Raw genomic sequence first — 112114 nt, 5'->3', positions numbered from 1 at the left:
ACCTCGGCCGGGATCTTGCGCTGGTGCCAATACTCTCCCTGGCTCAGCGACTGGGCTGCCTGCCGATTGTAGGCCGAGCCGTGGATTTCCTCCGACCTTGCCGTGTGGTTGAAATGGGGGATGCCACGCGGACGCGTCTTCATCTTTTTGAAGAAGCCCTGCACGGAGTCATGCAGCACGTCCCTCTCGTTCGGGCGGATCTGCAGGACGGAGGATTCATCGAAGTGGAGGCCTGCCTCCTGAGCCTCCTTGATCATCCAGAGCAAGGCGCCGTCCGACAGTCCGCAGCGGCCATAACCGCCGCCGACATCGGCATGCACGCCGGGGAACCAGACCTGCTTCATGTCGACCTTCGGGTTGGGCTTCCAAAGCGTCGGCACAAAGTTCTGCCGTTTTTCGTCGATCGCGACGGCATGGCGGGCGCGGCCGACGATGTCGCTGATTTCTGTGTTGTGGAAACCGTGGCGTTTGATGGAATCGAATTTGTCGAGCAGCGCGAAATCATCGGGGATCCCGAGCGACCCAACGGTGTCCCATACCCCAATGAAGTGTATCGGCGTCTTTAATGCCGGCAGTTCCCCTTCCTTGGTGTGGTGAAACGGGAGGTCGGCACTGGCCGCAAGGGTGCTGGCCTTCTCCTTGCGGTATTCCTCGTAGATCCGATCAACCGCATCCCAGGCCTGCTTGGGGTTGTTGGTCCAAGGCAGATCCGCAAGCCCACAACGAGAGATCATGCCACCCAGGCTGCGCACGGTATAGGCGCCTCGGCTGAAGCCGATGAGGAAGACCTTGTCCCCGGGGTTGTAGGTCGCGGCCAGCCAGCGATAAGCGCTCTTGATGTTCTTGCCCAGGCCAGTCCCCGTTCCGCCTTCGAACATGCGTTTGACGGTGGGGCCCTCGGTGCCCACGCCCTGATGATAGTAGCGCTCCTGCTTCTCATCGTTTGCGAGGACTCGTGAGACGCAGTTGTAGAATTTGAAGACATTGGTCGGCGCCGGGACGCCGTTTTCAATCATGTCCGGCGTATTCCAGGTGCCATCGGCGCAGATGACGAGATTCATTCTCAGGCCCCCTTGTCGTCTGTCAAAGCCTGATCATCGCATGTCACGCTGCGGTTGCAACCTTTTCGTGTTTTGTTCTAAAGTACACCAATCTGTGTGACGACACGCCCCTTGCCAAGCGGTGCGAGTGGGAGGATCTTCCTTTTCAACATCAGGGCAGGGGGCAGCATGACCGTACCATCGGATATCGATATCGCACGTGCCGCGTCCAAGCGCCCCATTCAGGAGATCGGCTGCAAGCTCGGCATTCCCTCGGAAAGCCTGATCCCTTACGGCCATGACAAGGCGAAGATCTCGGCCTCGTTTATCAAGGGGCTCGCAGACCGGCCGGATGGCAAGCTGATCCTGGTGACCGCGATCAATCCGACCCCGGCGGGCGAGGGCAAGACGACGACCACCGTCGGGCTCGGCGATGGATTGAACCGGATCGGGAAGAAAGCTGTCATCTGCATTCGCGAACCCTCGCTCGGCCCCTGTTTCGGGGTCAAGGGCGGGGCGGCCGGCGGCGGTTATGCGCAGGTCGTGCCGATGGAGGACATCAACCTCCATTTCACCGGCGATTTCCACGCGATCACCTCGGCCCATAACCTGCTCTCGGCGCTGATCGACAATCACATCTACTGGGGCAACGAACTCGGGATCGACACGCGCCGGATTACCTGGCGGCGGGTGATGGACATGAACGACCGGGCGCTGCGCCAGATCGTGACATCGCTCGGTGGCGCCTCGAATGGTTTCCCGCGCGAGGCGGGCTTCGACATCACCGTCGCCTCGGAGGTCATGGCAATCCTCTGCCTCGCGACCGATCTCGAAGACCTGGAACGCCGGCTCGGCGCCATCATCATCGGCTACCGGCGCGACAAGAGCCCGGTTTTCGCCCGCGATCTGAAGGCCGACGGCGCCATGGCCGTTTTGCTCAAGGAAGCACTGCAGCCGAACCTCGTGCAGACGCTCGAAAACAATCCGGCGCTGGTGCATGGCGGTCCCTTCGCCAACATCGCCCATGGCTGCAATTCGGTGGTGGCGACGAAGACGGCGCTGAAGCTCGGCGATTACGTGGTGACCGAAGCCGGCTTCGGCGCCGATCTCGGCGCGGAAAAGTTCTTCGACATCAAATGCCGCAAGGCGGGGCTCACCCCAGCGGCCGTCGTCATCGTGGCCACGGTCCGGGCGCTCAAGATGAATGGCGGCGTGGCCAAGGACGATCTCTCCCGCGAGGATGTTGCCGCCGTCGAGCGCGGCGCGGTCAATCTCGCCCGGCATCTGGAAAACCTCGCCAAGTTCGGCGTGCCGGCGGTCGTCGCGATCAACCATTTCACCACCGACACCGAAGCGGAAATCGCCGCCGTCAAAGCGGTGGCGAGGGGGCTCGGGGCCGAGGCCGTGCTTTGCCGTCACTGGGCAGAGGGTTCGGCGGGGATCACCGAGCTTGCAGGGGCCGTCGTCAAAATGGCGGACACTCCCTCAAAGTTCCGGCCGCTCTATCCCGATACGCTGCCGCTGTTCTCGAAGATCGAGCGGATTGCCACCGAAATCTACCGGGCCGGTGAGGTGACGGCGGACAAGGCGGTACGCGACCAGCTCGGCGAGTGGGAGCGCCAGGGCTACGGTCATCTGCCGGTCTGTATGGCCAAGACGCAGTATTCGTTCTCGACCGATCCGACGCTGCGCGGTGCGCCCGAAGGCCATACGGTGCATGTGCGCGAGGTGCGGCTTTCCGCCGGCGCCGGCTTTGTCGTCGCCATCACCGGCGAAATCATGACGATGCCGGGGCTGCCACGTGTGCCTTCGTCGGAAAAGATCCGGCTGAACGGTGACGGCGCCATCGAGGGGTTGTTCTAGCGGCAGCCCTCTCTGTCGACCCCACTCCAAAACCCATCGGGACTTTGTGGTATTTCAGCCACGGTGACGGCGATCACAATTCATGATTAAAAGAATCATGTTTTATATGTTGACTCAGATAATCATGTTTTATACGGCGTGATTAAGGCGAAGGTTTTCTGCCGCGCCCCGGATTTGACGCAAACACATTCGGCCAGCCTGCTCCCCTTTGGGGCGCGGGATCGCTCCCCTCTGGCCATCGAAAGGACATTCGCATGGGTTCCCGGTCCGCCAGACCCCTCCTGCTCGCCTGCACCGCCCTCGTCGCCGTTTCGGCCATCCTTCCCGCACACGCCCAGGACGCCACAACCACGACCCCGGCCGCCAATGGCGACGAGACACAGTTGCAGACAATCGTCGTCAAGGGCAAACGCGTGCCGGCGGGGTCGGTGGCGGATACGCCCTTGGCGACGCAGACCACGGCTGAGCAGTTGCGCCAGAAGGAAGTGAGCGATGTCGGCGATATCGGATCGTCGGTTGATCCCGCAGTCGAATTCGTTCGAACTCGCCCCGGCGCTTCCGGTGGCCTTTTCATCCGGGGTCTCGGTGGAGCTAGAATCGCGACGCTCATCGACGGTATTCCAGTCCCGTTCCTTGAGAATGCAGCAAGATCGAGCGCGCAATCTCCTACCACGACGACGGGCGACAGCACCGACAGCTTTGACTTTTCCTCTCTTTCTACAATGGACATCCTTAAGGGGGCCGATTCCAGCAGACTGGGATCAGGAGGCCTCGGTGGTGGGCTCAGCCTTCGCACGCTGGAACCGGAAGACCTAATTGCGGAAGGGCGTGACTGGGGTGGCCTTGCCAAGACTACCTACGACAGCAGCGATCGAAGCATTGGCGGTTCCTTCGCTGTTGCAAAGAAGATCGAAAACACATCCGTGCTCTTCCAGGGCGCCTACAAGAAGGGACATGAGGTCGACAACCAGGGTGTCGTCGATTCGACCGGCTTGACCAGAACCGAACCCAATCCTTCAGATTATAAGCAGCACAATCTGCTGCTTAAAGCGCGACAGGATCTTGAAGGTGGTCATCGTATCGGCATCACCGCCGAACGTTTTCGGCGCGACGTTGATACCGAACTGAAGACGATCCAGGGAACGGGTTCGGGTTCTATTGGCGTCTATCAGCCTGACTATGTCGGCGAGGAAGAGACTGCTCGCGATCGTCTCTCTGTCGAATACACATATGAAGCGCCGGAGGCTGGTGGATGGATCGATACGGCTTCGTTGATCGCTTACTGGCAGAGGGTCGAGAAGGCCGCGGGTTCTGCCGGAACACGCCTCCGGACGTCGGGACCTCAAACCGGGACCTCCTACCTCTATGTGCGCGACAACTCGCTTGAAGAGAGTTCCTATGGTCTGACCGGCGATGCCGTTTCTCACTTCGACATGGCGGGCTCCGGCCATGAGCTACGCTTTGGCGGTAATGTGGCATTGTTTGGTGCGGAGAGCTTCCTCAGTGCTGTGCCAACTACCACGGCCTCTCAGGCCGATATGCCGGACGTTGACGGCGTTCGTCTCGGCCTCTTCATCGAAGACAAGATCGTCATCAATGAAGGGCCGCTTTCTATAACGCCGGGCATCCGCTTCGATCTCTATGACTACAACACCAAATTGACCGACGCGTTCTCGAACAATACCGGTTATCCGACGTTCGGCCTGCCGGATGATAGCAACGGCAATGCTTTCTCACCGAAGCTTTTGGCTGAATACCAGTTGAACGAGCAGCTCACTCTGTTTGCACAATGGTCCATGGCGTATCGCGCGCCGACAATCAGTGAATTGTACATCAACTTCACAAATGGATCGCAGTACACGGTGATCGGCAACCCGGATCTGGAAGCAGAAACGGCGAACGGCTTCGAGGCTGGAGCCGCGTACAGTGGCGCCGGATTTGATGCTAAGGTGACCGCATTCCACAATAAATACAAGAACTTCATCGAAGTCTACAATCCGAACATCCTTGGTCCGTTTGACCAGTCTTGGCGTAATGTGGGCAACGTTGATATCAGCGGTGTGGAACTGAGTGCACGCAAAGATCTCGCGAATGGATTTTCAGTCTACGGCTCGCTTGCGTATGCGTATGGCAAGAACAAGGATACGGACGAATTCGTCCGAACGGTTTCCCCGTTCCGGGGCATCGCAGGCGTAGCTTACGCTACCGACACTTGGGGTGCTGATTTCAGCAGCGTTTTTTCCGCTGGGGTCAGAGACGATGCAGATGCTGACACGTTCGATGCCCCCGGCTTCGGCACCTTCAACCTGACAGGTTGGTGGGAGCCGGAACAGTTTAAGGGCATGCGGGTTCAGGCAGGCGTCTACAATCTGTTCGACAAGAAATACTGGAATGGCACGGCAGTTCGCGATGTCGATCCAGCTGGATCTTCCTACCAGCCGGTCGACTACTATTCCGAACCCGGCAGAACTTTCAAAGTCTCGCTGACCCAGAAGTTCTGACGCCCCACACCCTTCCACCGCCTGCGGCGGCGTCCCATCCGGGGCGCCGCCGTTTTGCATTTACCGGCAATACCGAAACCCGCTTTTCCGCGTAATCACATCGAGATGCATGTGATCCTGATGTGTCGCATCGCTGCCCGGCGAGAGCACGGTGGTGAAGTAGAGGCAGGCGATGGCGTTGATGGCGCGCTGGAAGGCGGCCTGCGGGGAGCCGTCGTCCTGCTTGGCGATCATCACCGGTTCCTCCGCATCCCCGAAACGAAAGCCCGCGATATCGATTGCGTTGCCATGGGCATGTTCGGAAATCTTGCCGTTTTCGGCGCTGTTGCGGTTGCGGCAGATGTAGCCGGATGCCTGGCGGATGGCGGTGAGCTTCGGCTTGTCGGGGAAGGCGGCGTCTGCTGCCGGTTTCAGCATGTCGCGGCTCATGCGGGCAAGCTGCAGCGCGGTTTCACAGCGGATGGTTGCCGCAGGCTCCAGCGCAACATCCGGCAAGACCCTGCTGACGGTGATCGGCGCGGCAATGCCGCAACCGGTCTCGTCATCGATCGCGGATTCTTGGTCGAAGGCGGCGCCGATCGCCTTCAGGTCGGAAAGGCAAGCCGCCAGCGCTTTCGGGTCCTCCGGCTGCGGCGGCGGGTCGGAGGGCGGTTGATTGTCTGCCGCGTCCTTCGCGGGATTATCGGCCTTCGGGCTCCCGGGCGCCTTCGAGCCGTCCTGATCGCCGGCGGGTTCGTCGCGTTTGGATGGGCCATCCTCCTCCGGCGCCTCCTCCGGCGCCTCCTCGGGCTTTGGCTCCTCCTGATCGGGTTTCGCCTCGTCTTCCGTTGGCGGCGCCGGCTTTTGCTGCGGGGTCGGGACAGCCTGCGGCTTTTCGGCTTGGTCCTCCGCCTGGCTTTCGATCACGGGGGGCGCGCTCTCCGGCCGCTGGTCGGGCAGGGGGCCGCGGGTGGGCAGCTGCAGGCCGGTCAGGGTCGGCCAGGCCAGCAGGAGGAGGGCCGTGACCTTCGATATCGTCTTCGTCATCTCGTCTTCCTGTTCCCCAGTCCCCGGGTCGAAAAGGCGCGAGCCGCCGAAAAGTTCACCATTCCAGCATGGCAAAACGCCCTTGCTAAGGCGCGGGCCTCACGCTATGCATTTCGCCATGAAGATCGTTTCGAAGAACATTGCTTGGTGGTGGGCACGCTGACGCGGCCTTGACCAGTCATGTCTTCAGACGATTGACCCCAAAGCCGCCCGGAAACACTCCTGAGGCGGCTTTTTCGTATTCAAGGCCTGCAGGAGACGGGCCCTGAAGAGTGGAGAAGGACAGATATGTCGACGATTTTGCAGGAAGACGGCTCGGAAGCCTATCAGACGCGCGGCGGTGTGACCGTCACGCGCAAGCGCCGGCCGACGCCTTATGGCGATGCCATCTCCACCTATGTCGACAAGCTCGACGAGCGCCGCGGAGCCGTTTTCTCGTCCAACTATGAATATCCGGGCCGTTATACCCGCTGGGATACGGCCATCGTCGATCCGCCACTCGGCATCTCCTCCTTCGGCCGCAAGGTCTGGATCGAGGCCTATAACGGCCGCGGCGAAGCGCTGCTGTCGATGATCGCGAACAAGCTTGCGACCGTCGAGGATCTGGCGCTCGGCGCCGGCACGGCCACCCGGCTCGATCTCGACGTCAAGCCGCCGTCGCGCGTCTTCACCGAGGAAGAACGCTCCAAGATGCCGACGGTGTTCACCGTGCTGCGCGCCGTCACCGAGCTCTTCTACTCCGAGGAAGACAGCGCCATCGGCCTCTTCGGCGCCTTCGGCTATGATCTTGCCTTCCAGTTCGACGCGATCGATCTGAAGCTTGTCCGTCCCGACGACCAGCGCGACATGGTCCTCTTCCTGCCGGACGAGATCCTCGTCGTCGACCACTATTCTGCCAAGGCCTGGATCGATCGCTACGACTTCACCAAGGGTGACCTCACCACGATCGGCCAGGCGGAAGAGATTGCGCCCGAACCCTTCCAGCATACGGACACCATCCCGCCGCGCGGCGATCATCGTCCGGGCGAATATGCCGAACTCGTCACCAAGGCGAAGGAGAGCTTCCGCAAGGGTGATCTCTTCGAGGTCGTGCCGGGGCAGAAGTTCATGGAACGCTGCGATAGCAAGCCGTCGCAGATCTCCAAGCGGCTGAAGGAAATCAATCCCTCGCCCTATTCCTTCTTCATCAATCTCGGAAACCAGGAATATCTCGTCGGCGCCTCGCCGGAAATGTTCGTGCGGGTCAACGGCCGCCGTATCGAGACCTGCCCGATCTCGGGCACCATTCGCCGCGGTGCCGATCCGATCGAGGATTCGGCGCAGATCCTGAAGCTGCTCAATTCCAAGAAGGACGAGAGCGAGCTCACCATGTGCTCGGACGTCGACCGCAACGACAAGTCCCGCGTCTGCGAGCCGGGCTCGGTCAAGGTCATCGGCCGCCGCCAGATCGAGATGTATTCGCGCCTCATCCACACGGTGGATCATATCGAAGGCCGTCTGCGCGACGGCATGGACGCCTTCGACGGCTTCCTCAGCCACGCCTGGGCGGTTACCGTGACAGGCGCACCGAAACTCTGGGCCATGCGTTTCATCGAGAAGCACGAGAAAAGCCCGCGCGCCTGGTATGGCGGGGCCATCGGCATGGTCGGCTTCAATGGCGACATGAACACCGGTCTGACGCTGCGCACCGTGCGCATCAAGGACGGCATAGCCGAAGTGCGCGCCGGCGCGACGCTCTTGAACGACAGCGACCCGCAGGAAGAAGAAGCCGAAACCGAACTGAAGGCCTCCGCCATGATTGCAGCGATCCGTGACGCCAAGAGTGGCAATGATGCCTCCTCCAAACGCGGCGTGGCCCGGGTGGGCGAGGGGGTCAACATCCTGCTCGTCGACCATGAGGACAGTTTCGTCCACACGCTCGCCAATTACTTCCGCCAGACGGGCGCCACCGTGAACACGGTGCGCACGCCGGTGCCGGAAGAGATTTTTGACAGCCTCAATCCGGATCTCGTGGTGCTCTCGCCGGGCCCCGGTTCGCCCACCGATTTCGACTGCAAGGCAACGATCAAGAAGGCGCGCGCCCGCGAACTGCCGATCTTCGGCGTTTGCCTCGGCCTGCAGGCGCTGGCCGAAGCCTATGGCGGGGAACTGCGCCAGCTCGCCGTTCCCATGCATGGCAAGCCGTCGCGCATCCGCGTGCTCGAACCGGGCCTCGTCTTCTCCGGGCTCGGCAAGGAAGTGACCGTCGGTCGCTACCACTCGATCTTTGCCGATCCCTCGTCGCTGCCGCGCGAATTCATGATCACGGCCGAAAGCGAAGACGGCACGATCATGGGCATCGAACACGCCAAGGAACCGGTCGCCGCCGTCCAGTTCCACCCGGAATCGATCATGACACTCGGCGGCGACGCCGGCATGCGGATGATCGAGAATGTCGTGGCGCATCTGGCGAAGCGCGCGAAGGTGAAGGCGGCGTGAGGAAATGGATTGGGGCGCTTCGGCGCCCCGTGGCGTCTCATGGCGAGAGGCTGAGCCAGCCTTTGGGGGCGTCAATGCTCCGGTGTTTCCGGCCTGACCGCTGGCAGGCTCCGGGCGAAGGCCAGAAAGGCCCGCATGCCGACGCTCATGTGGCGGTGTTTTGGATAGTAGAGACATAGACCGGGATAGGCCGGCGTCCAGTCCTTCAGCACCGCCTTCAGCGTGCCGGCGGCTAACGCCGGGCCCGCCATCCAGCGGGTGATGTAGCCCAGCCCGAAGCCCGCGATGGCGGCCGCCATGATCAGGCGTGAATTGTCCAAAACCAACGCGCCATTGGTCTCGACGGTCACACTTTCACCCTTCGCCTGGAACTCCCAGCGATAGGGAAGGCCGCTTGGCATGCGCAATTGTATGCAGCGGTGTCGAGCCAGATCGGCCGGCGATTTCAATGGGGCGCTGCCTGCGAGATAGGCGGAAGAGGCGACAACGATGTGCTGCTGCATGGGGCCGATCGGAACGGCCACCATGTCGCTCGGCACCAGAGCTTCGGTGCGGATGCCGCAATCGAAACCGTCCTCGGTGATGTCGACCAGGCGCCTTTCCGAGACGACCTCCACCCGCATGTCCGGATAGGCCTTCATGAAGTTTAGAATGAGCGGCTCAAGCACCTGTTCTGCCGCCGTCGCATCTGCATTGATGCGCAATAGCCCGGTCGGTCGAAGTGCATAGTCGCCGAGGTCGGCGACCGCTTTGGCGATCTCCCCAACAGCAGGTGCAACGCGTTCAAAAAAAACCTGTCCGGCCTCCGTCAGCGAAACGCTACGCGTCGTCCGGCGGAACAACTGGACGGTGAGGCGCGTCTCCAGGCTCGCCACCGCATGGCTCAAGGCCGAGGGGCTCAGGCCGGTCTTTCGGCCGGCAATCCGGAAGCCGCCATATTGCGCGACAGCGAGAAATGCTGCCAGCTCGGCCGGTGGCAGCGCTGACACTGTCCTGAATGACTCATCGTTCTGTAAATCCGTGTCCATATTATCAGAACAGTGGCCGCATTCTATTTAGGGGGCAAGCGAAATCCAAAGAGAGAAGCCCCAATGCCCATTGAAACAGAATTCGGTTTTTCGACCACCGCCGCCGAGGTGCTGGACGGTGTCGAGCTTCACGGCAAGACATTCGTCGTCACAGGCGGAGCGGGCGGGATTGGCACGGAAACGACACGCGCGCTGGCGGCAGCCGGTGCTCAGGTCACCATCGCCGCCAGGCGTCCCGATGCGGCCGAGGAGGTAGCCCGCGCTCTGCGTCAAGAGACCGGCAATCCGGCTATCACCGTTCGCTCGCTCGATCTGGGTGATCTTCAATCCGTGCGCCGCTTCGTCGAGGGCTGGAGCGGTCCCGTTCATGCGCTGATCAACAATGCGGGCATCATGGCCTTGCCGACACTCGAGCGGACGTCCGCAGGTTTTGAGATGCAGTTCGCGACGAATTATCTCGGGCATTTCGCGCTGACGCTCGGCCTTCGGCGGCATCTGGCGCAGGCGAAGGGTGCCAGGGTCGTCAGCGTCGCGTCATCAGGGACCCTCTTCGGGCCGATCTTCTGGGACGATCCGCATTTCCGGTTCATTCCCTACAATCCGCTGCTCGCCTATGCGCAGTCCAAGACGGCCTGCATCCTGCTTTCGGTCGGGATCGCCGATCGCTGGGCGGACGATGGCATCCTGTCCAATGCACTGAATCCCGGCGCCATCGCGACTAACCTGCAGCGCCACACCGGCGGCCTCGTGACCCCGGAACATCTTCGCAAGACACCCGCGCAAGGGGCCGCTAACTCCGTCCTGCTGGCCGCGTCTCCCCTGATGGAGGGCGTGAGCGGGCGATATTTCGACAATTGCAACGAAGCGCCAGTCCGGCAGGCGCGGTCCGAGACTTTTCCCGATGGGGTTCCTGCCTATGCGATAGATCACGCGAATGCAACCCGGCTCTGGGATCTGGCGTCGGGTCTGATCGAGGGTGGAGCATAAGGGGAGGCGCGGGGTTGCGCATAGAGGGATGACGTCTAGACGGGCGCGGCATCGATGCCTGCTCGCATGTCCACCCCTCCCTGTGCACACACCCATTTCCCGCCTTGACCTCGCCTTAACCCTTCGCCATTACACTGCCGACATCCAACCGAACCGCCCGCCATGCCGGGCGGTTTTGTCGTTTTTGGAATTGCGTCTGCAATTCACTCGCATCTGCAGGGAAGAAGGCCATGGTGGCGAACGAAGACAATCTGGTGCGCAGGCTCGCCTTCTGGGGCATACCGCTTGCCTTCGGTGTTATGGGCCTGAAGCTCCTGGCCTGGTGGGTCACCGGCTCCGTCGCGCTGCTTTCCGACGGCCTGGAATCGACCGTCAACGTGATCGCCGCCTTCCTTGCCTATTTCGTCATTCGCTATGCGCAGAAGCCGGCCGATGACGATCATCCTTACGGCCACCATAAGGCGGAGTATCTTTCTGCTGTCCTCGAAGGCGTGCTGATCGTGGTGGCGGCGCTCCTGATCATCCGTGAGGCGATCCCGGCGCTGCAGACCCCGACGCTGCCGGACGCGCCTTATCTCGGGCTCGCGATCAACGGTCTTGCTGCCGTCATCAATGCCGCCTGGGCGACACTCCTGATCCGGGTCGGGCGCAGCCATCGCTCGCCGGCGCTTTCGGCCGATGGCCAGCACATCATGTCCGACGTGGTGACCTCCGCCGGCGTGATCATCGGCCTCGTCCTGGTGCTCGCCACCGGCTACGCGATTCTCGATCCGATCCTCGCCATCCTCGTGGCGCTCAACATCATCTGGCAGGGCTGGAAGGTGATCGTCCAGTCGGTTGCCGGCTTGATGGATGTCGCGGTCTCGCCGGACGAAGCGGAGGCCATCCGCGAAGCAATCAAGGCGAATTCGGAAGGCTCGCTCGGCGTGCATTATCTGCGCTCGCGGCGCGCCGGGGCCGCCACCTTCGTCGCTTTCGATCTGGTGGTCCCTTCCAAGATGACCGTCAGGGACGCCCACGTCATCTGCGACCGGCTGGAAATGGCCGTGCACAAGGCGGTGCCTGGCACCCGCGTCACCATCCATGTCGAGCCTGAAGATGAGATGGCGCATGGCGCCGGCGTCGAGCTTGGCCGTTGAACTCAAAGGAAAAGATCATGAGCAAGACCGATACCTCCGGGCTCACCCAGCTCGGCCAGAGCGTGGACGCCCCAACCAGCCCGGAAACCGCCGTGATGGAGCGCGTGCCGAATGGCAACGCCGGCACGGACTATGTCGTGCGGTTCACCGCGCCCGAATTCACCTCGCTCTGCCCGATGACCGGCCAGCCGGATTTCGCCCATATCGTCATCGATTACATCCCCGGCGACTGGCTGGTGGAATCGAAGTCCCTGAAGCTCTTCCTGTTTTCCTTTCGCAATCACGGCGCCTTTCACGAAGACTGCTCGGTCTATATCGCCAAGCGCATCATTGATCTGCTCGATCCCAAATGGCTCCGGATCGGTGCCTATTGGTATCCGCGTGGCGGCATACCGATCGATGTCTTCTGGCAGACCGGCGAGCCGCCAAAGGGCGTCTGGCTGCCGGAGCAGGGGGTGGCGACCTATCGCGGCCGCGGCTGATGCAGACAGAAGCCGCTGGTCTTTGGCCGAAGCTGCGCTAGTTTCCGACTGACAGTCTGCAACAAGAGGCATGCCATGCCGCGATTTCTTGCCGTCTATACGATGAAGCCCGAGGACTTCGCCCGCTTTCGCCGCCTCTCGAAAGCGGAACAGGATGCCATCGACGCCGAGGGCATCCCCAAATGGATCGAATGGGAAGAGCGCAATGCCGCGGCTATCGTCAGTCGCGGCGGCATGGTGGGGAAGACGACCCGCGTGACGCGCGATGGCATCGCCTCTGCGTCGAACCCGATCTGCGGATATCTGATCGTCGAAGCCGAGACCGCGGAAGCGGCGGCCGCGATGTTCGTCGATCATCCTCACATCACCGTTTTTCCCGGTGATGGCGTCGACATCATGCCCTTCGTCACGGATCCGCCCGTGTGATCTGACTGTGTCGGAGTGACACAACGACCTCGCCCGCCGAGGCGGGGCAGCGCGCCGTCTAACCATTTGTTGACAATATGCCGATATTCGTTTGTTCGACAAATGGTCGCGGATGACAACGTCTTCCGGACAGTCCTTGTTCTCCGCGGTCCACCTGCGAGGAGCATCGTCGTCGTAGCCCGATCCTTTCCTGCGGACCGGCGCGCGCGGTGAGCCAACCAGCGCCGCAAGTCTCGTTTTTCAGCCCAATGAATGGGCTTCCCAACTTATTTCGATTTGTGAGTCAGGCGCGTGAAAACGTGGCCTTACCTGCGAACGGCATCGACCTCGGCCGCTGAACCACGCGGCTGCGGAGCGATGGTCTGCGCCCTGACTTGCGTATTCTTCGCGCCCGAAAGGAACACTTCATGTTGGAAAAGCTCACGATCAGAAGCAAGGTGCTTTGCGCTCTGCTGGTCCTGGCGGTCATGTCGACGGCGACATCCGCCTGGCTGGCTGTTGCCCTCAACTCCACCAACCAGAGCTACCAGAGCCTGCTCACCCGGGAAGCGGATCTGACGATCCTTGGTGCCCGTGCGTCTGCTGCCATCTGGACTTCGGTCTCCATGTCGCTGCGCATGGCAGACATGGATCCCAAGTCCGATGCCTACAAGTCTCTCGCCGAGCGCTACGAAAAGAACTTCAAAACCGCTTATGAGCGCTATGCCCGCGTCAGCGGCGAGCTCCCCGCCCGTGCCGATGCGATGACGGAACTCACAGGCTTCATCGGCCAGTTGAAGGGCAATCTCGACGCAATGCTGGCTGCCGCGGCCGCTGGCGACAAAGAGAAGGTCTCCGAGCTCCAGTCCCAGCATGAAGCCCTGTTCGCGCAACTCTCGACGCTCAGCGGCAACCATAACCAAGCCATGCAGGCCCTGCTCAACGATGGCACGGCCGCCCTTGGCGCCTCCGTCCAGTCGACCACCTTGTCCAGCGTTGCCGGCGTCGCGATCGGCCTCGTCATCGCCTTTGGCGTTGCACTCTACATCTCCCAGGTCGGGATCACGCGCCCCATGCTTCTTCTGCGTGCCCGCCTGGCCGCACTGGCTGCCGGCAATGTCGAAGAAGCGATCCCAGGCCTCAAGCGTTCGGACGAAATCGGTCAGATCGCCCAGGCTGCGGAAATCTTCCGCGCCAATGCCAAGGATCGCGTTCGCCTGGAGCAGGAGGCCGAGGCCAATCGTAGCATGAGCGAACAGGAGCGTCAGGCGCGTCAGGAACAGGCGCTGAAAGAAGCCCAGGATGTGAAGTTCGCGGTCGACAATCTCGCGCTTGCCCTGTCGAAGCTGGCCGAAGGCGATCTGTCCTTCCGTATCCAGCAGCCCTTCGTTCCCTCGCTCGATGGTGTCCGGTCGGATTTCAACAACTCTGCCGCCAAGCTCGAGGACACGCTGTCACAGGTCGCCGCCAATGCGCGCGGGATCGATGCCGGTTCGAACGAGATCAAGTCCGCGGCCGACGATCTGTCGAAGCGCACCGAACAGCAGGCTGCTGCCGTTGAACAGACCGCGGCTGCCCTCGAAGAGATCACCACGACTGTCAAGGATTCGACGCGACGCGCCCAGGAGGCCGGCCAGCTGGTCTCGAAGGCCAAGTCAGGCGCTGAGGAATCCGGCGATATCGTGCGTCGTGCGGTGATCGCGATGGAAAAGATCGAACAGTCTTCGCAGTCGATCTCCAACATCATCGGCGTGATCGACGAGATCGCCTTTCAGACCAACCTGCTGGCGCTCAACGCCGGCGTCGAGGCCGCGCGCGCCGGTGAAGCCGGTAAGGGCTTTGCCGTCGTCGCGCAGGAAGTGCGTGAACTCGCCCAGCGGTCAGCGACTGCCGCGAAGGAGATCAAGTCGCTCATCACGACCTCCAACGAACAGGTGCAGGAAGGCGTCCAGCTGGTCGGCCATACCGGGAAGGCGCTGGAAACGATCGTTGCCGAGGTCCAGGAGATCAACCGGCATGTGCTCGCCATCGTCGAATCCGCACAGGAACAGTCCTCCGGCCTTCAGCAGATCAATACGGCCGTGAACCAGATGGATCAGGACACCCAGAAGAATGCAGCCATGGTCGAAGAGACGACCGCTGCAAGCTACGGTCTGGCACAGGAAGTCATGGCGCTGAACGGACTGCTCGCGCAGTTCCGTCTTGCCCAGCAGACCATGGCGGCTGTCTCCCGCCCGCGCAGTGCGGCAGCCAGCGAGGCGCCAAAGCCGTCTCCGGCGAAGGCGCTTGGCCGCAAGCTCGCAACCGCCTTCCAGGGCAATGCCGCCGTCAACAGCGACTGGGAAGAGTTTTGAGCCGCTGACAGGCAGCCAACCTTAAACAATCGGGGCGGCGCGGTCATCGCGCCGCCTTTTTCGTGTCGAGTCCCATCGCAGACCGCCGGTCTCTCAGAGCGTCTGTGCTGCGCTGATCGATGAGACGAAACGCTTGGTGCGTTCGCGCTGCGGATTGCCGAAGATTGCGTCCGCCGTCCCCGTCTCCACAACCTGTCCGGCTTCGAGGAACACGACCTGATTGGCAATCTTCGAGGCAAGCCGCAGATCGTGGGTGGCCATGACCATCGTCGTGCCTTCGGCTGCGAGCTTTCCGAGCACGTCGACCACTTCCCCTGCCAGTTCCGGGTCGAGCGCAGAGGTCGGCTCGTCGCAGAGCAGCACCCTGGGTGAAGGGGCAAGCGCTCGGGCGATTGCCACGCGCTGTTGCTGACCTCCCGAGAGCTCCGCCGGCCAGGCATCCGTCTTGTGGCCCATGCCGACCTTCTCCAGAAGCTCAACGGCGCGGGCTCGCGCCTTCTCCCGCGACCACTTCTGCACGGTGATCAGGCCTTCCATCACGTTCTCGATCGCGGTGCGATGCGGGAAAAGCTGGAAGTTCTGGAAGACCATGCCGGTCTGGCCGCGGATACTCTGGATCTCGGCGAAAGAGACTTTGCGTCCGGGGACAAAATCCACCCGGTCGGCGCCGATCTGGACGGCGCCCGATGTCGGCTGTTCGAGCAGGTTGATTGAGCGCAGAAGCGTGCTTTTGCCGCCGCCCGAGGGGCCGACCAGCGCCGTCACGCTGCCTTCCGGGAAGGAAAGCGATATGCCATTCAGGATTGTCGCTTCGCCGAAGCGCTTGACGATATCGGTGAGCGTGATCATCGATTTGCCTCCAGCATGCCGCCATAGCGTCCGAACCGGACTTCCAGCCGCGATTGCAGATGCGACAGGACGGAGCTCAGAGCGAGATAGATCAGGGCGGCCTCGATATACAGAATCAGCGGCTCGTAGGTGGTGGCCACGATGCGCTGGGCCGACTGGAAGAGTTCCGGCACGGTGATGGCCGCAGCCAGCGACGTGTCCTTGACCAGCGAGATGAAGGTATTCGACAGCGGCGGCACGGCGACGCGGGCCGCTTGCGGCAGGATGGTGCGGCGCATGGCCTGGCTCCAGGTCATGCCGGTCGAATAGGCCGCTTCCCACTGGCCTTTCGGCACCGACGAGATCGCCGCACGGATGATCTCGGAGCTATAGGCCCCGATGTTCAGGGTGAAGCCGATGAGTGCTGCCGGAAAGGCGTCCAGCAGAATACCGATGCTCGGTAGGCCGTAGAAGATGACGAAGAGCTGCACCAGAAGGGGCGTGCCGCGGATGACCCAGACATAGAAGCGGGCGATCAGCACCAAAGGTTTCGGACCGAAGAGCCGGGTCACGGCCGTGACGAGCCCGAGCGTCAGGCCGAAGGCGAAGGAGAGAAGCGTCAGGGGAATGGTGAATTTCACGCCCGCCCAGAGCAGGGTCGGCAGCGAATCGAGCATCAGTTGGAGCCAGTGCGGCATTTGGGCGTCCTTGAAACTGCGGACTGAAACGGAATGCAGCAGAGGCGGGAAGCGCCTCTGCTGCTCTGATGATTCTGCATGTATTGCGGGCCAACCGCACGGCAAGGCCGAAACTGTCGGCGATGGGGACGTTCCTGCACCCATTTTTGAAGAGAGAACCGCAAGGCGGTGGGGTGTGGGACCCCACCGCAGCGCGGCGCTCGCTTCAAAGCGGAGGGTTGAACCTTACTTCGAAACGTCCTGACCAAAATACTTGTCGGCGATCGCCTGATAGGTGCCGTCGGCCTTGATGTCGGTCAGCGCCTTGTTGATTTCGGCAACCAGTTCGGCATCGCCCTTGCGCACGATGATGCCGGAGGCATCGGCTTCAGCCTTTTCAGCGGCGATCTTCACCGGTGCATCGGGCTTCTGCTTCTTGAAGTCGAGGAAGGAGAGGCTGTCGTTGATCGTGGCGTCTGCACGGCCGGTCAGGACAAGCTGGATCGACTGGTCGAAGCCGTCAGTGCCGACGAGTTCTGCGCCTGCCGCTTCGGCGATCTTGCCGAAGTTGCTCGACAGGGATTGGGCGGACTTCTTGCCCTTCAGATCCTCGAAGCCCGTGATCTCGTCATTGCCGTCCTTGACGATCAGGACAGCCTTCGAAACGATGTAGGGGTCCGAAAAATCATACTTCTGCTTGCGGGCCTCGGTGATGCCGACCTGGTTGATGACGGCATCGTAGCGGTTGGCATCGAGGCCGGCGATCAGGCCGTCCCACTTGCCTTCGACGAATTCGGCCTTGACGCCGAGCTTCGCGGCAACAGCTTCCCCGATCTCGACGTCAAAACCGACAAGCTTGTTGGCGGCATCGTGGAAGGTGAAGGGTGCGTAGGTGCCCTCGGTGCCAATCTTGATGACGCCTGCCTTTTTGATCTGGTCGAGATTTTCGCCAGCCAGGGCAGGGGCGAAAAGGAGCGTCTGGAGGGCAGCAGCGGCGGCGAATGTCTTGAGCCAGCTCATGGGTATTCCTTTCATGCGGTCGGACCCGGTGTCGGGCCCGCGTCTTGGGAGGATGTCTACATCGCAGATCCCGGCATCGTTGGGATGAGAGAAAAGAGCGAAAAATTTGGGCAATTGAGAAAAAATTACTCAAGTGGCCGCTGCGTTTCCCACGCGACGCCTGTCGTCGCCCCTGAAACGACGAAGCCGCCGCGAGGGTTCCGGTTGAAGACCGGGCCTCGCGGCGGCTCATAGGAAGGGACGGCAAAGCCGTCCCGTGCTGTCGCGGTCGGGAGCGATCAGCCGAAGGCGATCGCAGCACCGCCAACGACGGTGGCGAGGCCCAGAATGCGGGCAACGACCGGGCCGAAGCGGGTCACGCCGAGGCCGAGAGCGACGCCTGCGGCATGCAGGGCCGCCGTTGCGACCAGGAAGCCGAGGCCGAACTGCAGGGCACCTGCGGCACCCAGTTCGCCGCCATGGGCATGGCCGTGGAAGAGAGCAAAGAGGCCGACGACAGCGGCCGAGGCGGCGACGGGCAGACGGACTGCAGCGGCGACCAGAAGGCCGAGGCCGATCACCGAGGCGAGGATGGCCGGCTCGACGAAGGGCAGCGAAACGCCGGCAACCGCGAGGCCGAAGCCGACGGCCATCATCGAGACGAAAGCGGCAGGTACGGCCCAGAGCGCGCGGCCACCGATCTGGCTTGCCCAGACACCCACGGCGACCATGGCCAGGATGTGGTCGGCGCCGAAGAGCGGGTGGGAGATGCCGGCCATCAGCGAGCCATGTGCTGCCGGGTCGAGATGGGCAAAGGCAGGCGCGGCAGCTGCTGCAAACATTGCGGCGGTGAGTGAAATGCGTTTGAACATGATTTGGTCCCTCTTCTTGGTCGACTCATGGCGGCCGGATTTCGGTCCCGCCGATCGTCTCCTTATGTCAAAGCGGAGACTAGCGTAACCCTTTCGGACCTGTCCACGACAAAGACAGGGGCTAAACTACGTCGAATGACGGTGTAGGGCGGTAACTGCAGCGGCGGTCCGTGGCGCACTTGGAACAGGGCATGCTCTAAGTCGTGCCATCCGCCACCGCTCCATCAAGTGCGCTCGTCCAAAGGGTCGGAAGAAGGTCTTCTTCCTATCGGTGGCGTCGACTATCAACCCTGTTGTTCTGCCTGTTTGCTTGACGTATCCATCGTGTTTCTGCAATGGATCTCCTTTGATTTTCTGGGAATGACGATCGTTTCATAAGAAAATATGCAAACTTAGGAATTTATTATGTGGGGGAAATATTGAATCGTATAGACGTAATACAATTTCTTCGGGCCTTTGCTGCGTTGGTTGTGCTTTTCTATCACTCGGTAGAGGCTGTTTCTAGAACGTATTCGATGCCTCCTTTTTCCGTTCTATTCTATGATTTTGCATGGCTCGGGAACTTCGGTGTCGATCTGTTCTTCGTGATCAGCGGCTTCATCATGATCCACACCCATTATGGGGATTTCGACCGTGCGGGGGCTAGCCAGCGGTTCCTGGCTAATCGCCTGCGGCGCATCGCTCCGAGCTACTGGCTGCTCACTTCCGTCGGTGTGCTCGTCTTGTGGTTCATGCCAAGCGCTTCGCATAACGGTCGCACCCTGGATGTGGCATGGGTCGTTTCGTCCTATCTCTTCCTGCCCTGGACCTCCGAAAGCGGAATCCCGGTTCCGGTGTTGGGCCTCGGCTGGACGCTGAATTTCGAGATGTATTTCTACCTGATCTTCTCGCTTGCGCTGCTGTTTCCACGTCGCATCGGCCTTGCTTTGCTGTCTGCCGTTTTTGCCCTGTCCATTGCGGTGGGGTCGGCGTTCGAGTTTCCCGGTCCCCTGTTCCGGCAGTTGACAAGCTGGTTGCTGGCAGAGTTTCTCGGTGGCGTGTTCATCGGTCTTGCGTTTCGGCACGGTTTGCAGCTTTCGAGAAACACCGGAATCCTGCTGCTCACCGTGTCTGCTCTTTCGGTTGCTGCCTCGTTCGGCTTCCGACAGGACCAGAGCTTGCAGGTCTATCTGCGTTTCGTCTTTTTCGGTCTGCCATCAGTGATGATCGTTAGCACGCTGACACTGGTCCCTTCCTTCCGGTCAGTCCGCATTCCAGGGCTTGTCCTCCTCCTCGGGAATGCGTCCTTCGCGCTCTATCTGACACATGTGTTTTGCGTTCCGGTCTTGCCCATGCTTGTGTCGCGGTTTTCCATTCCGGTGCCGGCGGGGCTGACCGTTCTGCTCTCCATGCTGCTGTCGCTGGTCGTCGCCATCCTGTTCTATCGCTTCTTCGAAAAGCCCTCTCAGGCATGGCTGCGCCCCTCCCGCAAGGTGGTCATGGCGGATCGGCTGGGCTAGTCCCCAGTCGGCACCGATCCGAGCGCGCCTCGGCGGCCCGCATCGCCAGAATGCATCGCCAGAATGTGGTTGTATCACTCCTCTGAGGTGCCGCCATCGCACTTCGGACGGGGCTTGGTTTGCCCCATCACGCCCATTATCCCGCCGGTCTTCGCCTAAAGTCGCATGTCCTGGGGCGGGTTCTGCCGGGGACTGATACCAAAGTCGTCTGACCCGAAAATATGCATTGTGTTAAGAATTGGACGATGCCCGACGTGCCTGCCGGAGAGGGGACAGCCTTTCACTGGCTCAGGTCGCGGGCTCGGCAACGGGGCGAAGCGCGTGAGCGTGCGCCAGGCGCCGACCGGTAGAGGACCGGAATCAGAGGAGGCAGGTGACGCGGAGGCGGGGCCTGCTGGTCAATCAGACCAGAAAAGTGTCGGGGGAAAGACCGGCAAACTTGGAGGAGTTATAATGGCAACTACGGAAATGAACGTCGGGGATCGTTCGCGCCCCATGACGGCGGAGGAGAAGAAGGTCATTCTCGCCTCGTCCGCCGGTACCGTCTTCGAATGGTACGATTTCTATCTCTACGGCTCGCTGGCGGCGATCATCGGCGCCCAGTTCTTTACCGCCTTCCCGGAAGCCACGCGTAACGTCTTCGCGCTTCTCGCCTTTGCCGCCGGCTTCATCGTGCGTCCCTTCGGCGCGCTGGTCTTCGGCGCCCTCGGCGACCTCATCGGCCGCAAATATACCTTCCTCATGACCATCCTGATCATGGGTTTCTCGACCTTCCTCGTCGGCATGTTGCCCGGTTACTCCTCCTGGGGTGCGGCTGCGCCGATCATCCTGATCATTCTGCGCATGGCCCAGGGTCTGGCGCTCGGCGGTGAATATGGTGGCGCGGCCGTCTATGTTGCCGAACACGCACCGTCCAACCAGCGCGGCTATTTCACCGCCTTCATCCAGACCACGGCGACGCTCGGGCTCCTGCTCTCGCTGGTCGTGATTCTCTCGGTGCAGAGCTATGTCAACGGCAACTGGGACCCGACGCCGGTTCTCGACGCGGCCGGTGCCGCCGTCATGAACCCCGACGGCACGCCGAAGATGATCAAGGCCTTCGATCTCTGGGGCTGGCGCATCCCGTTCCTCGGCTCGGTCGTCCTGCTCGCGATCTCGCTCTACATCCGTCTGCAGATGAACGAATCCCCTGCCTTCAAGAAGATGAAGGAAGAGGGTGCAGCCTCCAAGGCACCGCTGCGTGAAGCCTTCGGCACCTGGAAGAACGGCAAGATCGCGCTCATCGCGCTGTTCGGTCTCGTCGCCGGCCAGGCTGTCGTCTGGTACTCCGGCCAGTTCTATGCCCTGTTCTTCCTGCAGAACGTCATCAAGGTCGACAGCTTCACTGCCAACGTGCTTGTCGCGTGGTCGCTGATCCTCGGCACGGGTGGCTTCCTGTTCTTCGGCGCCCTGTCCGACCGCATCGGCCGCAAGCCGATCATTCTGGCCGGTTGCCTGATTGCGGCTCTCACCTACAACTTCGTCTTCCCGCTTCTGACCAAGACGGCCAACCCGGCTCTTTATGCCGCGCATCAGACTCCGGTCACGGTGACGGCTGCCCCGAACGACTGCTCGTTCCAGTTCAATCCGACGGGCACGGCGAAGTTCACCTCGTCCTGCGACATTGCCAAGGCAACGCTCGCCAAGACTTCGGTGAACTACGAAACGGTCGAAGATCCGGCTGCGACAGCTGCCCAGATCAAGATCGGCGACACGGTCATCGCATCCTATGACGCTTCCGCCCTGACCGGCGACGACGTCAAGGCTGTTCCGGCTGCCTTCACCAAGTCGGTCAACGATGCGCTCACCGCTGCCGGTTATCCGCTGGTCGCCGACAACAACCCGACTGTTGCCAAGGCGTCGAACTTCTTCGACATCTTCACGGCGCAGAAGATCGGCGTGGTGCTGATCCTGACCTATCTGATCCTTCTGGTCACGATGGTCTACGGTCCGATTGCCGCGATGCTGGTCGAACTCTATCCCACCCGTATCCGTTATTCCGGCCTGTCCTTGCCATACCACATCGGCAACGGCTGGTTCGGCGGCCTGCTGCCGGCGACCGCATTCGCGATCTCCGCTCAGACCGGCAACGTTTATGGTGGTCTGTGGTACGCGATCATCATCGCCGGTGCGACGGTCATCATCGGCGCCCTGCTGGTGCCGGGCAACACCCACAAGAAGGACATCTTCAAGGACTGATCTCGATCGGATCCGCGAATGTCACAACAGCAGGCCGGCATCTCGCCGGCCTGTTTTCGTTTCGGCTGTGGAAGTAAAACACGATGGGCGGGCGGGTCTGTATTTCCCGAACCGCTTCTGTGACACCTTAGCGGCGGGTCTTTTCCCAGATCGTCCAGCCAGCGAGGAAGACGGCGAGGATGACGGCATTGGAGATGACGCCGATGCCAATTGCCGTCAGGCGCGGGACGGTCGAGGCTGCGGCGGTGGTCAGCGGGATCAGGATGGCGATGAAAACCACGCCCATGGCAAGTGGCATCCACAGGCCCATGTTCGCCCGCGTGCGGATGGCTGTCAGCAGCAGGAAGAAGATCAGGCCGATCCGGAACGGATCCGTGAGTTGTGTGGTGACGATTTCGACCATTATATGCCCCTCCGACGGCCTGTTCCGTTTGTCTGTCCGGGGCTACTCCACCCGCCCCGATGCCGCGGGCAGGTTATGCGGCAGCACTTCAGGCGTAAAGCCTAAAGCGATGAAATTTCAGCAATTAGATACTTGTGTGGTGACGTCTACTCGGGGCGCGGCAGGGTTGTCTGCCTCCCCCCGCATCTCGCGCTGGCCGCCACCTGGCGCGCCCTACGGCTGTGCCGACCCGGGGGATGGGCTGGTGCGATTTGCACCGCCCGCCATTTCCTATTTCGTGACCCCCAGCACTTCCGCGCAACGCGACAGGCTGAAGCCGTCGCCATCGGTGTCGTTGCTTGCCCGGATGGCGGTGATCACGCCGGCCTTATCGGTGTTGATCTGCAATTCGCAGAACAACTGCTGATATTGCGGCGGGCTGATCATCTGCGGCTGCCAGAACGGATCGCGGGTGATCACGCGGGTCTGCGTCACCGTCTGGCCGGAGCCATCGGTGCGGGTCTGGGTGCGCACCACGGTGCTCGCCGGTTCCGGGTTCGAATAGGTGGGCGGGATGTAGCGGGTCTTGTCTCCACCGCGCCAGGTGTAAATCTTGCCCGAGGACAGCGGATATTCGTCGATGGGCGGGCCATAGGCGGCAAAGAAGCTGTCGACCGGTTGGCCGAGCCAGCGCGAGCGGGCCGCATTGTTGGCGTCTTCCGTGGTCGTGCAGGACGAGAGCACAAGGCTGGAGACGAACACCAGGCCAACCGCAAGAGCGCTTTGAATTCGCATGATTTCCCCCGATTTGATCGGGGCCATCCTAGCGTGCGGCAACACCGTGCCGCAAGCGTGGAACCCGCTGGATTCCCGCTTCTGCGCGTCCTAATCTGGTCGCAGGTGGTGGGTGCTCTGGCACTCGACATCCTGTCTTTGCCGCATCAGACTGCCTGTGGACGCGTGATCGCTCCGGAGGGGTGCCATGAAGCTTCACTACAGCCGCAATCCCAATCCCCGGCTCGCCGTTGCGGTCGCGCGCCATCTCGGCTCGCCCGTCACCTTCCACTATGCCTCGCCGTTTGCGCCGGGGCAGGCGGAGACCTATCGGCCGCTCAATCCCAGTCTTTCGATCCCGATCCTGGAGGAGGCGCGGGGCACGCTGTGGGAGGCGGATGCGATTGCCTGCCGGCTGTCGCGCCTCTCGGGTTCGACGTTCTGGCGCACGGATGACGAGGACGAACCCGACATGATCCGCTGGCTGAGCTGGGGCAAGGCGAATTTCGTCATGGCCTGCGACAGGGTGCATTTCGAATACGGCACGAAGCAGCGATACGGGCTGGGGCCGGTCGATCCGGTCAAGGTGGAGGAGGGGACCGAGCTCTTCCATCGCTCCGCCGGGATCCTCGACGCCCATCTGCAGGGCCGGCGCCATCTCCTCGACAGCGGCCTTTCCTATGCCGACTTCCGTATGGCGAGCTTCCTGCCGTTCAACGATGTCGCCGGACTGCCGCTTGGCGATTACCCCGCGCTGGAAGCGTGGTACCGGCGTCTGGACGACCTGCCGGCCTGGCGCGATCCTTTCGCCGGCCTCGACGCGCCGCCTTTGCCGAAAGCGCCGCTTGCGGCCGAGCGTCGAAACCCGGTGGAATAGCCGCAAGGCCGGCAAAACGCGCGCTTAGCCACCGCGCTCTGGACTGCAATCATCGCCGTCGGCGTCGGAATTGCGTTTCGTCACCCTTGCATCTCCGTCACTAGGGGCGGATAAGCAGCCATCCGACACAGCCGATAGACGACATGCAAAACTTCTACCGCAGGTCCAAGCTCGTCCGCCGATCCCGGGTGCTCTGGGGCTCCCTCGGCCTCTGGAAGCCGCGCCTCGTGTTCTGGACTGGTGCGCTCGCCATCGGCGTCGTTTCGGTCGCCTTCGCCCGCATGGCCGACAGGGCACAGGTCGCCTTCCTGTCGATGACCGAGATCGGCGGCTTCGGTTTTCTCCTGCCGATCGTCGTCACACCCCTCGGTTTTGCGTTCTGCGCCTTCCTGTCGATCACGCTCTTTCCCAATTCGCAGGGCAGCGGCATCCCGCAGGCCATCGCCGCGCGCCATCTCAACCACGACGAGGACCGCCATCGCCTGCTGTCCCTGCGGCTCGCCTTCGGAAAGATCGTGCTCACCGTGGTCGGCTTGTTGTCGGGCGCCTCGATCGGCCGCGAGGGTCCAACCGTGCAGGTCGGTGCCTCCTTCATGCTCGCGGTCGCCCGCTTCGGCGGCATGGCGCAAGCGCGCGGGTTGATCCTCGCCGGATCGGCGGCAGGCATTGCGGCCGCCTTCAACACACCGCTCGCCGGCATCGTCTTTGCCATCGAGGAGATGGGGCGGGCCTATGAGTCGCGCGCCAACGGCATCGTCCTCACCGCCGTCATCCTGTCCGGCCTCGCCTCGCTGGCGCTCGCCGGCAGCTACCAGTATTTCGGCTCGACCTCGGCCGCACCCGTTCTCTGGCGGGAGTGGGCGCTGGTGCCGGTCTGCGGCATCGGCGGCGGTGCGCTCGGTGCCGCCTTCAGCGCTCTGGCGCTCCATCTCGGTCTGCGCATCCGCCGCTGGGCGCAGCCTCAGCCGTTGAAGCGCATGGTGCTGCTCGCCGCCCTTTGTGGCCTCGGGGTCGCCGCGATCGGCGTCGTTTCGGGCGGCACCACTTTCGGCACCAGCTACGAGCAGGCGCGTGGCGCACTCGACGGCGAGGCGACCCCGCTGCTGTTCTTCGTGGAAAAGCTCGTCGCCAGTTTCCTGTCGATGATCTCCGGCATTCCCGGCGGCATCTTCGCGCCCTCGCTGTCGATCGGCGCCGGTCTCGGCAGCACGATCGGCGCGCTGATGGGCACAAGCATTGCGCTCGCTGCCGTCCTCGGCATGGCCGGCTATTTCGCGGGTGTGGTCCAGGCGCCGATGACCGCCTTCGTCATCATTCTGGAGATGACCGGAAACCACGATGCGATCATCCCGATCATGGCGGTGTCGATGATCGGCTATCTCACCTCGCGCATCCTGTCGCGCGAGCCGCTCTATCACGGGCTGTCGCGCAATTTCATCGCGGCTGCCATTCGCGCCCGCCGGGCCAAGCCGGCGGAGCCCGATTCTGCGATGTGAGCCGACGAGGGCGGAGAAGAACGACATTCGGGCCTTCGGCTTTCGCTTTTTCTTGTCTCAGCCGCGTTAGACACCATATCGAGACCACGACAGATTACGCTGCGTCCGATACGCATCCGGTCGCCAGGGAGCACGTTCTTGTTTGCCTTCGACAATACCTATGCCGGCCTGCCCGACCACTTTCACCGGCCCGCGAAGCCGGCGGCCGCGCGGGCGCCGAAACTCATCCGGTTCAATCATGCGCTTGCCGAAGAACTGGGTCTCGACATCGCCGGTGCAGATGACGAACGGCTGGCGCAGGTGTTTTCCGGCCAGGTGATCCCGGTCGGCGCCGCGCCGCTGGCGCAGGCCTATGCCGGCCATCAGTTCGGTCATTTCAATCCGCAGCTCGGCGACGGGCGGGCGCTGTTGCTCGGCGAAGTGGTATCGCCAACGGGCGCGCGTTTCGACATCCAGCTCAAGGGGTCCGGTCCCACGGCCTTTTCGCGTCGTGGCGACGGCATGGCAGCACTCGGGCCGGTGCTGCGCGAATACATCGTGTCCGAAGCCTTTGCAGCACTCGGCGTGCCGGCCACACGGGCGCTCGCCGCTGTCTCGACCGGCGAGCAGGTGGCGCGCGAGACGATGCTGCCGGGCGCCGTCTTTACCCGCGTCGCCGCAAGCCATATCCGCGTCGGCACGTTCCAGTTCTTCGCCGCGCAAGGCGACGAGGACGCGGTGCGGACGCTCGCCGATTACGTCATCGACCGGCATTATCCGGAAGCGCGGGCGGCCGAAAATCCCTACCTCGCCATGCTCACGCTGGTGGCAGAGCGCCAGGCGCGGCTCATTGCCCGCTGGCTGTCGATCGGCTTCATCCACGGCGTGATGAACACCGACAACATGGCGATCTCGGGCGAAACCATTGATTTCGGCCCCTGCGCCTTCCTCGACGAATACGATCCGCGCAAGGTGTTCTCCTCGATCGACGAGCGCGGCCGTTATGCCTATGCCAACCAGCCGGGCATCGGCCAGTGGAATATCGCACGGCTCGCCGAATGCCTCTTGCCGCTCCTCGACGCGGAGGAGGACAAGGCAATCGAGGCGGCAAACGGCGTGCTCAAGGATTTCGGCGATGTCTTCCAGGCCGCGTGGCTCGACGCCTTCCGCGCCAAGCTCGGTGTGACGGGTGAGGCGGAGGACGACCGGGCGCTGGTCAGCGATTTCCTCGAACTGCTGCATCAGGGGGGCGCGGATTTCACGCTCACTTTCCGCACGCTTTCCAAGGTCGCCGGTGGTGCTGCCGTCGAGACACTCACCACTCTTTTCAATTCGCCACTCGGGCTTTCCGACTGGCTGACGCGCTGGCGCGCCCGCATCGATGACGGTCGCACGGCGGCTGAACGGCAGGCGGCGATGGAGGCGGTCAATCCCGCGCTCATTTCTCGCAACCACCGCATCGAGGAGGCGATTGCCGCCGCCGTTTATGGCGACTTCTCCTTCTTCCATCGGCTGGTCGAGGCGCTGGCCACACCTTACGTCGAGGACACGGCGACAGCAGACCTGCGGCTGCCTCCGACCCCCGAGGAACGGGTCACGCGGACCTTCTGCGGGACCTGAGTTTCCCTATTCGGCGAACATCGCTGCCAGATCTTCGAGCAGGCCGGGTCCCGTCGGCTCCCAGCCGAGCGCTTCGCGGGTCCGGGCAGAGGAGGCCGGCATGTCGAGGTGGGCGAAGCCGCTCATTGCGCCGAGGAACTCTCCGGCCCGTTCCCGTGACACGGATTTCGCCGGAAGTCCGAGGCCGCGCGAAATCGCCTTGGCAATCTCGGAGAGGCTGATTTCTTCCTCGGCCACGGCGTGATAACGCGCCCCTCGATCGGCCTTCTCAATGGCGAGGCGGAACAGCCGCGCCGTGTCGGTCAGGTGGCATGCCGACCAGCGGGTCGATCCGTCTCCGACATAGACCGCGCACCCTTTCTGACGGGCAATGTCGATCAGATAGCTCACCAGTCCCTGCCGCTTCGTGTCGTGGATCTGCGACAGGCGCATCGTCGACAGGTTCACGCCCTTATCCAGCAGCTTTCGGCCCGCCAGTTCGGAGGCGATGCGCGGGTTGCCATGCTCGACGTCCAGGACGTCTTCCCTTGCCAACTGGCCGGAGGCGGCGATGCCCATGCCGATCCCCGAGGTGATCAGGATCGGACGGTCGGAGCCGGCGAATGCTTCGCCGAGGGCGGCAATGGCTGCGGCGTCCTTCTCGCAATTGGCGGCAAATCTGGAAAAGTCGTGGTCGAAGGCGAGGTGGATCACGGCATCAGCCTGTTCCGCGCCGTGCGTCAGGCTCTCGGGCTCTTCCAGCGTGCCGAGATGGGCCTCTGCACCTGCCGCCCGCAATTTTGCAGCCCCCTCTTCCGAGCGTGTCAGGCCGAGGACCTGGTGTCCGGCCGCGAGCAGCTCGGGAAGGACGGCGGAGCCGATGAAGCCGGTGGCGCCGGTAACGAAAATGCGCATGTCAATCTTCCTGCGTTGTTGATGCAGACAAGCAATGGCAGATTGTGTATCCTGTTAAAGTAGTGACTTTATCATGGTATAATACCTCTCAGGATCGGTGTCCGGCATGGCGGCAGCAACATTGGCGAGTTTCCTGCGCGACCGCAGAATCCGACTGGACCCGGCAACTTTCGGCCTTTCCGGACGTCGCCGCACACCGGGGCTGCGCCGCGAGGAGGTGGCTCAGCGGGCCAATATCAGCCCGACCTGGTACACCTGGCTGGAGCAGGGGCGCGGCGGGGCACCGTCGGCCGATGTGCTGAACCGGATTGCCCGTGCCATGCTGATGACCGAGGCGGAGCGCGAGCATATGTTCATGCTCGGTCTCGGGAGACCGCCCGAGGCGCGCTATACCTCGGTCGACGGCGTTAGTCGCCGCCTGCAGCGCTTCCTCGACCGTCTGGAAACCTGCCCCGCCGTGGTCAAGACGGCCACCTGGGATGTGGTGGCCTGGAATAGGGCCGCGACCGTCGTCCTGTCCGATTACGGCAAGCTGCCGCCGGGGCAGCGCAACATGCTGCGCTTCATATTCACCAATCCGGAGGTGCGGGCCAAACAGCACGACTGGGAAACGATCGCCCGCTTCTGTGTCGCCGCCTTTCGCGCCGATGCGGCACGGGCGGGTGCCATGTCGCAGACGACACAGCTGGTCGAGGAACTGTCGCAGGCAAGCCCCGAGTTCCGCCGCCTGTGGGGTGAAAACCAGATCAGCGTGCCGGGCGAGGGGGCGAAGCGCCTGAACCACCCGGTGCTTGGCACGATCGACCTCGAATTCTCCGCGTTCGCCGTCGACGGGCGCGTCGATCTCAACCTGATGGTCTACACGCCTGTTGATCCTGATGTGGCCGAGCATATCCGCCGTCTTGCGCAGGAGGCCTAGCCTTCGCGCCCCTGCGGGAGACACCGTCAGTTTTCGCCACGCGCTGTCGCGAAATTGTCCGAATGCAGGCGCCGAATGGCAAACCTTCACTGCCCCCGATTCTCCTTGCCTCCTCCGCTTGCGAGGGCGCCCCTTTCACAGAGCCCTTTTTATGCTGCGCTTTTTCGAGACGATCATCGTTCCCACGGCCCGCGAAACACCCGGCAATCCCCCGGAGGGTCTCCTGCGCTTCTACTGGTTCTTCGTGCGCCAGGCGAAGGGCCTGTTCATCGCGCTGATCTTCGCCAGCCTCCTGGTGGCGCTCGCCGATGCGGCGATCCCCGTTTTCATGGGCAAACTCGTCAAGGTACTGACCGCCACCACGCCCGACCGCGTCTTTGCCGACGGCGCCTCGCTGATCTTCGGGCTCATCCTGCTCGTGCTCGTCATCCGGCCGCTGGTCACCGCCCTGCAGGGTCTCGTGCTCAACCAGGCGATCGCGCCCGGTGTCACCAACATGGTGCGCTGGCAGAGCCATTGGCACGTCATCCGCCAGAACCTCTCCTTCTTCCAGAACGATTTCGCCGGGCGCATCGGCTCGCGGGTGCTGGAAATCGGCCATACGCTTCGAAGCTCCGTCGTTTCGGTCATCTCGGTCGTCTGGTATCTGGTGGCGCTCGGCGTCATCACCTCCGGCATCCTGGCGGCCGCCAGCTGGTGGCTGGTGCTGCCGGTGGCGCTCTGGACCCTCGCCTATGTCGGCTTTCTGATCGCCATCGTGCCGCAGATCCGCCGCGGCTCGAAGGCGATTGCCTATGCGCGGTCCGATTTCGTCGGCCGCATCGTCGACAGCTATACGAATATCATGACGGTCAAGCTCTTCGCTCGGCCGGAAGAGGAAGACCAGTTTGTTCGCGAGTCCGTCGACCAGCACACCGCCCGCATGATCACCCAGCATCGCTGGCTGTCGCTGTTTTCGCTCGGGCTGACGTTGCTCTCCGGCCTGCTGATCGCCGGTACCACCTGGATGGCGGTCAGCCTCTGGGCGCAAGGCGCGATCGGCATCGACATCGTCGCCATGGTGCTGCCGATGACGCTGCAGATCTCCGGCACCTCTGCCCGTGTCGCCCAGGAAATCACCCAGATTTCGGATCAGGTCGGCACCGTGCACGAGGCGATGGACACGATCGCCAAGCCGATCGGGCTCACCGACCCGTCGTCCGCCAAGCCGCTCAAGGTGACGAAGGGCGCCATCCGCTTCGACAACGTCTCCTTCCACTACGGCCGCAAGGGCGGGATCATCGAAAACCTCTCGCTCGACATCAAACCCGGTGAGCGCATCGGCCTCGTCGGACGTTCCGGCGCCGGCAAATCGACGCTGGTCAACCTGCTCCTGCGTTTCTACGACGTCGAGAGCGGCCGCATCACCATCGACGGCCAGGATGTGTCCCAGGCGACCCAGGCGAGCATCCGCCAGCATATTTCCGTCGTCACCCAGGACACCTCGCTTTTGCACCGCTCGATCCACGAGAACATCGCCTATGGCCGTCGCTCGGCCACCCGCGCCGAAGTGATCGAGGCGGCGCGGCAGGCGCATGCGGTGGAATTCATTGAGCAGCTCTCCGACTGGCACGGCCGCACCGGCTTCGACGCCCATGTCGGCGAACGCGGCGTCAAACTCTCCGGCGGCCAGCGCCAGCGTATCGCGATCGCCCGCGTCATCCTGAAGAACGCGCCGATCCTGATCCTCGACGAGGCGACGTCCGCGCTCGATTCGGAAGTCGAGCAGGCGATCCAGGCAAGCCTCGAAGACCTGATGCAGGACCGTACCGTCATCGCCATCGCCCACCGCCTCTCGACCATCGCCGCCATGGACCGCCTCCTCATTCTCGACCGGGGGCGCATCGTTGAGCAGGGGACACACGGCGAGCTGTTGGCGCTGGGCGGCCATTATGCCGGGCTCTGGGCGCGGCAGTCGGGTGGGTTTCTGGAGGCGGAGGGGTAAATTTATCCTGGTCGGAGGACTCAAAGTCCCCCTCTGTCCTGCCGGACATCTCCCCCACAAGGGGGGGAGAGCGTGGGGCAAGCGCTCGGCTTCACGCGCGAACGGTGACGCTGGGTTAAGCCCTCCCCCTTGTGGGGAGGGTTTGGGAGGGGACTTTGTCACAACTCACCACATAAAAAAAGGCGCCCCTCGCGAGGCGCCTTTCTCGTGTCTGACGACGTAAACCAATCAGATCGACGGCTGCAGCGTCATCGAGGTGCCGGTGGCGGCGATGTTGAGGCCGAGCTGGCCCGTCACGCTGACCGGCTGCAGGTGGATCGAGCCGGAGGTGCCGCCGAAGAGAACGTTGGCGCCAACGCCGGCGCCGACGGTGGCTTCAGCGGTCGCGCCGCCATAAAGGCCGCCGAGCGAACCCTTGTGATAGCCGGCGGTCGGGGCGAAGACGGCCCAGATGATGCGGCCCTTGGCGGTGTAGCCGAGGTCGACGCCGAACTTCTTGATGGAGCCGGAATAGGTGTCGAGCGGTTCACCGTCGATCACCGAGGTAAAGGCGCAGTCGGCCGTCTTGGCCGAACCGAGAACGTAGCCGAAGCCGGAACCGATCTGGCAGTCGAGATAACCGATGCGCACGCCGCCGACGCGGTCGCTTTCCTGGGCAACCGGGGCCGGTTCCGAATAGGTCATGTCGGCCGCATGGGTGGCGCCGGCAACAGCCAGCATAGGCAGGGCGGCAAGGCTGGCCGCGATCAGGGTCTTCATGGCAATTCTCCTTCCATGTTCTGCTGCCCGTCGGGGAGGTGGCCGTTATCGGCTTCTCGGGCAGCGTGGAACAACGTCTAAGCGCGAAGATTGATCCAACTGAGGCGCGAGATGGGCAGTAAAGTGGCGATCCACCCCAAATTAGCGATTTCTTGCCCTGCCTGCACGGGCGGCATGCCTCTTTGTCCGCACCGTGGCCGCATTCCGTCAAAAGCAGATGTCCCCCTTCGGGAACCTTAAGCCGTTGCCGCGCTTCTCCCCGACAGCCAAACCGGAGGATTGCCATGACGCTCACTTTGCCCGAACTCGCCCACAAGATGAAGAAGATCGATTTCTGCATGATGCTGACCCGATCCGCCGACGAGACGATTTCGGCGCGGCCGATGAGCAACAATGGCGAGGTCGATTACGACGGCGACAGCTACTTCTTTTCCTACACCGACACCGCCAAAGTCCGCGAACTGACCGCAGATCCGGCCGTGTCGCTGACCTTTACGGCCCCACCGAGCCTGCTCGGCAAACCCGGCATCTTCGTCGCCGTGAAGGGCCGCGGCAGCCTGATCGCCGACAAGGCGGTGTTTGAGGCGCATTGGAGCAAGGATCTCGACCGCTGGTTCCCTGATGGCATCGACACGCCCGGCATCATCCTGATCAAGGTGCATGCCGACAGCATCACCTACTGGGACGGCGAGGACAACGGCACGGTCCCAGTCTGACGGGCGGTCGGGCGGGCCTTTGCTGCAAAAGCGGCATACGGTGCATGCATCCAACAGAGAGGGGCGTCGGTCATCGCCGGCGCCCTTTTTCGTTCCGGGCGCGACATGGGCGACCGCGCTTCTGCCGCGAACCGGCTTATGACGGCAGGTGACCGGAGCGTGGACAGGGGTCGTGGGGATCTTGCAGAATGTCGCAGACAGGCTGCAAATGTCTCGGGCCTGCTCTTAAGATCGCGGGCAGAACATCCACTCCCAGATATCAGGGCATCGTAAAGACCATGGCAGAGTTTCCGTCCAAGGCAAAAGTCGTCATCATCGGGTTGGGGGGCATTGTCGGCGCCTCCATCGCCCATCACCTGATCGAGCGCGGCTGGGACGACATCGTCGGCATCGACAAGTCGGGCATCCCGACCGATATCGGCTCGACGGCGCATGCGTCGGACTTCTGTTACACCACGTCCCACGACTATCTCTCGGTCTGGACCACTCAGTATTCCATCGATTTCTACGAGAAGATGGGCCACTACGCCCGCATCGGCGGGTTGGAAGTCGCTCGCACCGGCGACGACACCTGGATGGAAGAGATCAAGCGCAAGCTGTCGTCTGCCCGCGCCTTCGGCACCCGCGCCCATTACGTCTCCCCCGCCGAAATCAAGAAGCTCTTCCCGCTGATCGAGGAAGATCAGGTCATGGGCGGGATGTTCGATCCGGATGCTGGCCTCGTCGTGCCCCGCTCCCAGACCGTTGCCGGCAAGCTCGTCGATGCGGCTGAAAAGTCCGGCAAGCTTCAGATGTTTGGCAATACGCCGGCCAAGTCCCTCATCGTCGAGGGTGGCCGCATCAAGGGCGTCGTCACCCATCGCGGCACGATCATGGCCGATCACGTTATCGTCTGCGCCGGTCTCTGGGGCCGCCTGATCGCCGAAATGGTCGGCGAAGACCTGCCCGTCATGCCGGTCGACCATCCGTTGACCTTCTTCGGTCCGTATAACGAGTTCGAAGGCACCGGCAAGGAAATCGGCTATCCGCTGCTGCGCGACCAGGGCAATTCCGCCTATATGCGCGACACCGGAGACCCGAAGACCACCGAAGGCGGCCAGATCGAATGGGGTTACTACGAGCAGCACAATCCGCGCATGTGCCATCCGCGCGAGCTGCTCGAAAAGCACGAGGCACGCCTGTCGCCCTCGCAGCGCGACCTCGACATGGAGCAGATCCTCGAGCCGCTCGAGCGCGCCATGGAGCTCACCCCGATCCTCGGCGAACTCGGCTATAACGAGAGCCATAGCTTCAACGGCCTGCTGCAGGTCTCCGCTGCCGGCGGCCCGTCCTGCGGCGAAAGCCAGAAGGTGCGCGGCCTGTGGTATTGCGTCGCCATCTGGGTCAAGGACGGCCCCGGCTACGGCAAGCTGATCGCCGACTGGATGACCGACGGCCGCACGGAAATCGATCATTCCTCGATCGATTATTCCCGCTTCTACCCGCACCAGCTGGAAGAGAAGTTCATCGAAGGCCGCTGCTACGAGGCCGCCCAGAAGATCTATTTCCCCGCCGTGCACACCCGCGAACCCTATGCTTCCGGTCGTGGCGTCAAGCGTTCGCCGATGTATGAGCGCGAAGTCGAACTCGGCGGCTATTTCATGGAGCTTGGCGGCTGGGAGCGTGCGCATGGCTACGCCGCCAACGAGCACCTGCTGGAGAAATATGGCGACCGCGTGCCGGTTCGTGAAAACGAATGGGATAACAGGCACTTCTGGCGTGTTTCGAATGCCGAACATCTGGCGATGAGCGAGGATTGCGGCATCGTCAACCTCAGCCACTTCCACATGGTCGACATCGAAGGTCCTGACCATGTCGAGCTGCTCGAATGGCTTTGCGCCGCGAAGATCGGCGGTGACGCGAATATCGGCAAGGGCATCTACACCCACTTCCTCGACGACGAGGGCATGGTGCGCGCCGACTTCACCGTCTTCCGCATGGCCGACCGCTGCCGCCTGGTGAACGGCGCCGATGCCGGCCCGCGCGACCTCTATTACATGAAGCGCGTCGCCCAGGATCGCGGCCTTGATGTCACGATCACCGATACGTCGGAAAAATACATCACCATCGGCATCTGGGGCCCGAACGCCCGCGTGACGCTGAAAAAGGCGGTCGCTGACCCAGCCGGCCTCGACCCCGAAAACTTCCCCTTCGCCGCGATCAAGCAGATCGAAATCGCCGGCAAGTCCGTCACCGCCTTCCGCATTTCCTATGTCGGCGAGCAGGGCTGGGAACTGCACATGAAATACGAAGACGGCCTTGCCGTCTGGGATGCCCTTCGTGCGACAGGCGTGATGGCCTTCGGCGTCGAGACCTATGCCAACTCCCGCCGCATGGAAAAGAGCCTGCGCCTGCAGAACGCCGACCTCCTGACCCAGTACAATCTGATCGAGGCGGATCTTGCCCGCCCGAAGGTCAAGGAAGCCGATTTTCGCGGCAAGGCCAAGCATCTCGAATACAAGGCCCGCGACAAGCAGCCCGCCATGCTCTGCACGCTTGTGATGACCGATAATGTCGACAAGTCGGGTGTCGCCCGCTACCCCGTCGGCTCCATGCCGGTCGTCGACCCGGCCACCGGTGAAGTCCTGATCGACAGCCTCGGCCGTCGCTCCTACACCACATCGGTCGCCTTCGGCCCGACCATCGGCAAGAACATCGCGCTCGCCTATCTGCCGGCGGACTATTGCGAGGTGGGGCGGAAGCTGACCGTGGAATATTTTGCCGAATCGTTCCCGGTCGAGGTCGCAGCGGTGGGGTATAAGCCGCTGTATGATCCGGAGAATTTGAAGCCGCGCAGCTGAGGGCAGGGCCTCCCCATCGTCTTGCTCGGGCTTGTCCCGAGCATCTACAACGGTTCGATTTCATTCACGTCGTAGATCCTCGGCAGAGGGCCGAGGATGACGCGAAGCAAGAGTGAAGCGGTTTGTCATCAAGCTGAACCCGTCGGTCGTGAGGCCGGCGGGTTTTTTGGGTTCAAGCGTATCAACGCGCCCGTCTTGATATCGTGATTAGATGTAGCTACATTTAATCATGAAGATCATCTGGGATGAGCCCAAACGGCGCGCCAACCTGGAAAAGCACGGCTTCGACTTCGCCGACGTCAGCGAACTCGATTGGGAGAATGCCGTTGTCGAAGACGGCAGGCCGGATTCGGATGGCCGGCAACGGCTAAAAGCGATCGGATATTTCCGCGACGGAACGGCTGCGGTGGTCTTCGCCCTTCTCGGATCGGAAGCCATATCGATCATCAGCTTTCGTCCGGCAAGCGACAAGGAAACAAGGAGGCTTCCATGGCCACCAAAGGCAAGACACTGAACACGTTCGAGGCCGGACGCGGTTATGATCGCGAGGACTGGGATGCTGTCGAGTTCCCGGAACTCAGCGACGAAGAACTGGCGAGAATGCGCCCCGCCCAGGAGGTCTTGCCGCCAGCCTTCTTCAAGGCCATGGAGGACCACCGCCGCTCCCGCGGGCGTCCAGCCGTGGCGCATCCGAAAAAGCAGATTACGCTGAGGCTCGATGAAGACGTCATCGCCAAATTCCGCGAAACCGGCAAGGGCTGGCAGGGGCGCCTGAATGCGGCGCTGCGCAAGGCGGTCGGGATTTGAGGGGGAAGTGGCCGCGATGTTTAACCTCCCCCATGCGAGGGAGGACGGAAAATCGAAGGCTTAGGCGAGCGCAAGCGGCCTAAACTTCAGATTTCCCCGGAGAGGGGCGCAGTTCCGTAGGCATTCACCTCACCAAGCCCCCTCTTGCGAAATCTGAGGTTTGGCCCTGATCGGTTGCTCCTGAATGCTTGTGTTTGGATCCTCGGGTCAAGCCCGAGGATGACGGAATGTGGGGGGGCGACCGGTATCCTCCTCTACCGCTTCCATCGCACAAGGCGTGAGGAGAATACCATCTCTTACTCCAAGAAGGTCGTCATCCTCGGGCTTGACCCGAGGATCCAAACACAAGCGCACCAACGCCAGACACCCCGCCAGAGCGACCCAAATTGCCGAAAAGAGGGGATGAATTCCAAACATTTCCCAACAAAATCAAACCCCGACATGTTTTTTCATCCCCGCCCATTTTTCCGCTCGTAGACTTGTCGCTGTCCCGCCCTCGGATACACCTGACGATGCGATGTCAGGCGAGGCGGGGCCGGCGCCGGGGCCGAGCACTCTCGCAGGTGCCAATCCCCGGCCCGCTGCAACGGTCTCCCTCCGGACGTGGGGCTGGATACGAAGGTGACGGGGTCGGATGCCTCTTCACTGGATACCCCGATCGGAAGGACGTGCCTCAGAGGCACACAGACAAGGTGCCCGTGCCGTCGCGAAGATCCCAGACGGCGGGGCGAAACAAACGGCGGGGATGAGGACCGAGGTCGAAAATGACCAGGATCGCATCCCCCGGGCGAGGGTCCCGGTCGGAATGGTGCACCATCCGGCGGGAACCTCCCGGGCCACCGGCCAGGCTGAAGCGTCATCTCACGGTGATGCGGGCGCCGGACCCTACGCCCGGTCGAACGTCGGACGGATCGAAGGATCGTCACGACGCCCGTCGCCGCCTTGCCAGAGAGACGCATGCAGCGGGACAAAACGCCGAACGAGGCGCCGGAAGGAGCCACATAAAATACTTAGACAGGTTGCTTCTGGCGCCTCGTCCGAGACAAGTTTCACCGACCCGGAGGGAGAGATCCCGACCGGCGGCGACGCTTGGGGTTTTTGACAGTTTCCGTATGCCGCCAGCCACGCGCCGCGAGATTGCCGCCACGCTGGCAGATCCTCGGGACATCCTCGGGTTAAACCCGAGGACGAGGATGACGATTGCGTAGAGGAAGGGTATCCTCCGCAAGCGTCGCAACACTCTGAAACGCCGGCGGGGGACACTGTGCCCACCCCACATGCCGTCATCCTCGGGCTTTGTCGCGAGGATCTGCCGAGGGTTCAATCCGCAGGTGGGTGATGGTGGACGACAGCCCCCACCTGCCGCCAAGCCTCAGATTCGCAGCCGGGCGGCTCTGTCAGGATCTTGCCATGCAACATTGCCCCCTCCCGTGAAATCTCAGGCTTTGACCCTTTTCGGGCCGGTTCCTCTCACGGACTTTGCTCGGGTTCGCGTTCAGGCCGCCGTTCGCAGAGTTCCATCCACCGGTTCGATGTGAGGCCTGCCTTCGGCCACCGCTCCGAAGCCCCCGCATGAAGCCCCCTAGGAGAGACAGGCTCGTGGATACATCAACCCGCCCCCTCAAACCGCCGCAGCCAGCCTTGCCTGCAGGCGGTGCGGCGCCGGCATCTCCGTCGGCTGCTTTTCCCGGACCATGGCTTCGAAATCGCTGCCGGGGATCGGTCGGCCGAAGAGCCAGCCCTGGAAGAGGTGGCAGCCGATGTCGCGGAGGTAGGCGTGCTGGGAAGGCGTTTCGACGCCTTCGGCGACGATCTGCAGCTCGAGATCGTGTGCGATCGAGGCGATGGAGCGGACGAGGGCGGCGCCGCGGTCGCTTTCGGTCAGGCCTGCAACGAAGCTGCGGTCGATCTTCAGCTCGCGGACCGGCAGGCGGCGCAAATAGGCGAGCGAGGAATAGCCCGTCCCGAAGTCGTCGAGCGAGAAGGTCACGCCCGTGCGCTTGAGGACTTCCATCTTTTCAGCCACGGGATCGAGGCCGGCGAGCAGGACGTTTTCGGTCAGTTCGAGGCGCAGGCGCGCCGGGTTGACGGCATGGGTGGCGAGCAGCTGGTTCACCGTCGTGATGAAATCGCTCTCGTTGAACTGGCTGGCGCTGACATTGACCGACAGTGTGAGCGCGCTCAGCGCCGGCTCGGCCTTCCAGCGGGCGAGCGTGCGGCCGGCCTCTTCCAAGACCCAGGCGCCGAGAACCGGCATGAGGCCCATCTCCTCGGCCACGGGGACGAAGTCGGCGGGCGAAACCGTGCCGCGCGTGGGATGGTGCCAGCGCAACAGAGCTTCGGCGCCGGCGATCCTGCCGTCGCGGTCGATCTGGGGCTGGTAGGCCAGAGAGAGTTCGTTGCGGCGCAGGGCGCCGAGCAGTTCGCGGGCAAGGCCACGGGGCGCGGACAGGCGGCGCTGCAGGGCGTAGACGGTGGCCGTGAACAGGATCGCGGCGAGCGTCGGATTGACCCAGACGCCGACGGCGCGCAGATCCTGCGGAATGGGATCGGCAAAGGGCGAGACAGTGTTGGAGGCGTGCAGGAAGACAAAGCCCGCAAGGGTCGCGGCAATTACCATCGCCTGACCGGGCGCCGGCCGGCGCAGATAGTTGATGTAGCCCATCATCGCCAGCACCGGCAGGAACAGGTGCGAGACGCGCGGATACTTTGGATCCGGCACGTCGAAGAGCAGGCAGAAACCGATGATGAACACCAGGAAGGCGACCTGGGCCACGAGCAGGAAGAGATCGAGTTTGCCGGCTGTGACGAGGGCGAAACATAGGAGGGCGACGACGGCGGGGAAGAGTTCGGCGATCGCCATCATTCCGTGGCCGTGGACGGCGAAGATCACGGACCAGAGCGTGGAGAAAAAGGCGACGGCCAGCGTCATCGCCTGGTAGGCGACGATCACCCGTCGCTGCCGCCTGTCTATACTGCTCTCTGTCTCCATCGGCCTTCCGCTGGCGTCGCAAGCGCTTTGGATCGCGTGCCCGATCCTCGCTCACCAGGTTTCCACAGCCTTCCCTGTTATCATGGTGAGCTTAAGGAAAGGCTGTGGCCCATGATTAACAGGGAGTTTCGGGCGGGCGGGCAAGGACAGGCCAGGAGGGAGTGGTTCGGCGGCGCGTTTGCTGAAGGAGGCGTGGGCGAAACGATGACGGGCGGCCGCGGCTGTTGCCGTCGACCGCCCGAAGCGGACCGTCAGGTCCTTCCTCCCCCCGGAGAACTCTCAGCTCGAAAGTCTCAGCCTGCTTTGGCGACTTTCATCACTTCAGGGTCGTAAACCCGGCCGAAGCGATTGGCAAGGAAAGCTGGGAGGTCAATTTCTTCCTGGCGAACGAATCCGGCCTGGGGCAGGGTGCCGTCGGCCAGCAGATCCAGCACCGTGCAGATGCCGGCGGCGGTGGTGATCTGGATGGCGCTCATCTTTTTGCCCGCGACGACGCCGGCATAGACCTTGTTGGCATAGGTTTCCTGCAGGTAACGGCCATCCTTCCAGCCGCAGACGGTGACGAAGATCACGACGACGTCCTGCATGGTGGCGGGCAGCGCGTTTTCGAAGAGATCCTTCAGCACATCGCGGCGGTTCTTCAGGTTGAAGTCGTTGAGCAGCGCCTTGATGATCGCCTGGTGGCCGGGATAGCGGATGGTGCGGTAGTTCATCGTGCGCACGCGGCCTTCGAGCGTCTTTGCCAGCGTGCCCAAGCCGCCCGAGGTGTTGAAGGCTTCGTAGGTGACGCCGTCGAGCGAAAATTCCTCGCGCTCTTCCATGGCCGGCACGACCGCCAGCTTGCCTTCGACGATCGCCTCGCAGGGCTCGATGTATTCGTTGATCAACCCGTCGGTCGACCAGGTCAGATTGTAGTTCAGGGCATTGGACGGATATTGCGGCAGGGCGCCGACGCGCATGCGCACCGTGTCCAGCGTGTCGAAGTGTTTCGTGAGATCGTTTGCGACGATCGAGATGAAGCCGGGGGCGAGGCCGCACTGGGGGATGAAGGCGGAGCGGGCGCCGCGGGCGAGTTCTTCCACCTTACGGGTGGTCGCGACATCTTCCGTCAGGTCCAGATAATGGGTCGCGGTGCGGGCGGCACTTTCGGCAATCGCACCGGTCAGGTGGAAGGGGGCGGCCGAGAGGACGGCGAACTGGCCGGTGAGGGCTGCATCGAGCGCGGCGGCATCGGAGATATCAAGTTCGCGGGTCGAGACGGCCGGATGGGCATCGATCTTCGCCAACTGCTCGGTGCTGCGGTCCGCGACGGTGACCTTGTAGTCGCCGGTTTCGGCCAGCATGCGCGCAATTGCACCGCCAATCTTGCCCGCGCCGATGATGGTGATGTTCTTCATGGTTTGCCCCTCGCATGCTGGACGCCCGCTCAAGGCAGACGTGTTGTCATTGATCAATTCAGTCTGGCTGCGGGTGATGTCGATTCCAAGTGACGATCTGTTCATTTTGAAGTATGATAATGGGCAGATAGACGAATGGATTTTTCAAAATGCAGGTATCAGACAAGGACAGGGAGCTGCTGGCTCTGCTGTCGGAAAACGCCCGGATGCCGGTCGCCGAACTCGCGCGGCGGCTCGATCTGTCCCGCACGACCGTGCAGGCCAGGCTCGAGCGTCTTGAGAGCCAGGGGGTCATCGCCGGATATCAGGTGCGGCTCTCGGATGCCTATCAGAGCGGGCTGATCCGGGCGCACGTGATGATCACGATCGCCCCCAAGGCACTGTCGGCGGTCACGGGAGAACTGAACGCGATCCGCGAGGTGCAAGCCCTCTATTCGGTCAACGGTCCCTATGACCTGATTGCCATCGTTGCCGCGCCGTCGATCTCCGAACTCGACCGCCTGATCGACCGCATCGGCGAACTGTCCGGCGTGGAGCGGACGCTGTCCTCGATCATCCTGTCGACGCGCATTGCGCGCTGAAAAACTCGGAAAAAGTGTTAAAGGTATGGCTGTTTTTAGAGAGAATTAAGCAACCTTATGTTGATGTAGGTTATTCTGATATTCATCGGGGGGGTGACATGAGGGTGGTGACGGCATTCCTGGTTTCCTGTGTCCTTTGGCCAGCGACGGTGGCGGCCGCTCCTGTCAACCATAAGGATGCCGCCCATCCCGTCGTCTCGGGCACGTCGACCTGGGTGACACGTCAGGGGTCCGTGATGGTGCTGGACATCGGGCGCGATGGAGTGGTCCGGGGTTATTTCGTCAACAATGCGCCGGGCAAGGGATGTCGTGGTATTCCCTACGACCTCAACGGGCGAATGGTCGGCGAGACGATCGCCTTTCGCGTTGGCTGGCGCAACGGCGTTGCGGATTGCCTGACGGAGACGCAGTGGCGAGGACATCTCCAGCCGTCGCGCAATGGCGGTCTGGAGATTGTGACGACATGGCAACGAATCTCCACCCTGGCGCCTGTTGGAAAGCGCCGGGAAGTCCCGCAGCAGGGGACCGATCACTTCACACTGCAGGTCGGAACCGGATCGCAGGCCTATCTCGAGAATTAGGTTTCTCGGCAATTCCCTAAATAGCGGCTCACCTGTCAGGCTGCCGCCAGTTCAGCCCGTGCCAGTGCCCGCTCCAGGGCGGCGACGCAGATCTCGTCGTGATGGCGACCGGCGCCTTCCCAGAGGATCGACAGGGCCTTTTCCACAGGCATGGCGGTGCGGTAGGGCCGGTCGGCGGTCAGCGCGTCGAAGACATCGGCGGTTGCGACGATGCGGGTTTCGAAGGAGATCTGGTCGCTTTTCAAGCCGCGGGGATAGCCGGAGCCATCCAGTTTTTCGTGATGGGCGCCGCCGATGACCGCCAGATCGGCAAAGGCTGCGATGCGCGAGAGGATGGTTTCGGAGAACTCGGCGTGCCGCTTCATCTGCGCCCATTCCTCACCGTCGAGCCGGCCCGGCTTGTCGAGCACGCTGTTGGAGACGCCGAGCTTGCCGATGTCGTGCAGCAAAGCCGCGCGCTTCAGCTTTCGACGCTCCGGCAGCGCCATCCGAAGCTCTTCGGCGATCATGTCGGTAAAGAGCGCCACACGGTCACTGTGGCCGGATGTGTAGGGGCTCTTGGCGTCGATGACACGGGCGAAGCCTGCGGCGATATCGTCGAGATAGTCCTCGTCCGCCATCAAGGTCTGGCGGCCCGGTTCGAGCGCCAGCACATAGGCTTCCAGATTTTCTGCGCCGAGTTCGGCAAAGAAAACCGCGGTGGCGATCCTTTCGAAAACTGCGACGAGCTCCGGATCGAACCAGGTCCCCGCACGCTTCTTCACCTCCGCAAGGGCAGCCTCCGGCCCCTGATGGACAAAGAAGACATCGATCACCTGTGCCAAAAGAGCGATGCGGGCGAAGAGGTGGATTTCCTGACCTTTCAAGCCCTGCGGCTTGCCGCCTCCGTCAACATGTTCATCGAGATCCAGGATGCCTTGCGCCACCTCTTCGGAAAAGCGCATCTGCCGGGCGATCTCGGCGCCGCGCTGGCAGCGGGTCTGGATGAGGGTCGTCGAGATCTCGCCGCCATTCTTGAAGATGTTCAGGATGCCGCGAAAGCGTTCGGCAAGGCCGGCTTCCATGCCGGTGTGAGAGAGGACGAATTTCAGGATCTGCGGGAAGGAGCCGTCGACAAGCTTGAAATCCCGTTTGAACTTGAGGTCGTCGGCGAGATAGAGCTCGCAAATGCGGGCGGCATTGGACGAGCAGCCAAGATCCTTGAGGAGCAGCGTATAGTAGAGATCGCGCAGCGCCGTCTCGCTGAGCCCCAGCGCCTTGCCGATGCGCGTGCCGATGAAGCAGCAGCGAACGCAATGACCGACGGGTTGGCCTTCGGTCATGTCGAGTGCATGGCTGAGGGCTTCGATGAGTTCTGCGAGCCGGATTGTCTGGGGCATGGTTTCTCCTGAGAGGAGAAAGCTAATGCGCTTATATTAAGAAGCCGTGTTGAAAGGGGGTCGTCTCGGCAAACGTCAACCTCCTGTTCATCGCTTCCATGCTTGTCTTTTTCCCGCATTGTCTTAAGCCATGAGACGCACTATGTGCGGATAAGCCAAACCAACGAGGACTGTCCCCTGTGATGAACGAAGACGAAGACGACAAGAGCAAGGAACTGCCGATCGGCAAGGAAACGGAAGCGAACCTCTTCAAGTCGCGTTCGATCTTCATCTATGGCGGCATCACCATGGAGCTGGCGCAGAAGGTCTGCACGCAGCTCGTCGCGCTCGCTGCCGCATCGGATGAAGACATCCGCGTGTTCGTCTGCTCGCCGGGCGGCCATGTGGAAGCCGGTGACGCGATCCACGACATGATCAAGTTCATCAAGCCAAAGGTCTGGATCATCGCGACCGGCTGGGCCGCCTCTGCCGGCTCGCTGATCTTCGTGGCCGTTCCGAAGGAGCGCCGTCTGGCCCTGCCGAACACCCGCTTCCTGATGCACCAGCCGTCCGGCGGCACGCGCGGCATGGCGTCCGACATCGAGATCCAGGCCCGCGAAATCATCAAGATGAACCAGCGCCTGATCAAGATCTATTCGAAGGCCACCGGCCAGTCGGAAGAGAAGATCGCCAAGGATATCGACCGCGACTACTGGCTGTCGGCTGAAGATGCCGTCACCTATGGTCTCGTCGGCAAGATCATCGAGAGCCACGCCGATATCGGCTGACGCCTCTTATATCGAGATACAGAAAAGCCGCCGGAGCGATCCGGCGGCTTTTATCGTTCTGAGGCTTAGCGTCAGATAAGGGGGCAGCCGCGGCGGTTGGCGAAGCGGATGCGTTCGGGACCACGGCGGGTGAAGCCTTCCACGGTCACACTGCGGTCGGTCATGCGCACAACCTGCGGGCGGCGCAGGCCTTCATCGAGCGCGGCGGCGCGGGCTTCGCGGGCGCTGCAGCCGCGATCACGGTCGCGCTCGCGAATGACCGGACGGATGCCATTCGGTCCGATGCGAAGTTCGACATCCTGGGCCGAGGCCGGCGCGACGAAGGCTGAGCCCGTGACGAGGATCGCCAGGGCGAGGGCGGATTTCATGATGGACATGGGGCTCTCCTGCATTCTGTTGCACAGGAATGCCGCAGCCCAAGAAAGGTTCCTGACGTGTCATGCGCTTTCACGGCAGGTCAAAACGTTTGACCACCAGATTTATGCCAGAGGATTGGCCGGGGAGGTCACCCAGATGCTAGCGCCTTCTCCAGCACCGAGAAGATGCGCGGATCGATACACTGCGCGACATTGAAGCGCATCTTGTCAGGCGCGCTTTGCGTGACCGAGAAGACATTGCCGGGGGCGAGGACGACGCCTTCGGCGAGCGCCAGGCGCGCGACCTCCGTCGCATCGCGCCCCTCCGGTAGGTCGCACCAGAGGAACAGGCCACCGCGCGGCTCGATCCAGGGCGTGATGCCGAGGCGGGCGAGGCGCTTGCGGGTTTCGGCCATGGCGGCGGCGAGCCGGCTGCGCAAGCCCTGCAGGTGGCGGCGGTAACTGCCGTCCTTCAGCACCGAGAGCACGAGTTCCGCCGAGAGTGCCGGGCCGGAAAAGGAAGAGGCGATCTTGAGATCGGTCAGGCCCTCGATCCAGTCCGGCCGCGCGGCGATGTAGCCGATGCGGGCGGCGGCCGAGAGCGTCTTGGAGAAGCTGCCGACATGGATGACGCGCTGCAGGCCATCGAGCGCGGCGAGGCGGGGTGCCGGGTGTTGTTCGAAATCGGCAAAGATATCGTCTTCGACGACCGTGAGGTCGGCGCTTTCTGCGATCTTCATCAGCCGATGGGCCGTGGCCGGGGCGAGCACCGCCCCTGTCGGGTTGTGAAAGGCGCAATTCGTGACATAGAGGCGGGGACGATGTGTGGCGACAGCTTCTGCAAAGGCATCGAGATCCGGGCCTGAGGGCGTGAACGGAATGCCAACGATTTTTGCCCGGTGGGCGCGCAGCAGCGCCAGAAAATTGAAATAGCAGGGGTCGTCGACCAGCACTGTGTCGCCGGGCTCGAGGAGGAAGCGGCAGACGAGGTCGATGGCCTGGGTGCCGCTTTCCACAAGCAGAACCTGCGATGGTGTGGTATCGATGCCGTTTTCTGCCATGCGCCGGACGAGATGCTGGCGCAGTGGCACGTGGCCCAGCGGCGTGCCGTAGTCCACAAGCCGGCTGGCGTCGCCGCGGGCGAGGCTGCGCAATCCCCGGCGCAGGTCCTCCTCAGGCATCCAGTCGGCCGGCATCCAGCCACAGCCGGGCTTGAGATGGTCCGCAGGCGCCTCGAGCGCCTGACGGGTCACCCAGAAGGGGTCAATGGCGCGGTCGAGCCGGGGGGCAAGATCCGACAGGACGAGCGGGGTCAGGGGCGTCAGCACATAGAAGCCCGAGCCGGCCCGAGCCTCAATGACACCCTCTGCCGCGAGGCGCTCATAGGCTTCCACCATCGTGGACGGCGACACGCCGAAAAGCTCCGCCCCCTTGCGGATGGACGGGAGCTTTGCGCCGGGGCCGAGGCTGCGGGTGGCAATGCGCGCGCGGATCGCGGTGATGACCCCGGCGGTGCGGCCGGCACCGGCCGGCTGCTCGGTTCCGCCTGCCAAGGAAATCGCGGTTGGCGCGGAGCTGGGTCCCGTGCGGGCGTCCATGTGTATGGCTTTCGTGATCAGTACAGTTTGGTGAAACTGTATCGGTCTGTTTCTGCCAAGTCGAGTGGTTTGTCGGTAGTGTCCGAAACCTGCGGTCCCGTTTCATCACGGAATGTCCGCGCGGAAGTGTTTCAACGACAGGATTGCAGTGGCATGGCGAAGGTGGTGAATGACGGGATCATCGGGGATCAAGGCGTGACGGAAAGGGGGCGTGCGGACAAGGTGACCCGGGGATATGTGAACGGGGCGCTGGGCATGCTGATCTTCTCGGCCTCATTGCCGGCGACGCGGGTTGCCGTGCAGGGTTTCGATCCCGTGTTCCTTACGACGGCGCGCGCCGCGATCGCAGGTTTGCTGGCGCTTGCCGTGGTGTTTGCCCTCAAGACGGCGCGGCCAGCGCGGGCGGACCTTGTTTCACTCGTGGTCATCGCGCTTGGGGTGGTCGTCGGCTTTCCGCTGCTCACCGCCTTTGCGCTCCAGCACATCACCTCTGCGCAGTCGTTGGTCTTTATCGGGCTCCTGCCGTTGTCGACGGCGGTGTTCGGCGTGCTGCGCGGAGCGGAGCGGCCGAAGCCGGTGTTCTGGATTTTCTCGCTCGCCGGCAGCCTTGTGGTCGTCGGCTTTGCCCTGACGCATGGAGGGCCTGCTTCGCTGATCGGTGATCTCCTGATGATCGCCGCCATTCTCGTCTGCGGGCTCGGTTATGCCGAGGGCGGTCGGCTGACGCGACAGATGGGCGGCTTTGCCGTCATCGCCTGGGCGCTCGTGTTGTCGCTGCCGGTCATGCTTGTTCTTTCCGTCGTGCTTCGCCCCGAGACGGTTGCGCATGTGACGAGCGGGCAATGGTTCGGGCTTGCCTATGTCTCGCTGTTTTCGATGCTGATCGGCTTCGTCTTCTGGTATCGCGGGCTGGCGCTGGGCGGTATTGCCGCCGTTGGGCAATTGCAGCTGCTGCAGCCGTTCTTCGGGCTGATGCTGGCGGCTTTTCTGCTGGGTGAACCGGTCAGCTGGAGCATGGGCGCTGCGATGCTCGCGGTGGTTGGCTGCGTGGCGGGCGCGCGGCGCTACGGGCGGTAGGGGCCGTGCGCGCCGCTGATCATTTCCATTCGTGGAGTTTCGCGCCGATAAGGGGGCGGTCCGTGACCAGAGGCAGGCGGGCGCCGTCCTGCGCCGCATAAGCCAAGGCATCGGCTTCGTCGTTGAAGCCGATGAAGATCATCGACAGCGATTTCGTCTTCGGTGCGCCCTTCTTGCGGCAGGAGAGTTTCACCGCGCAATGGGGAAAGGCTTCGTCCAGCACGGCGCCTTGCGGCAGCGCATCTGCGAGCGCCAGATGGGTCTTGAGGCCGAGGAAGCGGTCGATGGCAGCAAAGGCGGTCGCCTCGGGCAGCTGTTTGTTCTCGGAAGAGCCCGGCGCGCGGCCCCAGAAGAGGCTATCGACCAGCCCCTTCGCCCGTTTCGACTTCACCACCACGAGGCCGCCGGCGGCGACCAGTTCCAGATGGAGATCCCAGGTCTGGAACAGCTCCGGTTTGTCCCGCAGTTCCGCAAGGAGGGGGCGGAGGGCGGCGGTGAGGTCGGTGTAAAAGGCTGGGGGCATCGGGTCTCGATTCCAGGTGATCGCGTGCGCGCTCCTAGCATGACGGCGGCGGGGTGGATAGCGGCCGGCTTGGCCTTCGACTGGGAACCGGAGTTCGGCACCTTGCCGGACATGACCAGTCCTGAGCCTCCGGGTTTTTACGCCCGCTTTGCCGCAGGGGAGGTGGGCTGCAGACGTGCCCGCAACTTGGAAAGCGACATGGGTTTGCCGATGAGATAGCCCTGGAGCAGTTCGCAGCCGGCGTCGCGGGCGAAATCCGCCTGCTCGGCCGTTTCGATGCCTTCCGCCGTGACGGGGATATCGAGGGCTGCGGCCAGCTGGATGGTTGCGCGCAGGATGGCGTCGTTGCCGCCGGTGATCAGCGAGCGGTCGATCTTGACCTTGTCGAAGCCGAACTGTCTCAGCGTGCCGATGCTGGCATGGCCGGTGCCGAAGTCATCCATGGCGAAGCGCACGCCGATGGCATGAAGCGCGGTGATCGAGCGTCTCGCCCGGTCTGGCCTGGAGATGAAGACGCCTTCCGTGACCTCGAGAATGAGGCGGCCGGGATTGAAATCCTGCCGCGACAGCAGATCCTTCATCTCCTCGGCGAAATTCGGGTTGCACAATTGCAGCGGGGAGACGTTGAGGGAGAGATCGAGCTCGGGCCATTCGGCCACGGCGCGAAGGGCGGTCTCGAAGACGTTCTGCGACAGCTGATCGATGAGGCCGGATCGCTCCGCAAGCGGGATGAACACTTCCGGGCTGACCGGGCCGGTCGGCGGGTTCCACCGGGCCAGCGCCTCGACACCGGTGATCTTTCCCGTGGCGGCGGAGGTGAGCGGCTGGAAAACGACCTCGATCTCGTTTCTGGCGATGGCGGCCTTCAGGCGCTGTTCGGCCTCAACGAGGCTTTCCCGCTCGTGGTCGAGTTCGACGCTGTAGGCTGCCGTCTGTCCCCGGCCGCCTTCCTTGGCGCGGTAGAGAGCGACATCGGCCCGGCGGACGACTTCCAGCGGGGCGGTGTCTTCAGGGAGGCTGGTGAAGCCGACACTGGCGCCGACCTCGACGGTGCGTCCGTCGATGGCGAAGGGCTGTCTCAGGAGATGGACGATGCGGGCGCCTACCACCTGGGGGTCGACATCCTCGGGCTGGATGAGAGCGAATTCGTCGCCCCCCATGCGGGCGATGGCAAAGACGCGCTCGTGCACGGTGCCGAGCGTTTCCCCGACGCGCCGGATGAGCTTGTCGCCCACCGCATGGCCCCAGGCATCGTTGACCGCCTTGAAGCCGTCGAGATCGACGAGATGGACGATGCTGCCTGCCGGTGCTGCGGCGATCGCCTGGATGAAGCCGGCGCGGTTGAGCAGGCCGGTCAGCTGGTCATGGGTCGCCTCCCGCGTCGCTTCGGCCGCGCGCGCGCTTTCGCGCCGCAGCTCGGTGCGGGAAATGTCGATGACCACCAGCAGAAACACGAGGAACAGCGCGGCCAGGACGACCAGTTGCGGGAAAACCCGCTCATAGACGGCGGTGCCGGGGTCGAGCTTCGGCCAGGTGAGATGGGCGAGCGCCCGGCCATTGGCGTCGTTCAGGGGGTAATCGAGCTGGCCGGGAACACGCTCGGTGCCGAGGGCGAGGCCCTTGACCTGAAAATCGTCGGCGATGGTGGCGATGTAGTCCGCCGTCAGGCTCTTGAAGAAGGTGAGGGTGTGAGGAGGGCTCTGCGGCTTGCCGAGATAGGGCTGGATCGCCAGTGTGGTGACCATGGTGACGCGGTCGCCGAGGACGAAGAAGCCGACATGGGCGCTGGTCGAGGGATTGCTTGAGGCCTCAAGAGACTGCTGCACGAAATCCTGACCAAGGGCTGCCGGCGCATCGAAGGTTTCGCCCTTCAGATAACCCGCCACCTGGTGTCCGTTGGAATCCATCACCACGACACCGTCATAGAGCGGATAGTCGGCGCTGGTCGTGCCCCAGTTGTCGTTGATCCAGGCCTCGCTTTCGGCGGATCCGACCGCGGCATAGGCATCGTCCCAGATGGCGTTGTCGCGCACGGTGACGGCCATCCGCTTCTTGATCGAGGACACGGCAGAGGCGACGGCATCCAGCGAGCGGTTCTCATCGATGCTGTTTGCCGCATCCCGCATGGTGACGACGACATTGATCGACAGCGCCGCGATCGCCATGAGGATCGCCAGCACGCTGATTGCGGCCAACACGACCTGGCGTGCCTGGCGGGCCCGCGGAATACCAATTGCCATCGTGACGACCAAACTTTCGGGTGATGATTGCATGTCCGAAAGGGACGGCAGGAGACCTCATGTCCGCGAACGCGCTGCAGGGTTTTCTTTATCAGGAAATGCTTTCGGAATGGTGTCGGTTGGGGTGTGGGATTTGGGGTGGGCGTCTATTTGGACATCGAGTCCGGTGTCAGATCGACACGGCTTTCCTTGCCGTCCGGCGTTTTCAGCACGAGTTCGACGCCGCCGCCGATGGAGCGCATGTAGCGGACGACGGAGGAGAGGAGGACGTCGTCGGCGCGTTCGATTTTCGACACGGTGTTCTGCGTCATGCCGGCCCGGGCTGCGACATCCTGCTGGGTGGCCTGCATGGCCTTGCGAACCTCGGCCAGCGCCTTGCCCAGCCGCCGCTCGTTGCGCTTGGCATCGAGGCGTGCGCGGATCTCGTCCGGCAGATCGGCGCGCAGTGTTTTCCAGTCAGAGTCCATTGCGTTTCTCCTTCAGCCAGGCTGAAAAGCGGGTATCAGCCTTGCGGATCAGGGTGTTGTAAAACAGCGTCTGGCTTATGCCCTGCTTGTCGCCGCGCAGAGGATGATGGCGCTCTGGGCCGGATCGACGGCGAAGGCGAAACGCCAGACCTGTTTGCCGAACCGCACCCGAATTTCCTTCATGTTGGAATGGGTGGAGCCTGCCAGCGTGTCCACGTCGGGCCGACCGAGGAAGGGGCCGTCGTCTTCGAGATGGTCGAGGACCTCACCGACCAGTTCCTTCAGGCCCATCTCCAGCGCCTTCCATTCGGGAACAAATTCGGAATGAAATTGCACCTTGTATGGCATTGGTTTGTCCCAGGATATATCTTTGAAGATATTGCGTCAATTGCGGCGTCATCGAAATAGGCTGCGCAACGGTGAGAAAACAGGGCAGCCCGCAGGTCGATATTTATCCTTGTATTATCCAACTTGACGTGTCTAATTTCAACCTATTAGTGCTTTCGGTTCGCGCGGGAAGCGGGCAGTGGTGTCCTTGACGTGCGTCCAGGGGCGGACCAAGTCCGTGAACGAAAAGTTTGGAAATCTTGTCAGAGAATAGGATCGGTCCGACTGTGAACGAAGATGCTAGGAAGGTCCTGGATAACTACCTCGATACCGAACGTCTCGCTGTTCCCCACGCGATACTGATCACGGGGAAGTGGGGCAGCGGAAAGACTCATTTTTTACAGAACATTTATGAGCCAGAACGGCAGCGCAGGCTGAATGACGAGCGGCGGTACCATGTGCCGTTCCTGTTTGTCAGTCTGTTTGGTGCGGCTTCCGCCCATGACGTCGAATTGCGAATCTACAAGGCAGCCTGTCCCGGTGAGGCGGTTGCTGGTGCAGTCGCGGGCACCATCGCCTTAGGGCTTGGAGAGTTTTTTCGCGTTAAGGACGCCGCAAAAGGCGTTATCGACAAGCTAGGTAAAAAAGCAATTAAGCGTCTTAACGATTACGTTTTCGTTCTAGACGACTTGGAGCGGGTGGAGCCCAATGCATTTAATGAGGTCCTAGGGCTGATCAATTCACTAGTCGCTGATCACGGTCGTCGAGTCATTATTGTGGCAGATGAGGACAGGCTCAAATCCATACACACGGAAAGCCATTGGAACGATCAGAATGAAAAAGTGGTCGGAAGGCGGGCTGAGATCAGGCCAGATTTCGGAGCAGTAATCCACGATTCAGCAAACAGGATTCCCAAGGGTCCCTTGCGGCATTTTCTAATAAATAATTCCGAATCCCTGTTTGATGTTGCTCGCGCATCGGGAGTGGAAAATCTTCGAAATATTGCTTGGGCGGTTCATAATGCTGAGGTGTTTTGCGGAGCTCTTTTGTCTGATGACGCAATTCCAGAGGCGCATGTCTTAAAGATTATGCAAGTTGTTTTTGCCGCCACGCTTTGGCTACGATCCGGCAAGTTGACCTCGTCCTCTCTGAAAAGAATTCCTGGGCTGCCAATGCAACTTGCGGCCAGATCACTGAGCAGAAATAAGGATGTTCCTTTAGAGCCAGACGTTGCGAAGGCTAAGGAATTCGTCGACGCATTCCCGGAGTTAGGACTAGAAGCTCCACCATTGAAATACGAATTTCTCGACGATTTCGAGCGCAGCGGAGTTCTCAACGCTAACGAAGTCGTACTTTGGGTCAAATCTCAATTTGGATTCGGTAGAGAGCATAAGGAACCTTCGTGGCGTCGGTTGTGGCATTCGTTCGAACGGCCACGGGCGGAAACGAAAGAAGCAGTGGAGGAGCTTCGAAAAGAACTCGCGGATCGCACTTACTCTGACATCGGATCAATTCTGCATTGTGCTGGTTTGGCCATTCGGCGTTGGGCACTTGAAGAAAAAATTATAACAAACGGGGAAGATATTGTTGAATACTTCAAAGCCTATATCGATGAATTAAGCGAGAGTGATAAGCTGGAGCGGGTGAAGACAAATTCGTTTCAAACCGATTTTGAAGGTGATGGAGGTCTCGGATTTATTTCTTCCGATACGCCTGAGTTCAAGGAGATTTGTGAATATATTTTACAGAAGTCAAAAGATGCTTCCGACGCAGAGATGAGTGCTGTTGTAAGCGATATACTGACCGAAGCTGAAAATGGAGATCTTGATGCGTTGTATCGGTTTATCAGAAATGATGAGTATGAGCTGTCACAAAATCCGGTGCTGAGTGATGTCCCCGTTGATAGGGTGGCGTCATTTATGGCCAGAGATTTCCCACAGCTAAATGCTGGGCGTAAATTATTGGCTTATCGTTACAGTCATGTTGGGACGGGCCACCAACTTTTCAAAGAGATACCTTGGGCTCGGGCTGTCTATATTGCGGTTCTAGAGAAGCTTAACGATTGGAGTGAGCCGGATCGAACAGTGGCAGAAAATTCTCTCCAGAGTATAATTAGGTACTATGAAAAAGATAAATTGCCGGATGAGAAGATAATTTCGGAGTAGCCGGTGATTAGTATTTGAGATCGTGGCTTGTGTTTCTGCAAACAAAACCCGCCGAATTTCTCCGGCGGGGTCCGCATTCCCTCAATCCTCAAGCGCTATCCGCGCTCTCAGAACTCCACAGCCCGATCGCCGTCCTCGTCCTGAATGCGGGTCGGCAGGCCGATCTTGTTCAGGAGGTTGATGAAGGGCTTGGGCGGCAGTTCTTCGACGTTGGCCATCTTCTTCACGTCCCATTCGCCAGTCGCGACCAGCATGGCGGCTGCGACCGGGGGGACGCCGGCGGTGTAGGAGATGCCCTGGCTGCCCACTTCGTTATAGGCTTCCTTGTGGTCGGCGACGTTGTAGAGGAAGACGGTCTTTTCCTTGCCGTCCTTGAAGCCCTTCACGTAATCGCCGATGCAGGTCTTGCCTTCATAGTTGGGGGCAAGCGAGGCAGGATCCGGCAGGCAGGCCTTGACGACCTTGAGCGGCACGACTTCGGAACCGTCGGCGAGCTTGACCGGCTGTTCGGAGAGGAGGCCGATCGACTTCAGCACGGTGAAGACGTTGATGTAGTGATCGCCAAAGCCCATCCAGAAGCGCACGTCGGCGCCGTCCATGTTCTTGGCCAATGAGTGCACTTCGTCATGGCCGCAGAGATAGGCGCGGCGGGTGCCGACGACCGGCAGGTCGTAGTCCTTGCCGATCTCGAACATCTTGTTGACCTTCCATTCGCCGCCCTGCCAGGAATAGACAACGCCGGTGAATTCGCGGAAGTTGATTTCCGGGTCGAAATTGGTGGCGAAGTATTTGCCGTGGCTGCCGGCATTGATGTCGACGATGTCGACATCGGTCACCTTGTCGAGATATTCGTCCTTGGCGAGCTTGGCATAGGCGTTGACGACACCCGGATCGAAGCCGGCGCCGAGGATGGCGGTGATGCCTTTTTCAGCGCATTCTTCCGCACGCTTCCACTCGTAGTTTCCGTACCACGGCGGGGTTTCGCAGATCTTGTTCGGCTCTTCATGGATCGCGGTGTCGATATAGGCGACACCGGTGTCCATGCAGGCGCGCAGCACCGACATGTTGAGGAAGGCGGTGCCGACATTGATGACGATCTCGGTGCCGAGCTTCTTGATCAGGGCCTTGGTGGCTTCGATGTCGAGGGCGTCGAGCGCATGGGCTTCGAGAACGCCTTCCTGCTTCATCGCCTTCTTTTCGTGCACGGAAGCGATGATGGCGTCGCACTTCGCCTTGGTACGCGAAGCGATATGGATGTCGCCGAGCACGTCATTGTTCTGCGCACACTTGTGGGCGACCACCTGGGCGACGCCGCCGGCGCCGATGATGAGCACGTTCTTCTTCATAATGGGACCAACTCCTATGTCCAATCGTCAGAACCTGTTCCTGAGGGAGTTCAGGACAGGCTTGTTTCGTAGTCCGTGTAGTCGAACTCACGGACCGTCCTGAGGCTGCCATCCAGTTCGCGGATGGCGATTGCCGGCATTTGCACGCCGTTAAACCAGTTTTTCTTGACCATCGTGTAGCCGGCGGTGTCCTGCAGCGAGATGCGGTCGCCGATGTTCAATTCCTTCTCGAAGTTGAACTCGCCGAAGATATCGCCCGCGAGGCAGGACTTGCCGCAGACCTGGTACCGGTGCGGTCCCTGGTTGGGGTGGACCTTCGCGCTTTCCCGGTAGATCAGGAGATCGAGGAGGTGCGCTTCGATGGATGAATCCACCACGACAAGATCCTTGCCGTTGTAAAGCTTGTCGAGCACGGTGACTTCGAGCGTGGTCGACTTGGTGATCGAGGCTTCGCCGGGCTCCAGATAGACCTGGACGCCGAACTCGCCGGAAAAGCGCCTGAGGCGCTCGGCGAATTTTTCGAGCGGATAGTTCTCGCCGGTGAAATGGATGCCGCCGCCGAGAGAGACCCAGTCGGCCTTCTTGAGGAGGGGGCCGAACTTCTGTTCGATGTCGCCCAGCATCTTGTCGAAGAGGTCGAAATCGCCGTTTTCGCAGTTGTTGTGGATCATGAAGCCGGAGATCATGTCCATGACCGGCTCGACCTTTTTCAGATCCCATTCGCCCAGCCGCGAAAAGGGGCGGGCGGGGTCGGCCAGATCAAAGCTCGAGGAGGAGATGCCGGGGTTTAGCCGCAGGCCGCGGATGATGCCGGATGACTGCTTTTCGAAGCGGGTCAGCTGGCCGATCGAGTTGAAGATGATCTTGTCGGCATGGCTGACGACTTCGTCGATCTCGTAATCGGCATAGGCGACTGAATAGGCATGGGTTTCCTTGCCGAAACGCTCATGGCCGAGGCGGACTTCATTGAGCGACGACGAGGTCGTGCCGTCCATGTAGTCGCGCATGAAGTCGAAGACCGACCAGGTGGCGAAGCATTTCAGCGCCAGAAGCGCCTTGGCGCCGGAGAGTTCGCGTAATGTCGCGATCTTCTCCATGTTCTGGAGCAGCTTGGACTTGTCGATCAGGTAATAGGGAGTCTGGATCAAGGCTCTATCCTTCGTGAACCCAGCCATATCTGGCGGAAGTGAACGGGACGCCCCGAATGCGTCGGAGGGGTCCCATAGGCAAAAGGGGGTCAAAAGGCAAGCATTAGCTCAGCGTTTTGGCTGATATGCTGCCTGCCTGATTTGCATGAAGGGCGAATGACGGTTGCAGCCTGTCCGCATTGCTGCTCTGCCCTGCGCTGGCGCCACTGCAGCCATGCGTTGGACGGCGGGCTTTGTTCAGCAATCGGCAAGTTTTGGCTTGGTAAGTGCAGATGCAACGGTTCTCCTCTGGACAGCTCATGCATCTCGACCTTGCCACGATCCTGATCCTGCATCCGCTGTCTCTGACGGTTGGAGCGATGTGCTTTCTTCATTTGCGCTTCCGGTCTCGTCGTAGCCGGGGACTGGGCAAGATGGCCCTTGCGTTCCTGGTCCTGGCGATTGGATCCGTGACGGCCGGAGCGGGCGAAGAGGGGCTTGTCGATTATCAGACCTGGACCTACTGGAGCTTTTTGAGCGGCCCGCTCGCCTACACACTTTTCTTCGTCGGCCTTCAAACCCTGCTGACCGAGCGCCCGGCCGGGCGGTCGGTTTGGCTGTTTGCCATTCCCGCCAGCCTGGCAGTCGTGGCCTATGTCTTCGAGTTCCACCTGGTGAACGCCTACCGAGCGATCGTCTTCCTTTCGATCATGGGGCTTTATGCCCTCGGCAGTGCCGCGCTTGCGCTATCTGATCCACAGCGTGAAGGGCTCGGCAGTCGCTACGGCTTGGCCGCCACCCTCTGCGTCAAGGCGATGATTGCCATTGCCACGATTGCGGGCATTGCCTACCCCTCGCTTGTGGATTTTGGCCCGGCATCGACCTTCCTTATCCTGATACTGTGTCAGTTCGCGATCGCGATGTTCGTGCTTATTCTCGTCCAGGAGCGCGCCGAGCGGCGGCTGATCGCGTTGACTGAGACTGACAGTCTGACGGGTATCCGCAACCGGCATTGGTTGATGGACCGTCTGCCGCGGCAGGCGCCGGCCGGCAGCGCCTTCCTGATGATCGACATCGACCACTTCAAGCAGGTGAATGATCGGCACGGGCATGCCGCCGGCGATCTGGTGCTCAAATCGGTGGCGCAGGCCATGGCCTCGGATATGGCCGAGGGAGCCCTGTTTGCCCGCATGGGCGGCGAGGAATTCGGCCTCTATCTGGCCAAAGCATCCGAGGTCGAGGCGGTCGCGACGGGGGAGAGGCTCCGGCAGACGGTCGAGGCGCTGGCGATTGCCCACGAGGGCGTGGAGATCCCGGTGACGTTGAGTGCCGGCGTGGCGGTGCCACGCGGTGCAATTTCGATCACCCGGCTGATCGGCCGGGCGGACGAGGCGCTCTATGTGGCCAAACGGACCGGCCGCAACCGGGTGTGCCTGTTCGAGGATGACGGCATGGTTGCCGCCGAAACGGTGCGTGCGCCGGAGAAATCGAGGTCGCAGACCGCTCCGCTCCCCTGAAGCGAACGTTCCGGCGCCTTTCCCGCCTTGCCAGTCCTCATGGAATTTGGTTCGCCTTATGCAATGTTCAGTGGTCCCCGTGAGTCCCATATGCTGAAAGACTTCTCCCCCCAGGCCGCCTTCATGGGCGTGCTTGTCGCCTTTGTCGGTTTTGCCAGTTCCTTTGCGGTTGTGCTGCAGGGGCTGAAGGGGGTGGGCGCCACCGATTACGAAGCAGCCTCCGGGCTGATGGCGCTGTCGGTGGCGATGGGCATCTGCGGGATCGTCTTGAGCGTCTGGACGAAGCTGCCAGTTTCGGTGGCCTGGTCGACGCCCGGGGCGGCGCTGATGGCGACGGCGGGCATTCCGGTCGGCGGGTTTCCGGCGGCGGTCGGGGCGTTTCTCGTCTGCGCGGCGCTGATCGTGCTCGCCGGCCTCATCCGGCCCTTCGGGCGGGCGGTGGCCGCGATCCCGGCGCCGATTGCCAATGCGATGCTGGCGGGTGTGATCCTCAATCTCTGCTTTGCGCCGTTCAAGGCCGTGGCGTTTGATCCGCTGCTCGGGCTGCCGATCCTGGTTGTCTGGGCGGTGGTCGCGGCTTTCAAGCGGCTTTATGCGGTGCCGGCGGCGCTTATGACCTTTGTCGTCGTCATCGTCTTCGGCGTCGACCTGCCGGAGGGCGCAATGGCAAGCTGGGCGGCGTCGCTTGCGCCGCCGGTGGAGTTTGTGGCACCTCAATTTACGCTGCCGACGCTGGTGTCGATCGCGCTGCCGCTGTTCATCGTCACCATGGCCTCGCAGAACATTCCAGGGATCGCGATCCTGAAGGTCAACAAATATGAGCCCAATCCGGGGCCGATGTTTGCGGTGACCGGTGTTTTTTCGGCGCTGTCTGCGCCCTTCGGCGGTCATGCGGTTAATTTGGCGGCGATCACGGCAGCGATGTGCGCGGGGGAGGATGCGCATGCCGATCCGAAGCGGCGCTATTGGGCGGCGATCATTGCCGGCATCGGCTATGTGCTGCTCGGGCTGGCGGCCGGTGCCGTCACCGGCTTCGTGTCGCTGGCGCCGCCGATCCTGATCCAGTCGGTTGCGGGGCTGGCGTTGATCGGAGCATTTTCGGGGTCTTCGGTGGCGGCCTTTCAGGCGGCTGAGACGCGGGAGGCTGCGGCCGTGACGTTTCTGGTGACGGCGTCGGGGATTTCGATCCTCGGAATTTCGGGTGCGTTCTGGGGGCTGATCGCGGGGGTGGCGATGCTGGGTCTGGTCAAGCTTGCCGAGGCCAGGGCATGAAGCGGCCCCGCATCCGGGCCGTCCTCTTTGCCCTCACTGCCGGGTTCTTCGGCTATGTCTTCTACATGCGCTACTGGATCCGGCGCGACTGTATCGCGGCCTCGCAATCGAGTTGTCTCACGTCTGACGGCAGCAACGTTACCGATGGCGGAATGGTCTGGGGCGTGATTGCGCTCGGCTTTGCCGCGGCTGCTCTCATCGCCCAGTTCGGGAGGCGCTGAACGGCGTGTTCTCCACCTGGCGCAATCGCTATGGTTGCGCTAGGTTTTGACATGGAGTTCGAATTCGATCCTGTCAAAAGCGAGGCGAACAAAGCGAAACACGGAATCGATTTCGTGGCGGCGCAGGAGTTGTGGTATGATCCAAGCAAGAAGACGCTCGCTGCTTCCTATCGTGAAGAAGTACGGTTTCTAACGGTCGGCAGCATCAAGGGACTACTCTGGACGGGTGTGTTCACTCTTCGTGGACGTCGTATCAGGATCATCTCGGTGAGGCGTGCAAGAAAACCGGAAAGGCTGGCTTATGGCCAAGATGACAGCTGAAGAGTTCGATCGCAAATTCGATAGCGGTGAAGATGTCGACGATGATCTGGATTGGTCTCAGGCCAAGACCGGCGATATTGGCCGCAACCTTTTTCTTGTGAAGCTTGGCGAGAACAGTGCGATGGACATCGCCACCAAGGCCAAACGTCTTGGGTTGCCGGTCGATGAGTTGATTTCAAGGTGGGTTGATGAGCGTCTCGAAGAGGAGCGTCGCTCCGCCGCCGAATAACACCCTTGCGCGATTCATTCCTTCGCGTTATTCCTCATCGCATGACGACCAACGGCACCACCATTGCTGCGATTGACATGACGGCCCGCTCTGCGGCCGGCTTCGTCGCGTCGGTGCCGAACTCGCTTCTTCTTCTCGGCCTTATCCGCGGTTGCCGGGTCCGTTGAGGAGCGCCCGGCGGCCGGGTCAGCCGTTTGGCGATTGCTCCTCGAAAACTCCCTAATCCAGATCAGTAATTCCCTGAACAGGGTTCGTTCGGACGTGTCAAAGCCAGGCTGATTTGCTATCAGCAGCGCACGCCGACGAGGACGAGAAGAGACGAAGACGATGATTTTGAAGACCCATACCGTCAAGCAGGGCATGCCGGACGCTTCGCAGAAGTACCGCCCCTATCCGCAGATCGACATTGCCGATCGCACCTGGCCGTCGAAGGTCATCGACAAGGCGCCGATCTGGTGCTCCGTCGACTTGCGCGACGGCAACCAGTCGCTGGTCAACCCGATGGGCCATGACCGCAAGGCCCGGATGTTCCAGCTGTTGCTCGACATGGGCTTCAAGGAAATCGAGATCGGCTTTCCCTCGGCGTCGCAGACCGATTTCGACTTTGCCCGCTGGTGCGTGGAAGAGGGCGGGGTGCCCGCCGATGTCTCGCTGCAGGTTCTGGTGCAGTGCCGGCCTGAACTCATCACGCGGACCTTCGAGGCGCTGGAAGGCGCCCATCAGCCGATCATCCATTTCTACAACTCGACCTCCGAGCTGCAGCGCCGCGTTGTATTCGGCAAGGATGTCGCCGGCATCAAGCAAATCGCCGTCGACGCAGCGAAGATGATCATGGACATGTCGGCCAAGGCCGGTGGCGGCTATCGCTTCGAATACTCGCCGGAGAGCTTTACCGGCACCGAGCTGGACGTGGCGCTGGAGATCTGCAACGCCGTCATCGCCGAAGTGAAGCCGACGGCTGACAACAAGCTGATCCTCAACCTGCCGTCGACCGTCGAAATGGCGACGCCGAACATCTATGCCGACCAGATCGAGTGGATGTGCCGCAATATCGATCAGCGCGAGAACGTGATCATCTCGCTGCATCCGCACAACGACCGGGGCACCGGGATTGCCGCAACGGAACTGGGCCTGATGGCCGGTGCCGACCGCGTCGAGGGTACGTTGTTCGGCAATGGCGAGCGCACCGGCAATGTCGACGTCGTGACGCTGGCGCTGAACATGTATACGCAGGGTGTGGATCCGAAACTCGACTGCACCGATATCGAGCGGATCAAGGCCGTCTACGAATATTCCAACGAGATGGTGATCCCTGAGCGCCACCCTTACGTCGGCGAACTGGTCTATACGGCCTTCTCCGGCTCGCATCAGGACGCCATCAACAAGGGCATGAAGGCGATCCGTCAGGCGAATTCGCCGCTGTGGGAAGTGCCTTACCTGCCGATCGATCCCCAGGATGTCGGCCGCACCTATGAGGCGATCATCCGCATCAATTCACAGTCGGGCAAGGGTGGCATCGCCTATATCCTGCAGGAAGACTACGGCATCAACCTGCCGCGCAATCTCCAGGTGGAGTTCCGCGAGGACATCCAGCGGATCACCGACGAGGGCGGCAAGGAGCTGCCGTCCAAGGCGATCTACGAGCGCTTCATCGAGCGCTATGTCGATCAGCCGCAGGCGCGGATCAAGTTCGTCGACCACCACACCTATCCGGCGGGCTCCGACCAGAAGGGCATCCGGATCGTGGCTGCCGAGATCACCGACAAGGGGGAGACGAAGCGGATCGAGGGCAAGGGAACGGGTCCGATCGACGGCTTCGTCAATGCGCTCTCGACCTATCTCGGCATTGATCTGTCGGTGCAGGACTATTCCGAGCATTCGCTGCAGCATGGGTCTAACGCAGCCGCCATTGCCTATGTCGAGATGGCGCATGCCGGCGGCAAGCTGTTCGGGGCTGGCATCAACACCAATATCGTGACGGCCTCGCTGGAAGCCATCGTCTCGGCGGCCAACCGGGTGCTCGAGACGCAGGCCAAGGCCTGACGCCATGACGCTCTTCGCCGAGGTTCGGAATTGCTCCTCGGCGAAGGCTCCGCTCGTGCTCTTTCACGGCTTCGGCGGGATCGGCGCGCTCTGGGCGCCGGTCATCGACCGGCTCGATGCTGATCGGCCGCTTATCATCTATGATCTTCCAGGGCATGGAGGCTCGCTCGATGCCGATGGTGTCGGGCATGCCGGGGTGATGGCCAAGGGGATACTCGCCGATCTCGACCGGCGGGGCGTGTCTTCCTTCCATCTCTGCGGTCATTCGATGGGCGGGGCGGTGGCGAGCCTTGTTGCGCTGAAGGCCGCCTCCCGTCTGCACTCGCTGACGCTTCTCGCTCCCGGTGGTTTCGGCTTCGACATCGATCATCGGGCCTTGCGGCGCTATGCGGTCGCGGCTGAGCACGGTGAGCTTACCACGGCGCTCGCAGCGATGTTGGCACCGGGACATGTGACGGAGCGATCCGGCCTCGAACGGCTGGCTTCGGCGCGTCAGGCACCCGGCGCCGCGGATCGGCTGCTGGCCATTCTCGCGTCCTTCCTGGTCGAACGAGATTGTCGGACGGGGCAGGGTACGTTGCCGCTTGCATCATTCGATGGTCTTGGAATTTCGACGCGGCTCTTATGGGGAAAGCTAGATCCAATCCTGCCGGTCGATCAGGCGTCGAAGATCTGGCCGGGTGCGTTGGCTACCTTGGTCGAAGGGGCCGGGCATATGCTAATCGAGGAGGCACCGGACGAGGTTGTGGCAGCGCTTCGTGCTGCTCTCGCCGAAGACTGAGCCTCAGCCGCCCATCAAGCGTTCGCTGTGATCCAGCTTCAGCGGCGCATCTTCGCTCTCGATCTTGAAGCGTTGCCAGTCGAGCTGCCAGTTTCCCGCCTCACCATCGATTGAGAAGAGATTGTAACCCGCTGCCGGCTTCTTGGCGCCCGGACCCTGGCTTGCCGAGGCAATGCCGACGACGGGGATGTGTTTTTCCCGGTCTGCCAGCCAATAAAGCGTGTTCAGATGCGTATGCCCATGCAGCACGAGCTCGGCGCCGCCGGTGCGGATCGCGGCGGCGAAGCGGCGGATGCCGATCATGCGCTTGTGCTGGGCGGCGGCACCGCGGATCGGCGGATGATGGATCATCACCACGCGGAACAGTCCTTCCTCGCCAGCGGCCTTCAGGAGGCCGGCCGTTTCGCGGGCCTGCCGGCCGCTGAAATAGCCTTGGGCGGAAAAGGGTGGGGTTGCGATCGAGGTGGAACAGCCGATGATGGCGATCGGGCCGCGGCGGCGGATATAGGGGAAGAGTTTGTAGTCGTCCTGGAAGATCAGCGGATCGTCGTCGCCGCGCATGTAGTCGTACCAGGATTGGACAACGCGGTCATGGGCGCCGGGTACATAGGCGTCGTGGTTGCCCGGAACGACCGAGGTATCGAGCGGGGTTCCCGCCAGTTTGAGCCATTCGGCGACGAGGCGGATCTCGAGTTTTGAGGCGAGGTTGACCAGATCGCCGGTGATCGCCAGATGGTCCGGAGACGCCTCGCGCAGGCTGTCGAGCACCATTTCCAGTGCATTGGGGAAAAGATGCTTGCGGCGGTTGCGATGCCAGTTCACATAGCCCGTGATGCGCTTGGACGCGAGCTCCCGGATCGTCAGGTTCGGCAGGGGGCCGAGATGGACATCGGATATATGCGCGAGCTTGAACATGGCGCTTCTCTTAGCGAGGGCGGGAATGAGGGGCAAGGGAAATGACACCAGCCGTGAACAGGGCGGACACGCCCAGTGATGAAAGGCTGGGATGGCCGAGGAAGTTCCTCGTGCGGCTCCTGCATGTCTATTTCGCCTTCAGTCGTGGCATGACGCTCGGCGTGCGGGCCGCCTGTTACGATGGCGAGGGGCGCGTGTTTCTGGTGCGCCACACCTATGTGCCGGGTTGGCATCTGCCGGGAGGGGGCGTGGAGCGTGGTGAGACCGCAATCGAAGCGCTGGCGAAGGAGTTGCGGGAGGAGGGCAATCTGGAAATGCTCGGTGCGCCCAGTCTCTTCCAGGTCTATTTCAACGGCCGGATCAGCGGGCGCGATCACGTGCTGCTCTATCGGGTGAGGGTGCAGCAGACGGCGCCGCGCAGCGCCGATCGGGAGATTGCCGAATGTGGGTTTTTCGATCTGGCGTCGCTGCCCGAGGGATCAACCGAGGCGACCCGTCGCCGCCTCGCCGAACTGAGCGGCGAAGCGGCGATGTCCCATCACTGGTAAGGCTCAGGCGCCCAGTTTGTCACGGTCATGGGCCGCCGTCAGATCGAAATCCGGTCCGACGGGGACCACGCCGGTCGGATTGATCATGGTGTGGCTGCGATAGTAGTGATGCTTGATGTGGCGCATCTCGACCGTCTCGGCCACGCCCGGCGTCTGATAGAGATCGCGCAGGTAGGCCGACAGTGCCGGATAGTCTGCGATCCGGCGAATGTTGCACTTGAAGTGGCCGACATAGACGGGGTCGAAGCGCACAAGCGTGGTGAAGAGGCGCCAGTCGGCCTCGGTGACCCGGTTGCCGAAGAGATAGCGCTGGTTGGTCAGGCGTTCTTCCAGCCCGTCCAGCGTCTCGAACAGCGGATAGACGGCGCTTTCGTAAGCCTCCTGCGTGGTGGCGAAGCCGGCCTTGTAGACGCCATTGTTGACGGTGTCGTAGATGCGGGTGTTGATCGTGTCGATGTCCGCGTGCAGGTCCTCAGGATGCATGTCGAGCGTCGAGCCGGTCAGGTGATCGAAGGCCGAATTGAACATGCGAATGATCTCGGAGCTTTCGTTCGAGACGATCGTGCCCTGCTGCTTGTCCCACAAGACGGGGACCGTAACGCGGCCCGAGAAGGTGGGGACGGCACGGGTATAGACCTGCCAGAGGAAATCCGAGCCGAAGAGGTGGTCGACGGTCGCGCCGTCGCGGTCGTGGAATTCCCAGCCGTTCGACAACATCAGGGGATCGACCACAGAAACCGAGATCAGGTCCTCCAGGCCTTTCAGGGCGCGGAAGATCAGCGTGCGGTGCGCCCAGGGGCAGGCATAGGAGACGTAGAGATGATAGCGGCCGGCCTCTGCCTTGAAGCCGCCCTTGCCCGAGGGACCGGCAGAACCATCGGCGGTTACCCAGTTGCGAAAGCTCGAATCCGCCCGCTTGAAATGGCCCGAGGTCGATTTCGTGTCGTACCAGACGTCCTGCCAGACGCCGTCTACCAGCCTGCCCATGGCACGCTCCTTTTTTTGTTTCTCACTTGCGGGGGAAGATACGGCTCTTCGGCGCGATTGCGAGGGGCGTTGCGATGAACAGTGCGTTTTCCGTTGGACGCGCGGAAATTTTGCTGCTATCGGGAAAAACCTTTACGGAAGAAAGCCCCCGATGACCTTCGCACGGAACCCACGACGACGCTGATGCTCATGAACGCCGCAAGGCGCGTGAACCTTTTTTGCTGTCTGTCTGCTGGTTTCGGTCATCCATGAAAAACTTTGGGCTTGTCTACCTCACCGAGGATGCGTCGCACGACGCTGTCATCGAACTCATCAACGAAGAAGCGTTTGGGCCCGGCCGGCATACCCGCGCGGCTGCGCGGATCCGCGAGCAGGGACCGCATGATCGGTCGCTCTCCTATATCTGCGCCGACAATGGCGAGACGATCGCCTCGGTGCGCATGACGCCGGTGATGGCGGGAGGCGTGAAGGGGCATCTGCTCGGACCGCTGGCCGTTCGGCCCTCCCACAAGAACCGGGGCATTGGCCGGGAACTCGTGCGGATCGCGATCGAGGCGGCGCGGCGGAAGGGATCGGAGGGCGTGATCCTGATCGGTGACCCACCGTATTACATGCCGCTCGGTTTCGAGAAGGTGGCTTACAAGGCGCTCGACTTCCCCGGTCCCGTCGATCCGAACCGGGTGCTGGTGGTGCCGCTGGCCGATGACGTCCATGAGCGGCTGAAGGGCGTGATCGCCTGGCGGGACTGCAAGGCCGTGGCGGTGGAAACGCCGGTCCTTGAGGCCGCGCAAACGGACAAGGTCTACGCATCGGCCTGAGGCAGAGGCGCGTTTTCGTATACGGAACCATTCGCGCCGCAACCTGTTCCCCTGTCAGCACTTGCAATGACAGGAGAAGACGAGATGTTGAAGTTTATCGGTGGCACGATCGGCGCAATCTTTCTGATCGGGTTGATCGTGGTCGTCCTGTTCCTCAAGTTGATCTTCTGAAACGGGGCACCAGTCATCGTCGTCAGCGTGCCTTGTCAGCGACTTCCTCAAAGCGCTTGATCAGCCAGCAGATATCGTGGCCTTTCGCAAAATTCTCGATACGACCGAAGACCCGGTAGCCTGCCCGCTCATAAGCGCGGCAGGCGACTGGGTTGATCGTGTCGATATTGGCGCCGATGCAGCCGCGCGCCCGCGCTTCCTCTTCGGCCAATGCCAGAAGTTTCCCCGCCATGCCCTCTCCGCGCAGACGTTCGGGGACGAAGAGCAGTTCCACGTAGAGCCAGCCACGACCGGTATAGCCGACCAGGCCACCCTCGATGCTGCCGCCTTCGGCGGTGATCGGGATGAAGAGGTCCCGGCGGTCGGTCGGACCGAGCAGGGTGTCGTTGTGGGCGCGGATGCCGGCGAGGATGGTGTCGCGGGCGGCATCTGGCACGGTGTCGGAGAGGCTGAGGGACGTCGTCATGGGCGGGAGTGTGGCGCGTCAGGGAGCTGCTGTCGAGGGGCGGGGCGGGCAGATTTTTTGCGGAACCGATCGAGCGCGGGACTGTTGGGCAGGAAACCAGGCGGAGCGGTGAGGGGCAGGACAGCCCCTTCCAACCACTTCGACACGAGCCCTGCAATGAGGAGACCCAGATGCGCGCATTGGTTTGGCACGGCAAAGAGGATATCCGGTGTGATCAGGTTTCGGATCCCGAGATCGAGGACCCCCGGGATGCCATCATCAAGGTGACGAGCTGCGCGATCTGCGGATCGGACCTGCACCTCTTCCATAACTTCATTCCGGCGATGATGCCTGGCGACATCATGGGCCACGAGACCATGGGGGAGGTGGTCGAGGTGGGCTCCGGCATGAACGGCAAGCTGAAGAAGGGCGACCGTGTGGTCATCCCCTTCACCATCACCTGTGGCGAATGCGACCAGTGCCGGCGCGGTAATTTCTCGGTGTGCGAGCGGTCGAACCGCAAGAAGGAGCTGGCGGACAAGGTGTTCGGTCATGCGACCGGCGGGCTCTTTGGCTACACGCATCTGACCGGCGGTTATCCGGGCGGGCAGGCGGAATATCTGCGCGTGCCCTATGCCGACAGCACCCATATCAAGGTGCCCGACAGCATGAGCGACGAGCAGGCGCTGTTCTTGAGCGACATCCTGCCGACTGGATGGCAGGCGGCGGTCCAATGCGACATCGAGCCCACGGATACCGTGGTGGTGTGGGGCTGCGGGCCGGTGGGCCAGATGGCGATCCGCAGCGCGGTGCTGCTCGGTGCTGCGCAGGTGGTGGCGATCGACTATCTGCCGGAGCGGCTGTCGATGGCGGAGGCCGGCGGGGCAATCACCATTAACTTCAAGGAAGAGAGTGTCATCGAGCGGCTGAACGAGCTGACCCGGGGCAAGGGGCCGGAGAAATGCATCGATGCTGTCGGCATGGAGAGCCACGTCTCGACCAGTCATCCAGACAGTATCATGGATCGTGCCATGCAGATGATGCTGATGGAAAACGACCGGCCGCATGTGCTGCGCGAAATGATCTATGTCTGCCGTCCGGGCGGGATCATTTCCATTCCGGGCGTCTATAGCGGCCTCATCGACAAGCTGCCGCTCGGCATGGCGATGAACAAAGGGCTCACCTTCCGCATGGGGCAGACGCATGTGAAGCGCTGGACCGACGATCTGGTGCGCCGGATCGGGGAGGGGCAGCTCGATCCGTCTTTCGTCATCACCCACAGTGTGGGCCTCGAAGAGGGGCCGGAGATGTACAAGGTGTTCCGCGACAAGCAGGACAGCTGCATCAAGGTCGTTCTGAAGCCGTAACCGGAGGAAATCCCATGTCCATTTTCAAAACTCTCAAGCGCGGCAAGGGCGATCCCAAGGTCATCTCCAAGGGCCCCAGTTCTTTGTCGTCGTCCGACCGGCTGGCACGCAATCTCGGCTGGTTCTCGATCGGGCTCGGTCTGGTCGAACTGTTCGGGGCGCGCCGGCTGACCCGCGCGCTCGGCATGGAAGGCCAGGAGACGATGGTGCAGGCCTATGGTCTGCGCGAGATCGGCTCGGGCATGATGACGCTGTCGGTCGACAAGGAGGTGGGGCTGGCCAGCCGTCTCGCCGGCGACGCGATCGATGTCGTGACGCTCGGCTCCGCCATGCGCAGCGACAATCCGAAGCAGGACAATGTGGCGATCGCGCTCGTGCTCGTTGCTGGCGTGACGCTGCTCGACTTCGTGGCGGCGGGTGCCGCGAGAGGGCGCCACACGCGGCAGCTGGGGGAGCGGCGGGATTATAGCGACCGGAGCGGCTTTCCGCGCGGCGTGGCCGGCTCGCGCGGGCTGGCGCGGGAGAAGGAGGGGGCGGCGGCGACGGGAGCGGGGTGAGGTTTCAGGCTTCGTCCAATCCGCTTAACGCGGCCCCCGCCCTGGCAGAATGGCATCCGCGATGATGTCGAACAGGCGGTCTGATCTCGGCACCAAAGGCGGTTGTTCTGCGAGCCAGGCGAGGGCGCTGATCAGCGCGAACAGATCATCGCCATCCATATCGGCCCGGGCCCTGCCATCCGTCTGGGCTCGCACAAGCAGCCTGTTGCCGGCGCTGCGCAAAGTCACGCATGAGCCGTGTAACGCCGACTGTTCATCGGCGATCGCACTCACCATGGCTGCGATGACACCGCTATAGTCCTTGGTCGAGCCCACGGCCTCCCGTAGCCACGTGAGAAGGGCTTCTTCCGCATTCGTTTCCTCTTGCAGTCTCCTCGCCCTCGCGCTCAATGCGTCGAACGTGTCCCGCAACAAGGCCTCAAGGAGCGCCTCGCGCGTCGGGAAATGGCGGTGCAGCGTTCCGTCTCCAACACCGGCCTTTCGCGCGATATCCCGCAACGAAGCATCGGGGCTGCCGCCCGTAAGGAGGTCGCGTGCGACGGCAAGGATCATGTCATAGTTCTTTTTAGCGTCAGACCTCATCTCGCACCTTGACAAACGGGGCATTGCTCCGCTTATGTGGAGCACTGCTCCGTTTAATGCGGAGCAGTGCTCCAAATTTGGTAGCACGCCTCTTACGATGATGAAAGTGACGATCATGACAAGCATGAAAGCAGTGTTGATCCATGCCTTCGGTGGACCGGATGTCCTGCGTTACGAGGACGTGGCCATGCCGGCCATCGGACCGGATGAGGTACTGGTCCGCGTCAGCGCAATCGGCATCAATCCTCCCGACTGGTATCTGCGCGACGGCTACAGGGCACTGCCGCCGGAGTGGCGCCCGAAGGTCGATTTCCCGATTATTCTCGGTACCGATATCTCAGGGACCGTCGAGGGCGTCGGTCACAACGTCACCGGTTTTTCCGTCGGCGACGAGGTCTATTCCATGGTGCGGTTCTTCAGCGTCGCCGAGAGCAGGGCCTATGCGGAGTATGTCGCCGTGCCGGCGACGGAGCTTGCGCTGAAGCCCCAAGGCATCGACCACATCCATGCGGCGGCGGCACCGATGTCACTTTTGACGGCCTGGCAGTTCCTTGTCGATGTCGGGCATAGTCGGCCGAACCCGCTGCAGGCCGAACCGCATCGGCCGGTGCCGCTCGAAGGTCGGCGTGTGCTGATCAATGGCGCAGCGGGTGGAGTGGGGCACCTCGCCGTTCAGGTGGCGAAGCTCAAGGGCGCCCATGTCACCGCCGTCGCATCAGGTCGAAACGAAGCCTTGTTGAGGGAGCTCGGGGCGGATGTCTTCATCGACTACACCCAAAATGACTCGACGACGATCCGGGATCTCGATCTGGTGGTGGATGCTGTCGGTGGGCCGGCTACCGCACGGTTCCTGCAAACGCTGAAGCCGGGCGGGGCGCTTTTTCCGGTCTATCCGCTCGGATTCGCCGAGGCGGACGAGGCGGCCCGTCTCGGGTTGACCGTCTCTACGACGCAAGTCCGCTCGCATGGTGGGCAATTGGCTGAACTCGCGCCTTTGCTGAATGACGGGAGCATCCGTGTCGTGATCGACAGCACCTTTCCGCTGTCTGCCGCGCGCGAGGCTCATCAGCGTGCGGAGAAGGGCCATATCCAGGGTAAGATCGTGCTGGTCCCATGATGCGCAACCATCTCCGCACCCAAGATGGAGCAGAGGCCGTCCTATCAGAAACGAGGGTTATCGTTCAGGGCGAGATCCTGCTCGACGCGACAGACGTCGAAGCGTTTCAGGCGGCTGTCGACCTGATCAATCCGACGACGCGGGCGGAAAGCGGTTGCGTCTTCTATCGCGTGAGCGAAGATGCAAAGCATAAGGGGCAAGTGACGGTCGTCGAGCGGTGGATATCCGAGGCGAGCCTCATCGCGCATCTCGAACGGGCCGAGACTGGGGCGTTCGTCGCGCAGTGGTCAGGGCGGATGAAGGCAGATGTGCGGGTCTATTCCGTCTCGAGTGAGCGGCCGCTTTAGATCTCCTACCGCCCCTCACGCCACCACATGGCAGACACCGCCAGCAGCAAAATCCCCAGCCCCGCAAAGCCCGCAAACAGCGGCAGCGTGTTGACGCCCTTCAGCACCGTCTCGTCGGTCAGGCGGATCAGCATTCTCCGGTCGTCGGCGACGCGGACTTCGCCGCGCACCGGCAGGATGTCGGGGATGCGGACGGTTTCGTCGCCGTCGTCGAGGCGGGTGGTGAGGCCTTTCAATTCCGTGCTGATCGGGGCGAGCGTTTCGGTTGTCGAGACCATGGCGCGGAATTCCGGGGCGTCGACGGCGCCGACATGAACGAGGGTGGAGAAGTCGCCATTGGCGACGGTGAAGAGGCCGGTTTCGGTCATGCGGCGTTCGCCGCGATAGAGGCCGGGCTGGATCTCCGAGAGGTCGAGCGTGATGCTTTCGCCCGAGGGCGTGGTGATGGTGGCAGGGCCGGGGGCGTCGCCGATGGTCTGGCGGGTAACTTCCAGCGTGCGACCTTGGGCGCGGGCGCGCAGCGCCTCTTCCTCGAGTTCTGGCTCCTTCATCAGCCAGTGGGCGATGCGGCGATAGAGCGAGACATGTGGGCCGCCGCCTTCGAAGCCGCGTGCCCAGAGCCAGCCCTGGTCGGAGAGCAGCATGGCGACACGTCCCTGTTCGGCGCGGTTGAGCACAAGCAGGGGACGGCCTTCGTCGGCGGTCATCACGGTTTCGCCAGAGGCGTCGCCGACATCGACGCTGCGGAACCAGCGGCCCCATTGCGGCGGTTCGACATTGGAGCCGTCGAGGCCTCGGGTGACCGGGTGTCGCTTGCCCTGTTCCGACAGGCGCGGATAGAAGCCGGCCTGGTGGACCTCGCCGGTCGGCGCGGCGGGCAGGACGGATTCGAGCGGGGTGAGCGCGATCGAATCCTGGCTGGCATGTTCGGGGCCGGCCGCGATCAGAAGCGCGCCGCCGTTCCTGACATATTCGGCGATGTAGTCGTAATAGAGGATCGGCAGCACGCCGCGATGCTGGTAGCGATCGAAGATGATCAGGTCGAAATCGTTGATCTTTTCGACGAAGAGTTCGCGAGTGGGGAAGGCGATCAGCGACAACTCGTTGATCGGCGTGCCGTCCTGCTTTTCCGGCGGGCGCAGGATGGTGAAGTGGACGAGGTCGACGGAGGCGTCTGATTTCAACAGATTGCGCCAGGCGCGTTCGCCGGCATGGGGTTCGCCGGAAACGAGCAGCACGCGCAGGTTCTGGCGGATGCCTTCGATCAGGTGGATGGCGCGATTGTTGACGTCGGTGACTTCGCCGGGTGTTCCGGCAACGGAGAATTCCAGCACGTTGTTGCCGCCGCGCGGGACCTTGAAGGAATAGGAGGTTTCGGCACCCGGCAGAGCCGAGACGGTGCCCAAATCCTCGCCGTTCATCTTGACCGAGACATCGGCGGGCTGGTTGGACGGTTCGCCGTCGTCGAAGACGCGGAAGGTGAGTTCCTGTTCTTCGTCGACGATGCCGAAGCGCGGGGCGCGCAGGATCTCGATGCGGCGGTCGAATTCGCCGGCCTTGCCGGTGACCAGCGCGTGGATGGGGGCCGAGAAGGGCAGCGGCTGAGTGTCCGGCGGCAGGTCGTGGACCTGGCCGTCGGTGACAAAGATGGCGCCGCCGACACGGGCGGGCGGTACGTCGGCGGTGGCCGTCTGCAGGGCTTCGAAGAGTTTGGTCGAGGGTGCGTCGCTGTCGCCGGGATCGGTGACCTCGACGATGCGCGGCTCCAGATTGGGGAAGCGGGCGAGGCGTTCCCGCAAGCCCGCCAGCGCCTCGTCCGTCTGTGCCGGGCGGCCGGCGATCTGCTGGCTCTGGCTGCGGTCGACGATGACGGGAACGACCGTCGTCAGCGGATCGCGTTCTTCCTGCAAAAGCAGCGGGTTGGCCAGCGCCGCGAGCACGGCGAGCGAGGCGGTGAAGCGGATGGTGGTGCCGCGCAGGCCGCGCATGAAGCCGAGGATCGCCAGAAGGGTGGCGAGCACGGCAAGTACAGCAATCACGAGCCAGGGGATGAAGGGCGCGAATTCGAGCGTCATGTCACTGGCCCAGCCGTTCGAGGAGGGCGGGGACGTGGACCTGATCCGCCTTGTAGTTGCCGGTCAGCATATACATCATGATGTTGACGCCGGAGCGGAAGGACATTTCCCGCTGCATCTCGTCGGCCGGGACGACGGGCAGCACGCTGGCGCCATTGGCGTCCACCGCCCAGGCGCCGAGCAGGTCGTTGCCGGTGATCATGATCGGGGTGACGCCATCGCCTGACGAGGCGACGCCGCTGTTGCTCGACTGCGCTTCCTGGCGGGCCTCGACCCAGAGCGGACTTCCCTCATAACGGCCGGGGAAACCCTGCAGCAGATAGAAGGAGCGGGTCAGCACGTGATCGGAGGGCACCGGCTCGAGCGGCGGGATATCGATATTGGCGAGGATCGCCTGCAGGCGTTCGCCATTGGCGGTCGGGGCGCCGTCATTGCCGAGCGTCGAGAACTGGTCGCGGGTGTCGAAGAGCACGGTGCCGCCGGCACGCATATAGGCGTCAATGCGGCTGATGGCGGCGGCAGAGGGCATCGGGGCGGTGGCCGAAATCGGCCAGAAGATGATCGGGTAAAAGGACAGGTCGTCCTTGCTGATGTCGACGCCGACGGGCGGCGCTGGTTCCAGCGTCGTGCGATAGGTGAGGAAGTCGGTAAGGCCCTGCAGGCCCTGCTGCGAGAGCGTATCGACATCCTGTTCGCCGGTCACGACATAGGCGAGATGGGTGTTGTCGAGCCGTTCCAGGATAAGGTCGTCGCCGGGTTTGGCATCCGAGGCGAAGGTCTGGCCTGATGGCATGCTGGCTGCCAATCCGAAGGCGAGCGCCATGATGGCAGCGGTTGCCGCGCGCTTGGGCAGGCGGGCAAAGGCGCCGCCCATGAAGAGCACGATCAGGCTGTCGAGCACGAGCAGCAGGAAGGCTGTCGAGAGCAGGCCGGGCTTTAGCGCTACGGCGGCGGTGCCGGCCATGGGGTCGCGGGCGATTACGAGGCCAGCGGGGCTGGCGAGGGGGCGGAGTTCGGTAGCCGGAGGCAGGAGGTTCAAGGCGGCAAAACCGTCCTCGGTGCCATAGAGGCCGGGCGGATTGTCGAAGGTGGCGGCTTGCGGCCGGTCGGGGCCAAGCGAGAGCGGGCGGGCGGTGCCGGCCTCGGCGGTAAGCGCGCCGCGTTCGGTCAGCAGCCGGAAGGGCGGCAAAGCTGGTGCGGTTGACTGGGCGGTGTCGGTCTGGGCAGCGCCGACGCGGGTCAGTTGGACGATGCGGCGGAGCATTTCGACGAAGGTGCCTGAGATCGGCAGATCCGACCAGGTGGCCTCGGCGCTGACATGGAAGAGCACAACGCGGCCGGCGCGTTTTTCCTGCACAGTGACGAGCGGCGTGCCGTCGGCAAGGCTCGCCCAGGTGCGGGCGGCAAGATCGGGGCTCGGCTCAGCCAGTACCTGACGCTTGACGAGAATGCCTTCCGGCTTCGGCATGCCGGCAAAGGGGCCGAAGGTCGGGAACTCGGCAAGCGGCTGGGGTTCTGCCCAGGAGAGGGCACCGCCGAGCGCGCGTTCGCCCTGGCGCAGCATGACCGGCACCAGCGGATCATCGGCAGGGGCGGCGGCCAGGCGGGGACCGGCAAAGCGGATCAGGGTGCCGCCGCGCTCGATCCAGGCCTGCAGGGGCGCATAGACATCGGGGGGCAGGCGGCCGACATCGGCGAGGACCAGGGCGGACGGGTTCTGCTTGAGGATCTCGGGGATGGCGACGGCGAGGTCGGTCTGGCCGGGTTTCACGACATCGGCATAGGGGCCAAGCGCGCGCTCGATATAATAGAGCGGCGAGAGCAACGGCTGGAAACCATCGCCGCTGTCGCCGGAGACGAGGGCGACCTTGCGGCGGCGGAAACCGTCGTCGAGCAGGTAGGTGGCACCGGCGGAGGCCACGCCCGTGATCGACAGGCGGGCGAAATCATTGCGCAGTTCGAAGGGTGCGGCAATCTCCCCCGTCGTCTCCGTGGCGCCTGCGGCGAAGTCGGCGGTGCCGGAGGCGATGACGCGGCCCTGGCGGTCCTGGGCGTCGATGATGACCTGCCGCGCCTCTGACGCATCTAGACGCGAGAGGGTGACGCTGAGCGCATCCGAGCCGTTGTTGGCGCCGGTGATGGCGATCGCGGTCGGGCCGTTGTTTTCGATCAGGCGGAATTCGGCGGGCGAAAGGGTCGCGAGATCAGTGAGGAAGGCGTCGTCAGGATCGCGGGCGATGCCGTCGGCGATATAGGCGAGCGTGCCGGAGCGCTCTGTGGCGAAACTTGTGCGCAGCGCCTCGAGTGTGCGGGCGCGATCGGGGCGAAGCGGCCGGGGGGAGGCGGCGGCGAGTTTTTCCAGCGCGACGGCTGGAGTGCCCGGTGTCGCGTCCTGGGCCTGATCGGCGGTGAAGAGGATGGCGACGGGCAGGCTGCGGTCGGCTGCATCGCCGATCAGCGTGGTCGCGGTTTCGACGCGGCGATCCCAATCGCCGACGGTTGCCCAGCTGTTGTCGATGACCAGGAGGAGGGGGCCATCGCCGGAAAGGCTGGCGTTTCGCGGGTTGAGAACGGGATCGGCCAGCGCGAATATGACGATGGCGGCCATCAGCATGCGCAGAAGCGTCAGCCACCAGGGGCTTTTCGAGGGGGTCTCCTCGCGCTTCAAGACGCCGGCGAGGATGCGCAGCGGCGGGAAGACTTCGTATTTCGGGCGCGGCGGGGTGAGCTTCAGCAGCCACCAGATCAAGGGCAGTGCGAGCAATGCGCCGAGAATGGCGGGGGCGCCGAAGGCGAGCGGAAGTCCCATCATAGGCTTGCACTCCTGTTGACGGCCGGCGTCATGCCCGAGAGGTGCATGTGCACGGCGACAAGGGCTTCGGAGGCGAGGCGGTCGGTGCGGTGATGGGTAAAACTCCAGCCCATGCGGCGGAGCTGGTCTGAAATGCTGTCGCGGCGGGCGAGATAGGCGCGGCGGTAGTCGTCGCGCAGCGTCTCGGCGCGGCCGGAGGTGAGCTTCTCACCGGTTTCGGGATCTGAGAATTCCGTGCGGCCGGTGTAGGGGAAGGTTTCCTCGGCGGGATCGGCGATCTCGACGACATGACCGCGCAGGCCGCGCCTGGCGAGCGGAGCGATGCGCTCCATGACCCGATCGGCGTCGTCGAGGAAGTCGCCGATCAACACGATGTCGCTTGCGCCGCGGATCATCCGGGTATCCGGCAGGCCCGAGGTCAGCGGGGCATGCATGATGGCGGCGGCCAGGCGTTCGGCGGCATTGCGGGCAGAGACCGGCTCCATGATGCCGGGGCAGCCGATGCGTTCGCCGGAGCGGGCGAGGATTTCGGCAAGCGCCAGCATCAGGACAAGCGCGCGGCTTTCCTTCGAGACGGAGCCGAGCGTCGACTTGTACATCATCGAGGGCGACATGTCGGCCCAGAGCCAGACCGTGTGGGCGGCCTCCCATTCGCGGTCGCGGATATACATGTGGTCGTCGCGGGCCGAGCGGCGCCAGTCGATGCGGGAAAAACTCTCGCCATCGGCATAAGGGCGGAATTGCCAGAAATTCTCGCCGATGCCGCGCTTGCGGCGGCCGTGCCAGCCGGCAATCACGGTGTTGGCGATGCGCTTGGCCTCGACCATGCAATCGGGCACGAGCACGGCGCGCTGGCGGGCGCGCTGGAGCACTTCGCTTCCGGGTGTCTGTTCGACGATCTGGCCGATCGATGCCACGCGGTCAGAGCCTCCGTCAGCTGCGCAGGTTGGAAACGAGACCGGCGATGACGTCGCGAACCGTCATGCCCTCGGCGCGGGCGGCGAAGGTGAGCGCCATGCGGTGTTCGAGCACCGGTTCGGCCAGCGCATGCACGTCGTCGATCGACGGCGCCAGGCGGCCTTCGTAGAGCGCGCGGGCTCGGGCGCAGAGCATCAGCGCCTGACCGGCGCGGGGGCCGGGGCCCCAGGCGACGTTCTTGTCGGTCGTTTCATTGCCATGGCCGGGGCGGGCGGAGCGGACCAGCGACAGGATCGCGTCGACCACCGTGTCGGAGACCGGCATCTGGCGGATCAGTTTCTGGATTTCGACGAGACGCTCGCTGGTGATGACGGCACTGGCACGGTTGTCGCTGATGCCCGTCGTCTCCAGCAGGATTTGGCGTTCGGCGGCGAGTTCCGGGTAGAGAACGTCGACCTGCAGCAGGAAGCGGTCGAGCTGGGCCTCGGGCAGCGGGTAGGTGCCTTCCTGCTCCAGCGGGTTCTGGGTTGCGAGCACGTGGAAGGGGGCCGGCAGCTGGTAGGGCTGGCCCGCAATGGTCACGTGATACTCCTGCATCGACTGCAGGAGGGCCGACTGAGTGCGGGGGCTGGCGCGGTTGATCTCGTCGGCCATCAGGAGCTGGGCGAAGACCGGACCCTTGACGAAGCGGAAGGAGCGGCGGCCGTTTTCATCCTGGTCCATCACCTCGGTGCCGAGGATGTCGGAGGGCATCAGGTCGGGCGTGAACTGGATGCGGTTGGCATCAAGGCCGAGAACGGTGCCGAGCGTGGTGACCAGCTTGGTCTTGGCGAGGCCGGGGACGCCGACGAGGAGCGCGTGACCGCCGGACAAGATGGCGAGCAGGGTGTTTTCGACGACCTTTTCCTGGCCGAAAATGACCTTGGCGACTTCGGCGCGGATGGCGGCGATATCGGCGAGCGCCTTTTCGGCCTGCTCGATGATCGCCTTTTCATCCAAGGCTGCATCCGGGTTCGGCATCATGCCCATGGTCTGCTCCAAAATAATCTGGCCGGGTTCGGCGAATCGAACGGGCGCGCTGGGTGCATCCTATCAAACTAACTTATTGGCGACATGCCGGCTGACAAGCGCGCCTCGAATGACTATCTCGTGACTGTGATGGCTAAGAGACGAAACCGGGACGCAAACATGGCAGACGACACCTTGAAGGCGACCACGGATGCGGCAGGGCTTGCGGCGTTGATCTCGCGTGCGGCAGCGCAAACAGAGGGCGGAAAGCCCGGACTTCCGCCCGTCGAGCGGTGGGAACCGCCATTTTGCGGCGATCTGGACATGGAAATCCGCGCCGACGGGACCTGGTTCTATATGGGCACGCCGATCGGCCGGGCGCCTCTGGTGCGGCTGTTTTCGACGGTTTTGCGCAAGGACGAGGATGGCAAAACCTATCTCGTAACACCTGTGGAAAAGGTCGGGATCCGGGTCGAGGACGCGCCATTCGTGGCCGTGGAGATGACGGCGAGCGAGCGGGATGGCCAGACCGTGCTGACCTTTCGCACCAATGTCGGCGACGTGGTGGAGGCGGGACCGGATCATCCGCTGCGGTTTGCCATCGTCGGGGAAAACCATGAGCTGAAGCCTTATCTGCATGTGCGGGGGCGGCTGGAGGCGCTGGTGTCGCGGGCTGTGATGTATGACCTCGTCGACCTCGGCGAGGTGCGGGAGGTCGAGGGGCAGGCGATGTTCTGCATAAGCTCGGGCGGCGCGATCTTTCCCGTCATGCCGGCCGATGAACTGGATCGCCTCTCCCGATGAGCGACGTCGTGTTTTCCGCCGCCGATTTCCGCCGCCGGGCGCTCGAACATGTGGCGCCGCTCGACCAGTCCTGGCGCGAGCATGGCGACCACGTCCTCAATCGCGACAGTATTCGCGAGATCGAGCAGCTGAATTTGCGCGATGCCGCCGTCCTGATCGGCGTGATCGACGATCCCGACGAGGCGCGGGTGATCCTGACGCAGCGGACGACCAAGCTGCGCAAGCATGCGGGCCAGATCGCCTTTCCCGGCGGAGGCATCGACGATGTCGACGGCACGCCGGAGGTGGCGGCGCTGCGCGAGGCCGAGGAGGAGATCGGGCTTGATCGTCGTTTCGTGGAGACGGTCGGCCGGCTGCCTCAATATCTCTCGGGAACCGGTTTCCGCATTCAGCCGGTTCTTGCCGTGGTGCAGCCCGGTTTCGTCATCACGCCCAATCCCGACGAGGTGGACAGCGTGTTCGAGGTGCCGCTGAGCTTCCTGATGAACCCGGACAACCACCAGCAGGACAGCCGCATGTGGCAGGGCGTGGTGCGGCATTTCTACGTCATGCCCTATCGCGAGCGGCGCATCTGGGGCATTACAGCCGGGATCATCCGGACACTCTATGAAAGGCTCTATGCATGACCAATCTCTCCGATCAGCCGTGGTTTCAGGAGCCGGGCCTGAAGCGCCTGATGGCGCTTCTGAACGGTTCCGGCGCGGAGACGCGGGTGGTCGGCGGGGCGGTGCGCAACAGCCTGCTTGGCATGCCGGTCGGTGACATCGATCTCGCGACGACGCTTCTGCCAGCCGAGGTGACGGGGCGGGCGGCGGCCAAGCAGATCAAGGTCGTGCCGACCGGGATCGATCACGGAACGGTAACACTAGTCGTCGACGGCAAGGGCTATGAAGTGACGACGTTGCGCAAGGACGTCGCGACCGACGGGCGGCATGCCGAAGTCGCCTTCGGTGCCAGCTGGCAGGAGGATGCCGACCGGCGGGATCTGACGATCAATGCGCTTTATGTCGGTCTCGACGGGGAGGTTGTCGATCTCGTCGACGGGCTTACGGATATCGAGACACGGACCGTGCGCTTCATCGGCGATGCCGAGCAGCGGATTGCCGAGGACTATCTTCGGGTGCTGCGCTTCTTCCGGTTCTTTGCCCATTATGGCCGGGGACGGCCGGATGCCGCCGGCTTGAAGGCCTGCGCGCGGGCGAGGGGGCACCTGAAGTCTCTCTCTGCCGAGCGTGTATGGAGCGAGATGAAGAAGCTTCTCGGCGCTCCCGATCCGGGCCGCGCGCTTCTCTGGATGCGGCAGTCGGGTGTCCTGACGGAAATCCTGCCGGAAACGGAAAAATGGGGCATCGACGCGATCCCGGGTCTCATCGCCGCCGAGCAGGCGCTCGGCTGGGAGCCGGATGCGATGCTGAGGCTTTCGGCCATTACCCCCAAGGACCCGGCGCGCATGGTGGGACTTGCCGAACGGCTGAAGGTTTCCAATGCCGAGGCCATCGCGCTCGACCGTTTTGCGCGGGCGCCGAATCCGCAGGAGACGGTGACGGACGTCGCCTTCGATCGCGACCTCTATCGCTACGGCAAGGAGGGTATTATCGGGGTCCTGAAACTGGAGATTTCTTCGGTGCGGGGGCAGGCGGAAGGCGGTGATGCCAAGGCCATGGCGCGCAATGCGCGGCTGTCGGATCTGCTGCGTCGGGCGCAAGCATTCGAGCGTCCTGTCCTGCCGGTGAAGGGCAGCGATGTTCTTGCCGCAGGGGTCCCGTCCGGCCCGAAGATCGGGCAGATCCTCGGCACGCTTGAGGAGGGCTGGATCGCCTCCAATTTCACGCTCGACCGGGAGCGGCTGCTGGCGCGGATCGCCGATCTCGCGCAGAAATAAATCGGGCGCTTTATGGTGCGAGGGGTTGCGGTTTTTCCTCGCGAATTCGCTCCTTGATGTGCTCGATGGTGCTCTGGCGGATGACCTCTTCTCCATGGGTCGTGCGCAGGTGATCGACGGCGCGCCGTACGACTTCCGCCTCTTCGTCTGCCCGGGTGTGCCAGCTGCAGCCGGGGACAAGGGTTCCGCATTCAAAGGTCTTCATGGTCGTTTCCTCCTTTTGTGCGTGGATGAAACCGAACGTCATTGGGAGAAGAATTGTTCGCCGGCGAGACAGATTTCTGTCGCCGCGTGTGAGTTGCCCGTCACGTGGTGCGCCTTGACATTCAACGCGCTAACGACCATCTTTTTTATGTCGTCACAGATCGGCTTCGCCGGGCATGGTACCGGAAATGGTGGCGATACCCTTGATCGAAGGATCGAGCACTTGCTTAGGGCTGTGGGGCTTTAGCCTTGGTTGCGCCGGGTATTACGAGAGCTGGGATGGCTTTTGCTATTCCAGCTTTTGTCGTCTTAGTCCCAGAACCTCTTCGATTGCTTTGCCGAAGGGCGGCCTCCATTTGCCAGCGACTAGATTGTCGCGTGGATAGGCGCTTTCAACAAAAAGACGGACCTGATGAAAACCTGTCAAACCGATCCGCATGGTTCGCTCGAGCTTGAAGAATATGTAGTACCTTTCGCCTCGTTTGAGACCTTCGAGGCCAACCTGAAATATCTTGAAATTATGTCTGCCGGAGACCCGCTGAACCTGCTGTGTCGGACGCGAGACGAGCGTCTCCAAAATGTCCGGGAGATGGATCGATAGCGCGTGCCGCTCGACGTTGAACACACGAAACACAGTGCCCTCCCGGGTGCTCCACATACCGTCGTCGGGCTCCGATTCAGCACGTGTGGTATAACAGTGATTGGTGAAGCGTATCTGGACTTCCGCCTGGAGCAGTGAGCCGTTCTCCGCAGTCCATTCCCCGAGCCGAAGAACGCGGTTCGACAAGTGCGAAATGTCATATTCGACATCGCAGTGGGTCAGTTTCAAGACGCAGCCTCGGGAACTTGGATACCTTGTGCCTCATGATCTCACCAGCCGATGCCATTTTCAATACCCAAGGTTGTGCAAGTGGCGCTCCTCGACCACCAGGAAGCTCTGTCGATAATGGAAAAAAAAGCGCCCGCAGCGGGGCTACGGGCGAGGGTGGATGCGCGGTGGATCTGGTATGTTTCAGTCGGGTCTCGCCCAGGCGTCGAAGACGGACTGGGTGGCCGCCCGTTTGCCTCGATGGGCACCACTTTCGATGGCGTTGGCGGCGGCATGGTCGGTCAGGTCGGCCCCTGCCAGGCCCAATCTCACCTGTTCGACGAAGTAGGAATGCGGCAGGTCGACATCACTCGACGCCCGCAGTTTCTCGGCCAGCCGATCGATCAGTTCGGGCGCTTCGATGGTGCGATCTGTGGGCTCACTTACACGGGGACTGGTCACTGCACTGGACGGGCTCATGGTAATTCTCCTCCTCCACATTGCGTGAGGCCGCAGCATGAGCAAGCGTTTCGACGAACGCAATGAAAACCGTCAAGGAATCCTGCGCTTTTCGATAAGCGTCGGGAATCCTAGGTCATTCTTTTTCGTGAGTTGGCGTGAGGCTCCAGATGTCAGCGGTAACGCCTGCCGTCAGGGGTAACGGACAACCGGAGGGAGCGAAGAGAGGATCGATTCGACATTGCCGCCGGTCTTCAGGCCGAAGATCGTTCCCCTGTCGTAGAGCAGGTTGAACTCCACATAACGGCCACGCCTCACGAGCTGTTCGTCGCGGTCCTGCTCCGTCCAGGGATTGTCGAAATTGTTGCGGACGATCTTCGGATAGACCAGATTGAAGGCGCGGCCGACATCCTGGACGAAGGCGAAGTTTGCCTCCCAGCCGCCCTTTTCCGGCTGCGGGTAGAGGTAGTCGAAGAAGATGCCGCCAATGCCTCGGGGTTCGTTGCGATGGGGCAGGAAGAAGTATTCGTCGCACCACTGTTTGTAGGCCGCGTAGTCCGCCACGGCGGGGTGTCGCTGGCAGGTGATCTCCATGGAGCGATGGAAGAGCCGGGTGTCGGGATCCTCCTGGGTCCGGCGGCGATCGAGCACCGGCGTCAGGTCGGCGCCGCCGCCGAACCACTGGCTGGTGGTGACCACCATCCGGGTGTTCATATGAACGGTCGGGACGTTGGGATTGACCGGGTGGGCGATCAGGGAAATGCCGGAGGCCCAGAAGCGGGGATCTTCCTCGGCGCCCGGCATCTGCTTGCGGAATTCCGGCGAAAACTCACCGTGGACAGTCGAGGTGTGCACGCCCACCTTCTCGAAGACGCGGCCTTCCATCATCGACATTCGGCCGCCGCCGCCCTTGCCCTCTTCGCGCAGCCAGTCCTTGGCCTTGAAGCGGCCGGGCTCGCGGTCGGACAGGGGGCCCTGCAACTCGTCCTCCAACGCCTCAAAAGAGGCGCAGATCGTATCGCGCAGGCTTTCGAACCATGCGCGCGCCACGAGCTTCTTGCCTTCGATGTCGTCGGGCAGTTCCCTTGGCATATCCGGTCGCTGCATGCTCTCCCCCTTCTCGGTCTTTCCGTCCGGAATATCAGGTCGGCGCTGTCCCTGCCATATGCCGCATCGGCTGTTCCCGGAAAATCGACTCGCCTTGCGGTTTTGTCTGGATTAAGCTCAGGCCATGCGAGGGATGTCATGACGAAGATGCCCAGCCCACCCGACTTTCGCGGCCTCAGGAAGCGCATTGCAGAACACCGCGCGGTGACATCCGGACGGGCCGGTGGCCAGTTCGTTCGCGAGACCTATTGCCTCACCCGCGAGGAGGCCCGCGCCAAGGCGCGAGAGTGGTTCGACGCCTTCCCGAAGGCCGCCTACTGGACCGAGGTGGAAAGCTGGCGACAGCTCGACGGCGACCAGATCGAGTTCACCATGCGGCGGCTGCCAAGCGCGGATTGAGGGAATTGCGGTTTCCTGACAGCGGTCGGCTGTTTATCCGTATTCGATAAAACTCTAACGATCCGGGTAAGCCAAAGAAAAAGACTTGATGGCATGGTGTTGCTCAGACGGCCGGGATGATCCCGGCATCGGTTCGACATGAAATGCGACACAAGGCTTCCCCATGACATCTGTCGGGTCCAATCTGACTTCGGCCCTCTCGGTTTCGATGCTCGAGGCTTCGCGCGCTGCGACGGAGCGGGTGCGGCAAACCACCGACGCGACCGCAACCCAGGCGGCGGACCATTCCGCCTATTGGACAATTCCCACGACATTCAATGCATCCAGTCTTTCGCTGGGTAGCGTTCAGGAGGCCAATGGCCTGGCGGCGGCCGTGACCGATACCGCTGTGGCGGGGCTCGAAGCGGCGACCGAGATCGTGTCGCGCATCCAGCAAAAGCTCATCCAGGCGAAGGCGCTCGGGTCGAACAGACCGGCCATCGATGCCGAGATCGGCGGGATGAAGGAAAAGCTGGCGGATATCGTTGCAGACAGTGGCTTCAACGGAGAGAACTGGCTGACAGTCGAGGCCGGTCAGCGCCCGAAAGTCGCTTCGCTCATCGCTTCAGTGACCAGCGACGAGCGTGGCGAACTGTCGATCAACATGATCGATGTCGACACCGCTCAGGCGACGCTGGTGTCGAAGGAGAACGCGGATGACGGCATCCTGACACGCTCTTATGCCGGCAGCAGCCTGAGCGGCGTTCCCTACGACTATTACCTCATGGACGTGAATGCGGCCGTTTCGACCAGCGCCCGTTCCCGCGAGATCCGCATCAACTCCGCGACGAGCAGCGACGAACTGGACGGCATGATCTCCGCGCTCAATCGTGTGCTGATCGATATGGTCGGGGCGAGCGCCGAAGTGGGTGCGGCGCGCAACCAAATCTCCGGCGAAGGCGATTTCATCAAGGCGCTTGCACGGCCGAGCGAACTCACCAACGGAAGCGGCGTGCGCGCCGATTTCAGCGAAGCAGACGCGCTGCGTGCAGCGCAAGAGACACAGGCGGCACTCCAGGGGTCAGCCCTCAATATTGCCAATGCCTCCATGGCGGGCTGGTTGAAGATCTATCTGTAAGTGCGAATCCGTGCTTGATTTTTCCGAGCTGTCTTCCCCGTCAGCGTCGGAGGCCGGATTTCTTCGTGGCCGATTTTGTCGGGGTTTTCTTGCGGATTCCGGCTGGAGTTTGATCGGGTTTGGCGATCACGGGCTCCGATACCGCAGGGGCCGGATCGGTTGCGGCTAACGCTTCCTCCCCATCGGACGACGGTGCCTCACTGGCTGGCGGATCCATTGCTACCGGCGCGACAGTGGGTGCCAGTTCTGTGACCGCTTCAATGTCGGTCTTGATGACAGGGGAGGGCGAAGCTTGCGCATCCTCGGTCACCGGTGTTGCCAGGATTTCGTTGTTTGTCTCGGACAGGACTTCGGTTGGCTTTGTCGGCTCTATCGGCAAGGTCTCGATGCCGGCGAGCGCCGCGGGCTCTGGAACTGTGCTTTCCGCAGGCTGCTCGGTTTTCTGCGTCAGAATATCGTTCAAGATCCTGGTCACCTTGATGGCGCCCGGCAGGTCGGTATTGGTGGAATGGCCGCAGAAGGGTACGCGGATGTCGGTCGCGATCTTCGGGCGCGAGTTCAGTTCGCCGAACCAGTCGAGTTCACCGACGACGTCGGTGATATCGCCGAAGGCATCCGGCATCTTGATGCGGCCACCGAAGGTGACGATGCGGGCGGTGTTGGCAAGGGTCTCCAAGCGGGCCGGATCGCTTGCCTTGACCGCGTGCAGGGCATCGGCAATCACCCGGTTGCCCCGGGAATGGCCCGATATCAGCGTGAAGGAAAAGGACGGGTCGGCGAGCAGGCTTGCGACCGTGTCCGCATCGAGACCCCTGCTTTTCTTCTCCTCGGCGTCTGCCTCGCGCTTGTCATAGGCGCCGAGCTTCGGGCGACCGACCGCGTCGTCGATGGCTTCGAGATTTCCACGGACGTGGCCGAGCCATCCGAACAGGAAGGCGCCGCCGATCGCTTCGTTGACGATGTCGCCGAGGCCGTAGCCCGAGACAACGGCGGCAACGGGTTCACCGATCGCGTTCGCGACGTTGCGCGCGAAGGCCGCCGCACCGATGGCGGATCCGCCCATCCCGGCGACCGCCAGTGCGTGAACCTTTTCGCCGCCGCGCAGCCGGTATTCCTCGACGCTGTCGCATAGGGTGAGCATCGGCCCGCCGGAGGGCGGAACGATCATGATCAGGCCTTCGGAGGCGAGGCTGTCGCTGATGTAGAAGGTCTCTTCGGCCGTCAGGGCCTTGACGTCGTAATAGAGGGCGTCGACGCCGGTGTTGCGCAGACGCCAGGGTTCGAGCGCGGCGTTGCGGGCTGTGCGGTGGCGCACGCGTTCCGGCAGGCTGAGGGTTCGTGCAAACTGGGTCAGTCCGAGGGCGAATGCTGTTTCAAACATGTCCAACTCCCGTGTTTTGCTGCGCTGCAGCATATCGCGGATCGGATGATTTAGCAAATGCCGTTATATTTCCCGTCCGCCGAAGCCCGCCTAATCCAGAATAGTCGGTCCAGCGCTGCCATGCCTTGACGGATGCCTGTTTAGGGGAATTTCAAAATGCGACGTTCGTCTGACGCAATGCCTCCCCGGTGATCATGGCGGCTGACATGGCAACATTGATCGACCGCTGGCCTTCGACCATGGGGATGATTACCCGGGCATCGGCGGTGTCATGGACATGGTCGGGCACGCCGGCACTTTCGCGACCGAACAGCAGGATGTCGTTCGGCTGGTATTCGAAACGGGCGTAAGGGACTGCTGCGCGGGTGGAGGCAAGTACCAGGCGGCGCCCCTCGTCGCGGCGCCAGCTGTCGAAGCGTTCCCAGTTGACGTGCCGGACCAGAACGGCGCTGGCGAGGTAATCCATGCCCGCGCGCTTGAGATTCTTGTCCGACAGCACGAAGCCGGCCGGCTCGATGATGTCGACCGTCAGGGCAAGGCAGGCGGCGAGCCTGAGGATAGTTCCGGTATTGCCGGGAATGTCCGGCTGATAGAGAGCGATGCGCAAGTCGGTCATGCTGGGTTCTTAAGTCAGCCGTGTCCGGTACTCAAGCGGCTCGTCCCGCACACGTCGGACCCGGTCGGGGAGGCGGCTGTGGTGCTGTTGCAACAGTTGCGACAGAATGTCCCGGCAGTCGTCGGCACGGCTGGAAATTGTGCGGGGGCAGGGATAGAAGGGTGGCCTGTTCAACACGCAAGCGGGAGGGCCTTCGATGGATCAATTCGGTATGCTGCCCTGGTCGCGACAGCTCTTTACGGCAGCGTGACGGCGACATTCTCGCCCTTTTTCCCAAACAGATTCATCCTGCGGCCGTAACCGGCCTCAATCATTGACATTTTGCGCATTGCGGCACCTGCCATGGTCGTCTGTCGCGCATGATTTGCTGGAGTACATCCATGTTCTCGTGGTTTGAAAACCGCCTGAATGCCTATCCGGAAGGCGAGCCGACTTTGCCGCCAAAGGGGCTCTTCGCGTTCTGCTGGCACTATACGAAGCCGGCCTGGCCGTGGCTCTTGCTGCTTGGCCTGTGCTCGGGGCTGATCGCGATTGCGGAAGTGTTTCTCTACCAGTTCCTCGGCAATATCGTTGACTGGCTTTCGGCTGCCGACCGCGCCACCTTCCTGCAGACGGAAGGGCATACGCTGATCGGCGTGGCGGCACTGCTTTTGGTCGGTCTGCCGCTGATCGGCGTGGTGCATACCGTGACGATGCACCAGGTCCTGGCCGGCAATTTCCCGATGATCGCGCGGTGGCAGATGCATCGTTTCCTGCTGCGTCACTCGATGACCTTCTTCGCCAACGAGTTCGCCGGTCGCGTTTCGACCAAGGTGATGCAGACGGCGCTCTCCATCCGCGAGAGCGTGATGAAGATCATCGACGTCTTCATCTATGCGGTGACCTTCTTCGTCTCCATGCTGGCGCTGGTTGCGTCGGTCGACTGGCGGCTCGGCGTGCCGCTGGTGGTCTGGCTCGTCGTCTACGCCCTCATCCTGCGCAACTTCATCCCGAAGCTGCGCCGGCTTTCGAGCGAACAGGCGGATGCCCGCTCGATGATGACCGGGCGGATCGTCGACAGCTATACCAATATCGGCACGGTGAAGCTGTTCTCGCATGCCGGCCGCGAGGAGACCTATGCGCGGGAAGGCATGGACGCCTTCCTCGACACGGTGCATCGCCAGATGCGTCAGATTTCGCTCCTCAACATCTGCGTCGACATCAACAATGCCATCGTTCAGTTTGCCGTTGCCGCCCTCGGCATCTGGTTCTGGCTGAACGGGAATGTCACGGTCGGGGCGATCGCGGTTGCCATCGGGCTTTCCATGCGCATCAACGGCATGTCGCAATGGATCATGTGGGAAGTTGCCGCCCTCTTCGAGAACATCGGCACCGTCTATGACGGCATGGGCATGATGACAAAACCGCATGACATAATCGACGCGCCCAAGGCGAAGGCGCTCACCGCGCCGAAGGGCGAGATCGTCTATGACGGCGTGCGCTTCCATTACGGCAAACAGAAGGGCGTGATCGAAGGCTTCTCGCTGACGATCAAGGCGGGGGAGAAGGTGGGTCTCGTCGGCCGCTCCGGTGCCGGCAAGACGACGCTGATGAACCTGCTCCTGCGCTTCTACGATATCGAGAAGGGCAAGATCCTGGTCGATGGGCAGGATATCTCGCAGGTAAGCCAGGACAGTCTTCGGGCGCTCGTCGGTGTGGTGACGCAGGATACCTCGCTTCTGCACCGCTCGATCCGGGAAAACATCGCTTATGGTCGACCGGAGGCCACCGATGCCGAGGTGATCGAGGCCGCCAAGCGGGCGAATGCCTGGGACTTCATCCAGGCACTCGCCGACCAGCAGGGCCGTGTCGGTCTCGATGCTCATGTCGGCGAACGCGGCGTGAAACTGTCCGGTGGCCAGCGGCAGCGGATCGCGATTGCCCGCGTCTTCCTCAAGGACGCGCCGATCCTGATCCTCGATGAGGCCACGTCTGCGCTCGATTCCGAAGTCGAGGCCGCGATCCAGGAAAGCCTGTTCAAGCTGATCGAGGATAAGACCGTGATCGCGATCGCCCACCGGCTGTCGACGCTGACGCAGATGGACCGGTTGATCGTGCTCGACAAGGGCGTGATCGTCGAGGAAGGGACGCATCAGCAACTGGTGCAGACCGGCGGCATTTATGCGGACCTCTGGAACCGCCAATCGGGCGGCTTCCTGCCGGACCAGACGGATCCGGAGGAGGAGCAGGCGAAGAAGCTTCATGCCGAAGAGGCGGCCAAAGCGCTGGACGAGGCATCTGACGAAGCGGCGGAGTGATCCAGTCCGGCCAATCGCCAGACCAACAAAACGGGGGCAGAAATGCCCCCGTTTTGTTAGGTATTTGTTTTCCATCGCAGATCGGCTTCAGGAGCAAGGCAAGAAATGCCATTTCGCGAGTAAGATTTTATTCACGGGCGGACTGCCACGGAGAGGACCCGAGGGGCATCTTGCTCCAACATCCTTTTCAAGCGCGGATTTCAGTCGTGAAAAAACTCAAGATCAGAACTCTCCTGCCGCTCCTATTCGGCCTCATGGTCGTGGTCTCGCTCGTGCAGGGCGGCATTGCCCTTCATTCCGCTGACGCGCTGAGCGAAGATATCGAAACACTTGGTGGACGTATGGATCGGTCGATCCAGATTGCGGAAATTGAAACATTGCTGGGTGACGTCCGTCGCCTGAATCTCATGATCCTGAACGCCAGCAATGCCGCCGACAAGAGCAAGCTGGTGGACACACTCGCCGTTTCGAGTGAGCAACTCGATGCGGCGATTCAGCGCTTCGACGGCATGATCGTTCTGCCTGAAGTCCGCCAACGTTATGGCGAGTTCAAAGGCCATGTGGAGCAGTATCGCCTGCTCGGACAAAGCTTTATCGAACAGGCACTGAGCTCCAAGCTCTATCAGGCGAAGGACACGATTGCGAAAATGGTTCCGCTCGGCAACGAAGCGGGTGCCGTGCTGCAGGGCATCATCGCGATCAACCGGGACGTTGCGGCGAACGCTCGCATGGAGAGCAGGGCATCGGCCGATGCTGCCTTCTGGCTTTCCGTCGTTGCCGTGGTTTGCGCCGCTCTCATTGCCGCCGCCGCCGCCGTCTTCAGCTTCCTGCGCATCGTTCGCCCGATTTCGGCCATCACCACGTCGATGCACGGGCTGGCGAATGGCGATACAACGACGGAAATTCCCTTCGGTTCGCGGCGCGACGAAATCGGGGAGATGGCAGCCGCTGTCGCCGTGTTCCGCGACAATGCCATCGAGCGCGCGCAGCTCGAGCGCCAGGCCGAGGAAAACCGCTCTCTGAGTGAAGCGGAACGGATGGCACGCGAAGCGCAGAAGGCTGAGGAAGCGGCCGAAGTAAAATTCGCCGTGGACCAACTGGCCGCCGGGCTTCAGCGCCTGTCGGACGGCGATCTCGCCGTCTCGATCGATGCCCGGTTTACCGAGCATCTCGATGCGTTGCGGCTGAACTTCAATCAGTCGGTCGCGCGCCTGCGTCAGGCCATGCAGGCGGTCAACGACAATGCGCGGGCGATCGATGCCGGGGCCAGCGAGATGCTCGCAGCCGCCGATGACCTCTCCAAGCGCACAGAACAGCAGGCGGCCTCCGTGGAGGAGACAGCTGCCGCTCTGGAACAGGTGACCACGGCGGTGAAGGAAAGCTCCGTGCGGGCGGAACACGCCGGAGAACTCGTCAGCCATACGCGAGACGGGGCGGAGCGCTCAGGCGAGGTGGTGCGCCGCGCCGTGGCGGCCATGCAGCAGATCGAAAAGTCGTCCGCTGAAATCTCGAGCATTATCGGCGTCATCGACGAGATCGCTTTCCAGACCAATCTTCTGGCGCTCAATGCGGGGGTTGAGGCTGCTCGCGCGGGGGATGCCGGCAAGGGCTTCGCCGTGGTGGCGCAGGAGGTGCGTGAGCTCGCCCAGCGTTCTGCCAATGCCGCGAAGGAGATCAAGGGTCTGATCAGCGCCTCGGGCCAGCATGTCCGTCACGGTGTCGCCCTTGTCGACGAGACGGGCAAGGCACTCGAGACCATCGTGCGCGAGGTTCAGGAGATCAATCAGAACGTCGCGGCGATCGTCACCTCGGCGCGTGAGCAGTCGACAGGTCTCCAGGAGATCAACATGGCCGTCAACCAGATGGACCAGGGCACGCAGAAGAATGCGGCCATGGTGGAACAGTCGACGGCGGCAAGTCACGGGCTTGCCCAGCAGGCTGCCGCGCTGATGCAGATGATGGCGCAGTTCCGGACGGAAGAGGGTTCGCAGCGTCATGCTCAGGGTCCGCTCTCGGTGGCCCAGCCGACGAGCCAGCCGCAGGCATCACCGGCACGAGCGCTGGGGCGCAAGGTCGCCAATGCGTTCCGCGGCAATGCTGCGCCTGCTGCGGAGTGGTCGGATTTCTGAGCCGGACCAAAGGAGGTCCCGGCACTTCGAACACATGGTAGAGGGAGGCAGCGATGCCTCCCTCTTTCATCTGGCGCCGAGGCAATTCATGGCGCTGATCGTTTCATTCATTGAATTGGCTTGTGTCATGGCCCCCGAGGTCGCTATGCGGGGTGACTTTCGATCACGCGATCACGGGGCGGCATCAGACCGCGATACTTCATGCTGAAATACATAGACTGGGTATGGGCCATTCTGGCCGGCGCGCTGCTTGCCACCATGGTGACCATCAACAGCGGGCTTGCCGCCCATACAACTCCGTTTACCGCCTCCTGGGTGGTGCATGGCGTGGGCGCTGCTGCGGCCTTCGTCCTGCTGATGGCCAATCTCGCCGTCGGTCGCAAGGCGGGTCGGATCAAGATCGCGGCGCGAACACCGCTCTGGAGCTATTTCGGCGGCGCACCGGGTGCCTTTGCCGTGGCCCTCAGCTCCATTGCCGTCAATTCCGAACTCGCGCTGGCCGGTGGCCTGTCTCTGTTGCTTGTCGGGCAGATTCTCTTCGGTCTCCTGTCGGATCAGTTTGGTCTGTTCGGCACGCCGCAGCGCGCACTGAACCGGTTCGACTTCCTGTCGGCGGCCTGCGTGATCGGCGGCAGTGCCCTGCTCATTTTTTCGAAAGGGGTCTGAATGCTTGGCTCCATCGCCATCGCGCTACTTGGAGGCGCCGTCGTCGGAATGAGCCGGTCGATCAACGGCCGCCTGACGATGACAAAGGGACCTTTCGTCGCCTCGGTCTGGAACCACGCGATCGGCTTCCTGCTGTTGAGTGTCTACATCGTCTTCCTCCACCGCGTGGGCTTGCCGCTTCTTGGAGAGACGCCTGCCTTCTTCTTCTTCGGCGGGGTCATCGGCGCCTTCTTCGTGGCAATCAGTTCCTACGTCTTCCCGCGCCTGGGCGCGGCACGTTCGGGCCTTCTGATCATCGGGTCGCAGATGATCACGGGTCTCCTGATCGATTATCTGCGCGGCACTGCGGAGTTTCATCTAGGCCAGCCTGCCGGCGTCGCGCTGATCATATTCGGGATCTATCTGACGCGCTTTTCGCGGTGACCACCCCGCGCGCCCTGGATATGGAGAAATTGTAATTCCGCATCGGCGCCAATTGCTTTGCCATGACGGGTAAACCGCCTATATCGCAAGGCATGTTCCAATCCATCGCACGCCTCTTTGAGAACTGGCTTGATCCCTTCGCGCGGTCCGACGACCTCAGGCCGCCGGAGAAGACCGCTGCCTTCGTCTGGTTTTATGTGCGGCAGGCCAAGTTTGCCTTCCTGCTCATGGCCTTGTTCGGCGGTGCCGTCGCGATGCTGGAGGCGGGGTTGTTCTGGTTCGTCGGGCGGCTGGTCGATCTTCTGGATACCGTGCCGAAGGATACCGGGTGGGATGGGCTGATTGCTGCCCACGGGCTCGAGCTGCTTGCCATGGCCTTGATCGTGCTCATCGGCCGTTTCCTGGTCGTCACGATCGGGGCGCTGGTCGAAGAGCAGGTGATCGTTCTCAACTTCTTCAATCTCGTCCGCTGGCAGGCGCATGTGCATGTCAGCCGCCAGTCGCTCTCCTTCTTCCAGAACGACTTTGCCGGACGGATCGTCACGAAGGTCTGGTCTGCCGGGCAATCGACGGGCGATCTTCTGACCTCGCTCCTCCAGGTCGTCTGGTTCATGGTGATCTACACGGTCTCGACCATGGCGCTGGTTGCGCAACTCGACTGGCGGCTTGCGGCCATCATCGGGTCCTGGGTCGTCATCTTCATGGCTCTTGCCCGCTACTTCGTGCCGAAGATCCGCAAACACGCCAAGGAGACGGCGGAGGCGGCCTCAATGTTGAACGGCCGGCTTGTCGACAGCTATTCGAACATCCAGACACTGAAGCTGTTCGGCCGGGAGCGGCAGAACGATCACTATATCCGCGCGGGTTTCGACCGTTTCCAGGATACGCTCCGGCCCTTTGCACGCCTCCTGACCGGCGTGCGGTCTTCGCTTGCCATCCTGTCGGGTGTGATGATCCTGATGGTCGCGCTGCTCTCCGTCGATCTGTGGTTTGCCGGAGCGGTGACGGCGGGTGGCGTCGCCTTCACGCTCGGTCTCGTGCTCAGGCTCAACATGCTGCTCGGGCGGATGATGACGCAGCTCAACAGCATCATGCGCAACATCGGCACGATCCAGAACTCGGCGGAGCTTGTGGCTAAGCCAATTGGGCTCGTGGATGCCCCGGACGCGAAGACGCTCGCCGTGCGCTCGCCGGAGATCCGTTTCGAGGACGTGACCTTCCATTATGGCCGCAAGAAGGGCGCGATCGACCACCTGACGCTTTCGATCCGACCGGGTGAGAAGGTCGGGATCGTCGGCCGCTCGGGGGCGGGCAAGTCGACGCTGGTCAATCTTCTCCTGCGCTTCTACGACCTCGAAGGGGGCAGGATCCTGATCGACGGGCAAGATATCGCCCAGGCCACCCAGGAGAGCCTGCGCTCACAGATCGGCATGGTCACCCAGGACACGGCACTCCTGCATCGCTCAATCCGCGACAACATCCTGTTCGGCCGCGAAGATGCCGGCGAAGACCGCCTGATCAAGGCGGCGGAACGAGCCGAAGCGCTGGATTTCATCCAGCGTCTGGAAGACCAGCGGGGACGCAAAGGCTTCGATGCCCATGTCGGCGAGCGCGGCGTCAAGTTGTCCGGCGGTCAGCGCCAGCGCATCGCGATTGCCCGCGTCATGCTGAAGGACGCGCCGATCCTGGTGCTGGACGAGGCGACCTCTGCGCTCGACAGCGAGGTGGAGGCGGCGATCCAATCCAATCTCGACCGTCTCATGCAGGGCAAGACGGTGCTTGCCATCGCCCACCGCCTGTCGACGATCGCGGCGCTCGACCGACTGGTCGTGATGGACAAGGGCCGGATCATCGAGGAGGGGACGCATTCGGATTTGGTGGCGCTCGGCGGTCTCTATTCGGAACTCTGGGCGCGCCAGTCGGGCGGCTTTCTCGACACGCGAACCACCGAAACGGTCGGCTGACGGCGCCATCTGCAGGACGGCGGACCGCCACGCCTGTTGCATCGGGGCTTATCGCGCCCGCTGCTTGACAGATGTCATCTACCCTGTCCGCGCCATCTCCCTTCCTGACCTGGGTCAGCCGCAGTGACGCGTGGCTATAAGCCGCATGGGGACAAAGCCAATTTATTCCGCGACATAGTGGCTCCCCCAAGGGGGAAGACTGGACAGATTGGAATATCAAGCTTAGAACGCGCCAATCTGGCGGGGAATCTGTGGCCATGACATGGCCGAACTGTGATTCCCGCTGCGGGGGCAAATGCGGTTTGTCGCAGGATTGCGAAGAGGAAAAAGTGACCGTGAGCGAACACGAGACGACGACTGAACATGCGGGCGAGCCTACGCGCCGCGATTTTCTCTACATGGTGACCGGCATGGCCGGAGCGGTTGGTGCGGTTTCGGTCGCCTGGCCCTTCATCGACCAAATGCGCCCGGATGCCTCGACGCTCGCGCTCGCTTCGATCGAAGTGGACGTGTCGGCGCTCGAGCCGGGCATGTCGCTGACCGTCAAGTGGCGCGGCAAGCCGGTTTTCATCCGTAACCGCACCGACAAGGAAGTCGAAGAAGGCAAGGCTGTTGCTCTCGCCGACCTCAAGGATCCGGTTGCCCGCAACGCCAACATCGATCCGACGGCAGAAGCGACCGACGTCGCCCGTTCCGCCGGCGAGGGCAAGGAAAACTGGATCGTCATGATCGGTTCCTGCACCCATCTCGGTTGCGTGCCGCTCGGTCAGGCCGGCGATTTCGGTGGCTGGTTCTGTCCCTGCCACGGTTCGCACTACGATACGGCCGGCCGTATCCGTAAGGGTCCGGCGCCCGCGAACCTCGCTGTTCCGACCTATGGCTTCGTTTCCGATACTGTGATCAAGATCGGCTGAGGGGATAAGACAATATGAGTGGCCATTCCAGTTACCAGCCGTCCACCGGCGTTGAAAAGTGGATCGACGCGCGCCTGCCGCTGCCGCGCCTCGTCTATGACAGCTTTGTCGCCTATCCGGTTCCCCGCAACCTGAACTATGCCTACACCTTCGGCGCCATGCTCTCGGTGATGCTCATCGTGCAGATCCTGACCGGCGTCGTGCTCGCCATGCATTATGCCGCTGAAACGACGGTTGCCTTCAACTCCGTCGAAAAGATCATGCGCGACGTCAACAATGGTTGGCTGCTGCGCTACATGCATGCCAACGGCGCGTCGTTCTTCTTCATCGCCGTCTATCTGCACATTGCTCGTGGTCTCTACTACGGTTCCTACAAGGCGCCGCGCGAAATCCTCTGGATTCTCGGCGTTGTCATCTTCCTGCTGATGATGGCAACGGCGTTCATGGGCTATGTTCTGCCCTGGGGTCAGATGTCCTTCTGGGGCGCGACCGTCATCACCGGCTTCTTTACCGCCTTCCCCTGGGTCGGCGAGTGGATCCAGCAGTTCCTGCTCGGTGGCTTCGCCGTTGACAATCCGACGCTGAACCGCTTCTTCGCGCTGCATTACCTGCTGCCGTTCATGATCGCCGGCGTCGTCATCCTGCACGTCTGGGCGCTGCACGTCACCGGTCAGACCAACCCGACCGGCGTCGAAGTCAAGTCCAAGACCGATACCGTCGCGTTCACGCCTTATGCGACGCTCAAGGACGCCTTCGGCGTGTCGGTCTTCCTTTTGGTCTTCGCCTGGTTCGTCTTCTACATGCCGAACTATCTCGGCCATCCGGACAACTACATTCCGGCTGACGCCCTGAAGACGCCTGCCCATATCGTTCCGGAATGGTACTTCCTGCCGTTCTACGCCATGCTGCGCGCGATCACCTTCAACATCGGCCCGATCGACTCGAAGCTCGGTGGCGTTCTGGTGATGTTCGGTGCGATCATCGTCCTGTTCTTCCTGCCCTGGCTCGATACGTCGAAGGTTCGCTCGGCCGTGTACCGCCCCTGGTACAAGCTGTTCTTCTGGGTCTTCGTTGCCAACTCGATCCTGCTCGGCTGGCTTGGCGCCATGCCGGCGGAAGGCTCCGGTCTGTTCGGCCTCCTGTTCCGCGGCGAGTTCGTCGGCAACTATGTCGGTTATTCGCAGCTCGGTACCGCCTATTACTTCGGCTTCTTCCTCGTGATCATGCCGTTGCTGGGTCTGTTCGAGACGCCGAAGCGCATCCCGAACTCGATCACCGAGGCGGTTCTCGAAAAGAGCGGCAAGTCCGCCGCTGTCCAAGCCTGATTGCGCGAGAGAGGGAAACAAGAACAATGAAGAAGCTTCTCACGAGCATCGCGCTCATCGCTTCGATGGCCGGCTTTGCCGGCCACGCTTCGGCCGCTGAAGAGGGCGCCGCCCTCGAGCATGCGGTCGAGCATGCCGCCAAGAGCGGTCACTACCCGATCCTCAAGCCCAAGGAAATGGACTGGAGCTTCGCCGGCCCCTTCGGCACCTATGACAAGGGCCAGCTGCAGCGCGGCCTGAAGATCTACAAGGAAGTCTGTTCTGCCTGCCATTCGATGAAGCTTGTCTCCTTCCGCACGCTGGAAGAGCTGGGCTATTCGGAAGAACAGGTGAAGGCTTTCGCGGGCGAATACGAAGTGCAGGACGGCCCGAACGCCGACGGCGAGATGTACACCCGCAAGGCTGTGCCGTCCGACTACTTCCCGTCGCCGTTCCCGAACAAGGAAGCAGCCGCTGCCGCCAACAATGGTGCAGCTCCGCCGGACTTCTCGCTGATCGCCAAGGCGCGCGGCGTGACCCGCGGGTTCCCGCAGTTCGTGTTCGACATCTTCACTCAGTACCAGCAGGGCGGCCCGGACTATATCCATGCGCTGCTGACCGGGTACCAGGAACCGCCGGAAGGCGTGACCGTTGCTGAAGGCACGCACTTCAACCCGTATTTCGTCAGTGCTGCGGCTCTCGCCATGGCGCCGCCGCTGTCGGATGGTCAGGTGACCTATGACGACGGCACGCCGGAGACGCTGGACCAGTATTCCCAGGACGTGGCTGCGTTCCTGATGTGGGCCGCCGAGCCGCATCTGGAAGAGCGCAAGCGCATGGGCTTTATGGTCATGGTCTTCCTCGCCATCTTCACGGCGCTGATCTACCTGACGAAGAAGTCGGTCTACGCGAACAAGGAACATTGATCGAATACGATCGGTCGAATTCGGAAAAGGCGGTCTTCGGGCCGCCTTTTTTGTTGGGAGGGCCCGCCGATCTTGGTATGGTCCGCGCAACTTCTCTTTCCCCGATATCCGGATGCTCAATGACCAAGATTTCTTCTGACCTGACCAATTCCATTCGCTCCATTCCGGACTACCCGAAGCCCGGGATCATCTTCCGCGACATCACCACGCTGCTCGGCGATGCGCGGGCGTTCCGGCGGGCGGTCGATGAGCTGGTGCAGCCTTATGTGGGGCTGAAGGTCGACAAGATCGCGGGTATGGAAGCACGCGGCTTCATCCTGGGTGGAGCGGTTGCGCACCAGCTGTCGGCCGGCTTCGTGCCGATCCGCAAGAAGGGCAAGCTGCCGCATGAAACGGTCCGGATCGCCTATAGCCTGGAATACGGCGTCGACGAGATGGAAATCCATATGGATGCGGTCAAGCCCGGCGAGAAGGTGATCCTGGTCGACGACCTGATTGCGACCGGCGGTACGGCTGTCGGTGCCGTGCAGTTGCTGCGCCAGATCGGTGCCGATGTCGTTTCGGCCTGCTTCGTCATCGATCTGCCGGAGCTCGGCGGCCGCAAGAAGCTCGAAGCGCTCGGGGTCGAAGTGCGCACGCTGGTGGAATTCGAGGGGCACTGAGCCCCTCGACGGACCGGCCGCCACTTGGCCGGTGCTCTTTGTGCTCGCCTAGCGTTGCGCCAGGGCGAGTTTTCCCGCCATCACGAGAAATCCGCCGGACAGGAGGCGGTTGACGGCGCGCATCCTGCGGGGGCGTGTGACGAGCCCCTGTCGCATGCCTGATGCGGCGACACCGTAGAGCGCGAATACGACGAAAGTCACGGCCATGAAGACGAGGCTCAGAAGGGTCATCGTGACAAGGGGTGCTGGGTCTGCCGGCGTGACGAATTGTGGCAGGAAGGCGAGGAAGAACAGCGAGAGCTTGGGGTTCAGGAGGTTGATCAGCACCGCCTTGCGGATGATCCGCCAGGCCTCCTGGCGCGGCTCAGCTGCGGGATCGGCCGCAAGGCCGCTGCGCCACAGCCCGATCGCCATCCAGACGAGATAGGCGATGCCGGCATAGCGGATGGCCTCGAAGAGCCGGGGCTCGGCGGCGACGAGGGCGGCCAGGCCGAGGGCGGCGGCCAGCATGTGCGGGATGATGCCGAGCGTGCAGCCAAAGGCGGCGATGATCGCGCTGCGGCGGCCGCCGCCAAGGGCTGCTGCCAGCGTACAGAGCGCGCCCGTGCCTGGCGTCGCGACGATGATCAATGTGGTCAGAAGGAAGTCGAGGGTCATGCAGTGTCTCCTGCGGTTTGCGGGAGAGACTGTGTGCGGTTCAGAACTTGCGGTCTTGTACAGGATTGCAGCGCAGCCAGGCGCTGCGGTAGGCGCCGGGTGTGAGGCCGAAGCGGCGGCGGAATTCGCGGTGCATGTGGCTCTGGTCGACATAGCCGCAGGCGGCTGCGACCTCTGCCGGGGCCATGCCTTCCGCCAGCAGGCGCCGGCTGAGGAGCGCGCGGCGCTGCATGTGATAGGCATGCGGCGTCAGCCCCGTGTGGCGGAGGAAGGCGCGGATGAGCTGGAAGCGGCTCAAGCCCGCCTCACGGGCGAGAGCCTGCAGATCTGCGGCGTCGGCAGGATCGACGTCCAGGCGATGGCGAGCACGACGGATCGAGTCCGGTAGGGGGAGCGGCGCGACCGCGCGGCGGCTCAGGGTCTTGCCGAGGAGCAGGACGAGTGCTTCCTGGAAGGTCTCAGCATCGGCTGAGGCATCCTCATCGTCCAGCCGGTGATGGAGGAATGAGAGCAGGGCGCAGATCGCCGGATCGGCGAAGACGGGAAACTGGAATTCCAGGTCCGTCGTGGTCGAGGCGAGGTCTGACAGACAGTCCGCGACGAGATCCGGTGTGATGTAGAGCATGTGCCAGCTGCGGGCTGTCCGGCCGAGCGGGGCGCCGTCATGCACTTCGCCGGGGTTGACGGTGATCAGCTGGCCCGCTTCCGCCTCGACCTGGCCGCGGCCGGAGGCCGAGATCTGGCCGCCCGCGGTCAAAAAACCGATGCCATAGGTATCGTGCGTGTGTTTGGAAAAGACATGGGCGCTCGTGGCCGAGACCGCTTCCAGGCCGGCAAGGGGTGTCGGATGGAAGCGGAAGTCGACCATGGCAGTCAGCCGGCGAGGGCGGCGGTGATATCCGCCTTAAGGTCGGCGGGTGCCGTGCGTGGCGAATAGCGGGCGATCGGCTTGCCGTCGCGGCCGATGAGGAATTTCGCGAAGTTCCAGCCGATTTCCTGGCCCTGTTCGCTCCCCGGCGTTTCCGCCTTCAGATAGGCGTAGAGCGGGTGCGTGCCGGATCCGTTGACCTCGATCTTGGCGAAGAGCGGGAACGTCACGGCGAATTGGGTTTCACAGAAGAGGGCGATTTCCTTTTCCGTGCCGGGTTCCTGGGCGCCGAACTGGTTGCAGGGGAAGCCGAGGACGACGAGATCGGGGTGGGTCTTGTAGAGGGCTTCCAGCCCTTCGTATTGCGGGGTCAGGCCGCAGGCACTTGCAGTGTTGACGATCAGCAGCACCTTGCCGGCGTAGTCGCTCAGGCTGCGCTCGGTGCCGTCGATGGTGGTCATGGTGAAGTCGTGCACGGTCATTCAGCTTGCTCCTCGTCGGGGAAAAATTCGATCAGATTGCTTTTGAAACGCAGCACGGGTTCGCCGTTCTGGTTGACGCCTTCGGAGAGGGCGGAATTCAGGATGTAGCGATGGCGGCCCTGGACGGTGCGGCTGTCGATCGGGGTCATGAAGAAGGTGATCGTATCGCCGGCATAGACCGGTTTCAGCCATTGCAGCTCGGCAAAGCCGGGGGACGGGCCGAGCTTCGGCGGGGCGATCCCCTCCGCCTGCAGCCGCGTAATCTCGCGCGTGATGAAGCCGATGAAGCTCTTCATCCAATTGGCGCAGGTGTGCCAGCCGGAGGCGCAGAGCGCGCCGAAGACATAGGCCTTCGCGGCCTCGGGGTCGACATGGAAGGGCTGGGGGTCGAATTTTTCGGCAAAGCGGATGATGTCGTCTGCCGTGAAGGTGACCGAGCCAAGTTCGAGCCGAGTGCCGGCGGGGTAGATGTCCAGCAGCTTCATGCCGACACCTCCACGGCTTCGCGGCGACGGACCATGACGGCGTTGCGGGCCTTCAGCACGGTTTCGCCGCGCTGGTTCTTCAATTCATGACCGAAGGTGACGATGCCGAGATGCGGTCGCGAGCGCATGACGCGGGTTTCCTCGACCACCGACTGGCCGGAGAGCGTGTCGCCTGCCAGCACGGGCTTCCGCCACTGCATGAATTCGATGCCGGGCGCGCCTTCGGAGGCGGCTTTCAGTACATAGGCGTCGATCATCAGGCGCATGAAGAGGCTGGACGTATGCCAGCCGGAGGCGGAGAGGCCGCCGAGAATGCTCGCCTTGCCGGCTTCTTCGGAGAGATGCATGGGCTGCGGATCGAATTCGCGGGCGAATTCGATGATCTCCTCGGCGGTGACCAGGCGTGGTCCAAGCGCAAAGCTGCGGCCCTCGGTAAAGTCCTCGTAGTGAAGCCTGTCATCCTGCATGCAACATGTTCTCCAACGCACTGCCAGTGGCTATGGTCATAAGCGGGAATCGTGAGGTGGTCCATGGTGGGTTGGACAGATCAGGCCGGCTTTCTCTCCGGCATCGACGCGGAAGCGAGGCTGGAGCTTCAGGCGCTGAAACCGGTGCATGTGCCGGTTCGCACCACGCTGTTTCGACCGGGGGATGCGGCGCAAGCCTTCGTGCTCCTGCTTTCGGGCAAAATCGGCGTCTATCTCAATGGTCGGAGCGGGCGCGAACTGCTGCTCTATTCCGTTACACCCGGCGAGACCTGTGTGCAGACAACACTTGGCGTTCTCGGCGGTGCGCTCTATTCGGGCGAGGCGGTCGCCGAAAGCGATCTCGTGGCGGTGATGGTGCCGCCTGCCATGGTGGAGCGGCTGATTGCCCAGTCTGCCGGTTTCCGACACTTCGTTTTCAAGGCTTTTGCCGACCGGCTAAGCGATCTGATGTTCGTGCTCGAACAGGTGGCCTTCGTGAAGGTCGAGCAGCGGCTTGCACATGCGCTGCTGGAGCGTGGCGACGGGGAGGGCAGGGTCGCGCTGACGCATCAGGAGCTGGCGGTCGTAATCGGTACGGCACGCGAAGTGGTATCGCGGCGGCTGGAGGCGCTGGCCTCCAAGGGCGTGGTGGCGAACGAGCGCGGTGAGATCCGGATCGTCGACCGCAGTGAAATGGCGCGCATGGCAAAGGCAGCCGAATCCTGAGAAGTTCTTCATTCCGGTGACTTAGTCACGGACGGGGACGGCTCGGAGGCCTAAACTCGCCCTATCGTTAGATCAACGGAGGGAAAAATCATGTTTGCCAAGAATGTCGGCGGTCTCGACCGCGTCCTGCGCATCGTTGCCGGGCTCGTGCTCCTGTCGCTCTTCTTCATCTATCCGGGCGCATGGTGGCGCTACTACACGCTGATCGGGGTGGTGCCGCTCTTGACCGGCCTGATGTCGAGCTGCCCGCTCTATTCGATCCTCGGCCTCTCAACCTGCCCGGTGAAACGGGTCTGAGGCTTTCCACCTCCCTAAAACGCAAAAAGGCCGCGAGGGATCGCGGCCTTTCGTCGTTCGCCTTGTCGCGCTTCAGGTGTTGAAGCGGAAGTGGATGACGTCGCCGTCATGCACGACATATTCCTTGCCTTCGTCGCGGCCTTTGCCGGCTTCCTTGGCGCCGACTTCGCCCTTGTAGGCGATGTAGTCGTCATAGGAGATGGTGAAGGCGCGGATGAAGCCGCGTTCGAAATCGGTGTGGATGACGCCGGCTGCGGCCGGTGCCTTGGTGCCGCGGACGATGGTCCAGGCGCGGCATTCCTTCGGGCCGACGGTGAAATAGGTGATCAGGTCCAGGAGGTGATAACCGGCGCGGATCAGGCGGTCGAGGCCGGCTTCGTCTAGGCCGAGGGCCGAGAGGAACTCGGTCGCTTCCTCTTCCGGCAGCTGGGCGACTTCTGCTTCGATGGCAGCCGAGATGATGACGCATTCGGCGCCCTGTTCGGCGGCCATCTTGGCGACGGCTTCGGTGTGCTTGTTGCCGGTTGCGGCATCACCTTCGGCGACGTTGCAGACATAGAGGACCGGATGCGAGGTCAGAAGGTTCAGACCCTTGAGGATCTCGATTTCTTCCGGGGCCAGCGTCTTCAACAGCAGTCGGGCGGGTTTGCCGTCCTGCAGGAGCTTGACCACCTGTTCCATGATCGGCAGTTGGGCGACCGAATCCTTGTCCTTGGAGGCTGCGCGCTTGCGGGTCTGCTCGACGCGGCGCTCCAGGCTTTCGAGGTCGGCGAGCATCAGCTCGGTCTCGATCGTGTCGGCATCGCCGACCGGGTCGATCTTGCCTTCGACATGGGTGATGTCATCGTCTTCGAAGCAGCGCAGCACGTGAACCACGGCATCGACTTCGCGGATGTTGGCGAGGAACTTGTTGCCGAGGCCTTCGCCCTTCGAGGCGCCGCGCACGAGGCCGGCGATGTCGACGAAGGAGATGCGGGTCGGGATGATTTCCTTGGAGCCGGCGATGTCGGCGAGCTTCTTCATGCGCGGATCGGGAACGGCCACTTCACCGGTGTTCGGTTCGATCGTGCAGAAGGGGTAGTTCGCTGCCTGGGCGGCTGCCGTCTTGGTCAGCGCGTTGAAAAGAGTGGACTTGCCGACATTCGGCAGCCCGACGATACCGCATTTGAAGCCCATGGCTCTCTATACCTGTTCGGGATGGATTTTCGTTGCCCACGCCTATGGGGTATAGGAGGGATATGGTCAAGTGTTACGGGCCTGAGAGGCCCTGAAGTTGCCGGAGGATGCATGGCGAAGGATACGGTGCTGACGCCGAAGACGGAGACCAAGCCGAAGGTGGAAAAGCCGCGGCTCTACAAGGTCATCCTGCACAATGACGATTATACCCCGCGCGAATTCGTCACCATCGTGTTGAAGGTGGTGTTCCGGATGAGCGAGGAGACGGGCAACCGCGTCATGATGACGGCGCATCGGTTCGGCTCGGCGGTGGTCGTCGTCTGCACGCGGGAGATTGCCGAAACGAAGATTGCTGAGGCCATGGATCTCGCCAAGGAGGCGGGCATGCCGCTGTTGTTTACGGCGGAGCCGGAGGAATGAGGACGCGGGATATTTGCGTCGTCCTGTCGGATCGAGGAACGCGCGTCGGGATATCCCCCTCTGTCACTGCGTGACATCTCCCCCACACGGGGGGAGAGCAAAGCTTTGCGTTTGTCTCAGCGCTAGTTGCTTCAAGAGATATTGAAGGCCGCCGTATTGGTCGGGGCGAGGCCGACGGTTGATCAGGATGCCGGCGGAATTCGCGCAATCACCTTGATTTCAAAATCGAAGCCGGCGAGCCAGTTGACGCCTATTGCCGTCCAGTTCGGATAGGGCTGGGCGGGGAAGATTTCCGACTTGACCTTCATGATCGTCTCGAACTGTTTTTCCGGGTCCGTGTGAAAACTTGTGACGTCAACGAGGTCGGCGAAGGTGCAGCCGGCGGCGGTGAGCGTCGCTTCGAGATTGGCGAAGGCGCGGCGAACCTGAGCTTCGAAATCCGGCTCGGGTGTGCCGTCCGGACGGCTGCCCACCTGGCCGGAGACGAAGAGCATGTCGCCGCTGCGGATGGCAGCGGAATAGCCGTGCGCTTCGTAGAGGGCGTGCCGATCGGCAGGGAAGACGGGGGTCGGGCGTGTCATTTGGGCTCCTTTCGGGCATGCGGCGCCACTCCGACCCGAGGCTCCGGGCCGGCGAAATGCCGCTTGGCTGTCATGCAATGATTTCATATACGTTGCGTATGCATGACTACAGGCATACGCGACGTATGTCAAATCCGCATACGCGGCGTATGTAAAATTTGGAGGGCGCCGTGAAACGAACGCGGTCTGAGAGCATGGCGGAAAATCGGGGCAAGCTGATCGCAGCGGCCCGCAGGGCCTTTGCGGACAAGGGCTTTGCAGATGCCTCCATGGATGCGCTCACCGCAGAGGCGGGGCTGACGCGTGGTGCGCTCTACCACAATTTCGGGGACAAGCGGGGCTTGTTCGCTGCGGTGGTCGACCAGATCGATACCGAGATGGCCGAAAAAGCCAAGGCGCGCGGTGCTGCGGCGGGCACGGGATGGGATGCGCTTCTTGCCGAAGGGGCCGCTTTCATCGAGATGGCGCTCGATCCGGAAGTGCAGCGGATCGTGCTGCTCGACGGGCCCGCGGTGCTGGGCGATCCGTCGCGTTGGCCAAGCCAGAATTCCTGTCTGCAGGTGACCCGGCAGGCGATCGAGACGCTGATGGGGGAGGGCGTGTTGAAGCCGGTGGATGCGGAAGCCGCAGCTCGGCTGATCAGCGGTGCGGCTCTCAACGCCGCGATGTGGATCGCCGCCAGCAACGAGCCGGAAACCGTTCTTCCCAAGGCGCAACAGGCGTTTCGCCTGCTGGTCGACGGATTGCTCGCGCGTCGCTGAGACAGCATGCACGGCAGTTCGTGACCATCAAGCGATCGGCCCTCAATCCCCCTTCGGGCCAAACAGCTTCTTCAGCATATCGGCCATCGGCCCCGTTTCCGGCAGCTTTTTCGGCTGCTGCAGGTTGCCGCGCGCCTGGCGGATGTGGGACTGGGCTGCGGGCTTGGCGGGTTTGGGCGCCTTGGCGGGTTTGTCCTCTTCCGGCTTCGAGCCGGTCGCCAGTGCCAGCTTGTTGAGGAGCTGGGAATCCTCGCCCCGCACCAGCATGTCGGCATTGTCGGCGAGGGCTTCGAGGAGCGGATCGAGCCATTCGGCGTCGAGCTTGCCGAAGTCACCGAGCACATGACCCTGGACGCGGGACTTGTCGCCGGGATGGCCGATGCCGAGGCGCAGGCGGCGGTAATTCTGGCCGCAATGGGCGTCGAGCGACTTGATGCCGTTGTGGCCGCCATGGCCGCCGCCGGTCTTGATGCGGGCCTTGCCGGGCAGGAGATCGAGCTCGTCATAGATGGCGGTGATCGCTTCCGGGCCGAGCTTGTAGAAGCGCATGGCCTCGCCGACGCTTTCGCCCGACAGGTTCATGAAGGTCTGCGGCTTGATCAGCAGAACCTTTTCCTCAGCGATCGTTCCCTCGGATATCTCGGCCTTGAACTTTTTTGCCCAGGGCGAAAAGCCGTGACGCGCCTTGATGGCGTCCACGGCCATGAAGCCGATATTGTGGCGGTTGCGCTCGTATTTCGACCCGGGATTGCCGAGCCCTGCCAGGATGATCATCGTGTGTCCCGTTTCTCAGACTGGGCTTTCCCCACCGCGAAACGGCACCGATGTCAAGGGTTCGCAGCCACTTCCGGCAGTTTTGCCTTGTCGAGGCCGTAGCTTGCGAGGATCTTTGCCTGCGTGCCGTCGGCGATCAGGCCATCAAGGGCGACCTGCATGCGCTGCCTCAGCTCGTCGGGAAAATCCGCATGGCAGGCGATCGAAAAGGTCTGCTGGGTGAAGATGAACTTGAATTCGATCGGCTCGCCAGACTTTTCGAGGGCGACGTAGTGCTGCTCATCGAGCGGCATCAGGTCGATCCGTCCGCTTTCGAGCTTTTTGAGGTTGAGCTTGATGTCGCTTGCCAGGTCGATCTTGGTGAAGCCCTGCTCCTTGAGCAAGGTTTCCGTGTAATCGTCGCGCTGGGTGCCGACGGTGTAGTCCTTCGCCTGATCGATGGTCTTCACATCGATGCCGCTTCCCTTGCGACCGACCATGAGGTTCCGGCCGATCGCGAGAGGCTCGATCCAGGTGAATCGCCCGTCGCGTTCGGGGATATGGGCTGTTGTGAAGACGCAGTGCATCGGCGTGGTTTCGGCGAGTGCAATCGCCCGTGCCCAGGGCATCATCTCGATCGAGTAGGGCACGCCGATCTTTTTCATCATCAGCAACACCTGATCGTAGCCCGCGCCCCTGATCTGTTCTCCTTCGCGGAAATTGTAGGGCGGATAGTCTTCCGTGGTGAAATGGACGGCTTCGGCGGCGGCGAGCGGTGTTGCCGCCAGGGACAGCAGGATGGCAAGCACTTTCATGGCGGTTCCCTCCTTTTGCAGTCTGTCAGCCCGCCGAGACCTTTAAGTTGCGGGTCGGCAGCACGGTGCTTTGATCGATGAGTGTCGCCACGGCCTGGGGCCGGGCGAAGAAGTAGCCCTGACCGTAATCGACGCCGAAGTCTGCGAGGATCCGGCGCTGTTCCTCGGTTTCGATGCCTTCGGCAACGACGGTGCATTCCATCTTGTGCGAGATCGCCGTGATGCCTTCGACGAGCATGCGGCTCTTGTGTCGCAGCTCCGGGTTCTCGTCCGCAAGCGCACGGATGAAGGACTGGTCGATCTTGACGATGTCGACAGGAAAGCGGTTCAGGTAGCTCAGCGAGGAATAGCCTGTACCAAAATCGTCGAGCGCGAGGCGGTAGCCGTAGCGGCTGAATTCGTCGAGGATCGTGCGGATCTGCGGGTTGTCGTGCAGCAGCGTCGCTTCGGTGATCTCGATGACGATGCGCTTCGGTGCGATGCCATATCCGCTGGTCAGCGCCGCCAGGCGCACGGGAAGCGAGGGGTCGAACTGCAGCGGTGAAAAGTTGATCGCCAGATAGGCGTCGTGGTCGCCCGACGCTTCGCTGAGGCGGGCGAGATTGGCGAGAGCCTTTTCCAGAATCTGGCCGCCGAGCCGGGTGATCGCCCCTGTTTCCTCGGCAACGGCGATCAGAGGGGCAGGGGGCATGATCCCGCGTTCCGGATGCACCAGACGCATCAGCGCCTCGTAGCCGACGACGCGGCCGCTATCCACCTGGACGATCGGCTGGAAGAAGGCATCGAACCAGTCGCGTGCGAGTCCCTCTTCGATATCGTGCTCGATTTCGGCGCGCTGGCGCGTGTGGTCCTGCAGCTGGGGATCGTAGAGCTGTGCGCCGTTCTTGCCGTCGCGCTTCTTGCTGTACATCGCCATGTCGGATTTCTGCAGAAGTTCGGCGGCATTGCCGGCGTGGCGCGGGTAGAGCGCAATCCCGATGCTGGCGCTGAGCCGGACGCTGGTGCCTTCGATCATCATCGGGTCGATGAAGAGGTCGCAGAGGCGGGCGCTGAGATCCTGAGCGACCGGCTCCGCCTGGCCGGCGCGAACGAGGATGGCGAATTCGTCGCCGCCGAGGCGGGCGGCGGTCGCGCCCTGCGGCAACAGCGCGTTCATGCGCTCGACGAAGGTGCGGAGGACTTCGTCGCCGGCCTGGTGGCCGAGATTGTCGTTGATCCACTTGAAGCGGTCCAGGTCGACGAAGATGCAGGCCAGTTCCTCGCCGGCGGCGTCGGTCGTTCGGATCTCACGGTCGAGTGCGCTTTCAAAACCTTGGCGATTGCTGAGGCCCGTCAGATGGTCGGTGATGGCCTGACGGTGGTTTCGCTCCTCCGACTGCTTGAGCGCGGTGACATCGGTCATGACGCTGAGCGACAGAGCGTCGGTCTCACCTTCCGATTCCCGACTGGATTCGGCAATCAGGACGTCCATGATGCGGCCATCGGCACAGACGAACCGGGTGGTTGCCTCCTGCACGCCGGCCAGCGAGCGGGTCTTCTTGCGATCGGTATAGGCACCCTGGGCGGCCGGCGGGACAAGCTCGATGAAGCGCCGGCCAACGATTTCGTGGCGCTTGTAGCCGGTGGCGAGGAGCCAGTAGTCGCTGACGCCGGTGATGCGGTCCTCCTCGTCGAGAGAGAACAGCATGGCGGGTGTGGTGTTGTAGATGTCGGTCGAGCGGCGATGGGCGAGCTTCAGTTCGCTCTCTTCCCGTTCGAGCTTGATCTGCATGGCATTGAAGCTGCGCGCAAGGCGGCCGATTTCGTCATTCGACTGCCAGTCGACATGATGGCGGGAGCCGAGTTGACGGGTGGCCTCGATGGCGGCCGTCAGCTTCAACAGGGGTTTCATGACCATGATGCGGTTGCCGACGACGGCGGCACCAACGACGCCGATGACTGCCAGCATGAAGATGCCGATCAGAAGCACTTCGGCCTGGCGCAACGAGGAGAACATGCCGATGCGGCTGTAGTAGAGCGTGATCGTGCCAACCAGCTTGGGTCCTTCGAGCGCCCGGTAATAGATCTCCCGGCTGATACTCTCCAGACCGTTCTTCGGCCATTTCGGCAGAGCTGGCATGGACACCGCGATGTCGCCGGAGAGGTCCTTCACGGTGACCCGGCTGATCATGCCGTTGGAGACGATGGTCGCGGTGATCTGTTCGACGCTCTCCCGGTCAAAGTCCCACAGGGGCTTGGCGAGAGCCTGGGCATTGGCGGCAATGACCACGTCGAGGCTCTGCTGCAACTCGCGCGAGGCGCGTTCGGTTGCCAGCGAAAGGAACAGGCCGAAGAGCGGCACGACCAGGATGAAGATCGTGATCGCGACAATGGCCAGGAAGCGGCTTTCGACCGAGCGGGTCATCGCGATCCTGGCTCAACCGGGAAACGGCAGTGCGACATGATCATTACGGGCTCCCACGCGCAAAGATTGAGTGCGCACGGTTGCATGAAACCGTTTAAATCTGACTAAGGAAAGTGGTGACATTTTCCGTGGTTTCAGAAGAAACCAATAAAAAACCCACCCCCTCGCGGGGATGGGTTCTCAAGGCCGATCGAGATCGGACTATCAGGCTTCGGCAGAACCTTCGTCCATGCCGCCGGCCGGGGCGACGATGGTGGCGATGGTGAAGTCGCGGTCGGCGATGACCGGGGTCACGCCAGCCGGCAGCTTGACAGCCGAGATATGCACGCTGTCGCCGACCTTCAGGCCAGCGAGGTCAACCGTGATGAATTCCGGAATGTCGGAGGCCGGGCAGTGCAGTTCAACTTCGTGACGAACGATGTTGAGAACGGCGCCGGTCTTGATGGCGGACTTCTCTTCGTTGATGAAGTGGACCGGTACCTCGACCGAAACCTGGCTGTCTGCGGAGACGCGCAGGAAGTCGACATGCATCGTGAAGTCACGAACGACGTCGAGCTGGTAGTCCTTCGGCAGGACGCGGATCTTCTCGCCGTTGACGTCGATGACGGCAACGGTGGTCAGGAAACCGCCGGCATGGATGCGCTTGGTGATCTCGTTGGTGTTGATCGAGATCGAAATCGGGGCCTGCTTGTCACCATAGATGACAGCGGGAATCAAACCGTTGCGGCGAAGTTCGCGGGAGGACCCCTTACCTACCCGTTCGCGTGCTACGGCCTTGAGCTCGTAAGATGCGTGGCTCATGGCTTTACCTTTCAAGTTACTGGAGAGCCCTGGCGGTGCGTTTCAGCCGTGCCAGAACCGGAGACCGTCGCCGGTCCCATCCACATTGCCTCCAAGGGTGTCTGTGCGGATCGGGCGCCTATAGACCAGATGATGGGAATTGGCAAGGATTTCCGCCGCAAGGGGCGTGCCTCACAAAGGTGTCGCAATTCTGCGCCAGTCACACTCCCTATTTTTAACCGGGTTCGATTGCCGGGACGCTGAACACGTTGCATGCGCGCGTGGAAGGCGCATAGTGAGTGCTGCGCTTTGGGAGGAGCCGATGTCACAGGAACTACGCCATTCCGATCTCGTCTACTCGACCGCACGGCAAGCCTCTGCGGCGGTGACGTCTCCCGTGGCCGCCTCCTGGCGCCGCTGTCTCACGCTGCACCAGTTGCAGCCGGAAGCGGCAGCCCGTCCCATGCAGGTCGAAGAGACCAGATTCCGCGACGCGCGGGAAAAAATGGAGCTGCTGATTGGCCATGCCACTGACGAGGTCGACCGTCTCTACCAGATGATCGGCCGTTCGGGTTGCTGCATCGTGCTTGCTGATGCCGAGGGCATCGTCGTGGATCGGCGGGGTGCGCCTGGCGACGATGTGGATTTTCGCCGGCTGGGTCTCTGGCAGCAGAATGTATGGAGCGAGGCGAGCGCTGGTACCAATGGAATTGGGACGGCGTTGGCCGACGAAAGGGCCGTCATCATTCACCGCGACCAGCATTTCATGAGCGCCAATATCGGCCTGTCCTGTGCGACGGCGCCGATCCGCGATCATCTCGGCCGTGTGACGGCGGCGTTGGATGTTTCCACCTGCCGCAGCGACGTCAACGACATGACGCTTGCGGTTCTCTCCCAGGCCGTGCGCGATGCGGCAGCGCGCGTCGAATGCAACCTGTTCCGCAATGCTTATGCGGGTGCACGCATCATCGTCGTGCCACAGGCGAATACGGTCTCCGCGCTGATCGCAGTCGACAGCGACGATATGATCCTCGGTGCGACGAAATCAGCCCGGCAGGCGCTCAAGCTCGATGACAGGATGATTGCGCAGGGCCTTCCGGCGGCTGATGCCTTGCGCGAGATGCGCAGCGACGCGAGCGGAGACCTTGATGACGCGGAGCGGGCGGCGATCCGCCGCGTTCTGTCCCGGGCACAGGGCAATGTGTCGCTTGCCGCGCAAATGCTCGGCGTCAGCCGTGCGACGCTGCATCGGAAACTCAAGCGTTTCCAGATCCAATAGTGCGGCACGCTGTGTCGCATTGGTGAGACACTGTGCGCTGCGGTATGGATCGGGTCGGCTTCTCATATCAGCAGAAGCGGATGATCATCCTCCCATCGGAACCCGAGGAGGGGTTCCTTTCCAAAGGGAGGATGACAGATGAACATTCAGGTGCAGACCATTGCCGTGTCGCCGTTCAAGCTGAAATACGGCAACTTCATCGGCGGTGAATTCCGCGAGCCGGTCAATGGCCGCTATTTCGAGAACACCACGCCGGTGACCGGCGGCAAGCTGTGCGATGTCGCCCGCTCGGACGAAGCGGACGTCAATCTGGCGCTCGATGCCGCGCACGCCGCCAAGGACAAGTGGGGCCGCACCTCGACCACCGAGCGTGCCAATATCCTGAACAAGATCGCCGACCGCATGGAGGCCAATCTCGAGCTTCTGGCGCGTGCCGAGACCTGGGACAATGGCAAGCCGCTCCGCGAGACCATGGCCGCCGACATTCCGCTTGCGATCGACCACTTCCGTTACTTCGCGGCCTGCGTTCGTTCCCAGGAAGGCACGATCGGTGAAGTCGATCATGACACCGTTGCCTATCACTTCCACGAGCCGCTGGGCGTCGTCGGCCAGATCATTCCGTGGAATTTCCCGATCCTGATGGCAGCGTGGAAAGTCGCTCCGGCGCTTGCTGCCGGCAACTGCGTGGTGCTGAAGCCCGCCGAGCAGACACCGGCCTCGATCCTGGTGCTGGCCGAACTGATCGCCGATCTGCTTCCGCCGGGCGTTCTCAACATCGTCAATGGCTTTGGCCTTGAAGCCGGCAAGCCGCTGGCGACCAGCCCGCGGATCGCCAAGATCGCCTTTACCGGTGAAACCTCTACCGGCCGGTTGATCATGCAGTATGCCAGCCAGAACCTCATTCCCGTGACGCTTGAGCTCGGTGGCAAGTCGCCGAACATCTTCTTCGAGGACGTCATGCGCGAGGATGACGATTATCTCGACAAGGCGCTCGAAGGTTTTGCGATGTTCGCGCTCAACCAGGGCGAGGTCTGCACCTGCCCGAGCCGCGCACTGGTGCATGAAAAGATCTATGACCGCTTCATGGAAAAGGCGATCAAGCGCGTCGAGGCCGTCATCCAGGGCGATCCGCTTGCCATGTCGACAATGATCGGGGCGCAGGCCTCTTCCGAACAGCTCGAAAAGATCCTCTCCTATATCGACATCGGCAAGCAGGAAGGTGCCGAGGTTCTGACAGGCGGCTATCGCAACCAGCTGCCGGGCGAGCTGTCGGGTGGCTACTATGTGAAGCCGACGGTGTTCCGCGGTCACAACAAGATGCGCATCTTCCAGGAAGAGATCTTCGGACCGGTCGTCTCGGTCACGACCTTCAAGGACGAGGCGGAAGCGCTGGAAATCGCCAATGACACGCTCTACGGCCTCGGTGCCGGCGTGTGGAGCCGCGATGCCAATACCTGCTACCACTTCGGCCGCAACATCCAGGCCGGTCGTGTCTGGACGAACTGCTACCACGCCTATCCGGCGCATGCCGCCTTCGGCGGCTACAAGCAGTCGGGCATCGGTCGCGAGACGCACAAGATGATGCTCGATCACTACCAGCAGACCAAGAATATGCTGGTCAGCTACAGCCCGAAGGCGCTCGGTTTCTTCTGAGGCCCTCCCCAGGGGCGGTGTCCGCCAATGCCGCCCTCGATACCCCCTCTTCCTGCTCTCGATCAGGAGGAGGGGTTTTTCGTTCTGACATCAGGAGGGCAGATCATGACCAGCGGAGACCAGCCGCGCGTGGTGGCAACCGAGGCCGCGCTCGCATTTCTCGCAGAAATCAAACGGGATCATCCCGATATCCTCTTCCACCAGTCCGGCGGATGCTGCGACGGGTCTTCGCCGATGTGTTATCCGGCGAGCGACTACCGGGTGGGGGAGACGGATGTGAAGCTCGGTGAGATCGGCGGCGTGCCGTTCTATATCAGCGGCAGCCAGTATGCGGTGTGGGCGCATACGCAGCTGATCATCGACGTGGTGCCGGGGCGGGGCGGGATGTTCTCGCTCGACAATGGGCGCGAGCGGCGCTTTCTCACGCGGTCCCGGTTGTTTTCCGGCGGGGAGGCCTGTCCGCTGCCGGGCCTGTAAGGCCAAGAGCTTCTATCAGCGCAGGCCGATTTCGGCGCAGGCCTGATCGATGATGGCGAGTTTGGCGGCCTGTGAGGCTGCGTATTCCTCGCGGAACTGCCGCGATACCCACATGATCGATCGACCGCGAGCGCCTTCCCAGCCGATGCTGCCCAGGGCTTCCGCCTCGCGCAGCTTGCGGTTCAGGTGGGTGCGGGACAGACGGAAGATCTCGGCCATCTGCGGGACTGAGCGGACCTGGGTGCGCACCCGCTCCGCCGCGGGATCCGCCAGTTCGATGCCGGCCAGCAGCCAGTCCATGACGATGCCGCCATTGTTCAGCCAGGTGAAGAGCGACCACGTCTCGGGTGGGGTGCGAATGGCTGGCGCCACCATGAAGCGGCTGGTGATGGCAGGATGCAGGCGCGGGAGCAGGCTCTCGTCGGACTCGAAGCTCAGCAGACGGTTGCCGCCGTCGATCGCGTCGAGGCTGCGCAGGTGGATCCAGGTCCACCGGTGAACCCCCGCAATGGTCATTGCGGAGGGGGCAACCGG

The 112114-nt window shown here is 62.4% G+C and carries 108 protein-coding genes (2 of these 108 running past the window's edge); 59 read left to right on the top strand and 49 right to left on the bottom strand.

From position 1 onward, the window contains the following. On the bottom strand, positions 1-1061 hold the 5' portion of the coding sequence (locus ACT53S_RS10160) for a DUF2235 domain-containing protein (RefSeq protein WP_476066885.1). Its footprint begins 544 nt before the window's first position; 1061 of the gene's 1605 nt are visible here — the first part of the coding sequence; its start codon is at positions 1059-1061; its stop codon lies off the left edge, out of view. Positions 1062-1229: 168 nt separating this feature from the next. Here ACT53S_RS10160 and ACT53S_RS10155 point away from each other — a divergent pair, with 168 nt between their 5' ends. Together ACT53S_RS10155 and ACT53S_RS10150 are read left to right on the top strand one after the other, a co-directional pair. Next, a complete protein-coding gene (locus tag ACT53S_RS10155) occupies positions 1230-2903 on the top strand; it encodes a formate--tetrahydrofolate ligase (RefSeq protein WP_142067820.1) in 1674 nt (557 codons plus the stop codon). A gap of 254 nt (positions 2904-3157) precedes the next feature. Then, positions 3158-5404, top strand: a complete 2247-nt coding sequence (locus ACT53S_RS10150; protein ID WP_476066884.1) for a TonB-dependent hemoglobin/transferrin/lactoferrin family receptor — start codon at positions 3158-3160, stop codon at positions 5402-5404. Between the two features lie 60 nt (positions 5405-5464). On the opposite strand, the gene ACT53S_RS10145 is transcribed toward ACT53S_RS10150, so the two are convergent. Continuing rightward, positions 5465-6430: an extensin-like domain-containing protein gene (locus ACT53S_RS10145; protein WP_476066883.1), complete on the bottom strand. Its 966-nt coding sequence runs from the start codon at positions 6428-6430 to the stop codon at positions 5465-5467. Between the two features lie 288 nt (positions 6431-6718). Here ACT53S_RS10145 and ACT53S_RS10140 point away from each other — a divergent pair, with 288 nt between their 5' ends. Beyond that, positions 6719-8908 (top strand): anthranilate synthase, encoded by a 2190-nt coding sequence (locus tag ACT53S_RS10140; protein ID WP_476066882.1) that lies wholly within the window; start codon positions 6719-6721, stop codon positions 8906-8908. 71 nt (positions 8909-8979) lie between these two features. Here the strand turns inward: ACT53S_RS10140 and ACT53S_RS10135 are convergent, their stop codons facing one another. After that, on the bottom strand, positions 8980-9897 hold the full coding sequence (locus tag ACT53S_RS10135; RefSeq protein WP_476066881.1) for a LysR family transcriptional regulator: 918 nt from the start codon (positions 9895-9897) through the stop codon (positions 8980-8982). 102 nt (positions 9898-9999) lie between these two features. Between ACT53S_RS10135 and ACT53S_RS10130 the strand changes: the two genes are divergently transcribed. The 5 genes from ACT53S_RS10130 (at position 10000) to ACT53S_RS10110 (ending at position 15303) form a co-directional block, all read left to right on the top strand. After that, positions 10000-10923: an SDR family NAD(P)-dependent oxidoreductase gene (locus ACT53S_RS10130; protein ID WP_476066880.1), complete on the top strand. Its 924-nt coding sequence runs from the start codon at positions 10000-10002 to the stop codon at positions 10921-10923. 230 nt (positions 10924-11153) lie between these two features. After that, entirely contained in the window at positions 11154-12062 is a 909-nt protein-coding gene (locus ACT53S_RS10125; RefSeq protein WP_476066879.1) for a cation diffusion facilitator family transporter, read from the top strand. Positions 12063-12079: 17 nt separating this feature from the next. Further along, positions 12080-12544, top strand: coding sequence for a preQ(1) synthase (gene queF / locus ACT53S_RS10120; protein WP_476066878.1), 465 nt, complete (start codon positions 12080-12082; stop codon positions 12542-12544). Positions 12545-12619: 75 nt separating this feature from the next. Continuing rightward, the gene (locus tag ACT53S_RS10115) at positions 12620-12970 is read left to right on the top strand and encodes a hypothetical protein (protein ID WP_476066877.1); all 351 of its coding nucleotides are present in this window, start codon (positions 12620-12622) and stop codon (positions 12968-12970) included. Between the two features lie 407 nt (positions 12971-13377). Further along, positions 13378-15303: a methyl-accepting chemotaxis protein gene (locus tag ACT53S_RS10110; RefSeq protein WP_476066876.1), complete on the top strand. Its 1926-nt coding sequence runs from the start codon at positions 13378-13380 to the stop codon at positions 15301-15303. Positions 15304-15396: 93 nt separating this feature from the next. Here ACT53S_RS10110 and ACT53S_RS10105 read toward each other — a convergent pair whose 3' ends face one another. The 4 genes from ACT53S_RS10105 to ACT53S_RS10090 form a co-directional block, all read right to left on the bottom strand. Then, entirely contained in the window at positions 15397-16152 is a 756-nt protein-coding gene (locus ACT53S_RS10105) for an amino acid ABC transporter ATP-binding protein (protein ID WP_113375285.1), read from the bottom strand. Then, positions 16149-16829, bottom strand: coding sequence for an amino acid ABC transporter permease (locus ACT53S_RS10100; RefSeq protein ID WP_113375286.1), 681 nt, complete (start codon positions 16827-16829; stop codon positions 16149-16151). The genes ACT53S_RS10105 and ACT53S_RS10100 overlap by 4 nt, the downstream gene beginning before the upstream one ends. A gap of 225 nt (positions 16830-17054) precedes the next feature. Then, entirely contained in the window at positions 17055-17828 is a 774-nt protein-coding gene (locus ACT53S_RS10095; RefSeq protein ID WP_476066875.1) for an amino acid ABC transporter substrate-binding protein, read from the bottom strand. A gap of 278 nt (positions 17829-18106) precedes the next feature. Further along, positions 18107-18679 (bottom strand): HupE/UreJ family protein, encoded by a 573-nt coding sequence (locus ACT53S_RS10090; protein WP_476066874.1) that lies wholly within the window; start codon positions 18677-18679, stop codon positions 18107-18109. 407 nt (positions 18680-19086) lie between these two features. Here ACT53S_RS10090 and ACT53S_RS10085 point away from each other — a divergent pair, with 407 nt between their 5' ends. Then, a complete protein-coding gene (locus tag ACT53S_RS10085; protein WP_476066873.1) occupies positions 19087-20178 on the top strand; it encodes an acyltransferase family protein in 1092 nt (363 codons plus the stop codon). A gap of 495 nt (positions 20179-20673) precedes the next feature. Beyond that, positions 20674-22416 carry an MFS transporter gene (locus tag ACT53S_RS10080; protein WP_113375569.1) on the top strand — a complete coding sequence of 581 codons (1743 nt, stop codon included), beginning with the start codon at positions 20674-20676 and terminating at the stop codon, positions 22414-22416. Between the two features lie 127 nt (positions 22417-22543). Here ACT53S_RS10080 and ACT53S_RS10075 read toward each other — a convergent pair whose 3' ends face one another. Together ACT53S_RS10075 and ACT53S_RS10070 are read right to left on the bottom strand one after the other, a co-directional pair. Then, complete coding sequence (locus ACT53S_RS10075) at positions 22544-22819, bottom strand: hypothetical protein (RefSeq protein ID WP_113375289.1); 276 nt, start codon at positions 22817-22819, stop codon at positions 22544-22546. Positions 22820-23089: 270 nt separating this feature from the next. Then, the gene (locus ACT53S_RS10070) at positions 23090-23593 is read right to left on the bottom strand and encodes a hypothetical protein (RefSeq protein WP_476066872.1); all 504 of its coding nucleotides are present in this window, start codon (positions 23591-23593) and stop codon (positions 23090-23092) included. Between the two features lie 187 nt (positions 23594-23780). Here ACT53S_RS10070 and ACT53S_RS10065 point away from each other — a divergent pair, with 187 nt between their 5' ends. The 3 genes from ACT53S_RS10065 to ACT53S_RS10055 all read left to right on the top strand — a co-directional run bounded on the left by ACT53S_RS10065 (position 23781) and on the right by ACT53S_RS10055 (position 27544). Next, positions 23781-24449 carry a glutathione S-transferase family protein gene (locus tag ACT53S_RS10065; protein WP_476066871.1) on the top strand — a complete coding sequence of 223 codons (669 nt, stop codon included), beginning with the start codon at positions 23781-23783 and terminating at the stop codon, positions 24447-24449. Between the two features lie 143 nt (positions 24450-24592). After that, positions 24593-25945: a chloride channel protein gene (locus tag ACT53S_RS10060; protein WP_476066870.1), complete on the top strand. Its 1353-nt coding sequence runs from the start codon at positions 24593-24595 to the stop codon at positions 25943-25945. Between the two features lie 99 nt (positions 25946-26044). Continuing rightward, a complete protein-coding gene (locus tag ACT53S_RS10055; RefSeq protein ID WP_476067464.1) occupies positions 26045-27544 on the top strand; it encodes a protein adenylyltransferase SelO in 1500 nt (499 codons plus the stop codon). A gap of 6 nt (positions 27545-27550) precedes the next feature. Here ACT53S_RS10055 and ACT53S_RS10050 read toward each other — a convergent pair whose 3' ends face one another. Next, a complete protein-coding gene (locus tag ACT53S_RS10050) occupies positions 27551-28438 on the bottom strand; it encodes an SDR family oxidoreductase (protein WP_476066869.1) in 888 nt (295 codons plus the stop codon). A gap of 106 nt (positions 28439-28544) precedes the next feature. Here ACT53S_RS10050 and ACT53S_RS10045 point away from each other — a divergent pair, with 106 nt between their 5' ends. Further along, entirely contained in the window at positions 28545-29357 is an 813-nt protein-coding gene (locus tag ACT53S_RS10045; protein ID WP_476066868.1) for a helix-turn-helix transcriptional regulator, read from the top strand. Positions 29358-29508: 151 nt separating this feature from the next. Then, positions 29509-31341, top strand: a complete 1833-nt coding sequence (locus ACT53S_RS10040; RefSeq protein ID WP_476066867.1) for an ABC transporter ATP-binding protein — start codon at positions 29509-29511, stop codon at positions 31339-31341. A gap of 228 nt (positions 31342-31569) precedes the next feature. On the opposite strand, the gene ACT53S_RS10035 is transcribed toward ACT53S_RS10040, so the two are convergent. Beyond that, on the bottom strand, positions 31570-32100 hold the full coding sequence (locus ACT53S_RS10035; RefSeq protein ID WP_113375297.1) for a DUF992 domain-containing protein: 531 nt from the start codon (positions 32098-32100) through the stop codon (positions 31570-31572). A gap of 284 nt (positions 32101-32384) precedes the next feature. On the opposite strand from ACT53S_RS10035, the gene ACT53S_RS10030 reads away from it, so the two are divergent. The 4 genes from ACT53S_RS10030 to ACT53S_RS10015 all read left to right on the top strand — a co-directional run bounded on the left by ACT53S_RS10030 (position 32385) and on the right by ACT53S_RS10015 (position 36463). Then, positions 32385-32816 (top strand): pyridoxamine 5'-phosphate oxidase family protein, encoded by a 432-nt coding sequence (locus ACT53S_RS10030; RefSeq protein WP_476066866.1) that lies wholly within the window; start codon positions 32385-32387, stop codon positions 32814-32816. A 278-nt stretch (positions 32817-33094) separates the two neighbouring features. Then, positions 33095-35656, top strand: a complete 2562-nt coding sequence (locus ACT53S_RS10025) for a GcvT family protein (protein WP_476066865.1) — start codon at positions 33095-33097, stop codon at positions 35654-35656. Positions 35657-35885: 229 nt separating this feature from the next. After that, positions 35886-36170, top strand: coding sequence for a BrnT family toxin (locus ACT53S_RS10020; RefSeq protein ID WP_476066864.1), 285 nt, complete (start codon positions 35886-35888; stop codon positions 36168-36170). After that, positions 36146-36463, top strand: coding sequence for a BrnA antitoxin family protein (locus ACT53S_RS10015; RefSeq protein WP_142067842.1), 318 nt, complete (start codon positions 36146-36148; stop codon positions 36461-36463). The genes ACT53S_RS10020 and ACT53S_RS10015 overlap by 25 nt, the downstream gene beginning before the upstream one ends. 1621 nt (positions 36464-38084) lie before the next feature. Here the strand turns inward: ACT53S_RS10015 and ACT53S_RS10010 are convergent. Then, entirely contained in the window at positions 38085-39455 is a 1371-nt protein-coding gene (locus tag ACT53S_RS10010; protein ID WP_476066863.1) for a putative bifunctional diguanylate cyclase/phosphodiesterase, read from the bottom strand. A gap of 293 nt (positions 39456-39748) precedes the next feature. Continuing rightward, entirely contained in the window at positions 39749-40852 is a 1104-nt protein-coding gene (locus ACT53S_RS10005) for a saccharopine dehydrogenase family protein (RefSeq protein WP_476066862.1), read from the bottom strand. A gap of 149 nt (positions 40853-41001) precedes the next feature. Between ACT53S_RS10005 and ACT53S_RS10000 the strand changes: the two genes are divergently transcribed. Further along, positions 41002-41433, top strand: a complete 432-nt coding sequence (locus ACT53S_RS10000) for an Lrp/AsnC family transcriptional regulator (protein ID WP_113375302.1) — start codon at positions 41002-41004, stop codon at positions 41431-41433. A gap of 98 nt (positions 41434-41531) precedes the next feature. Beyond that, entirely contained in the window at positions 41532-42014 is a 483-nt protein-coding gene (locus ACT53S_RS09995) for an avidin/streptavidin family protein (RefSeq protein ID WP_142067849.1), read from the top strand. Positions 42015-42049: 35 nt separating this feature from the next. On the opposite strand, the gene ACT53S_RS09990 is transcribed toward ACT53S_RS09995, so the two are convergent. After that, a complete protein-coding gene (locus ACT53S_RS09990) occupies positions 42050-43393 on the bottom strand; it encodes an HD-GYP domain-containing protein (protein WP_476066861.1) in 1344 nt (447 codons plus the stop codon). A 182-nt stretch (positions 43394-43575) separates the two neighbouring features. Here ACT53S_RS09990 and ACT53S_RS09985 point away from each other — a divergent pair, with 182 nt between their 5' ends. Further along, on the top strand, positions 43576-44160 hold the full coding sequence (locus ACT53S_RS09985; RefSeq protein ID WP_142067851.1) for an ATP-dependent Clp protease proteolytic subunit: 585 nt from the start codon (positions 43576-43578) through the stop codon (positions 44158-44160). A gap of 71 nt (positions 44161-44231) precedes the next feature. Here ACT53S_RS09985 and ACT53S_RS09980 read toward each other — a convergent pair whose 3' ends face one another. Both ACT53S_RS09980 and ACT53S_RS09975 read right to left on the bottom strand, forming a co-directional pair. Beyond that, positions 44232-44528 (bottom strand): hypothetical protein, encoded by a 297-nt coding sequence (locus tag ACT53S_RS09980; protein ID WP_174238509.1) that lies wholly within the window; start codon positions 44526-44528, stop codon positions 44232-44234. 137 nt (positions 44529-44665) lie between these two features. Beyond that, on the bottom strand, positions 44666-46114 hold the full coding sequence (locus tag ACT53S_RS09975) for an aminotransferase-like domain-containing protein (RefSeq protein ID WP_476066860.1): 1449 nt from the start codon (positions 46112-46114) through the stop codon (positions 44666-44668). Positions 46115-46267: 153 nt separating this feature from the next. On the opposite strand from ACT53S_RS09975, the gene ACT53S_RS09970 reads away from it, so the two are divergent. Next, positions 46268-47191, top strand: coding sequence for a DMT family transporter (locus ACT53S_RS09970; RefSeq protein ID WP_476066859.1), 924 nt, complete (start codon positions 46268-46270; stop codon positions 47189-47191). Positions 47192-47210: 19 nt separating this feature from the next. Here the strand turns inward: ACT53S_RS09970 and ACT53S_RS09965 are convergent, their stop codons facing one another. The 4 genes from ACT53S_RS09965 to ACT53S_RS09950 form a co-directional block, all read right to left on the bottom strand. Continuing rightward, positions 47211-47714, bottom strand: a complete 504-nt coding sequence (locus ACT53S_RS09965; protein WP_476066858.1) for a hypothetical protein — start codon at positions 47712-47714, stop codon at positions 47211-47213. Positions 47715-47851: 137 nt separating this feature from the next. Next, positions 47852-49954: a bifunctional diguanylate cyclase/phosphodiesterase gene (locus tag ACT53S_RS09960; RefSeq protein WP_476066857.1), complete on the bottom strand. Its 2103-nt coding sequence runs from the start codon at positions 49952-49954 to the stop codon at positions 47852-47854. A 146-nt stretch (positions 49955-50100) separates the two neighbouring features. Next, positions 50101-50421: a helix-turn-helix domain-containing protein gene (locus ACT53S_RS09955; protein ID WP_476066856.1), complete on the bottom strand. Its 321-nt coding sequence runs from the start codon at positions 50419-50421 to the stop codon at positions 50101-50103. 75 nt (positions 50422-50496) lie between these two features. Then, positions 50497-50769: a type II toxin-antitoxin system RelE/ParE family toxin gene (locus ACT53S_RS09950; protein ID WP_476066855.1), complete on the bottom strand. Its 273-nt coding sequence runs from the start codon at positions 50767-50769 to the stop codon at positions 50497-50499. Positions 50770-51035: 266 nt separating this feature from the next. Here ACT53S_RS09950 and ACT53S_RS09945 point away from each other — a divergent pair, with 266 nt between their 5' ends. Then, entirely contained in the window at positions 51036-52913 is a 1878-nt protein-coding gene (locus ACT53S_RS09945; RefSeq protein WP_476066854.1) for a P-loop NTPase fold protein, read from the top strand. A gap of 107 nt (positions 52914-53020) precedes the next feature. On the opposite strand, the gene ACT53S_RS09940 is transcribed toward ACT53S_RS09945, so the two are convergent. From ACT53S_RS09940 to ACT53S_RS09930, 3 genes are all read right to left on the bottom strand, one after another. Next, positions 53021-54259 carry a saccharopine dehydrogenase family protein gene (locus ACT53S_RS09940; RefSeq protein WP_476066853.1) on the bottom strand — a complete coding sequence of 413 codons (1239 nt, stop codon included), beginning with the start codon at positions 54257-54259 and terminating at the stop codon, positions 53021-53023. A 50-nt stretch (positions 54260-54309) separates the two neighbouring features. After that, complete coding sequence (locus tag ACT53S_RS09935; RefSeq protein ID WP_476066852.1) at positions 54310-55407, bottom strand: carboxynorspermidine decarboxylase; 1098 nt, start codon at positions 55405-55407, stop codon at positions 54310-54312. An 89-nt stretch (positions 55408-55496) separates the two neighbouring features. Continuing rightward, positions 55497-55781 (bottom strand): hypothetical protein, encoded by a 285-nt coding sequence (locus ACT53S_RS09930; RefSeq protein WP_476066851.1) that lies wholly within the window; start codon positions 55779-55781, stop codon positions 55497-55499. Between the two features lie 39 nt (positions 55782-55820). Between ACT53S_RS09930 and ACT53S_RS09925 the strand changes: the two genes are divergently transcribed. The 7 genes from ACT53S_RS09925 to ACT53S_RS09895 all read left to right on the top strand — a co-directional run bounded on the left by ACT53S_RS09925 (position 55821) and on the right by ACT53S_RS09895 (position 61770). Beyond that, on the top strand, positions 55821-56903 hold the full coding sequence (locus ACT53S_RS09925) for a GGDEF domain-containing protein (protein WP_476066850.1): 1083 nt from the start codon (positions 55821-55823) through the stop codon (positions 56901-56903). Between the two features lie 90 nt (positions 56904-56993). Continuing rightward, entirely contained in the window at positions 56994-58175 is a 1182-nt protein-coding gene (locus ACT53S_RS09920) for a benzoate/H(+) symporter BenE family transporter (RefSeq protein WP_476066849.1), read from the top strand. Then, positions 58172-58396: a hypothetical protein gene (locus tag ACT53S_RS09915; RefSeq protein WP_476066848.1), complete on the top strand. Its 225-nt coding sequence runs from the start codon at positions 58172-58174 to the stop codon at positions 58394-58396. The genes ACT53S_RS09920 and ACT53S_RS09915 overlap by 4 nt, the downstream gene beginning before the upstream one ends. Positions 58397-58447: 51 nt before the next feature. After that, on the top strand, positions 58448-58717 hold the full coding sequence (locus ACT53S_RS09910) for a BrnT family toxin (RefSeq protein ID WP_476066847.1): 270 nt from the start codon (positions 58448-58450) through the stop codon (positions 58715-58717). Beyond that, the gene (gene brnA / locus ACT53S_RS09905; RefSeq protein ID WP_476066846.1) at positions 58698-58946 is read left to right on the top strand and encodes a type II toxin-antitoxin system BrnA family antitoxin; all 249 of its coding nucleotides are present in this window, start codon (positions 58698-58700) and stop codon (positions 58944-58946) included. The genes ACT53S_RS09910 and brnA overlap by 20 nt, the downstream gene beginning before the upstream one ends. Positions 58947-59273: 327 nt before the next feature. Next, positions 59274-60989 carry a 2-isopropylmalate synthase gene (leuA, locus tag ACT53S_RS09900; RefSeq protein WP_476066845.1) on the top strand — a complete coding sequence of 572 codons (1716 nt, stop codon included), beginning with the start codon at positions 59274-59276 and terminating at the stop codon, positions 60987-60989. Between the two features lie 4 nt (positions 60990-60993). Beyond that, on the top strand, positions 60994-61770 hold the full coding sequence (locus ACT53S_RS09895) for an alpha/beta fold hydrolase (protein ID WP_476066844.1): 777 nt from the start codon (positions 60994-60996) through the stop codon (positions 61768-61770). A gap of 3 nt (positions 61771-61773) precedes the next feature. On the opposite strand, the gene ACT53S_RS09890 is transcribed toward ACT53S_RS09895, so the two are convergent. Next, positions 61774-62685, bottom strand: a complete 912-nt coding sequence (locus ACT53S_RS09890) for a metallophosphoesterase family protein (protein ID WP_476066843.1) — start codon at positions 62683-62685, stop codon at positions 61774-61776. A 149-nt stretch (positions 62686-62834) separates the two neighbouring features. Here ACT53S_RS09890 and ACT53S_RS09885 point away from each other — a divergent pair, with 149 nt between their 5' ends. Continuing rightward, positions 62835-63233, top strand: coding sequence for an NUDIX domain-containing protein (locus ACT53S_RS09885; protein WP_476067463.1), 399 nt, complete (start codon positions 62835-62837; stop codon positions 63231-63233). Between the two features lie 3 nt (positions 63234-63236). Here ACT53S_RS09885 and ACT53S_RS09880 read toward each other — a convergent pair whose 3' ends face one another. Beyond that, positions 63237-64220 (bottom strand): glutathione S-transferase family protein, encoded by a 984-nt coding sequence (locus tag ACT53S_RS09880; protein ID WP_476066842.1) that lies wholly within the window; start codon positions 64218-64220, stop codon positions 63237-63239. Between the two features lie 248 nt (positions 64221-64468). Here ACT53S_RS09880 and ACT53S_RS09875 point away from each other — a divergent pair, with 248 nt between their 5' ends. Beyond that, complete coding sequence (locus tag ACT53S_RS09875; protein WP_476066841.1) at positions 64469-65038, top strand: GNAT family N-acetyltransferase; 570 nt, start codon at positions 64469-64471, stop codon at positions 65036-65038. A gap of 66 nt (positions 65039-65104) precedes the next feature. Continuing rightward, entirely contained in the window at positions 65105-65209 is a 105-nt protein-coding gene (locus tag ACT53S_RS09870) for a small membrane protein YohP (RefSeq protein ID WP_476066840.1), read from the top strand. Positions 65210-65231: 22 nt separating this feature from the next. Here the strand turns inward: ACT53S_RS09870 and ACT53S_RS09865 are convergent, their stop codons facing one another. Beyond that, entirely contained in the window at positions 65232-65675 is a 444-nt protein-coding gene (locus tag ACT53S_RS09865) for a GNAT family N-acetyltransferase (RefSeq protein WP_476066839.1), read from the bottom strand. 170 nt (positions 65676-65845) lie between these two features. Here ACT53S_RS09865 and ACT53S_RS09860 point away from each other — a divergent pair, with 170 nt between their 5' ends. Together ACT53S_RS09860 and ACT53S_RS09855 are read left to right on the top strand one after the other, a co-directional pair. Then, positions 65846-67021: a zinc-dependent alcohol dehydrogenase gene (locus tag ACT53S_RS09860; RefSeq protein ID WP_476066838.1), complete on the top strand. Its 1176-nt coding sequence runs from the start codon at positions 65846-65848 to the stop codon at positions 67019-67021. A gap of 14 nt (positions 67022-67035) precedes the next feature. Continuing rightward, complete coding sequence (locus tag ACT53S_RS09855; protein ID WP_476066837.1) at positions 67036-67578, top strand: hypothetical protein; 543 nt, start codon at positions 67036-67038, stop codon at positions 67576-67578. Positions 67579-67602: 24 nt separating this feature from the next. On the opposite strand, the gene ACT53S_RS09850 is transcribed toward ACT53S_RS09855, so the two are convergent. Beyond that, positions 67603-68130 (bottom strand): TetR/AcrR family transcriptional regulator, encoded by a 528-nt coding sequence (locus ACT53S_RS09850; protein ID WP_476066836.1) that lies wholly within the window; start codon positions 68128-68130, stop codon positions 67603-67605. A gap of 154 nt (positions 68131-68284) precedes the next feature. On the opposite strand from ACT53S_RS09850, the gene ACT53S_RS09845 reads away from it, so the two are divergent. Further along, positions 68285-69277, top strand: coding sequence for an NADP-dependent oxidoreductase (locus ACT53S_RS09845; RefSeq protein ID WP_476067462.1), 993 nt, complete (start codon positions 68285-68287; stop codon positions 69275-69277). Then, positions 69274-69624, top strand: coding sequence for a putative quinol monooxygenase (locus ACT53S_RS09840; RefSeq protein WP_476066835.1), 351 nt, complete (start codon positions 69274-69276; stop codon positions 69622-69624). The genes ACT53S_RS09845 and ACT53S_RS09840 overlap by 4 nt, the downstream gene beginning before the upstream one ends. Positions 69625-69629: 5 nt before the next feature. On the opposite strand, the gene ACT53S_RS09835 is transcribed toward ACT53S_RS09840, so the two are convergent. From ACT53S_RS09835 to ACT53S_RS09820, 4 genes are read right to left on the bottom strand one after another with little or no spacing between them, the layout of a single operon-like run. After that, positions 69630-71699: a hypothetical protein gene (locus tag ACT53S_RS09835; protein ID WP_476066834.1), complete on the bottom strand. Its 2070-nt coding sequence runs from the start codon at positions 71697-71699 to the stop codon at positions 69630-69632. A 1-nt stretch (position 71700) separates the two neighbouring features. Further along, positions 71701-74511 (bottom strand): DUF4159 domain-containing protein, encoded by a 2811-nt coding sequence (locus ACT53S_RS09830; RefSeq protein WP_476066833.1) that lies wholly within the window; start codon positions 74509-74511, stop codon positions 71701-71703. Further along, on the bottom strand, positions 74508-75428 hold the full coding sequence (locus tag ACT53S_RS09825; RefSeq protein ID WP_476066832.1) for a DUF58 domain-containing protein: 921 nt from the start codon (positions 75426-75428) through the stop codon (positions 74508-74510). Before ACT53S_RS09825 ends, ACT53S_RS09830 begins: the two co-directional genes overlap by 4 nt. Before the next feature lie 16 nt (positions 75429-75444). Continuing rightward, positions 75445-76458, bottom strand: a complete 1014-nt coding sequence (locus ACT53S_RS09820; RefSeq protein ID WP_476066831.1) for an AAA family ATPase — start codon at positions 76456-76458, stop codon at positions 75445-75447. 159 nt (positions 76459-76617) lie between these two features. On the opposite strand from ACT53S_RS09820, the gene ACT53S_RS09815 reads away from it, so the two are divergent. The 3 genes from ACT53S_RS09815 to ACT53S_RS09805 are packed head-to-tail and all read left to right on the top strand — an operon-like array spanning position 76618 to position 79123. Continuing rightward, positions 76618-77241, top strand: coding sequence for a DUF1285 domain-containing protein (locus ACT53S_RS09815; RefSeq protein WP_476066830.1), 624 nt, complete (start codon positions 76618-76620; stop codon positions 77239-77241). Beyond that, positions 77238-77867 carry a CoA pyrophosphatase gene (locus ACT53S_RS09810; protein WP_476066829.1) on the top strand — a complete coding sequence of 210 codons (630 nt, stop codon included), beginning with the start codon at positions 77238-77240 and terminating at the stop codon, positions 77865-77867. Before ACT53S_RS09815 ends, ACT53S_RS09810 begins: the two co-directional genes overlap by 4 nt. Then, positions 77864-79123, top strand: coding sequence for a CCA tRNA nucleotidyltransferase (locus ACT53S_RS09805; protein WP_476066828.1), 1260 nt, complete (start codon positions 77864-77866; stop codon positions 79121-79123). The genes ACT53S_RS09810 and ACT53S_RS09805 overlap by 4 nt, the downstream gene beginning before the upstream one ends. A 10-nt stretch (positions 79124-79133) precedes the next feature. On the opposite strand, the gene ACT53S_RS09800 is transcribed toward ACT53S_RS09805, so the two are convergent. The 4 genes from ACT53S_RS09800 to hemF form a co-directional block, all read right to left on the bottom strand. Then, positions 79134-79328, bottom strand: coding sequence for a DUF1059 domain-containing protein (locus tag ACT53S_RS09800; RefSeq protein WP_476066827.1), 195 nt, complete (start codon positions 79326-79328; stop codon positions 79134-79136). Positions 79329-79616: 288 nt separating this feature from the next. Next, the gene (locus ACT53S_RS09795) at positions 79617-80156 is read right to left on the bottom strand and encodes a hypothetical protein (protein ID WP_476066826.1); all 540 of its coding nucleotides are present in this window, start codon (positions 80154-80156) and stop codon (positions 79617-79619) included. Between the two features lie 183 nt (positions 80157-80339). Further along, complete coding sequence (locus ACT53S_RS09790; RefSeq protein ID WP_476066825.1) at positions 80340-80615, bottom strand: hypothetical protein; 276 nt, start codon at positions 80613-80615, stop codon at positions 80340-80342. A gap of 171 nt (positions 80616-80786) precedes the next feature. Next, positions 80787-81701, bottom strand: a complete 915-nt coding sequence (gene hemF / locus ACT53S_RS09785; RefSeq protein WP_476066824.1) for an oxygen-dependent coproporphyrinogen oxidase — start codon at positions 81699-81701, stop codon at positions 80787-80789. A 138-nt stretch (positions 81702-81839) separates the two neighbouring features. Here hemF and ACT53S_RS09780 point away from each other — a divergent pair, with 138 nt between their 5' ends. After that, positions 81840-82100: a hypothetical protein gene (locus ACT53S_RS09780; RefSeq protein ID WP_113375338.1), complete on the top strand. Its 261-nt coding sequence runs from the start codon at positions 81840-81842 to the stop codon at positions 82098-82100. 163 nt (positions 82101-82263) lie between these two features. Then, complete coding sequence (locus ACT53S_RS09775) at positions 82264-83217, top strand: flagellin N-terminal helical domain-containing protein (protein ID WP_476066823.1); 954 nt, start codon at positions 82264-82266, stop codon at positions 83215-83217. A 40-nt stretch (positions 83218-83257) separates the two neighbouring features. On the opposite strand, the gene ACT53S_RS09770 is transcribed toward ACT53S_RS09775, so the two are convergent. After that, positions 83258-84598 (bottom strand): cell envelope biogenesis protein OmpA, encoded by a 1341-nt coding sequence (locus ACT53S_RS09770; RefSeq protein ID WP_476066822.1) that lies wholly within the window; start codon positions 84596-84598, stop codon positions 83258-83260. A 151-nt stretch (positions 84599-84749) separates the two neighbouring features. Continuing rightward, positions 84750-85214 (bottom strand): tRNA (cytidine(34)-2'-O)-methyltransferase, encoded by a 465-nt coding sequence (locus tag ACT53S_RS09765; RefSeq protein ID WP_113375340.1) that lies wholly within the window; start codon positions 85212-85214, stop codon positions 84750-84752. A gap of 380 nt (positions 85215-85594) precedes the next feature. On the opposite strand from ACT53S_RS09765, the gene ACT53S_RS09760 reads away from it, so the two are divergent. The 9 genes from ACT53S_RS09760 to ACT53S_RS09720 all read left to right on the top strand — a co-directional run bounded on the left by ACT53S_RS09760 (position 85595) and on the right by ACT53S_RS09720 (position 96499). After that, positions 85595-87511, top strand: coding sequence for an ABC transporter ATP-binding protein (locus tag ACT53S_RS09760; RefSeq protein WP_476066821.1), 1917 nt, complete (start codon positions 85595-85597; stop codon positions 87509-87511). A gap of 206 nt (positions 87512-87717) precedes the next feature. Then, positions 87718-89640, top strand: coding sequence for a HAMP domain-containing methyl-accepting chemotaxis protein (locus ACT53S_RS09755; RefSeq protein ID WP_476066820.1), 1923 nt, complete (start codon positions 87718-87720; stop codon positions 89638-89640). A gap of 201 nt (positions 89641-89841) precedes the next feature. Beyond that, the gene (locus ACT53S_RS09750; RefSeq protein ID WP_476066819.1) at positions 89842-90306 is read left to right on the top strand and encodes a DMT family transporter; all 465 of its coding nucleotides are present in this window, start codon (positions 89842-89844) and stop codon (positions 90304-90306) included. Further along, positions 90307-90729: a DMT family transporter gene (locus ACT53S_RS09745; protein WP_142067888.1), complete on the top strand. Its 423-nt coding sequence runs from the start codon at positions 90307-90309 to the stop codon at positions 90727-90729. A 92-nt stretch (positions 90730-90821) separates the two neighbouring features. Next, the gene (locus ACT53S_RS09740; protein ID WP_476066818.1) at positions 90822-92693 is read left to right on the top strand and encodes an ABC transporter ATP-binding protein; all 1872 of its coding nucleotides are present in this window, start codon (positions 90822-90824) and stop codon (positions 92691-92693) included. A gap of 335 nt (positions 92694-93028) precedes the next feature. Continuing rightward, complete coding sequence (gene petA, locus ACT53S_RS09735) at positions 93029-93607, top strand: ubiquinol-cytochrome c reductase iron-sulfur subunit (protein WP_113375577.1); 579 nt, start codon at positions 93029-93031, stop codon at positions 93605-93607. Between the two features lie 14 nt (positions 93608-93621). Further along, on the top strand, positions 93622-94932 hold the full coding sequence (locus ACT53S_RS09730) for a cytochrome b N-terminal domain-containing protein (RefSeq protein ID WP_113375346.1): 1311 nt from the start codon (positions 93622-93624) through the stop codon (positions 94930-94932). Between the two features lie 26 nt (positions 94933-94958). Continuing rightward, entirely contained in the window at positions 94959-95837 is an 879-nt protein-coding gene (locus tag ACT53S_RS09725) for a cytochrome c1 (protein ID WP_113375347.1), read from the top strand. A gap of 119 nt (positions 95838-95956) precedes the next feature. Then, positions 95957-96499: an adenine phosphoribosyltransferase gene (locus ACT53S_RS09720; protein ID WP_142067891.1), complete on the top strand. Its 543-nt coding sequence runs from the start codon at positions 95957-95959 to the stop codon at positions 96497-96499. A gap of 48 nt (positions 96500-96547) precedes the next feature. On the opposite strand, the gene ACT53S_RS09715 is transcribed toward ACT53S_RS09720, so the two are convergent. Genes ACT53S_RS09715 through ACT53S_RS09695 form a run of 5 tightly spaced genes read right to left on the bottom strand, consistent with a single transcriptional unit; the run spans position 96548 to position 99458 of the window. Continuing rightward, positions 96548-97156 (bottom strand): LysE family translocator, encoded by a 609-nt coding sequence (locus tag ACT53S_RS09715; protein ID WP_476066817.1) that lies wholly within the window; start codon positions 97154-97156, stop codon positions 96548-96550. Between the two features lie 40 nt (positions 97157-97196). Then, positions 97197-98024 (bottom strand): AraC family transcriptional regulator, encoded by an 828-nt coding sequence (locus tag ACT53S_RS09710; protein ID WP_476066816.1) that lies wholly within the window; start codon positions 98022-98024, stop codon positions 97197-97199. A gap of 5 nt (positions 98025-98029) precedes the next feature. After that, on the bottom strand, positions 98030-98506 hold the full coding sequence (locus tag ACT53S_RS09705) for a glutathione peroxidase (RefSeq protein ID WP_113375351.1): 477 nt from the start codon (positions 98504-98506) through the stop codon (positions 98030-98032). Further along, a complete protein-coding gene (locus ACT53S_RS09700; RefSeq protein ID WP_113375352.1) occupies positions 98503-98991 on the bottom strand; it encodes a MaoC/PaaZ C-terminal domain-containing protein in 489 nt (162 codons plus the stop codon). Before ACT53S_RS09700 ends, ACT53S_RS09705 begins: the two co-directional genes overlap by 4 nt. Then, positions 98988-99458, bottom strand: coding sequence for a MaoC family dehydratase (locus ACT53S_RS09695; protein WP_476066815.1), 471 nt, complete (start codon positions 99456-99458; stop codon positions 98988-98990). The genes ACT53S_RS09700 and ACT53S_RS09695 overlap by 4 nt, the downstream gene beginning before the upstream one ends. A gap of 63 nt (positions 99459-99521) precedes the next feature. On the opposite strand from ACT53S_RS09695, the gene ACT53S_RS09690 reads away from it, so the two are divergent. Both ACT53S_RS09690 and ACT53S_RS09685 read left to right on the top strand, forming a co-directional pair. Next, positions 99522-100184 (top strand): Crp/Fnr family transcriptional regulator, encoded by a 663-nt coding sequence (locus tag ACT53S_RS09690; RefSeq protein ID WP_476066814.1) that lies wholly within the window; start codon positions 99522-99524, stop codon positions 100182-100184. Between the two features lie 90 nt (positions 100185-100274). Continuing rightward, a complete protein-coding gene (locus tag ACT53S_RS09685; protein WP_476066813.1) occupies positions 100275-100481 on the top strand; it encodes a YgaP family membrane protein in 207 nt (68 codons plus the stop codon). Positions 100482-100553: 72 nt separating this feature from the next. On the opposite strand, the gene ychF is transcribed toward ACT53S_RS09685, so the two are convergent. Beyond that, complete coding sequence (gene ychF, locus ACT53S_RS09680; RefSeq protein WP_110790915.1) at positions 100554-101657, bottom strand: redox-regulated ATPase YchF; 1104 nt, start codon at positions 101655-101657, stop codon at positions 100554-100556. 111 nt (positions 101658-101768) lie between these two features. Between ychF and clpS the strand changes: the two genes are divergently transcribed. Then, a complete protein-coding gene (gene clpS / locus ACT53S_RS09675) occupies positions 101769-102077 on the top strand; it encodes an ATP-dependent Clp protease adapter ClpS (RefSeq protein ID WP_113375356.1) in 309 nt (102 codons plus the stop codon). Between the two features lie 182 nt (positions 102078-102259). On the opposite strand, the gene ACT53S_RS09670 is transcribed toward clpS, so the two are convergent. Further along, a complete protein-coding gene (locus ACT53S_RS09670) occupies positions 102260-102658 on the bottom strand; it encodes a RidA family protein (RefSeq protein WP_476066812.1) in 399 nt (132 codons plus the stop codon). A 194-nt stretch (positions 102659-102852) separates the two neighbouring features. Here ACT53S_RS09670 and ACT53S_RS09665 point away from each other — a divergent pair, with 194 nt between their 5' ends. After that, a complete protein-coding gene (locus tag ACT53S_RS09665) occupies positions 102853-103419 on the top strand; it encodes a TetR/AcrR family transcriptional regulator (RefSeq protein WP_476066811.1) in 567 nt (188 codons plus the stop codon). A gap of 42 nt (positions 103420-103461) precedes the next feature. Here the strand turns inward: ACT53S_RS09665 and pth are convergent, their stop codons facing one another. The 4 genes from pth to ACT53S_RS09645 form a co-directional block, all read right to left on the bottom strand. Next, positions 103462-104193 carry an aminoacyl-tRNA hydrolase gene (gene pth, locus ACT53S_RS09660; RefSeq protein WP_476066810.1) on the bottom strand — a complete coding sequence of 244 codons (732 nt, stop codon included), beginning with the start codon at positions 104191-104193 and terminating at the stop codon, positions 103462-103464. A gap of 53 nt (positions 104194-104246) precedes the next feature. Further along, positions 104247-104987: a substrate-binding periplasmic protein gene (locus ACT53S_RS09655; RefSeq protein ID WP_476066809.1), complete on the bottom strand. Its 741-nt coding sequence runs from the start codon at positions 104985-104987 to the stop codon at positions 104247-104249. Positions 104988-105012: 25 nt separating this feature from the next. After that, positions 105013-107391, bottom strand: coding sequence for an EAL domain-containing protein (locus ACT53S_RS09650; RefSeq protein ID WP_476066808.1), 2379 nt, complete (start codon positions 107389-107391; stop codon positions 105013-105015). A gap of 204 nt (positions 107392-107595) precedes the next feature. Beyond that, on the bottom strand, positions 107596-108192 hold the full coding sequence (locus tag ACT53S_RS09645) for a 50S ribosomal protein L25/general stress protein Ctc (protein ID WP_113375363.1): 597 nt from the start codon (positions 108190-108192) through the stop codon (positions 107596-107598). A 301-nt stretch (positions 108193-108493) separates the two neighbouring features. Here ACT53S_RS09645 and ACT53S_RS09640 point away from each other — a divergent pair, with 301 nt between their 5' ends. The 3 genes from ACT53S_RS09640 to ACT53S_RS09630 all read left to right on the top strand — a co-directional run bounded on the left by ACT53S_RS09640 (position 108494) and on the right by ACT53S_RS09630 (position 111580). Then, entirely contained in the window at positions 108494-109450 is a 957-nt protein-coding gene (locus tag ACT53S_RS09640; protein ID WP_142067906.1) for a helix-turn-helix domain-containing protein, read from the top strand. A 138-nt stretch (positions 109451-109588) separates the two neighbouring features. Then, the gene (gene adh, locus ACT53S_RS09635; RefSeq protein ID WP_476066807.1) at positions 109589-111103 is read left to right on the top strand and encodes an aldehyde dehydrogenase; all 1515 of its coding nucleotides are present in this window, start codon (positions 109589-109591) and stop codon (positions 111101-111103) included. A gap of 105 nt (positions 111104-111208) precedes the next feature. Continuing rightward, positions 111209-111580 carry a DUF779 domain-containing protein gene (locus ACT53S_RS09630; RefSeq protein WP_113375366.1) on the top strand — a complete coding sequence of 124 codons (372 nt, stop codon included), beginning with the start codon at positions 111209-111211 and terminating at the stop codon, positions 111578-111580. 15 nt (positions 111581-111595) lie between these two features. Here the strand turns inward: ACT53S_RS09630 and ACT53S_RS09625 are convergent, their stop codons facing one another. Then, positions 111596-112114: the 3' portion of a hypothetical protein gene (locus ACT53S_RS09625; protein ID WP_476066806.1), read on the bottom strand. It continues 336 nt past the right edge of the window; the window shows 519 of its 855 coding nt (coding positions 337-855); the start codon falls outside the window, past its right edge; the stop codon is at positions 111596-111598.

The organism is Allorhizobium sp. DMC15, assembly GCF_056314065.1.
This window is presented reverse-complemented; position numbering and strand designations above follow the sequence as displayed.

Bases quoted from the DNA above. Each gene is read 5' to 3' on its own strand.
- ACT53S_RS09800 (WP_476066827.1), bottom strand. From the start codon at position 79,328: ATGAAGACCTTTGAATGCGGAACCCTTGTCCCCGGCTGCAGCTGGCAC.
- clpS (WP_113375356.1), top strand. From the start codon at position 101,769: ATGGCGAAGGATACGGTGCTGACGCCGAAGACGGAGACCAAGCCGAAG.
- ACT53S_RS09910 (WP_476066847.1), top strand. From the start codon at position 58,448: ATGGAGTTCGAATTCGATCCTGTCAAAAGCGAGGCGAACAAAGCGAAA.
- ACT53S_RS09715 (WP_476066817.1), bottom strand. From the start codon at position 97,156: ATGACCCTCGACTTCCTTCTGACCACATTGATCATCGTCGCGACGCCA.
- ACT53S_RS09850 (WP_476066836.1), bottom strand. From the start codon at position 68,130: ATGATCCTTGCCGTCGCACGCGACCTCCTTACGGGCGGCAGCCCCGAT.
- ACT53S_RS09950 (WP_476066855.1), bottom strand. From the start codon at position 50,769: ATGCCATACAAGGTGCAATTTCATTCCGAATTTGTTCCCGAATGGAAG.
- ACT53S_RS09640 (WP_142067906.1), top strand. From the start codon at position 108,494: ATGTCACAGGAACTACGCCATTCCGATCTCGTCTACTCGACCGCACGG.
- ACT53S_RS09810 (WP_476066829.1), top strand. From the start codon at position 77,238: ATGAGCGACGTCGTGTTTTCCGCCGCCGATTTCCGCCGCCGGGCGCTC.
- ACT53S_RS09960 (WP_476066857.1), bottom strand. From the start codon at position 49,954: ATGGCAATTGGTATTCCGCGGGCCCGCCAGGCACGCCAGGTCGTGTTG.
- ACT53S_RS09880 (WP_476066842.1), bottom strand. From the start codon at position 64,220: ATGGGCAGGCTGGTAGACGGCGTCTGGCAGGACGTCTGGTACGACACG.
- adh (WP_476066807.1), top strand. From the start codon at position 109,589: ATGAACATTCAGGTGCAGACCATTGCCGTGTCGCCGTTCAAGCTGAAA.
- ACT53S_RS09765 (WP_113375340.1), bottom strand. From the start codon at position 85,214: ATGACCGACTTGCGCATCGCTCTCTATCAGCCGGACATTCCCGGCAAT.
- ACT53S_RS10035 (WP_113375297.1), bottom strand. From the start codon at position 32,100: ATGAAGACCCTGATCGCGGCCAGCCTTGCCGCCCTGCCTATGCTGGCT.
- ACT53S_RS10015 (WP_142067842.1), top strand. From the start codon at position 36,146: ATGGCCACCAAAGGCAAGACACTGAACACGTTCGAGGCCGGACGCGGT.
- pth (WP_476066810.1), bottom strand. From the start codon at position 104,193: ATGATCATCCTGGCAGGGCTCGGCAATCCCGGGTCGAAATACGAGCGC.
- ACT53S_RS10005 (WP_476066862.1), bottom strand. From the start codon at position 40,852: ATGAAGAACATCACCATCATCGGCGCGGGCAAGATTGGCGGTGCAATT.
- ACT53S_RS09805 (WP_476066828.1), top strand. From the start codon at position 77,864: ATGACCAATCTCTCCGATCAGCCGTGGTTTCAGGAGCCGGGCCTGAAG.
- brnA (WP_476066846.1), top strand. From the start codon at position 58,698: ATGGCCAAGATGACAGCTGAAGAGTTCGATCGCAAATTCGATAGCGGT.
- ACT53S_RS10115 (WP_476066877.1), top strand. From the start codon at position 12,620: ATGCCGCGATTTCTTGCCGTCTATACGATGAAGCCCGAGGACTTCGCC.
- ACT53S_RS09655 (WP_476066809.1), bottom strand. From the start codon at position 104,987: ATGAAAGTGCTTGCCATCCTGCTGTCCCTGGCGGCAACACCGCTCGCC.
- ACT53S_RS10080 (WP_113375569.1), top strand. From the start codon at position 20,674: ATGACGGCGGAGGAGAAGAAGGTCATTCTCGCCTCGTCCGCCGGTACC.
- ACT53S_RS09725 (WP_113375347.1), top strand. From the start codon at position 94,959: ATGAAGAAGCTTCTCACGAGCATCGCGCTCATCGCTTCGATGGCCGGC.
- ACT53S_RS09895 (WP_476066844.1), top strand. From the start codon at position 60,994: ATGACGCTCTTCGCCGAGGTTCGGAATTGCTCCTCGGCGAAGGCTCCG.
- ACT53S_RS09855 (WP_476066837.1), top strand. From the start codon at position 67,036: ATGTCCATTTTCAAAACTCTCAAGCGCGGCAAGGGCGATCCCAAGGTC.
- ACT53S_RS09710 (WP_476066816.1), bottom strand. From the start codon at position 98,024: ATGGTCGACTTCCGCTTCCATCCGACACCCCTTGCCGGCCTGGAAGCG.
- ACT53S_RS10030 (WP_476066866.1), top strand. From the start codon at position 32,385: ATGACGCTCACTTTGCCCGAACTCGCCCACAAGATGAAGAAGATCGAT.
- ACT53S_RS10140 (WP_476066882.1), top strand. From the start codon at position 6,719: ATGTCGACGATTTTGCAGGAAGACGGCTCGGAAGCCTATCAGACGCGC.
- ACT53S_RS09685 (WP_476066813.1), top strand. From the start codon at position 100,275: ATGTTTGCCAAGAATGTCGGCGGTCTCGACCGCGTCCTGCGCATCGTT.
- ACT53S_RS09740 (WP_476066818.1), top strand. From the start codon at position 90,822: ATGTTCCAATCCATCGCACGCCTCTTTGAGAACTGGCTTGATCCCTTC.
- ACT53S_RS10070 (WP_476066872.1), bottom strand. From the start codon at position 23,593: ATGCGAATTCAAAGCGCTCTTGCGGTTGGCCTGGTGTTCGTCTCCAGC.
- ACT53S_RS09930 (WP_476066851.1), bottom strand. From the start codon at position 55,781: ATGAAGAAAGCACATCGCTCCAACCGTCAGAGACAGCGGATGCAGGAT.
- ACT53S_RS10025 (WP_476066865.1), top strand. From the start codon at position 33,095: ATGGCAGAGTTTCCGTCCAAGGCAAAAGTCGTCATCATCGGGTTGGGG.
- ACT53S_RS09630 (WP_113375366.1), top strand. From the start codon at position 111,209: ATGACCAGCGGAGACCAGCCGCGCGTGGTGGCAACCGAGGCCGCGCTC.
- ACT53S_RS09920 (WP_476066849.1), top strand. From the start codon at position 56,994: ATGCTGAAAGACTTCTCCCCCCAGGCCGCCTTCATGGGCGTGCTTGTC.
- ACT53S_RS09955 (WP_476066856.1), bottom strand. From the start codon at position 50,421: ATGGACTCTGACTGGAAAACACTGCGCGCCGATCTGCCGGACGAGATC.
- ACT53S_RS09780 (WP_113375338.1), top strand. From the start codon at position 81,840: ATGACGAAGATGCCCAGCCCACCCGACTTTCGCGGCCTCAGGAAGCGC.
- ACT53S_RS09875 (WP_476066841.1), top strand. From the start codon at position 64,469: ATGAAAAACTTTGGGCTTGTCTACCTCACCGAGGATGCGTCGCACGAC.
- ACT53S_RS10010 (WP_476066863.1), bottom strand. From the start codon at position 39,455: ATGGAGACAGAGAGCAGTATAGACAGGCGGCAGCGACGGGTGATCGTC.
- ACT53S_RS10110 (WP_476066876.1), top strand. From the start codon at position 13,378: ATGTTGGAAAAGCTCACGATCAGAAGCAAGGTGCTTTGCGCTCTGCTG.
- ACT53S_RS10050 (WP_476066869.1), bottom strand. From the start codon at position 28,438: ATGCGCATTTTCGTTACCGGCGCCACCGGCTTCATCGGCTCCGCCGTC.
- ACT53S_RS10145 (WP_476066883.1), bottom strand. From the start codon at position 6,430: ATGACGAAGACGATATCGAAGGTCACGGCCCTCCTCCTGCTGGCCTGG.
- ACT53S_RS09700 (WP_113375352.1), bottom strand. From the start codon at position 98,991: ATGAAGCTGCTGGACATCTACCCCGCCGGCACTCGGCTCGAACTTGGC.
- ACT53S_RS09985 (WP_142067851.1), top strand. From the start codon at position 43,576: ATGAACGAAGACGAAGACGACAAGAGCAAGGAACTGCCGATCGGCAAG.
- ACT53S_RS10150 (WP_476066884.1), top strand. From the start codon at position 3,158: ATGGGTTCCCGGTCCGCCAGACCCCTCCTGCTCGCCTGCACCGCCCTC.
- ACT53S_RS10065 (WP_476066871.1), top strand. From the start codon at position 23,781: ATGAAGCTTCACTACAGCCGCAATCCCAATCCCCGGCTCGCCGTTGCG.
- ACT53S_RS10045 (WP_476066868.1), top strand. From the start codon at position 28,545: ATGGCGGCAGCAACATTGGCGAGTTTCCTGCGCGACCGCAGAATCCGA.
- ACT53S_RS09750 (WP_476066819.1), top strand. From the start codon at position 89,842: ATGCTGAAATACATAGACTGGGTATGGGCCATTCTGGCCGGCGCGCTG.
- ychF (WP_110790915.1), bottom strand. From the start codon at position 101,657: ATGGGCTTCAAATGCGGTATCGTCGGGCTGCCGAATGTCGGCAAGTCC.
- ACT53S_RS10105 (WP_113375285.1), bottom strand. From the start codon at position 16,152: ATGATCACGCTCACCGATATCGTCAAGCGCTTCGGCGAAGCGACAATC.
- ACT53S_RS09860 (WP_476066838.1), top strand. From the start codon at position 65,846: ATGCGCGCATTGGTTTGGCACGGCAAAGAGGATATCCGGTGTGATCAG.
- ACT53S_RS09650 (WP_476066808.1), bottom strand. From the start codon at position 107,391: ATGACCCGCTCGGTCGAAAGCCGCTTCCTGGCCATTGTCGCGATCACG.
- ACT53S_RS09745 (WP_142067888.1), top strand. From the start codon at position 90,307: ATGCTTGGCTCCATCGCCATCGCGCTACTTGGAGGCGCCGTCGTCGGA.
- ACT53S_RS09840 (WP_476066835.1), top strand. From the start codon at position 69,274: ATGATGCGCAACCATCTCCGCACCCAAGATGGAGCAGAGGCCGTCCTA.
- ACT53S_RS09980 (WP_174238509.1), bottom strand. From the start codon at position 44,528: ATGAAATCCGCCCTCGCCCTGGCGATCCTCGTCACGGGCTCAGCCTTC.
- ACT53S_RS10020 (WP_476066864.1), top strand. From the start codon at position 35,886: ATGAAGATCATCTGGGATGAGCCCAAACGGCGCGCCAACCTGGAAAAG.
- ACT53S_RS10040 (WP_476066867.1), top strand. From the start codon at position 29,509: ATGCTGCGCTTTTTCGAGACGATCATCGTTCCCACGGCCCGCGAAACA.
- ACT53S_RS09975 (WP_476066860.1), bottom strand. From the start codon at position 46,114: ATGGACGCCCGCACGGGACCCAGCTCCGCGCCAACCGCGATTTCCTTG.
- ACT53S_RS09770 (WP_476066822.1), bottom strand. From the start codon at position 84,598: ATGTTTGAAACAGCATTCGCCCTCGGACTGACCCAGTTTGCACGAACC.
- ACT53S_RS09790 (WP_476066825.1), bottom strand. From the start codon at position 80,615: ATGAGCCCGTCCAGTGCAGTGACCAGTCCCCGTGTAAGTGAGCCCACA.
- ACT53S_RS09820 (WP_476066831.1), bottom strand. From the start codon at position 76,458: ATGGGCATGATGCCGAACCCGGATGCAGCCTTGGATGAAAAGGCGATC.
- ACT53S_RS09665 (WP_476066811.1), top strand. From the start codon at position 102,853: ATGGCGGAAAATCGGGGCAAGCTGATCGCAGCGGCCCGCAGGGCCTTT.
- leuA (WP_476066845.1), top strand. From the start codon at position 59,274: ATGATTTTGAAGACCCATACCGTCAAGCAGGGCATGCCGGACGCTTCG.
- ACT53S_RS10155 (WP_142067820.1), top strand. From the start codon at position 1,230: ATGACCGTACCATCGGATATCGATATCGCACGTGCCGCGTCCAAGCGC.
- ACT53S_RS09720 (WP_142067891.1), top strand. From the start codon at position 95,957: ATGACCAAGATTTCTTCTGACCTGACCAATTCCATTCGCTCCATTCCG.
- ACT53S_RS09830 (WP_476066833.1), bottom strand. From the start codon at position 74,511: ATGATGGGACTTCCGCTCGCCTTCGGCGCCCCCGCCATTCTCGGCGCA.
- ACT53S_RS09940 (WP_476066853.1), bottom strand. From the start codon at position 54,259: ATGAAGAAGAACGTGCTCATCATCGGCGCCGGCGGCGTCGCCCAGGTG.
- ACT53S_RS09995 (WP_142067849.1), top strand. From the start codon at position 41,532: ATGAGGGTGGTGACGGCATTCCTGGTTTCCTGTGTCCTTTGGCCAGCG.
- ACT53S_RS09965 (WP_476066858.1), bottom strand. From the start codon at position 47,714: ATGCCCCCAGCCTTTTACACCGACCTCACCGCCGCCCTCCGCCCCCTC.
- queF (WP_476066878.1), top strand. From the start codon at position 12,080: ATGAGCAAGACCGATACCTCCGGGCTCACCCAGCTCGGCCAGAGCGTG.
- ACT53S_RS09705 (WP_113375351.1), bottom strand. From the start codon at position 98,506: ATGACCGTGCACGACTTCACCATGACCACCATCGACGGCACCGAGCGC.
- ACT53S_RS10100 (WP_113375286.1), bottom strand. From the start codon at position 16,829: ATGCCGCACTGGCTCCAACTGATGCTCGATTCGCTGCCGACCCTGCTC.
- ACT53S_RS09990 (WP_476066861.1), bottom strand. From the start codon at position 43,393: ATGCCCCAGACAATCCGGCTCGCAGAACTCATCGAAGCCCTCAGCCAT.
- ACT53S_RS09925 (WP_476066850.1), top strand. From the start codon at position 55,821: ATGGCCCTTGCGTTCCTGGTCCTGGCGATTGGATCCGTGACGGCCGGA.
- ACT53S_RS10000 (WP_113375302.1), top strand. From the start codon at position 41,002: ATGCAGGTATCAGACAAGGACAGGGAGCTGCTGGCTCTGCTGTCGGAA.
- ACT53S_RS09645 (WP_113375363.1), bottom strand. From the start codon at position 108,192: ATGAGCCACGCATCTTACGAGCTCAAGGCCGTAGCACGCGAACGGGTA.
- ACT53S_RS09865 (WP_476066839.1), bottom strand. From the start codon at position 65,675: ATGACGACGTCCCTCAGCCTCTCCGACACCGTGCCAGATGCCGCCCGC.
- ACT53S_RS09870 (WP_476066840.1), top strand. From the start codon at position 65,105: ATGACAGGAGAAGACGAGATGTTGAAGTTTATCGGTGGCACGATCGGC.
- ACT53S_RS09690 (WP_476066814.1), top strand. From the start codon at position 99,522: ATGGTGGGTTGGACAGATCAGGCCGGCTTTCTCTCCGGCATCGACGCG.
- ACT53S_RS09970 (WP_476066859.1), top strand. From the start codon at position 46,268: ATGGCGAAGGTGGTGAATGACGGGATCATCGGGGATCAAGGCGTGACG.
- ACT53S_RS09730 (WP_113375346.1), top strand. From the start codon at position 93,622: ATGAGTGGCCATTCCAGTTACCAGCCGTCCACCGGCGTTGAAAAGTGG.
- ACT53S_RS09915 (WP_476066848.1), top strand. From the start codon at position 58,172: ATGAAGCGGCCCCGCATCCGGGCCGTCCTCTTTGCCCTCACTGCCGGG.
- ACT53S_RS09890 (WP_476066843.1), bottom strand. From the start codon at position 62,685: ATGTTCAAGCTCGCGCATATATCCGATGTCCATCTCGGCCCCCTGCCG.
- ACT53S_RS09670 (WP_476066812.1), bottom strand. From the start codon at position 102,658: ATGACACGCCCGACCCCCGTCTTCCCTGCCGATCGGCACGCCCTCTAC.
- ACT53S_RS10095 (WP_476066875.1), bottom strand. From the start codon at position 17,828: ATGAGCTGGCTCAAGACATTCGCCGCCGCTGCTGCCCTCCAGACGCTC.
- ACT53S_RS10060 (WP_476066870.1), top strand. From the start codon at position 24,593: ATGCAAAACTTCTACCGCAGGTCCAAGCTCGTCCGCCGATCCCGGGTG.
- ACT53S_RS09845 (WP_476067462.1), top strand. From the start codon at position 68,285: ATGAAAGCAGTGTTGATCCATGCCTTCGGTGGACCGGATGTCCTGCGT.
- hemF (WP_476066824.1), bottom strand. From the start codon at position 81,701: ATGCAGCGACCGGATATGCCAAGGGAACTGCCCGACGACATCGAAGGC.
- ACT53S_RS09775 (WP_476066823.1), top strand. From the start codon at position 82,264: ATGACATCTGTCGGGTCCAATCTGACTTCGGCCCTCTCGGTTTCGATG.
- ACT53S_RS10090 (WP_476066874.1), bottom strand. From the start codon at position 18,679: ATGTTCAAACGCATTTCACTCACCGCCGCAATGTTTGCAGCAGCTGCC.
- ACT53S_RS10075 (WP_113375289.1), bottom strand. From the start codon at position 22,819: ATGGTCGAAATCGTCACCACACAACTCACGGATCCGTTCCGGATCGGC.
- ACT53S_RS09760 (WP_476066821.1), top strand. From the start codon at position 85,595: ATGTTCTCGTGGTTTGAAAACCGCCTGAATGCCTATCCGGAAGGCGAG.
- ACT53S_RS09695 (WP_476066815.1), bottom strand. From the start codon at position 99,458: ATGCAGGATGACAGGCTTCACTACGAGGACTTTACCGAGGGCCGCAGC.
- ACT53S_RS10125 (WP_476066879.1), top strand. From the start codon at position 11,154: ATGGTGGCGAACGAAGACAATCTGGTGCGCAGGCTCGCCTTCTGGGGC.
- ACT53S_RS09885 (WP_476067463.1), top strand. From the start codon at position 62,835: ATGACGCTCGGCGTGCGGGCCGCCTGTTACGATGGCGAGGGGCGCGTG.
- ACT53S_RS09835 (WP_476066834.1), bottom strand. From the start codon at position 71,699: ATGACGCTCGAATTCGCGCCCTTCATCCCCTGGCTCGTGATTGCTGTA.
- ACT53S_RS10130 (WP_476066880.1), top strand. From the start codon at position 10,000: ATGCCCATTGAAACAGAATTCGGTTTTTCGACCACCGCCGCCGAGGTG.
- ACT53S_RS09815 (WP_476066830.1), top strand. From the start codon at position 76,618: ATGGCAGACGACACCTTGAAGGCGACCACGGATGCGGCAGGGCTTGCG.